The following is a 105,507-nucleotide window of genomic DNA, read 5'->3' on the forward strand; positions in this document are numbered from 1 at the left end:
CCCCGCCGGGGCTCCGCCCCGGACCCCGCTCCTCAGACGCCGGAGGGGCTGATATGTGGGGCTCGGCCCCTCGGACCCGCTTCTCACGCGCCGGAGGGGCTGAACATGGGGCTCGGCCCCTCGGACCTGCTCCTCAAACGCCGGAGGGGCTGAGTTGCGCAGGAAAGGGCTCTGTCGCTCGGACCCCGGCTCTTCAGGCGCCGGAGGGGCTGGAATGTGGGGGCGAGGGCCTGCGGATGCGGTGGGGGCGGGGGGCGTCGGGGTTACTGGTCGGAGGAGAAGCGGAGGGCGCCCGGGGGGATGTCGGCTCCGCACCATACTCGGACGCCGTCCCGTAGCTCGTTGTCCGGGCCAACCAGGGCGCCGTCGCCGACCACCGCGCCCTGGAGGACCGTACGGGCGCCGATTCGGGCGCCCGCGCCGACGAGGGAGTCGCGGACCTGGGCGCCCTCCTCCACGACCGCGCCCTCCAGCACCGTGCTGCCCTCGATGCGCGCGCCCGCGCCCACCCGGGCCTGGGGACCGATGACCGTGCCGCCGGTCAGTTTGGCGTCGACCGCGACCGAGGCGCTGTCCAGGACGAGGCGGTCGCCGCAGCGGCCCGGGACGGCCGGGGAGGGGGCACGGCCCAGCACCAGGTCCGCGGAGCCCCGGACGAACGCCTCGGGGGTGCCCAGGTCGAGCCAGTAGGTGGAGTCCACCATGCCCTGCAGATGCGCGCCCTCCGCGAGCAGACCGGGGAAGGTCTCGCGTTCCACGGAGACGGGGCGGTCGGCGGGGATGCTGTCGATGACCGAGCGGTTGAAGACGTACGCGCCCGCGTTGATCTGGTCGGTGACGATCTCCTCGGGGGTCTGCGGCTTCTCCAGGAAGGCGGTGACCCTGCCCCGTTCGTCCGTCGGCACCAGCCCGTACGCGCGCGGGTCGGGGACCCGGGTGAGGTGCAGGGAGACATCGGCGCCCGTCGTGCGGTGGTTGTCGACGAGGGCGCGGATATCGAGGCCGGTGAGGATGTCCCCGTTGAAGATGAGCACCGGGTCGTCGGGGCCCGAGCGCAGCCGGGAGGCGACGTTGCGGATGGCGCCGCCGGTGCCGAGGGGTTCCTCCTCCGTGACGTACTCCAGGTGCAGGCCGAGCGAGGAGCCGTCACCGAAGTACGGCTCGAAGACCTCCGCCAGATAGGACGTGGCGAGCACGATGTGCTCGACCCCGGCGGCGCGGGCGCGGGCGAGTTGGTGGGTAAGAAACGGAACACCGGCCGCCGGGACCATCGGCTTGGGGGTGTGCACCGTCATCGGGCGCAACCGGGTTCCCTTGCCGCCGACCAGGAGGATCGCCTCTGGCGATGGCGTTGCTGGCGCGTTGGTCACGTACGTCTCTGCTTCCTGCTGGGGCTCGCCGGTCGGCGGCCAGTGTATGCAGATCCGCGGACCGCGCCTGATCAGCGCCCCTGGAGGCGGGCGGCTGTCTTCCGTACCGAACCGAGCTTCCCGTAGAGGAGCTTGCCGGGGCACTCGGTGGCGAAGCCGTCGCTGTGACCCGCGATCACATGGAGCTTTACGCTGGCGCCCTTCTTGTACTTGTTGCCGCCACCCGACGCCAGCTGCGTCGTACCCCGCGGATTCCGCTTGAAGAGGCCCAGTTTCCACGCGGTGAGCTCGGCGATGGCCCTCACGGCCTTGGCCGGGGGCTTCTTGGAGGTGAAGGTGCCCAGGACGGCGATGCCCATGCTGTCAGCGTTGAAGCCCAGCGTGTGCGCCCCGCGTACGGCTTTGGTCACCCCGCCGGAGCGGCCTTCGTAGATTTTTCCGCACTTGTCGATGGTGAAGTTGTAGCCGTAGTCGCGCCATCCCAGGCTCTTCACGTGGTAGCGGTAGATACTGCGCAGAACGGAGGGCACCTGTGCGCAGCTGTAGTTGTTGCCCGTCACGGTGTGGTGGATGAAAGCGACCTTCACGGTCTTGCTGTAGGCGTGGCCCGTTTCACGGATCTTCTCGTCGGCGCCCCAGCCCGCGCGCGTGACGATGCTGGGCCGCGGCGCGCTATTGCGGGCGGCGGCGCCCACCTTGCCCGCGTCGGTGCCGGTGCCGGTGCCGGTATCGGTGCCGGGCGCGCTGGGTTGCGGGGTGGTGGTTACGGATACGGGGGGTCTGGGCGTCGACTTCGCGGGCTTTCCCGACTTCCCCGGCTTCCCCGGCTTCGCGGGCTTCCCCGGCGAACCCGCCCCCGTCGGCACCGGCTGCCCCGGAAGCGCGCGGAGCGCGGCCCGGTCCGGCCCCGGCGGCACCGGGGGCTCACCCGGCTCGATCAGCTCCAGCCGCAGCCCGGACGGCAGGGCCGCCGCATGCGCGCCCGCATCCCCCGCTCGCGCATCCCCCGTCCCCACACCCTCCGCCCCCGCTTCCGCGTCCGCCCCCGTACCCGCCCGCTCCGGCCGCGCCCGCGCCTGGACGGCGTCCGAGGCGCCGACCCACAGCGGTGCGGTCCCGCCGTGCGCCCGTGCGCCGCGGAGTTCGGGCGAATCCGGGTCGGGGGCCTCGTCCCCGTACGGCAGCAGCTCGCGCCACGGCGACCACGCGCCGCCGACCGCGCGGGTGCGCACCTGCACCCGGCCCCGGAGCTCCGCCGAGGGGCGGTCCCAGACGACGCCGACGAGCGAGAACGGCCGCACGCCCGACGCGGTGACGCCCCGCTCGAACGTGGCCTCCCCGCGCCCGGCGGCCACGCCCCGACCCAGTCCCCCGCCCACGGACGGGTGCGACGGGCGCAGCGGCAGCGACCGCGTGGAGCCGACGGCTACGGTCCGCTCGACCCGAGCGTGAGCCTGGCCCTGGACCTGGCCCTGGGCCTGGGCCTGGACCTGGGCCCCGCCCTGGGCCTGAGCGTGGCCCCAGGCGCGGGCATGGGCGGGGTCGGGGTACAGGGCGAGGGGAAGGGCGAGGGCGGCGGTGCACGCGACGCCGATCGAGGATGCCATGTATGCACGCATGATTGAAATCGTCTACATAAGGTGACAAACCTGTCCATTCGGAAGAGCGCACACGTCGCGGACGGTCCGGTGAGCCGGACCCCACCGACCCCATCCGCACCGCATTTTCGGCGCGTAGGCTTGCGCGGGTGAACGCCACCGACCGCACCCCCGCCGACCTGCTGGGATCCGCGCTCGACGCGGATCCCTCCCGCCCGCTCGTGACCTTCTACGACGACGCCACGGGCGAACGCGTCGAACTCTCCGTGGCCACCTTCGCCAATTGGGTGGCGAAGACCGCCAATCTCCTCCAGGACGATCTCGCCGCCGCGCCCGGCGACAGATGCGCACTGCTGCTCCCCGCCCACTGGCAGACCGCCGTATGGCTGGTGGCCTGCTCCTCGGTCGGGGTCCTCGTGGACATCGGGGGCGACCCGGCCTCCGCCGATCTCGTCGTCAGCGGCCCGGACAGCCTCAAGGAGGCGCGGGAGTGCTCCGGGGAGCGGGTGGCGCTGTCGCTCCAGCCGCTGGGCGGCCGCTTCCCCCAGCTGCCCGAGGGGTTCGCGGACTACGCCGTGGAGGTGCCCAGCCAGGGCGACCGCTTCGCCCCGTACGCCCCCGTCGACCCTGATACGCCCGCGCTGGCCGTCGGCGGTGTGGAGCTGACGAGCGCCGAGGTGGTGGAGCGGGCGGGCGCCGACGCCGCCGGGAGGGGCCTCGGGCCCGGTTCGCGGATCCTGTCGGGGCTGTCCTACGGCACCTGGGAAGGGCTGTCGTACGGGCTGTACGCGCCGCTGGTCAGTGGCGGTTCGGTGGTGCTCTGCCGCCATCTGGACCGGCTGGACGAGAAGGAACTGGCCGGGCGCAAGGAGAGCGAGCGCGTCACCGCCACCACCCCCTGAGGCCATCCCCACAGTCGCACCCACACCCTGAGGCCACCCCCACAGCCACACCCGCACCCCGGGCCCACAGCGAGCCCACCGGCCGCGCCGCCCACCCCGCGCGATGATCTACGGATACGTACAACCATGTGCGGGCTTCGCATGTCTGTTCCGTTAATCGGTATCCCGGCATGCGATGCCGCTCCGCCCCCGGGCGGAATACGGGTGGGAGGACGCGGACGTGACGACCGACAGCTCTGAGCCCGCGCCGAGACGCGGGCGCCGCTGGCCGCGCGTCCTCGCCCTGGCCATGGCCTCGCTGGTGCTGTCGGTCGCCGGTGCGGGGTGGTGGCTCTACGAACGTCTCGACGGCAACATCCACACCGATACCCGGACCGCGAACGAGCTGAGGAAGTACGAGGCCGAGCGGCCGGTGTCGGTGGTGCGGGACGCGCAGAACATCCTGCTGCTCGGCTCCGACGACCGGGGCGGCGAGGGCAACGGCAAATACGGCAGGGACAGCGGCACCCAGCGCTCGGACACCACGATCCTGCTGCATCTACAAGCGGGCGGGAAAGGCGCGACCGCCGTTTCCATCCCGCGCGATCTGATGGTGGACATCCCGGCCTGCGACGGGCCGGACGGAGAACGCGTCCAGGCCCGGTTCGCCCAGTTCAACTGGGCGTTCGAGGCCGGTGGCGCGGCCTGCTCGATCCGCACCGTCGAGAAGCTGACCGGGATCCGCGTCGACCACCACATGATCGTGGACTTCAGCGGTTTCAAGCGGCTGGTGAACGCGGTGGGCGGGGTGGAGATGTGCCTGAAGGAGCCCGTGGACGACGCCGACGCGCATCTGAAGCTGCCCGCGGGCCGCCAAGTCCTCCACGGCGAGCAGGCCCTGGGCTATGTGCGCGCCAGATACAGCATCGGCGACGGGAGCGACACGGAGCGTATCGGGAGGCAACAGGAGTTCATGGGCTCGCTTGTGAAGAAAGTGCAGAGCAATGGTGTGCTGCTGAATCCGGCGAAGCTGTATCCGGTACTCAGCGCCGCGACGTCCTCGCTGACCACCGATCCGGGTCTGGATTCGCTCAAGGATCTGTACGCGCTGGCGCGCGGAGTGCGGGACATCCCCCGGGACGAGATCCGCTTCCTGACGATTCCGCGGCAGCCCTACGCGTACGACAAGAACCGCGATGAGCTCGTCCAACCCGATGCCGACCGGCTGTTCCGGCGGTTGCGGCTGGATCGGCCGGTGCCGGTGTCCCATGCCGTCCCGGCTTCGGCGGGCGGCCGGCCGAAGGCCGCCGACCTCGGCGGGTTCCAGGGGACGACGGCGGCCCACGGCGTCTGCCAGTAACACGCGGCATCTGCGAGTAAAAGGACCATAAGGGCGGCCCACGATTCGTGAAGGATCAGATAAGGATTGGGCAGATTGCCCAGTTGTAGGGAAGTGGAATTTGTCACCAGCGTCGCTTGACGCTGATCTGTACGGATAGTGTGAGCGATCCGGTGCGCTCTACAAGGTGGCCGCGCACTGCGTAAAGATGGATGGAGCGCCTTGAGGGGGAGGCGCCGCGTGGCACCGACGGAGGACACAGGCGACCGTGGACGCGCAAGGCCCTGGCGGGGCGGGTGACTTGGACCCAGCCGATCAGTGGGTGTTCGACCCGAATACGGGCAACTATGAGCTGCGGCTGAATCCCGCCGAGACATCGGTGGACGACACCACGGAGCTGCGACGGGTCTCCAGATCAGCGGGGGATGACGGCGCCCCGGGCTCCGAGCCCGGGGGGCGCCGCCGTGCGGCCAAACGGGAGGCGGAGAAGGAGAAGGCGGATGGCCCGGTCAGCCGTCGCAAGCCGAAGCCGAAGAAGTCGAAGACGAAGAAGGCGCTCTACTGGGGCAGCGGCACCCTGGCCTTCCTGCTGGTGGGCGGTTCGGCCGCGGCGTACTTCGTCTATCAGCACCTGAACAACAACATCACCAAGTACGACGTCGGCGAGAACAACGACGCGGTCTCCGACGGCCCGATGAACCTCCTGCTGATCGGCACCGACCGCCGGGACGGCAAGGGGAACGAGGGCTATGGTGACGCGGGTAGCGTCGGCCACGCCGACACCACCCTGCTGTTCCACGTCTCCGCGGACCGGTCGAACGCCACGGTGCTGAGCTTCCCGCGGGACATGATCACCGACATCCCGGACTGCACCGTGAAGAAGGACGGCCAGCGGAAGAAGATCCCGGGCGAGAACGAGGTGCGGTTCAACACCAGCCTGGGGCAGGAGGGGCGCGACCCGGGCTGCACCTGGCAGACGGTGGAGAAGATCACCGGCCTGAACATCAACCACTTCATGATGGCCGACTTCAACGCGGTCAAGAGCATGTCCACGGCTGTCGGCGGGGTGGACATCTGCCTCGGCAAGGACATCAACGACCCCAAGTCGCACCTGAACCTGAAGAAGGGGCGGCACACGGTCGAGGGCGAGCAGGCCCTGGCGTTCGTCCGGACCCGTCATGCCGTCGGCTTCGGCGGGGACCTGGACCGGATCAAGCTCCAGCAGCAGTTCCTGAGCTCGCTGATGCGCAAGATGAAGGCCAGCGGGACGCTCTCCAGCCCGGGCAAGATGTGGGACCTGGCCCAGACCGCCACCAAGGCGCTCGCTGTGGACACCGGGATCGGCACCGTCTCCAAGCTGGCCGAGCTGGGGAAGAACCTGAGCAAGGTCGATCTCAAGAACGTCACCTTCGCGACCGTTCCGGTCGTCGACAACACCGACGGTGCGACCGTGCTGCTGAACAAGACCAGCGCCGAGCCGCTGTTCTCCATGGTCCGGCAGGACGTCTCGCTGACCGAGGTCAAGAAGAAGGAGAAGGCGGCCAAGGACAAGCAGGCGGCGCGGCTCAAGGGGCCGAAGGCCGATCCCGCCGATGTCCGGGTCAAGGTGCTCAACGGCAGCGGGCAGTTCGGCGCCGCCCAGGAGACCGTCGACTGGATGCAGAACACCGAGGGGATGTCCCGGACCAGCAACGGCGGAAACGCTCCGTCAGAGCTGAAGAAGACCACGCTGGAGTACGCTCCCAACCAGGCCGACCAGGCGCGTCGGCTGGCCGACAGCATGGGGTTGCCCGCCTCCGCCATGAAGGAAGGCACGAAGGACGCCGAGCCGATGGCGGAGATGACCCTGACGCTGGGCGCGGACTTCAAGGGCGCCGGAACGCCGATCTCCGCCCCCTCGAAGGCGCCGAAGGACATTCAGAGGGTCGAGGCCAACGACAAGGACGTCTGCGCCAAGTGACCGTCGCCGGCCAGCGGATCCACCCTCGTCCATCGGGCCGGACGACCGAGAGAACCGGGGGAGGGCCCGATGCGGCAGAGCAGTGTGCGGGGGGAGAGGGGGCGGCGGGCCACCGTTCCCGAACCACGTGAGCGCGGTGAGGACGACAGCCCGCCGAAACGGGAGGGCCCCGCGTCGCACGGCGCGGGGCGCCGATCCGGCCGTCAGGGGAAGCGGAAGCGGAGCCGCGGGGTGCGGATCCTGCGCTGGACCGCCCTGACACTGGCCGTGTTGGTGCTCGGCGCGGCCGGCGCCGGATACTTCTACTACCAACACCTGAACGGCAACCTGAAGAAGGAGGAACTGGACCTCGGCGACAGCAAGATCGGCAAGCCCGAGCCCAACGCCGACGGACAGACACCCCTCAACATCCTGCTCATCGGCTCCGACGGCCGTAACACCGCGGAGAACGTCAAGCTGGGCGGCGCCAAGCAGGACGCGGAGCGCAAGCCGCTGGGCGATGTGCAGATGCTGGTGCACGTCTCGGCCGACCGCAGCAACATGTCGGTCGTCAGCATCCCGCGCGACACCAGGGTGACCATCCCCCGGTGCACCGATCCGCACGACGGCACGGTGTACCCGAAGACCGAGGGGGCCATCAACCAGTCGCTCCAGCACGGCGGTCCGGGCTGTACGGTCGCCACCTGGAAGGAGCTCACCGGCGTCTACATCGATCACTTCATGATGATCGACTTCTCCGGGGTGGTCTCCATGGCGGACGCCATCGGCGGCGTCCCGGTGTGCGTGGACAACAACATCTACTCCCATGACAGCAGGGGCCATGGCTCCGGCCTGAAGCTCACCAAGGGAACCCACAACGTCAAGGGCGTCCAGGCCCTCCAGTGGCTGCGCACCCGCTACGGCTTCGAGGACAACACCGACATCGGCCGGGCCAAGGCCCAGCACATGTACATGACGTCGATGATCCGCCAGCTGAAGTCGGGCACCAAGCTCAGCGACCCGGGCAAGCTGATGGACCTCGCGGAGGCCGCCACCGACGCGCTGACCGTCGACCACGGCCTCGGCACCGTCAAGAAGCTGTACGACCTGGGCAATGACCTCAAGCGGGTGCCGACCAAGCGCACCACCATGATCACCATGCCCTGGGAGTACGGCGGCGGCGGGGGCTACGTACTGCCCAAGCCGGGCGAGGCCGAGCAGACCTTCTCGCTGCTGCGCAACGACATCAGCCTGGACGGCAAGGACAAGAAGAAGCCCGACGCCACCCCGGCGCCCACCGTGCCCAAGGAACAGCTCCCGGTGGTGGTGCAGAACGGCACCGCGAGCACCGTCCTGGGGCCGGTCTCCGGCCGGGCCGGGGTGATCACCTCCGAGCTGGCGCGCCTTGGCTACGCCAAGGCCACCGCGAACACGGCGCTGATCTCGCAGGCCGACACCACCGTCCTCTACCCGGACGAGCCCCGGCAGGGCGACGCCCTGGCCGTGGCCAAGGCGCTGAAGCTGCCGAAGTCCGCGGTGAAGTCGTCGACGTCGGTGCGGGAGATCACCCTGGTGGTCGGCAACGACTGGCGCGAGGGCACCGCCTATCCGAAGGCGGCGGCGGACGACGGCGGCAAGGCGCCCAAGAGCGCGGACGCGCTCAACGGCGAGGAGAAGGGCTGTATGAAGGTCAACCCGGGCTACACCTTCTGACGCCCGGTACGACATGCTGACGCCCGGCACGACATGCGAAGGGGCCGGACCCAATGCGGGTCCGGCCCCCTCGGCGTACGTGGCGCAGGCGCTCCTTCGGCGTACGCGGGTACGGGCGCGGCTACGGCGCCATGACCGCCGGGCGGCGGCTGGCGATGACCTTCTTGGCGAGCGCCCGCGGGCTGGTCAGAAAGCCCCAGCCCCACGACATGTGCATGGTCGCCAGCGCCACCGGGATCCGCAGCCGGGCCGCCACCGGAAGCCCCTTGCCCGCGGGGAGCGAGCCCGCGACGATCCCGGCCAGATAGCCGCCGGGGATCACGAACGCCCACGGGGTGACGGCCGCGCCCAGCACGATGCCCGCCGCGATGGCGACGACGGCGGTCGGCGGGGCGAGATAGCGCAGATTGATCGAGCCCTGGTGGAAGCGGGCCACGACATGGCGCCAGCGGCCGTAGTCCTTGTACTGCCTGGCCAGGGTCCGCACGCTCGGCCGCGGCCGGTAGGAGACCTTCAGCTCGGGCGAGAACCAGATCAGCCCGCCCGCCTCACGGATCCGGAAGTTCAGCTCCCAGTCCTGGGCGCGGATGAACTCCTCGTTGTACCCGCCCTGCTGCTCCAGCGCCTCGCGCCGGAAGACGCCCAGATAGACGGTCTCGGCGGGGGCCGCCTCACCACCGGTGTGGAAGGCCGCGTTGCCCACCCCGATCTTGGAGGTCATGGCGGCGGCGACGGCCCTCTCCCAGTCGTTCTCGCCCTCGGCGTGCATGAGCCCGCCCACGTTCTGCGCGCCGGTCTCCTCCAGGAGCCGTACGGCGGTCGCGATGTAGTCGGGCGAGAGCATGCCGTGGCCGTCGACCCGGACCACCACCGGATGGCGGGACGCCTTGATCGCCGCGTTCAGGGCGGCGGGGGTGCGGCCCGTGGGGTTGGGGACCGTATGCACCCGGGGGTCCTCCGCCACCAGTTCGGCGGCGATCTCGTCGGTGCGGTCGGTGGACGGGCCGAGCGCGATCACCACCTCCATCTCGCCGTCGTACTCCTGCTCCAGGATGTGCCGCACGGCATTGCGCAGATGGCGTTCCTCATTGAGCACCGGCATGATCACGGAGACGGCCGGGAGCTGATGCGGGGGCATGGCACCTCGGGGTTCGGGGGCCGGGCCCCAGAAGACTGCGGGCGGGGCCCCATAGGACTGCGGTTTACGGGCCACGTTACCGCGAATGGGGGACACCGGAACGCGCCGCCCGGGTGGCAGCCCCCCGTACGGGCGGCGTGGGGCCGTCAAAGCGATCGTCGTATGGGCCTACGGTGAGGCGGTTCCGCCCAGCCCGCCGAAGTTCACGGAGGTCCCCGGAGTGAATGCACCGGCCCGATCGCCGCGCCCGTCGCGCCCCCGCGCCCGCCGCCCCCGCTGGGGGCTCCGGCTGGCCACGGGCGGCGCCTGTCTGGTGCTGGCGGTCAGCGGCATCGGGCATCTGCTGGTCAGGGAGCTCGACTCCGGGATCCACCGGGTGGATGCCTTCTCCGGCCTGGACAACCGGCCGGAGAACACCGGCGGGGGCGTCAACTTCCTCGTGGTCGGCACGGACGGGCGGGAGAAGATCACGCCCCGGGAGAAGGCGCTGTACCGGCTGGGCGGAGCCCCCTGCCGCTGCACCGACACGATCATGCTGATGCATCTGTCGGCCGACCACCGCCGGGTCAGCGCGGTCAGCCTGCCCCGCGACTCGTACGCCAGGATCCCCGCGTACACCGACGCCACCGGCAAGCGCCATCCGAGCCATCCGCGGAAGCTCAACGCCGCGTACGCCGAGGGCGGGCCGAGCCTGACCGTGCGCACCGTGGAGCATCTGACCGGCGTCCACATCGACCACTACCTCGAGGTGGACTTCACCAGCTTCATGAAGACGGTCGACGTACTCGGCGGGGTGAAGATCTGCACCGCGCGGCCGCTCAAGGACGATCACACCGGTCTTGACCTGGCGGCCGGCACCCATGTCCTGAACGGCGGCCAGGCGCTGCAGTACGTACGCTCCCGGCATGTGGACGGCACCTCCGACCTGGGCCGGATCCAGCGGCAGCAGCGCTTCCTGGCCGCCGTGGTCCACCAGACCACGGCCGGGGGCATCCTGCTCAACCCGGTGCGGTTCAACCGAGTGGCCGGGGCCCTGCTGGGCTCGGTCCGCGCCGACCACGGCTTCCGCGCGGAGGACATGGTCGCCCTGGGGCGGGCGATGAGCGGGGTCACCCCGGGGTCCTCGGAGTTCGCCTCGGTGCCGGTGGTGCTGCCCGGTGTGCCGGTGAAGGGGGCCGGATCCACGCTGCGCTGGAACCAGGCCAAGGCCCAGCGGCTCTTCACCACCCTCCGCGAGGACCGGCCGCTCGTCGCCCACCACCCGAAGCGGGTCCGGGCCACCCCGGTGGACGTGGACCCGGCCCGGGTCCGGGTGCATGTGCTCAACGGCACCACGACGAGCGGGCTGGCCCGCCGCGCGGACCGCGCGCTGCACGCCACCGGCTTCGCCACCACCGGCTCCCCCGCCGACGCCGCGACGCCCGACGTCCCGCACACGGTGATCGCCTACGACCCCGTCTGGGACCGCTCGGTGCGCTCGCTGGCGGCCGCGCTGCCCGGGGCCCGGCTGAAGCCGGTGGTCGGGCAGGGGGCGGTGATGCAGGTCACGATCGGCGCGGACTACAAGGGCGTACGGCCGGTCCGGGCCGAGGCGCCGAAGACCGACACCACCGGGTTCGGGGCCGTCACCGGCGACGAGGTCGTCTGCCCGGACGGCGGGGCCACCGTTCCCGCTGCCCCGGAAACCAGCGCCGCCGCCCGCGCCCTCTGACACCGGGGGCAACGGCCGACGCCGGGAGTCACGCCCGGTCGGCGCCCTCGGTGGCATCGTCGGCGCGCCCGGCGGTGCGCTGGGCACGGAGCTCCTTGATCGCGCGGCGGCGGGCCAGCCGGTGGGTCCGGCGGATCTCGGCCTCCTGGTAGCGCCGCTTGTCCCGCTCGGTCTCCGGGATGACCGGGGGCACGGACCGGGGCTTGCCGTCGGCGTCGACGGCGGCGAAGACCAGATAGGCGCTGCCGACCTGGGTGGCGGGCGTGGACTCGTTCCACCGCTCGGCCAGCACCCGTACCCCGATCTCCATGGAGGACCGGCCGGTCCAGTTGACCTGGGCCTTCACATGGACGAGGTCGCCGACCCTGACCGGTTCGAGAAAGGCCATCTCGTCCATCGACGCGGTGACCGCGGGCCCCTCGGAGTGGCGTCCGGCGACCGCTCCGGCGGCGTCGTCCACCAGCTTCATGATCACGCCGCCGTGGACGGTGCCGAGGAGATTGGTGTCGCTGCCGGTCATGATGTGCGACAGCGTGGTGCGAGAGGCGGAGGTGGGCTTACCCGGAAGCTCCGGTTCCGCACCCTGGGCCGGTTTGGTCATGTCGCCCACCTTATGCGGACCGGATTCTTATCAGGTCTGCAACAGCCGTGCCGCGATCCAGCACCCGCCCTGTAAGGGGACCCACCCGACCAGGCACACTGCCTTGCATGAGCGAATGGCCCCAGGGATCGACCGGCGACGGCAGCGGCCGGTATGGACGTGGTAGCGGCAGCGCCGAACCGGAGGGGGCGCGTGCCATGCCACAGGTGAGGCGCACGGCGCCCGGTGGGGGCGGTCCGTACGGCGAGCCGCCGCTGCCGCCCGGCCTCTCGCCCCGTCGCGGCACCGTTCCGCCGCAGCAGGCGTCCCAGGGCTATGACGACTACGACGACGGTTACAACACCGGTCAGGTCTACGGCGACGGCGGACCGGGCAATGGCGGCCCGCACGGCCCGGGTGGCCCCGGCGGTCCCGGCCCGCGCCCGGTGAGGCCGAAGAACTGGAAGCGGCGGATAACCATCGGCCTGGTCACCCTGATCGTCCTGCTGCTCGCCGTCGGCATCGGCACCTACTTCTGGGCCGACTCCAAGCTCCGCCGCGAGGTCGACCTCAGCAAGGTCGAGGACCGGCCGGGCGGCGGCAAGGGCACCAACTACCTGATCGTCGGTTCCGACAGCCGCGAGGGCATGTCCGACGAGGACAAGAAGAAGCTGCACACCGGCTCGGCCGACGGCCGCCGCACCGACTCCATGATCCTTCTCCATGTCGGTGAGAACGGCAACACCATGGTCAGCCTCCCCCGTGACTCCTGGGTCACCATCCCGTCCTTCACCGGCTCGGAGACCGGCAACCGGATCCCGGCGGGCCAGAACAAGCTGAACGCGTCGTACTCCTCCGAGGGGCCCGGACTGCTCGTCCGCACGATCGAGTACAACACCGGCCTGAAGATCGACCACTACGCGGAGATCGGCTTCGACGGCTTCGCCAACCTCGTGGACGGCGTCGGCGGTGTCGAGATCGACATCCCGCAGGACATGAAGGACAAGAAGTCCGGCAATGACCTGAAGAAGGGCAAGCAGACGCTGAACGGCCAGCAGGCGCTCGCCTTCGTCCGGCAGCGCTACGGCCTCGCGGGCGGCGACCTGGACCGCACCAAGAACCAGCAGAAGTTCCTGTCCGCGCTGGCCAACAAGGCGGCCTCGGCGGGTACGGTCATGAACCCGTTCAAGCTCTACCCGACGATGGGCGCGGGCCTGGACAACCTGGTGGTCGACAAGGACATGAGCCTGTGGGACGTGAAGGACATGTTCTTCGCGATGAAGAGCGTCTCCGGCGGCGACGGCAAGCAGATGAACATGCCGATCTCCAACCCCGGCCTGGCCACCTCCAAGGGCAGCGCGGTGCAGTGGGACATGGCCAAGGTCAAGCAGCTGATGGGCGAGCTGAAGAACGACGACAAGGTCACCGTCTCCAGCAACTGAGCCGGACCTCATGAAAGAGCGGTGCCGGGCCCGATCGGGCCCGGCACCGCTCTTTCGCTCCGGGGTCTTACGGAAGGTTGCGCGCCATCACGATGCGCTGCACCTGGTTGGTGCCCTCGTAGATCTGCGTGATCTTGGCGTCCCGCATCATCCGCTCGAGTGGGTAGTCACGGGTGTAGCCGTAGCCGCCGAGCAGCTGGACGGCGTCCGTGGTGATCTCCATCGCGGCGTCGGAGGCGTAGCACTTGGCCGCGGCGCCGAAGAACGTCAGGTCCTCCTTGCCGCCCCCGAGGGACACCCGCTCGGACCGCGCCGCCGCCGCGTAGGTGAGCTGCCGGGCGGCCTCCAGCTTCATCGCCATGTCGGCGAGCATGAACTGGACGCCCTGGAAGTCGCCGATCGGCTTGCCGAACTGCTTGCGCTCCTGGACGTACCCCTTGGCGTAGTCGAGCGCGCCCTGGGCGATGCCGAGGGCCTGGGCGGCGATGGTGATCCGGGTGTGGTCGAGGGTCTTCATGGCGGTGGCGAAGCCGGTGCCCTCGGCGCCGATCATCCGGTCGGCGGGGACGCGGACGTTGTCGAGGTAGACCTCGCGGGTCGGCGAGCCCTTGATGCCGAGCTTCTTCTCCGGGGCGCCGAAGGAGACGCCCGGGTCGGACTTCTCGACGACGAAGGCGGAGATCCCCTTGGAGCGCTTCTCGGGGTCGGTGACGGCCATCACGGTGTAGTACTCGGAGACCCCGGCGTTGGTGATCCAGCGCTTGACGCCGTTGAGCACGTAGGAGTCGCCGTCGCGGACCGCCTTGGTCTTCATCCCGGCCGCGTCCGAGCCCGCGTCCGGCTCGGAGAGACAGTACGAGAACATCGCGTGGCCCTTGGCGAGCGGGGCCAGGTACCTCTTCTTCAGCTCCTCGGAGCCGGAGAGGATGACCGGCAGCGAGCCCAGTTTGTTGACCGCGGGGATCAGGGAGGAGGAGGCGCAGACCCGGGCGACCTCCTCGATGACGATCACGGTGGCCAGCGCGTCCGCGCCCGAGCCACCGTAGGCCTCGGGGATGTGCACCGCGTGGAGGTCGTTCGCGACCAGGGCGTCCAGCGCCTCCTGGGGGAAGCGGACCGCCTCGTCGACCTCGGCGGCGTAAGGGGCTATCTTCGCCTCGGCGAGAGAGCGGACGGCGTCCCTGAGCATGTCGTGCTCTTCGGACGGCCGGTACAGGTCGAAGTCATTCACCGAGGACGCCAAGCCTCTCACTCCCCATAGAGCGCTAACTACCGTTAAGTAACTGAATTCTAGGGGCGGGGCCCCGCTAGGTATACGTGAGCTACCTGACAGAGTCGGCTGAGCCCGTAGCGTGGTCCAGACTATGCTCAGGCACCGCATCTGCGATCGACCGTTCTGGAGCACTGCATGGCCCTCAAGATCACTGTGATCGGCACCGGCTACCTCGGCGCCACCCACGCAGCGGCCATGGCGGAGCTCGGCTTCGAGGTGCTGGGCCTCGATGTCGTGCCCGAGAAGATCGCGATGCTCACCGAGGGCCGGGTGCCGATGTACGAGCCCGGGCTGGAGGAGCTGCTGCGGCGCCACACCGCGGGGATCGAGGGGGCCAGCGGGCGGCTGCGCTTCACCACCTCCTACGAGGAGGCCGGGGAGTTCGGCGACATCCACTTCATCTGTGTGAACACCCCGCAGAAGCACGGCGAGTACGCCTGTGACATGAGCCATGTGAACTCCGCGGTGGAGTCGCTGGCCCCGCATCTGCGCCGCCCCGCGCTGGTCGTGGGCAAGTCCACGGTGCCGGTCGGCAGCGCCGATCTGCTCGCCGCCCGGCTGGCCGAGCTGGCGCCGGTGGGAGCGGACGCGGAGCTGGCCTGGAACCCGGAGTTCCTGCGCGAGGGGTTCGCCGTCCAGGACACCCTCCACCCGGACCGGATCGTGGTCGGCGTCGCGGGCGACCGGGCCGAGAAGCTGCTCCGCGAGGTCTACCAGACGCCGATCGGCGAGGGCTCGCCGTTCGTGGTGACCGACTTCCCGACCGCCGAGCTGGTCAAGGTCGCGGCCAACTCCTTCCTGGCCACCAAGATCTCCTTCATCAACGCGATGGCCGAGGTGTGCGAGGCCGCGGGCGGCGACGTGGTCAAGCTGGCCGAGGCCATCGGCTACGACGAACGCATCGGCAAGAAGTTCCTGCGGGCCGGGATCGGTTTCGGCGGCGGCTGTCTGCCGAAGGACATCCGGGCCTTCATGGCGCGCGCCGGTGAACTGGGCTCCGACCAGGCCCTGACCTTCCTCCGCGAGGTCGACTCGATCAACATGCGGCGCCGCGGCCATATGGTCGAACTGGCCCGCGAGGCGGTCGGCGGCGCCTTCCTGGGCAAGCGGGTCGCGGTGCTCGGCGCGACCTTCAAGCCGGACTCCGACGATGTGCGGGACTCCCCCGCGCTCAATGTGGCCGGTCAGATACAGCTCCAGGGCGCCCAGGTGACCGTCTTCGACCCCAAGGGCATGGAGAACGCCCGGGCCCTCTTCCCGACCCTCGCCTACGCCCCGAGCGCGGCCGCGGCGGCGGAGGGCGCCCATGCGGTGCTGCACCTCACCGAGTGGCGCGAGTTCCGCGAGCTGGACCCGGCGCTCCTCGGCACGGTCGTCGCCGAGCGCCGCATCCTCGACGGGCGCAACGCACTGGACCCCGACGTCTGGCGCGACGCCGGGTGGACCTACCGGGCGCTCGGGCGCCCCATGGCGTGAGACCGCCGTAGGGCCCCCTGTTCGACGGGTCCTGTGTGACGCTCCCTGTTTGACGGGCCCCGTTCGGTCAACCCGGGGCGGGGCCCGAGGAGGAGCCATGGCCACCGCCAAGCTGGAACTTGTCGCGATCGACTGCCCCGACCCCACCGCGCTCGCCCGCAGACCGCTTCGACTGTCTCGTCCGCAAGGCAACGGGGAAGAGGCGAATTACATGAACGATGCATCAAGGCATCGCAAAGGCACCCTGGGCCGCTAAAGGGGCTGTTGGGGCGTCAGATGGCGGCGGTGCCGTTCGGTTACCCGGCGGCGTCCAGTTGGTCGATCGTCGCGATGGACGGGCCGCGTGTGGCGCGTGCCGTACGGGCCGCGTCCTCTGCGCCGCGCAGCGTACGGACCGCGTTCTGCCAGGTGAGCTTGGCCAGGTCGGCCGGTGACCAGCGGCGGTCGAGGAGCTCGGCCACCAGGTTCGGATAGCCCGCGACATCGCCCAGGCCCTCGGGGGTGAAGGCGGTGCCGTCGAAGTCGCCGCCGATGCCGATGTGGTCGATGCCCGCCACCTCGCGCATGTGGTCGAGGTGGTCGGCGACGGTCGACACGGTGGCCGGGGGGCACGGGTTGGCCTCTGCGAAGGCGCGCTGCACCTTCATCGCGGCGGGCGTCGTCTCCAGCGGATGCAGCCCGTGGGCGCGCATGTTCTCGTCCGCCTCCCGGGTCCAGGCGGCCGCCTCGGGCAGCACGAACTTCGGCACGAAGGTGGCCATCGCCACGCCCCCGTTGGCGGACAGCGACTCCAGCACGTCGTCGGGGATGTTGCGCGGATGGTCACAGACGGCGCGCGCGGAGGAGTGCGAGAAGACCACGGGCGCCTCGGACACCCGGAGCGCGTCCCGCATGGTGTCGGCCGAGACATGGGAGAGGTCCACGAGCATGCCCAGGCGGTTCATCTCGCGCACCACCTCCTCGCCGAAGCGGGTGAGGCCGTGTGCCTTCGGCTCGTCGGTCGCCGAGTCGGCCCAGGGGACGTTGTCGTTGTGGGTGAGCGTCATATAGCGCACACCGAGGTCGTAGAGGGCACGCAGGGTGGCCAGGGAGCAGTTGATGCTGTGGCCGCCCTCGGCGCCCATGAGGGAGGCGATCCGGCCCTCGGCCCGGGCCGCCTCCATGTCGTCGGCGGTGAAGGCCGGGCGCAGGTCGGTCGCGTACCGGTCGGTGAACCGGCGGACGGCGTCGATCTGTTCGAGCGTGGCGCTGACCGCGGTGTCGCCCTGGAAGTCCGAGCGGACGAACACCGACCAGAACTGGGCGCCTACGCCGCCCGCTCGGAGGCGGGGGAGGTCGGTGTGGGTGTAGGCGGTGAGGTCGGCGGCCATGTCGCGCTGGTCGAGGTCGTAGCGGACCTGCTCGCGCAGGGCCCAGGGGAAGTCGTTGTGGCCGTCCACGATGGGGTGGGTGGCCAGCAGGTCGTGGGCTTGCGCGAGGTGTTCGGTCATCCTCGTAGTCTCGCTTGGGGTGCGGCCGAAGTCACGCGTGTGTTGTGGGCGGGTGTGGGGTGGGGGGGCGCCTGCGGCGGGCTATGCCCCACCCCGCCCCTTCCCGAAACTGGGGGCTCCGCCCCCAGACCCCCCGCTCCTCAAACGCCGGAGGGGCTGGAATGGTTCACCTTCGCGCGCAGCCGCTTGCCCTTCTCCGTGGCCTGGGCGTTGAGCTCGTTCTGGAACTCGCGCATCCGGGAGCGGAGTTCGGCGTCGTGGGCGGCCAGGATGCGGGCGGCGAGCAGGCCCGCGTTGCGGGCTCCGGCCACGGAGACGGTGGCCACCGGGACCCCCGCGGGCATCTGGACGATCGACAGCAGGGAGTCCATGCCGTCGAGGTACTTCAGCGGTACGGGCACCCCGATGACCGGCAGCGGGGTGACGGACGCGAGCATGCCCGGGAGGTGGGCGGCGCCGCCCGCGCCCGCGATGATCGCCTTGAGGCCGCGGTCCGCCGCGTTCTCGCCGTAGGCGACCATCTCGCGCGGCATGCGGTGGGCCGAGACGACATCCACCTCGTACGGCACCTCGAACTCGTCGAGGGCCTTCGCCGCTCCTTCCATGACGGGCCAGTCGGAGTCGGAGCCCATGACGATGCCGATCGCAGGAGCGCTCATTCGGTGATGGTCCCTCGGAGGTAGTCGGCGGCGTGGCGACCGCGCTCGCGGACGTCGGCCAGGTCGTCGCCGTAGGTGTTGACGTGGCCGACCTTGCGGCCGGGCTTCACGTCCTTGCCGTACATATGGATCTTGAGCCCCGGGTCGCGCGCCATGCAGTGCAGATACGCCCCGTACATGTCGGGGTAGTCACCGCCGAGCACATTGGTCATCACCGTCCACCGCGCGCGGGGGCGCGGGTCGCCCAGCGGGAGGTCGAGCACGGCGCGTACGTGGTTGGCGAACTGGGAGGTGACGGCGCCGTCCTGGGTCCAGTGGCCCGAGTTGTGGGGGCGCATCGCCAGCTCGTTGACCAGCAGCCGGCCGTCGCGGGTCTCGAAAAGCTCGACCGCGAGATGGCCGACCACCCCGAGCTCGGCGGCGATCTTCAGCGCCATCTCCTGCGCCCGGCCCGACAGCTCCTCCGAGAGGCCGGGGGCGGGGGCGATCACGGTGTCACAGACCCCGTTCACCTGGATCGACTCCACGACGGGGTAGGCGACGGCCTGGCCGTGCGGGGACCGTACGACATTGGCGGCGAGCTCGCGGGCGAAGTCGACCATCTCCTCGGCGAGGACGGGCACGCCCGCGCGGAACGGCTCGGCCGCCTCCGCCACGCCGCGGACGACCCAGACGCCCTTGCCGTCGTAGCCGCCGCGCACCGTCTTGAGGACGACCGGGAATCCATCGCCCTCCGCCGCGAAGCGCGCGACGTCCTCGGGGTCGGCCACGATGCGGTGGCGGGGGCACGGCACACCGGCCGCACGCAGCCGCTCGCGCATCACGCCCTTGTCCTGGGCGTGCAGCAGCGCCTCGACTCCGGGGCGGATGACCACGCCGTCCGCCTCCAGGGCGCGCAGATGCTCGGCCGGGACATGCTCGTGGTCGAAGGTGACCACGGCACAGCCCTGTGCGAAAGCACGAAGGGTGTCCAGGTCTCGGTAGTCGCCGATGACGACATCGCTGACCACCTGGGCCGCCGAGTCCTGGGGGGTGTCACTGAGCAGCTTGAACCTGATACCGAGGGGGATGCCCGCCTCATGGGTCATACGGGCGAGCTGGCCGCCGCCGACCATGCCGACTACCGGGAATGTCACCCTCCCAGAGTAACTTCCCCCCTTGACCCGCCCTGACCTGCGTTGGAGGAACCTCCAGACAATCCGCCCGGCCCAGCCTCGCGGCCTGTGGGGCGCGGGGCACCACCGCTGGTTAGCATGGGGGGATTGATGACGCCGACGACGGGGCTGAACGATCACCATGAGCGAACGGAGCACACTCGGTGGGCTGCGTGCCCGGATGGGGCAACTGACCCGCGAGATCGCGAAGTTCGGGGTGGTCGGCGGGGCCGGCGTCTTCGTCAATCTCGCGGTGTTCAACCTGGTGCGCGGGGTCACCGAACTGCCCGTGGTGCGGGCCAGCATCGTGGCCACCGTGGTCGCCACCGGCTTCAACTACCTGGGGTATCGGTACTTCACCTACCGGGACCGCGACAAGCAGGGCCGCACCAAGGAGCTCAGCCTCTTTCTGCTGTTCAGCGCCATCGGCCTGATCATCGAGAACGGTGTGCTCTACACCGCCACCTATGGCTTCGGGTGGGACAGCTCACTCCAGAGCAATATGTTCAAGTTCCTCGGCATCGGCCTGGGCACCCTCTTCCGCTTCTGGTCGTACCGGACCTGGGTGTTCCGGACGCTGCCCGCGCGGGAGGCCGTCGAGTGCGCGGAGGCCTTCCTGTCCGAGGCGCCACCCGCCCAGGCCACCCGGAAACAGACGGTCCGGAAGTAGCGGTGCTCTCCTCGCCCGGCCCGTTCAGGACGAGGCCGAGGATTCCTCGGCCTCCCGGCTGAGGAAGAGCGCGAACACCGGCGGATGCTGCTGGAGCAGCTCCAGCCGCCCGCCGTCCGCCTCCGCCAGGTCCCGCGCCACGGCGAGCCCGAGCCCCGTCGAGTTGCGTCCGCTCACCGTCCGCTCGAAGACCCGCGCCCCCAGGTCCGGCGACACCCCCGGCCCCTCGTCGGAGACCTCCACCACGGCCTGGTTGCCGGTGACGCGCGTACGCAGCGCGACCGTGCCGTCACCGTGCATCAGCGAGTTCTCGATCAGCGTGGCCAGCACCTGCGCGACCGCGCCCGGGGTGCCCACCGCGCGCAGCCCCTTCTTGCCCGAGCGCACGATGGCGCGGCCCTCGCTGCGCGAGGCCGGGCGCCACTCCTCGATCTGCTGCTTGACGACCTCGTCCAGGTCGAAGGCGACCGCGGAGCCGCTGCGCGGATCGCGCGAATTGGTCAGCAGTCGCTGGACGACATCGGTGAGCCGCTCCACCTGGCCCAGCGCGATCGTCGCCTCCTCCTTGACCGTCTCCGGGTCGTCGGTGAGCGTGATCTCCTCCAGCCGCATCGACAGCGCGGTCAGCGGCGTACGGAGCTGGTGGGAGGCGTCGGCGGCCAGCCGCCGCTCGGCGGTGAGCATCCGGGCGATGCGCTCGGCGCTCCCGTCCAGGACATCGGCCACCCGGTCCAGCTCCGGCACCCCGTAGCGCCGGTGGCGCGGCCGGGGATCCCCGGAGCCCAGCCGCTCGGCGGTCTCCGCGAGATCGGTGAGCGGGGCGGAGAGCCGGTGCGCCTGGCGTACCGCGAGGGCCACCGCGGCGAGCACGGCGAGCAGCGCCACCGCCAGGATGATCAGCATGGTGCGGCCGATCTCGCGGCTCACCGTGGAGCGGGACGCCTCGACCCGGACGACCTCGCCCTGCTCCCCCGCCTCCTCGGCGGAGATGACACTGCCCTTGGGCCGCTTGCCGATCTCCACCGTACGGTGGTCGGGCATCCTGATCACGGCGTAGCGGCCGGACTCGATCTGCTCGCGCAGCACCCTGGGGGTGACCCCCTCGCCGCCCAGCAGTCTGCTGTCGACGATGCTGACCAGGCGCACGGCGTCGGAGCTCACGCTCTCCTGGGCGCTGTTCTCGATGGTCCGCGTCTCGACGATGACCAGCGAAAGACCGAAGACCGCGATGACGACGAGCACCACGGCCAGGGTGGAGTTGATCAAGCGACGGCGCATTGCCCTACCGTGTCAGCTCTGGTCAGCTTTTCTCGAATCTGAAGCCGACGCCGCGGACGGTGGCGATATAGCGGGGATTTGCCGCATCGTCACCGAGCTTCTTGCGCAGCCAGGAGATGTGCATGTCGAGGGTCTTGGTGGAGGACCACCAGGTGGTGTCCCACACCTCGCGCATCAGCTGATCCCGGGTGACCACCCGCCCGGCGTCCCGTACCAGGACCCGCAGCAGATCGAACTCCTTGGCGGTCAGCTGCAGCTCCTCGTCGCCCATCCAGGCACGGTGTGACTCGACGTCGATCCGCACCCCATGGGTGGCCGGCTGCTGTTGCTGCGTCTCGACGGCACCGCGCCGCAGCAGCGCCCGGACCCGGGCGAGCAGCTCGGCCAGCCGGAACGGCTTGGTCACATAGTCATCGGCACCGGCGTCCAGGCCGACCACCGTGTCCACCTCGTCCGCGCGGGCCGTGAGCACCAGCACCGGAAAGCCATGGCCCTCCGTACGGAGCCGACGACAGACCTCGAGCCCGTCCATCCCGGGCAGGCCGAGGTCGAGGACGATCAGATCGACGCCTCCCTGCAGACCGGCGTCGAGCGCGGTGGGTCCGTCCTCACGCACCTCGACCTCGTACCCCTCGCGGCGCAGGGCGCGGGCGAGCGGCTCCGAGATGGATGCGTCATCCTCGGCGAGCAGTACTCGGGTCATGGGGGTGATGGTAGTCCGCTGAGGTCGGAGCACGGGGCGCGTACGGCGCGACGGACGGAGCACGGAACGTCGCACACCCCGCCCGTGAGGTATCTCTCACCGTCTCCAAGAGTGTCGAGGACGTGTCGTATGGTGAAACAACGTCTGCAGCACTCCTCCGGGACCTTTGGTGGCGACGAGCACCCAAAGGTCTCTGTCATGTCCGGAGCGGGACGAGGTTGGCACGACCGGCCCGGCCCATATCCGGCGCTCAGTCGCTCAGCCATCTCCCCACAGGGCGCTGGCCGCCCGGCAGCGCTCCCTGAGCCCACAAGGAAACAACCATGGCGTCCAGCCTGACGAAGGGCGCCACCGCGCAGGGGACCCCTGCCGGCGGCAAGACCTTCTTCGGCCACCCCCGCGGCCTGGCCACTCTCTTCATGATCGAGATGTGGGAGCGGTTCAGCTTCTACGGCATGCGGGCCCTGCTCGTGGTCTATCTGATCTCCGGTGGCCCCGACGCCAAGGACGGCGGACAGGGCGGCGGACTCGGGATGACCGAGGGCAACGCGGTGGCCATCTACTCGGTGTACCTGGCCCTGGTCTATCTGCTGGCGATGCCCGGCGGCTGGTTCGGCGACCGGGTCTGGGGCCCGCGCAAGACGGTGGTGATCGCGTCCGGCGTCGTCATGGCCGGCCATCTGGCGCTCTCCGTCCCCGGTCAGGCGACCTTCTTCGTCGGTCTCGGCCTGGTGGCGCTCGGCTCCGGCCTGATCAAGGCCAATATCTCGACGATGGTGGGCCAGCTCTACGACGGTCCGCAGGACCCGCGCCGGGACGGCGGCTTCACCATCTTCTACATCGGCATCAACCTCGGTGCCTTCGCCGCTCCGCTGGTGATCGGCACGGTCGGCCAGTCGTACAACTGGCACCTCGGCTTCGCGCTCGCCGCACTCGGCATGGCGCTGGGGCTGGTCCAGTTCCTGATCGGCACCCGCCACCTGAGCGCGGAGAGCAGTGTCATCCCCACCCCGCTGGCGGCCGAGGAGCGCCGCTCCTGGCTGCGCAAGGCGATGATCTGGCTGATCGTGGCCGCGGTCTTCTACACCGGCGTGGTGCTCAGCGACAGCTGGACCCTCAACTGGGTGCTGGTCCCGATCACCATCCTGGGCCTGATCATCCCGACCGGGGTACTGATCCGGATCAAGCGCGACCGGGAGCTCTCGGCGGTCGAGCAGACCAAGGTGAGCGGCTACATCTGGTTCTTCGTGGCCGCCGCCGTGTTCTGGATGATCTACGACCAGGGCGGTTCGACGATGTCGGCGTTCGCCGACTCCAAGACCGCGGACACGATCTTCGGGCTGCACTTCCCGTCCTCGTGGTTCCAGTCCGTCAACCCACTGCTGATCATGGCGCTGGCGCCGGTCTTCGCCTGGCTGTGGCTGTGGCTGGCGCGGCGTGACCGGGAGCCGAACACCACGCTGAAGTTCGCGATGGCCCTGGTCCTGGTCGGCGCCTCGTTCTTCGTCTTCGTCGTGCCGATGGGGATGGCCGAGGACGGGACCAAGGTCAGCCCGCTGTGGCTGGTGTCGATCTACATGGTCCAGACGATGGGTGAGCTGTGCCTGTCACCGGTCGGCCTGTCGGTGACCACCAAGATGGCACCGGCGAAGTACGCCAGCCAGATGATGGGCGTGTGGTTCCTGGCCGTGACCGCGGGCGACTGCGTCACGGGCCTGCTGTCCATCGCCGGGGTCGACCTGAGCGGGGTCGGGGTGATCGGGCTGGAGGCGACAATGGCGGCGCTCGCGGGTTTCGCGGTCTTCATGTACCGGAAGAAGGTCGTGGCGTTGATGGCCGACGTCCACTGACGTCCTTAAGGACGTCACTGACATCCTTAAGAGGGTCACGAGGGGCCCGGCGCGGAGGAGTTCCGCGCCGGGCCCCTCGCCGTTCCGTACGGGGCTCTTACGGGTTCAGCGGGTGGTGCCGCGCAGCTTGCGCCACGGGGTGAGGGTGAAGATCGCGCCGCCGAGCAGCACGGTGGTACCGGCGATCAGGGCGAGCGCCTTCAGCCCGCCGTGGTCACTGGCACCGGTGTCGGCGAGCCCGCCACTGGTGGCCGTACCGCCGCCGCTGTCCGAACCGCCGCCGGAGGTGGCGCCCGCGGAGCCGCTGCCGCCCGTCGCGTCGCCGCCGGTGGTGCCGCCGGGCTGGCCGGTGGTGTCCAGCTCCAGCGAGACACCGGGGTCCTTGGACGGGGTGCAGGTGGTGGTCGTACCGAGCGCCTTGACCGTCAGCACGCCGGGGGTGAGCGTCGACGTGCCGCTCGCGCCCGGCTTGTAGGTGCCGGTGAGGTCGGGGATCTCGATCGGATCGCCGGACTTGATGGGCTCCTTGTTGGTCGGCCCCGCCACGGCCACGGTGCCCTTGTCCGCGCCGCCGACCTTGACGGCCATCGACGGCTTGACCGAATCGGCGGGAATGTCGGCCGGGCTGTCCATCACGGACTTGCCGAACTTCACGGTCAGCTCGAAGTTCCCGCCGCTCTTGGTGGCGTTGACGCGCACCGGGGAGGTCGCGTTCTTGTCGCCGATGGGGGTCTTGCAGGCGTAGGCGACCTGGACCTCCTTACCGGTGTACGCATCGCCACCGCCGCCACCGCCACCGGTGGTGCCGCCGGTGGTCCCGCTCGTGGTGCCACTCGTCGTCCCGCTCGTGGTGCCGCCCGTACCGCCGTCGCCGTCCGTCACCTTGATGGTCGCGGCGGCCTTGACGTCCTCCTTGGCCGAGCACTTGGTGTCCGTGGGCAGCGGCTTGCTGACGTTGATGTTGTAGCCGCCGGGCGTCAGCGTCACCTCTCCCGCCTTGGTGAGCTTCAGCTTCCCCTTCATGTCGGAGAGCTTCATCTCACCGCCCTTGGGGATCGCCGGGTTCTCCCGCGGCCCCTCCACGGCCAGTTCGCCGGTCTGCGCGCCGCCCACCGTGACGGTGCCGGTCGGCAGCACGGTGTCGGCCTCCAGATCGAGGATGGGCGGGTTCTTGGAGGCGGCCTGGACCGTCTTCCACACCACCTCGACCTCGTCCCCGACCTTCGCCGTCTCCGGTGCCGTCACGGCCACGGTCGTGGTGCCCTCCACCGGGGGCAGACCGGAGATGGGGGGCGGTAAGCACTCGGTCTTGTACGAGACCTCGGCGCCCGCCGCGCTGCCCGCGCCGAGCAGCACGCCCGCACCGCCGAGCAGCAGCGCGACGGCCGCCGCACTCACTCTTGGTCGCATCTCACGTGGTTCCTTTCGGGGTCGGTCGGATCTCCTCGGTCGGTGCGGACATCTGGTGGTGCGGCCGGGTCCCCGGCGCGGTGTCCGGGGTGAACCAGGGCAACGCCGGGGGCCCGCCGTCCGCCGCGGCCGGTCCGGACGGCGGCGGCGAAAGCGGGGGCGCGGGCGGAGGCGGTAGTGGTACGGCCCGGGCCGTACGGGGCCGCACCTTGTCCACGACGGCCATGCCGATACGGAAGACCGTCGCCGAGACCACCACGCACAGCAGCACCCAGAAGAGGGTGACGCCCCAGGGCCGTCCCACCGCCCACGGCTGTTCGACGAGCAGCTTGTGGCCGTAGCGCAGTGCGACCCGATAGTCGCCATGGGCTCCGGCGGACAGTTCGACGTCCAGTTTGACCTGCGCCTTCTTTCCCGGCTGTATCGTCCCCCGCCAGCGCTGCTCCTCCCAGGAGGGGGCGAAGACGCCGTGCGAGGTGCCCACCTCGAAGACCGGGTCGCGGGCCGGGGTCGAGCCGAGATTGCCGACGGTGACCACGAGCTGTCGCCTGGGCGGAGCGCCGAACCAGGTCAGCAGCCCGCTGGAACCGTCGAGCCGGGCCGAGAGCACGCTCAGCCGCTCACCCCCGGTCCGCTCCTTCGGCAGCGGCGCGACCGGGTGTCCGGCGACTTTGAACGTCACGTCCGCGGCGGCGGCTTCGCCGGTGACGGTCGCTATATGGATGACACAGGGACAGGGTTTGGGCGGTTCGGCCACCGGCAGCTCCTTGGTGAAGGTGCCGTCCGCGCCGACGGTGACCGCCCTCCCGTCGCCGTTGGCGCAGGAGTTGGTGCCGCCGATCATGTTCTGTCCACAGATGAGCAGGGTGAGCAGGGCACGCGGCCGCCAGTGGGCGCCGGTCACGGTGACCGTGCCGCCCGTGCCCGCCTCGGCCTCGGAGACCTTCGCGGTCGGGCCCTCGGCCGCCGTGGCGCCGACCGTAAGGGGCGCGCCGAGGGTGAGGAGGACCAGGGCGAGCACGGTGAGCACGGCGGAGGGCCGGGCCGGGGTGGCTGGGTGTCGACGTGCGTTCACGTGGTCGCTCCTGCCCCTGTGCGCCGCGGCTGCGGCTGCGGCTCCTGCTGCGGCTGCGGTTCCTGCTGCGGCTGCGGCTCCTGCTGCGGCTGCGGCTCCTGCTGCGGCTGCGGTTCCTGCTGTTGCGGTTCCGGCTGGTGCTGTGGCTGCGGTCGCGGGGTGCGGCGTCGGGGGCGGCGTACGCGCAGGAGCCAGACGCCTCCCCCGGCGCCCACTGAGGCCGTCGCCACGGATGCGAGCAGCCACCAGGGGACGGCCGTGTAACCGGCGGTCGCCGTGGCGTGCGCTCCCCCGCCCGCGGTGACGGTGAGCGTGAGGTCCACCGAGTCGAGTACGGGCGGGTCCGGCCAGCTCTCGGTGAGCCGGACCCGCTCGCCGGGCGGCAGCTCGACCGGCAGGGTGCGGGGAGCCCGGCGCAGCACCTGGCCGAAGAGCCCGTCGGCGCGTACGGCCAGCCGTGGGGTGAGCACGGTGTTGCCGCGGTTGACGAGGGCGTAGTGGATGGCCGCCCCGCCGCCGTGGTCCCGGACCGTCACGTCCTCGACGGAGAGGGCGGACAGCGTCGCGCCGCTGATCCGCAGCCGCAGCCGGACCGCCACCTCCCGGACTCCGGAGGAGACCATGACCGCGCCGGGGTGCTCACCGGGCACCGCGTCCGAGGGGACGGTGACGGTGAAGGGGACGTCGGCGCGGGTGCGGGGCGGCACCGTCACCCGCCGCTCGGCCAGCGCGATCCGGGCGCCGCCGTCGCCACCGCGCAGCTTGACGGTTCGGGGGTGCTCGCTGCGGTTGGTGACCGAGAGCCTGTCCTCGAGGACGGCACCGGGTTCGCCTTCGAGGTAGACGTACGGCCGGTCGCCCGCACCCGGTGTGCCGCCGCCCCCGGCGGCGGGCGCCGCCGACCAGTCGGGCCCGTCGGCAGCGGCCGCGGAGCCCCACGGCATGGGGCCCACCAGGGACACGGCCAGCAGGGCCGAGACACAGGCACGAACGGCTACCCGGGCGGCCGGGCGCAGGGCTACCGGTACGGCCGGGTGGATCGCGGCATGGACCGCTGCACGGATACGCGACGGCATCGGCGGCTCCTCGGCTGCCGTGCGCGTCAGGGCGTGGGACGCTGACGGCGGGTCAGCCAGAGCGCTCCGGCCACTCCGGCGAGCAGCACCGTGCCGCCGAGGGTGCCGAGCGCGACGGCGGAGTCCGTCGGTCCGGTCTGCGGCAGCTGGTCGTTGCCTGAGCCGCCCTGCGCACCGCCGGAGCCGTCCGAGCCGCCCGTGCCCGCGCCGCCCGTACCACCCGTTCCGCCGGTGGAGCCGGAGTCTCCGCCGCCGCCCGCGGCCTTGACGTCCAGCGTCAGCGAGGGCTTGGGATCGTTGCCTGGCGTACAGGTCGTGGTCGTACCCAGTGCCTTGATGGTGAGGGTGGAGGCGGTGAAGGTGACCTTTCCGCTCTTCTTGGGGGTGTAGGTGCCCGACAGGTCACTGATCTTGATCGGGCTGTTGGCGGGGATGGCCTTGGCGTTGGCGGGGCCCGACACCGATACCGTGCCGCTCTCCGCTCCGCCCAGTTTGATGAGCGCGCTGGGGTGCATGGCGCCCTTGCCGAGCTCGACGGGGCTGGAGGAGACGCCCTTCTGGAAGGACATCGTGAGCTTGTAGGAGCCGCCGCTCGCGACGCTCTTGATGTCGATGGGCGATACGGCGCTCTTGTCGCCGATCGGCGTCTTGCACTGGTAGTCGACGTCCACGGTGTCGGCGTGCGCGGCCGGGGCGGTGAGGAGTACCACGGAGCCGGCCAGGGCCGCCGCGAGCGTGAGGGCGCCGCCACGGCCGGCCGGGCGGCGTTGGTTGTGGGACACCACGAGATCCCCTCTCGTCAAGCGCCGCAGCCGGATGTAACTGACGGCACATCAGATTGGGCGCTGACGGTACGCCGGGGACCTTGTCAAGGGAAGACAAAGAGCACGCCGGATCGGCGTGGGGACGGAGGGAGGCCGGGGAGCAGTCGGGGAAAGGGTGAGGGAAAGCGGGGGGAAGGGTGCGGGAAAGCGGAATCGTGGCGCCGGAGCCGTGCTCTTCAGCCCGGCGCGGCCAGCTCGGCCCAGACCGTCTTGCCGGTCCCCTCCACGTTCCGCACGACCCCCCAGTCCAGGCAGAGCCGCTGGACGATAAACATGCCGTGGCCGCCGGGGCGTCCGGCGCGGTGCGGGGTGCGGGGAGCGGGCGTACCGGTGCCGAGGTCCACGACCTCGAGACGGAGCACTTTGGCGGTGCAGCTGACGCGCAGCTCCTCGGGGCCGTCGGCGTGCAGACAGGCGTTGGTGACGAGTTCGGAGACGACGAGCAGCACATCCTCGGCGGCGGCGCGGCGGTCGGCGGTCGCCGCCGGAAGCCACCCCCAGTCGCGCAGCGCCTCGCGTGTGAAGTCGCGGGCGCGCGGCACCGCACCGCTGGCACCGATCAGATGGAGCCTGCGGATCTGACGGAGGGGGCCGGCCGTCGGGGGCGCCGGTGGGGAGGCCGAAGCCGCGGGGCCGTCCGGGTCCGGGCCGCGGTCGCCCGGCGGGTACGGCCGGGTGGTGCTCATCAGCGCTTCACCTCACCGATTCACCGATTCAGGGACAAGGGATACCTGATCTCTTCAACAGTTTCAGCCTGTCTCCTGCCCGGCCATAGCGTGAGAACACCCACTACTTCCGCCCCACCGATGTGACGCGCGCAACGCATCGATGACCCATCGATGACACGCCGGAAACAGGAGTGATCTACATCACTCGACAAGGGCGGCGTGAAGAGAGTCATGCACGGTGAAGACGGCGTCCGCACCCGTGATCTCGAACACCCGGGCAACGATCGGCAGCATTCCGGCCAGGTGGACGCCGCCGCCTTCGGCCTCGGCCTTGAGCCGCGCGCCGAGGAGGACATTGAGCCCGGTGGAGTCGCAGAACTCCAGCTTCGAGCAGTCCACCACCAGCCGGGCACGTCCCCCCTCCACGCATTTCTCCAGCGGCTCGCGCAGCACCTCGGCCGTGTGGTGATCCAGCTCACCCACCGGCGTGACGACCGCACTCGCCCCGTGGTGCCGAACCTCGACCTGAAGCCGGCCCTTGCTGGCGCTGCCGACCATCCCGCGGTCCATCTGCGCACCTCTTCTGGCGTCTCGTTGCTTTCGATTGCGCGCATCGAACCCTACGCCTTCTACCCGCTGCCCCGGTAGCCGAACATTTCGCATAGTTCGGCAAATATGGACAACGTGGACTTGCCACTTGGTGGCCGATGCAGGTAGGCCTAGAGGGTCACACCCGCTTACGGCCCGGCTTTGGAGGCGCCGCTCACCGGAGCAGCACGTTATGGCACCGGCAGCCATATGCCGAAGAACGATGGAGGAGACTATGTCACCCCGCCTCGACGACACGCGGACCGAACCCTCGGGGAGTACTCGGACCACCGTTTCGTCGGCCCCCCTGCCCGAGCAGTTCACGCCCGACGTTGACGCCCCGGCGGCCGTTGGCCTTCTCTTTGATGAATTGCCGGAATTGTCCGATCTGCCGGAAATCCCGCCGTATGACACGGTAGCACCGGTGGACGCGAGGGCTCTGTCGAAGACCCTCTTCGAACGTCTCGAGGTGCTGGAGGAAGGCACCCACGAGTACGCCTATGTGCGTAACACCCTGGTCGAGCTCAACTTGGCGCTGGTCAAGTTCGCCGCCTCTCGGTTCCGCTCCCGCAGCGAGCCGATGGAGGACATCGTCCAGGTCGGCACCATCGGCCTGATCAAGGCGATCGACCGCTTCGAGCCGGGCCGGGGCGTGGAGTTCCCGACCTTCGCGATGCCGACGATCGTCGGTGAGATCAAGCGCTTCTTCCGCGACACCAGTTGGTCGGTGCGCGTGCCGCGGCGCCTCCAGGAGCTCCGTCTCGACCTGGCCAAGGCCGGGGACGAACTGGCCCAGAGGCTCGACCGCGCCCCCACCGTCGGCGAGTTGGCCGAGCGGCTGGACATCAGCCCGGGCGAGGTCATCGAGGGCATGGCCGCGAGCAACGCGTACACCGCGAGCTCGCTGGACGCCCAGCCGGAGGAGGACGACTCCGAGGGCGCGCTGGCGGACCGGATCGGATACGAGGACCACGGGCTCGAAGGCATCGAGTACGTCGAGTCCTTGAAGCCGCTGATCGCCGATCTGCCCGCCCGCGACCGGAAGATCCTCTCCCTGCGCTTCGTGGCCAATATGACGCAGTCGGAGATCGGTGAGGAGCTGGGCATCTCCCAGATGCATGTCTCGCGGCTGCTGTCGCGCACCCTCCGTCGGCTCCGTAAGGGTCTGATGATCGAGGAGTGACGCCTCCGCAGACGAATAAGGGCCCGCCCCCGGATCACCCGGGACGGGCCCTTATCCGTGCTTCCCGCCGTGCCGTGGCGCGGCGTGCCGTGCCGTGCCGTGCCGTGCCGTGCCGTGCCGTCAGATCAGGGTGCCCTCGTGCCAGACCGCCGAGACCAGGGGCACGCCGGGGCGGTAGGCGAGGTGCACATGGGACGGGGCGTCCAGCAGCGCCAGATCGGCGCGGGCGCCCGGGTTCACCCGGCCCACATCGGTACGGCGCAGGGCCCGCGCCCCACCGGCCGTGGCGGCCCACACCGCCTCGTCCGGCGTCATCCCCATCTCCCGTACGGCCAGGGCGACGCAGAACGGCATGGAGCTGGTGAAGGACGAGCCCGGGTTGCAGTCCGGGGACAGGGCGACCGTGACGCCCGCGTCGAGCAGCCGGCGCGCGTCCGGATAGGTCGAGCGGGTGGAGAACTCCGCCCCGGGGAGCAGGGTGGCCACCGTCTCGCCCTGGGCCAGCGCGTCGACGTCCTCCTCGGTCAGATGGGTGCAGTGGTCGGCGGAGGCGGCGCCCAGCTCCACCGCCAGCCGCACCCCGGGGCCGTAGGAGAGTTGGTTGGCGTGAACCCGCGGGATCAGCCCGCGCTCCTTGCCCGCGGTCAGGACTGCGCGGGCCTGGTCGCCGTCGAAGGCGCCCCGCTCGCAGAAGACATCGATCCAGCGGGCGTGGGGGGCGCAGGCGTCCAGCATCGGGCCGGTGACCAGATCCACGTACCCGGCCGGGTCGTCGGCGAACTCGGGGGCGACGATATGCGCCCCGAGGAAGGTCACCTCGTCGGTGTGGGCCCCGGCGATGGTCAGGGCGCGGGCCTCGTCCTGCGAGGTCAGCCCGTAGCCGGACTTGATCTCGACGGTGGTGGTGCCCTGGCGGCGCGCCTCGGCCACATAGCGGCCGACGTTGGCGTGCAGCACGTTGTTCGAGGCGGCGCGGGTGGCGGCCACGGTGGTGCGGATCCCGCCGGCGCTGTAGGGGCGGCCGGACATACGGGCGTTGAACTCCTCGGTCCGGTCGCCCGCGAAGACCAGATGGGAGTGGGAGTCCACAAAGCCCGGAATGGCGGCCCGGCCACCGGCGTCGACCCGATTGTCAGTGGCGGGTGCTTTGCTGGACTCACCGACCCAGGCGATGCGGTCGCCGTCGATGACGACGGCCGCGTCCTGGATCAGACCGAGGGGGCCTTCACCGAGGGAGGGGTCATTGGTGACCAGAGTGGCGATGCCGGTGATGGCCGTCGTCGTGGGCGGCGCGGTGGTCGCGTTCGTCGCGGTCGTCATCGTGGGGGTGCTCTCCTTGGTCGGCCGTGCCGGTAGCGGCCGGGTCACGGTCCGTGCAGGGCTTCGATGGCCTCGGCCAGCGCTTGGGGCACGCGCGGCACGAGCTGATGGGCGCCGTCCCGTACGACATGGCGGCCGCCGACCACGGTGTGCCGGACATCCGCGCTGGTCGCCGCGAATACGGCGGTCTCCGCGCCCAGCCGGGGCGGCGGCCCCGCGGTGCGCACCGAGTCCAGCGCGATCGTGGTGAGGTCAGCGAGCGCCCCCACCTCGATCCGGCCCGCCTCCGCGCCCCAGCCGAGCGCCGCATGACCGTCCGCGGTGGCGGCCCGCAGCAGCTGGGTCGCGGTCCAGTGGCCGCGGGCGCGGGTGCGCAGCCGTTCGTCGAGCTCCATGGCGCGGGCCTCCTCCAGGATGTCGATCACGGCATGGCTGTCGCTGCCCAGCGAGAGCGGTGAGCCCGCGCTCTGCAGCTCGGCGGCCGGGCCGATCCCGTCGGCGAGGTCACGTTCGGTGGTCGGGCACATACAGACGCCGGTGGCGGCGTGGCCCAGCAGCCGGATGTCGCCCGGGGTGAGATGGGTGGCGTGCACGGCGGTGGTGCGCGGGCCCAGCACCCCGTGGTCGGCGAGCAGCCGGGTGGGGGTGAAGCCGTGTGCCTCCACGCAGGCGTCGTTCTCGGCCGTCTGCTCGGAGAGGTGGACGTGCAGGGGCGCCGTGTGCTCGCCGGCCCAGCCGGACACGGTCGCCAGCTGGTCGACGGGGACGGCCCGCACCGAGTGGATCGCCGCGCCGATGCGGGTGTTGGCGTCGGGCTTCAGCCCGGAGACCCGCTCGGCCCAGGCTTCGGCCGTGCCGTCGCAGAAGCGCAGCTGGTGCCCGTTGGGCTCGGCCCCGAAACCGGAGGAGAGATAGCAGGTGTCGAGCAGGGTGATCCGGATCCCGGCCTCGGCCGCGGCCGCGATCAGGGCCTCCCCCATCGCGTTGGGGTTGCCGTAGCGGGCGCCGCCGGGCGCGTGGTGGAGGTAGTGGAACTCCCCGACGCAGGTGATCCCCGCCATGGCCATCTCGGCGTAGACGGCACGGGCCAGCTCGAAGTAGCTGTCCGGGGTCAGCCGGTCGGCGACCCCGTACATCACCTCGCGCCAGGTCCAGAAGGAGTCCGGTGCGCCGCGCTTGCGCTGCGGGGCGGTCCGGGCGCCGTTCGCCTCGGCCTCCGCCTCTGCTCCCGGCCCGGCTCCTGTTTCGGCTCCCGGCTCCGCTCCCGGCTCGCCGTCCGGGGCGCCGTTCGCTCTGCCGTCCGCCTGGACGATTCCGCGCAGGGCCCGGTGGAAGGCGTGGCTGTGGGCGTTGGCCAGGCCGGGCAGCGTCAGCCCGCGGAGGGTGACGGACCCGGCGGGCGGGCGCGGGCTCTCGGGCACCACCGCCGTGATCCGCCCATTGGCCGCGGCCACGATCACCACGTCCGGCCGTACGCTTCCGTTCACCCAGGCGTGCTCCGCCCAGTACGTCTGCGCCGTCAGTGACACGCCAGACCCTCCAGTACCTCCGCGAGTGCGGCCACACCGGCGAGGCAGTCGTCCTCGCCCGCCGTCTCCGCGGGTGAATGCGAGACGCCGGTGGGGTTCCTTACAAACAGCATGGCCGTCGGAACGGACGCGGACAAAATACCGGCGTCGTGCCCGGCCCCGGTGGGGAGGACCGGGACCCCGCCGAGCAGGCCCGAGAGCCGGTCACGCAGGCCGTGGGCGAACTCGACGACCGGGGTGAAGGACTCCCGGGTGACCCGGACGTCCACCCCGTCCCGCTGGCCGCGCTCGACCGCGGCGCGCTCGATCTCGCCGACCACGGAGGCCAGCGTCTCCTCGTCGGCCGCGCGCGAGTCCAGCCAGCCGCGAACCAGGCTCGCGATCGCGTTGACCCCGTTGGGCTCGACGCTGACCTTGCCGAAGGTCGCCAGTGCCCCCGCGAGCTTCGCCTTCTTACGGGCGGCGAGGACGGTGTTGGCGTAGGTGAGCATCGGATCGCGGCGGTCCTCGATCCGGGTCGTCCCGGCGTGGTTGGCCTCGCCGTGGAAGTCGAACCGCCAGCGGCCGTGCGGCCAGATCGCGGAGGCGACGCCCACGGGGTCGTCGGTGTCCGCGAGGGCGCGCCCCTGCTCGATGTGCAGCTCGACGAACGCGCCGATGCGGGCCAGCCGCTCCGGGTCGGGGCCGAGGACGTCCGGGTCGTAACCGGCACGCTCCATCGCCCGGGGGAGGCTCACCCCGTCCGCGTCGCGCAGCTCATGCGCCTGCGCGACGCTGAGCTGCCCGCTCGTCAGCCGGGAGCCGACGCAGGCCAGGCCGAAGCGGGCGCCCTCCTCGTCGCCGAAGTTGACGATGGCGAGCGGTTTGGCGGGGTGGGCGCCCCGTGCCCGTAGCTCGTCGAGGGCGGCGAAGGAGGAGACGACGCCCAGCGGGCCGTCGAAGGCGCCGCCGTCGGGGACGGAGTCGAGGTGGGAGCCGGTGACGACGGCGTCTCCTGCGGTGGGGTCGCCCAGCCAGGCCCATTGGTTGCCGTTGCGGTCCACGTCGTAGGTGAGGCCGCGGGTTTCTGTCTGTGCCTTGAACCAGGCTCGGCAGTCCGTGTCGGCTTCCGTCCAGGCGTAGCGGCGGTAGCCGTTCGTCGTTGTGTTGCGGCCGATGGGGGCCAGGTCGCGCCACATGTCGTGGAACGACGGGGTTTCGTTGGCGAGTGCCGCCCGGTGGGTGGGTTGTGCCCACCCGTCCCTCCCCCAGCTACCGCTGGGAGGTGCCCCCTCCGCGGAGCGATTGCCCACGCCGGTCACCTATCCGTCTCCCTCATGGGGATCCGCACGCCTCGGTCCTGCGCCACCTCGTCCGCTCGGTCGTAGCCCGCGTCTACGTGGCGGATGACGCCCATGCCGGGGTCGTTCGTCAGGACGCGGCGGATCTTCTCGCCCGCCAGCGCCGTGCCGTCGGCGACCGTGACCTGGCCCGCGTGGATCGAGCGGCCCATGCCGACGCCGCCGCCGTGGTGGATGGAGACCCAGGAGGCGCCCGAGGCGACGTTCACCATGGCGTTCAGCAGCGGCCAGTCGGCGATCGCGTCCGACCCGTCCAGCATGGCCTCGGTCTCGCGGTACGGGGAGGCCACCGAGCCGCAGTCCAGGTGGTCGCGGCCGATCGCCAGCGGTGCGGCGAGCGTGCCGTCGGCGACCATCTCGTTGAAGCGCTCGCCCGCCTTGTCGCGCTCGCCGTAGCCGAGCCAGCAGATGCGGGCGGGCAGCCCCTGGAAGTGGACCCGCTCCTCCGCCATCTTGATCCAGCGGGCCAGCGACTCGTTCTCCGGGAAGAGCTCCAGGATCGCCTTGTCCGTGGCTGCGATGTCCTTCGGGTCGCCGGACAGGGCCGCCCAGCGGAAGGGGCCCTTGCCCTCGCAGAAGAGCGGCCGGATGTAGGCGGGGACGAAGCCGGGGAAGGCGAAGGCGCGCTCGAAGCCCGCCAGCTTGGCCTCGCCGCGGATGGAGTTGCCGTAGTCGAAGACCTCGGCACCCGCGTCCATGAAGCCGACCATGGCCTCGACGTGCCGGGCCATCGACTCGCGCGCCCGCTGGGTGAAGTCGGCGGGCTTCTCGGCGGCGTACGAGGCCATCTCGTCGAAGTCCACGCCGACCGGCAGGTACGACAGCGGGTCGTGGGCGCTGGTCTGGTCGGTGACGATGTCGATCGGGGCGTTCATCGCGAGGAGCTGCGGGACCAGCTCGGCCGCGTTCCCCAGCACACCGATCGACAGGGGGCGCCGGGCGTCCCGGGCCTCGGTCGCGAGCTGGAGCGCATGGTCCAGGCTGTCGGCGCGGACGTCCAGATAGCGGTGGTCGATCCGGCGCTCGATGGCGCGCGGATCGCAGTCGACGCAGATCGCGACGCCGTCGTTCATCGTGACCGCCAGCGGCTGGGCGCCGCCCATGCCGCCGAGGCCCGCGGTGAGGGTGATCGTCCCGGCCAGGGTGCCGCCGAACTTCTTCGCGGCGACCGCGGCGAAGGTCTCGTATGTGCCCTGGAGGATGCCCTGGGTGCCGATGTAGATCCAGGAGCCCGCGGTCATCTGGCCGTACATGGTCAGACCCAGTGCCTCGAGGCGGCGGAACTCCTCCCAGTTGGCCCAGTCGCCGACCAGGTTGGAGTTGGCGATCAGCACCCGGGGTGCCCATTCGTGGGTCTGCATGACGCCCACCGGGCGGCCCGACTGGACCAGCATCGTCTCGTCCTGCTTCAGCGTGCGCAGGGTGCGGACCATGGCGTCGAACGAGCGCCAGTCGCGGGCCGCCTTACCGGTGCCGCCGTAGACGACGAGCTTGTCGGGGTGCTCGGCGACCTCCGGATCGAGGTTGTTCTGCAGCATCCGCAGGGCGGCTTCCTGCTGCCACCCCCGGGCGCTGAGCTCCGCACCACGTGGCGCCCGTACGGGTCGCGGTCCTGTCATGGGCCAAGCCTCCCTGTGCCATCGACTGGATCGAGTTATTCACATCTTGATGCTGATGAATATGACTAGTCAATACCGCGGGCCTTCGTATACGCCCAGGTGGTTCAGCGCTGCGGGCCCACCGTGCTGGTCACGGCCAACCCGCCGCCAGGCCCCGGGGTAGCGTCACCAGGTCGTGTACCCACGCCCGCCGAGGAGCCCTTCGTGTCCCTCCCCGTCCCCGCCACCCACCGCGAGGTCCGTCTGGCGGCCCTGCCCGATGGGGAGCTCACCCCCGGTCACTTCGAGGTCGTCACCGCTCCCGTCCCCACCCCCGGCCCCGGTCAGGTGCTGGTGCGCAACCGGCTGATGAGCGTCGCCGCCGTGATGCGCCCGCTCACGCTCGCCGACCCGGACGCCCTCGGCCTCCCCCAGCTGCTGCACAAGGCCGGTGAGGTGATGCGGGGCGCGGCCCTCGGCGAGGTGGTCCGGGCGCCGGGCACGGAGCTCGCCCCCGGGACCCTCGTCCGCCACCGCGCGGGCTGGCGCGAGTACGCGGTCCTGGACGCCCCCGAGGTCTCGCCCGTCGAGCCCGATGTGCTGCCGGACCCCGCCGCCCATCTCTCGCAGGGGTTCACCGCCTGGCTGGGGGTGGTGCGCGGGGCCGGGGTGCGGCGCGGCGACACGGTGTTCGTCACCGGCGCGGCGGGCGGTGTGGGCTCCCTCGCCGGGCAGTTCGCCCGGCTGCACGGCGCCGAGCGGGTCATCGGCTCCACCGGCTCCCGGCACAAGGCCGACCTGCTGACCCGGGAGCTGGGCTATGACGCGGTCGTCCTGCGGAGTGCCGGATCGGTCGAGGAGCAGCTGCGTACGGCCGCTCCCGACGGCATCGACGTCCTCTTCGACACCGTCGGCGGCGAACAGCTGCGGGCCGCCCTGGCGGTGGCCCGCCGCAACGCCCGGTTCGCCCTGGTCGGTGCCCTGGCCGCACAGCTCTCCGACGACGCGCTGGCCCCGACCGGGATCAGCACCCTGACCCTGATCACCCGGAGCGTCACGCTGCGCGGCATCAGCGCGGTGGACCACCAGGACGCCATGCCCGCGTATCTGAGCGAGTTCGGCCGGGCGCTGCGCGAGGGCGCGCTCAGCTACCCGTACACCCGGCTGACGGGGCTCGATCAGGCGCCGGGCGCACTGTGCGAGCTGGTGGAGGGCCGTCACCTCGGGGCGGTGCTGGTGGAGCTGTAGGGACGCCCCGCGCTCCCGCGACTACCCGGGCCCGCCCCCTGCGGAGCTGGCCCACGGCCGTTACGGATGATTGGCTGAAAGCATGACTTCGAAAGCGTTTGCGATGGCCGCGACGGCTGCGATGGCCACCACTCGGCGCGAGCTGGCCGTACGGGCGGCCGTGGAACAGCGGCTGCTGGGCCCGGACCAGCCCGTCGTCGGACTGCTGGACGTGGCCGGGATCCGTTCCGCGGCCGCCGGGCTGCGCGCGGCCTTCGAGGAGGTCATCGCGCCCGGCACCCCCGTCCTGCATGCCTTCGCGGTCAAGGCCGCCGCGCTCGTCCCCGTCCTGCGGCTGCTGGCCGACGAGGGCCTGGGCTGCGAGGTGGCCAGCCCCGGCGAGCTGGCGCTGGCCCGCGCCGCGGGAGTGACGCCCGACCGGATCGTCCTGGACTCCCCCGCCAAGACCGTGGCGGAGCTGCGCGAGGCCCTTGACCTGGGCATCGCCGTCAACGCCGACAACCCCCAGGAACTGGAGCGGCTCGACGCGCTGGTGGGGCACCGCGCGGCCCCGCCCTCGCCCGTCGGCCTGCGGGTCAACCCCCAGGTGGGCGGCGGCAGGATCGACGCGATGAGCACGGCCACGGCGACCTCCAAGTTCGGCGTCGCCCTCCAGGACCCGGGGGCGCGCGCCTGGGTCGTGCGCGCCTTCGTCGAGCGCCCCTGGCTGACCCGGCTGCACGCACACGTCGGCTCCCAGGGCTGTCCGCTGGAGCTGATGGCGGCGGGCATACGGGCGGCCTACGAACTGGCCGAGGAGATCAACGAGGCGGTCGGCCGACAGCAGATCGACGCCCTCGACATCGGCGGCGGCCTCCCGGTGAACTTCACCTCCGACGAGGTCACCCCCGGCTACCGGGAGTACGCCCAGCTGCTGCGGGCCGCCGTGCCGGGGCTCTTCGACGGGCGGTACAAGCTGGTGACCGAGTTCGGGCGGTCCCTGCTCGCCAAGTCCGGCCTGGTGCTGGCGCGGGTCGAATACGCCAAGTCCGCGGGCGGCCGCCCCATCGCGGTCACCCACGCGGGCGCCCAGCTCGCCACCCGTACGGTCTTCGCCCCGGAGGCCTGGCCGCTGCGCGTCCTGGCCTACGACGCGGAGGGCCGCCCCAAGGCCGAGACCGGCGACGGTCCGGTCCCCCAGGACATCGCCGGTCCCTGCTGCTTCGCGGGCGACCTGATCGCCCGCGACCGGCCCCTGCCGGAGCTGGCGGCGGGCGACCTGGTCGCCCTGCTGGACACCGGCGCGTACTACTTCTCCAACCACTTCGCGTACAACAGCCTCCCTCGCCCCGGCATCTACGGCTTCGACGCGACGAGCGCCGACGGCGAGGTGCGCTTCGCGACGGTACGGGAGCCGCAGACGATGGCCGAGATCGTGGCCGAGAGCGGCGCGAGGCACGCACTGAGCCTGAGCCGCCTGCGGTAGCGCTTCGCGCCTGGGCGCACTGAGTTGCGGCGCGGTGCGCCGCGTATCGCGGGGTGCCCCCAGGCCAGATGGGCTCGAGGTCCATCGCGCGGCTACGGCTTCGTCCAGCTTGGCGTCGTTTGAGCATCGGGGCAGGTGGGGGCGGGCGCGGGCCGCGTCGCCAACGATCGGCCCGGTGGGAGCGAAGCCCGGTGGCGGAACCTGTGCCCTGGAGTTGAGGACCGCAGCCTAACTGCGGGCGCAGGTCGCCGCGAAGGACCTACGTACTCCGGACCGCCCGACGTGCCGCTCGCGTGCCCGGCACCCCCTCCCAAAAAACGCTTGATCTGAAGCAACTAATTCATCAAACGTTTTCAAGGGGGTACCCCAAGCCCCCCGCAGTCCGGATCGGCGCGAAGCCCGGGCCGGAGGGGCGCCGCGACCGGCCCGCCCCCCACCGGCCGGCCGTCGGCGACGAGCCCCGGCCAGGGCACTCCCAGCCCCATGCTCAATTGCGCCGAAGGCGCGAAACGGCGCCGCACCCACCCACACGGCGCAACTCCACCCGGGGCACCGGGGCACCGAGTCACCGGGCCACCGGGGCACCGGGGCACCGGGGCAACCCCGCCGTAGGTGCCGCGCACCCCCGCCGCGGTGAGGCCAAGGAACCGGGGGCACGGGGGCCACCTCAGTGCGCGGTGGCCGCGGCCGTGCGGGGGCGGCGGGCGCCGCCTGGGGTTGCGTCGCCGGCCACGATGCCCGTCGTCTGGTAGGCGTCGACCGTCTTGCCCGCGGGCCGTCCCCGGGGGACCCGGTCCGTGCGGACCCACAGCAGTGCGTCGTGCGCGCGCTCCCAGCGGCCGAGCCACAGCGCCTTGGCCCACAGCCCGGCGCCGAGGCCCGCCAGCAGGAGCCCGCCCGCCGCCGGAACGGCGAAGGACGAGGCCATCGCGGCGAGGAAGGCCAGCAGCAGCCACCACCGCAGGGCGCGGCGCCGGGTCCGTACGGTCACCGCGCGGTCCTGGAGGAAGACCGCCTTGCCCGCGCGCGAGGCGTCGCGCGCCAGCTCCAGATACCGCCTCCGGCGCACCACGAACACCACGGCCGCCGCGATCAGGAAGAGCGCCGCCCCGGCGAGCAGCCCGATCCGGCGTCCCGTCAGCCCCGGTACCAGCGCCCCGATCCCCGCGGCCAGCACACCGGGCCACCACAGCCACCCCGCGGGAGCCCTCACGATCACCGCCACCCGTGCCAGCGCATATGCCCCGCGCCCCACGACCGACCTCCTCACCTCAAGTGAATCCCAGAAGAAATCCCTGTCGAATCGAGGAATCTAGCCAGGATGCCTGAGAATTCGGTGAGAGGGGCGGGGGTTGACACGCGGAATTGGCCCGGAAGCCCGGCTCACGCCACGGAAGCCCGGCTCACTCCGTGGAAGCCCGGCTCACTCCACGAACAGGCCTCGCTCCGCCGCCTTCGCGTCGAACTCCTCCAGCCGCGCCTGCGCGTCCGGCAGCGCGTCGCACATCGCCTCCAGCAGCACCCGCCCCAGCAGCATCGGCGCACACGCGGTGTCGAAGGCCAGGCCGGTGCCGACCGCCGCGGGCAGCAGCAGATCGCTGTGGCGGGCGACCGGTGCGAAGGCGCTGTCGGCGACGGTGACCACGGTCAGGCCCGCCTCCCTGGCGTACTCCAGGCCCTCCACGACCTCGCGCGGATGCCGCGGCAGCGCGAAGCACAGCAGCGCCGTCGCGCCCGCCCGCTTCGCCGCGTCCACGCGGTCGTCGAGCATCGTGCCGCCCTCGTCGAGCAGCCGGACGTCCGGATGGACCTTGCGCGCGAAGTAGCCGAAGCCGCGGGCCTGCGCGGAGGCGGCGCGCAGCCCGAGGACCGGCAGCGGACGGGACTCGGCGAGCAGCCGCCCGGCGCGGACGACGGGGGCGGGGTCGGCCAGCAGCGCCGCGAGGTGGCGCAGATTGTCGATCTCGGACTGCACGGCCTGCTGGTACTCGTTGTACGACCCCTCGTCCGCCTCCGGCTCGGCGGGGGCGACATCGCGCAGATGCTTGCGCAGCGCCGGGTAGCCGTCGAAGCCGAGCGCCACCGCGAAGCGGGTCACGGACGGCTGGCTGACGCCCGCGAGCTCGGCCAGCTCGACGCTGGAGAGGAACGGCGCGTCCGCGGCCCGCCGCACCATGCAGTGGGCGATCCGCCGCTGGGTCGGGGTCAGCCGGTGCCCCTCGAAGAGCGCCTGCAGCCGGGCGGCGGTCGAGGCGCCGGAAGCGGTCGAAGCGTCGGAAGCGGCCGGGACGCCGGAGCCGCCCGCCACGCCCCCCGGCGCCACCGCGGCGTCCCCGCCCACCGGCGCCATCCGCCCACCACCGACCCCGTGGTCCGTACTCATCACGTCCTCCTGACCCTCGTACCCTCGTAGCCTCGTCCCTCAGGCCCCCGCCAGCCGGTCGAGCAGGCTCGCGGCCACCGCCACATCCTCTGTCAACGGCCGGTCCTCCATCCGCGGATCGAGCACTTCCGACGCCAGGGCGAAGGCCGCACCGGCCGGGAGCTCCGGGTCCGGCTCAAGACCGCGCTGACGCAACGCCCGTATGGCGGCGACCAGTTCACAGCCCAGCACCAGCCGGTAGTGGTCGGCCACCCGGAGCGTCTGGCGGGCGCCGAGCGAGGCGAAACTGGCTTGTTCCTCCACCCCGCGCGAGAGCACGGCGTGCCCCAGCGAGGCGGGGTGGGAGACCGCGCGCATCTCGCCGAGGGCCGCCCCCGCCGCGTACTCGAGGATCATCACGCCCGAGCTCGCGGGCGCGGCGTCGCCGAGGAAGGGGCGCAGCCGGGTGAAGTCGGGTTCGCTGAGCGCGGCGAGCCGGGCCGTGGAGAGCCGGGCGGTCTGGAGCGCGGCGAGCCGGAAGTGGTCCAGGGCGAGGGCGGTGTGCGCGGCGTAGAAGTTGCCGTGGTGGTAGGCGGCCTCGTCGGTGGAGCTGATCAGCGGGTTCTCGGCGGCGGCGTTGAACTCGACGGTCAGCACCCGCTCCAGCGCGTCCGCCGCGTCCAGCGCCGGGCCGTGGATCTGCGGCAGACAGCGGAAGCCGTACGGGTCCTGGATGCGCCCGAGCGGCGGGGTGGGCCGGGGCGGGGCGCCGAGCAGGGCGCGCATCCTGGCCGCGGCGGCGATGGAGCCGGGGTGCGGCCGGGACGCGTGGACGGGTTCTGCGTACGCCTCGTACGACCCGCCGACCGCGATCAGCGAGAGCGCGGCGACGGCGAGCGAGGCGGACAGCAGCCGCTGCAGCTCGGCCAGGGCGAGCGCGGACTGGCCGAGGGTGAGGGCGTTGCTGCTGATGAGCGCCAGGGCGTCGTTGCTGTCGAGCGTGATGGGGTCGGGGGCGCGACGGCCCGGAGCGGCCCCGGTGAGGTCCCAGGGGTGCTCACCGACGAGCGCGAGACCGGTCTGGGCGAGCGCCGCGAGGTCCCCGGTGCCGACCGCGCCGTATTCGTTGATCACCGGGTGGGCGCCGCTGTCCAGGCCCTCGACGAGCGCGGTGACGACGGCTGGGCGCAGCCCGGCGCCACCCGCCAGCAGCTGATTGGCGCGTACGGCCATCATGGCGCGCACCTCGCGGCCGGGCAGCGGTGCGCCGATCGCCCCGGCGTGGCTGCGCAGCAGCCGCAGCCCGTGGTCGGAGTCGGCCGGGCCGACGTCCTCGGTGCGGTTGGCGCCCACACCGGTGCTGCGCCCGTAGACGCGGCCGGTGGCCGCGAGCCGGTCCGCGGTCTCCCAGGCGCGCTCGGCCAGGGCGAGCGCGGTGGGATCGGGCGCGGCGGGCCGGGTCAGACGGTCGGCCAGACGCGCGACATCCACGACGCGTAGGCTCCGGCCGTCCAGCGTGATCCGCGGGCCAGCGCCATCGGTGCCGTCGGCCGCCGCATGATCGTCATCCAGCATGTGAGACAACATCCAGGGCAACCCCTCTCGAACACGCCCCTTCTGGGCCAACCGCCCAGCATTCCGTCCACATCGCGAGCAGAAGTAACCGGTGATTAACGCAGACCTCTTGACTTCTATTCACTCGACTATGACTGTGCATGACTATATGCAGACAGGGCAAGGGGAAGCGGATGATCAGCTTCAAGGACGTCAGTAAGCACTACCCGAACGGCACCACAGCGGTGGATCGCCTCAGTCTCGAGCTCCCGGAAGGGGGCATCACCGTTCTTGTCGGCACCTCGGGCTGCGGCAAGACCACCACCCTCCGCATGGTCAACCGCATGGTCGAGCCGAGCAGCGGCACGGTGAGCGTGGGCGGGCGCGATGTCCTGCGGGCGGACGCCGCCGAGCTCCGGCGCGGAATCGGCTATGTGATCCAGCAGGCCGGGCTCTTCCCGCACCGCACCATCCTCGACAACATCGCCACCGTCCCGCTGCTGCTGGGCTGGGGCCGCCGCAAGGCGCGGGCCCGCGCCGCCGAGCTGCTGGAGCTGGTCGGGCTGCCCGCCGACTCCGGCAAGCGCTACCCGCACCAGCTCTCGGGGGGTCAGCAGCAGCGCGTCGGGGTCGCCCGCGCGCTGGCCGCCGACCCGCCGGTGCTGCTGATGGACGAGCCGTTCGGGGCGGTCGACCCGGTCGTACGGAACCAGCTCCAGAACGAGCTGCTGCGGCTCCAGAGCGAGCTGCGCAAGACGGTCGTCTTCGTCACCCACGACATCGACGAGGCGGTACGGCTCGGCGACCGCATCGCGATCTTCCGCACCGGCGGCCAGCTCGTCCAGTGCGCACCCCCCGCCGAGCTGCTGGCGAGCCCCGCCGACGACTTCGTGGCGGGCTTCCTGGGCGCCGAGCGCGGACTGAAGCTGCTGTCGCTGTCCACCCTGGCCGAGGTGGAACGGGAGCCCATACCCGCCGACGGGCAGCGCTGGCGGCTGGTCACCTCCGAGCGCGGTGAGCCGCTGGGCTGGCGCGACACCGAGGGGCCGGAGGGCGACCGGGCCCCGCTGCTGCCGGTGCGCCCGCTGCGGGACGGCGACTCGCTGCTCACCGCCCTGGACGAGTCGCTGGCCTCCCCCGCCGGTCTGGTGGCCCGCGTGGACGCCGACGGGGTGCTCACCGGGGTCACCGGGCGCGAGGCGATCCATGCGTACGCGGGCCAGCGCCACGCGGAGGCGGGCCGCGCGGCCGCGCTCAAGAAGGCCGACGGGGATTCCGGGTCCAACGGGCGCCCCGAGGCGAACGAGGACCCCGAGGCCGACGGGGCCTCCGCATCCAACGAGGACCCGAAGAGCTCCGACCCGAGCGAGGACCCGAAGAGCTCCGACCCGAGCGAGGACCCGAAGAGCTCCGACCCGAGCGTGACCGCATGACCATCGACTGGGGCTGGTTCCCCGACCATCGGTCCGACCTGGTCACGCTCACCCTCGACCACCTCTCCACCGCCGTCCCCGCCGTCCTCTTCGGCCTGCTGATCGCGCTGCCGCTGGCCGTGATCGCCCACCGGGTGCGCCGACTGCGCGGACTCCTGCTCGGGATCTCGAACATCCTGTTCACCATCCCCTCCATCGCGATCTTCGTGCTGCTGCTGCCGGTCACCGGCCTCACCCGCACCACCGCCATCACAGGTCTGACCATCTACACCCTGGTCGTCCTGCTCCGGAACACCGTCGAAGGCCTCGACAGCGTCCCCACCAAGGTCCGCGAGGCGTCCACCGCGATGGGCGCCCGCCCACTGCGCACCCTGCTCACCGTCGAGCTGCCGCTCGCCTTCCCGGTGATCATGGCGGGCGTACGGGTGGCCACGGTGATGGCGATATCGCTGGTCAGCGTGGCCAGCTACATCGGGTACGGCGGCCTCGGCCAGCTGTTCACCGACGGCTTCCAGCGCAACTACCCCACCCCCGTCGTGGCCGGGGTCCTCCTGTCCCTGCTGCTCGCGCTGGCCGCGGACGCCGTGCTGGTCACCATCCAGTGGCTGTGCACCCCGTGGCTGAGGAGGCGTGCCTGACATGCTCGAACTGCTCCAGAACCTCCTCCGCTGGCTGACCAGCGGCTCCCAGTGGTCCGGGCCCGACGGCATCGCCACCCGGCTGCTGGAGCACCTCCAGTACTCGCTGCTGGCCACCCTGGTCGCCGCCGCCATCGCGCTGCCGGTCGGGCTGCTCATCGGGCACACCGGGCGCGGCGCGTTCCTCGCCATCAACCTCTCCGGCTTCGGGCGGGCGCTGCCGACCGTCGGCCTGGTCACGCTGGTCTTCCTGGCCAGCGGGCTGAGCATGTGGCCGGTGTACGTCTCGCTGGTCGCCCTCGCGGTCCCGGTGATCGTCACCAATACGTACGCGGGCATGGCCGCCGTGGACCCCGAGGTCAGGGACGCGGCACGGGGCCAGGGGATGCGCTGGTACCAGGTGCTGTTCCAGGTCGAGCTGCCGCTCGCGCTGCCGCTGATCATGACCGGGCTGCGGCTGGCCTGCGTCCAGGTCGTGGCCACCGCGACCATCGCCGCGTACGTCAGCTTCGGCGGGCTCGGCCGCTATGTGTTCGACGGGCTCGCCCAGCGCGATCTGGTGCAGGTGCTGGGCGGGGCGGTGCTGGTCGCGGTGCTGGCCATCGCCCTGGACCTGGCGCTGGCCGGGGTGCAGCGGCTGCTGTTCCGCAACCGCCCGCCGCGCGCCCACGCGCACTGAGCGCCGCCCCAAGGCTCCACTCAGCGCACCACCGCCCCAGCACCCCACCAGCCCCACCGATCCAGCGACTTCACTCCGCTCCGAACTCCGATCCGAACTCCGATCCGAACTCCGATCCGAGGAGACGACGACCCCATGAACCGCAGGAAACTGCTCGGCGGCCTGCTCGCCAGCGCCTCCGTGCCCACGCTCGCCGCCTGCGGCGGCGGTATCACCTCGCTCAAGGGCGACGGCGGCAGTGGCGGCTCGGGCGGCGGCAGCAGCCTGGGCGGCCTGGTCATCGGCACCGCCAACTTCACCGAGAACCAGCTGCTGGGCTATCTCTACGCCGAGGCGCTGAAGGGCGCGGGCATCAAGACCAGCGTGCGGCCCAACCTCGGCTCCCGCGAGATCGTCATACCCGCCCTCCAGCAGGGTGATATCGATCTGCTCCCCGAGTACCAGGGCAATCTGCTGCTCCACTTCGACGACAAGGCGCCCCAGACCGAGGCCGGTGACCTCCAGAACGCCCTCACCGTGGCCCTCCCCAGCGGCCTGGAGGCCCTGTCGTACGCGGCCGCCGAGGACAAGGACGTCTTCTGCGTCACCCGCGAGGCCGCCCGGAAGTACGGGCTGCGCAGCTTCGCCGACCTCGCCAAGCAGAACGGCGAGCTGGTCTTCGGCGGCCCGGCCGAGGACAAGAACCGCGTGGTCGGCCTGGTCGGCCTCAAGGACCGCTACGGCGTGACCTTCAAGGAGTTCAAGGCCCTCGACGCCTCCGGGCCCCTGGTCAAGGGCGCGCTGAAGAAGGGCGATGTGGACGTCGCCAACCTCTTCTCCACCGACCCCGACATCGAGGCCAACGACTGGGTGGTCCTCGCCGACCCCAAGGCCCTCATCCCCGCCCAGCACATCGTGCCGGTGGTCCGCGCGGCCAAGGCCGACGCCAAGGTCCGCAAGGCCCTGGCCCGGCTGGGCGGCGCCCTCACCACCCGGGAACTGGCCCGGCTCAACAAGCTGGTGAGCAACGACAAGAAGGACCCGGACCGGGTCGCCGCCGACTGGGCCAAGGACCACGGCCTCACCAAGAAGTAGCGCCAGGAGCACCGCATGCCCAACTCCCCAGACCCCGCGCGGCCCGTGTCCCCAGACCCCGCGCGGCCCGTGGACTCCCTGGTCGAGAAGCGCTCGATCGACGTCGTCCCGGACGCGGAGCGCCATGGCACCGCGTTCAGCCAGTTCACCCTGTGGCTCGGCGCCAACCTCCAGATCACCGCCGTCGTGACCGGCGCCCTGGCCGTGGTCTTCGGCGCCGCCGCCCTCTGGGCGATCGTCGCCCTGCTGATCGGCAACCTGCTCGGGGGAGCCGTCATGGCGCTCCACTCCGCCCAGGGGCCGCGGCTCGGCCTGCCCCAGATGATCTCCTCCCGGGCCCAGTTCGGGGTCCGGGGCGCGATCGTCCCGCTGCTGCTGGTCATCGTCATGTACGTGGGCTTCTTCGCCAGCGGCAGCGTGCTCGCGGGGCAGGCGGTCGGCGAGCTCACCCATCTCGGCGACACCACCGGGATCGTCCTCTTCGCCCTCGTCACCGCCGTGGCGGCGGCCGTGGGCTACCGCCTGATCCACACCCTGGGCCGGATCGCGGGCGTCGTCTGCGCCCTGGCCTTCGTCTATCTGGGCATCCGGCTGCTGGACCGCACCGACCTGGCCACCCTCCTCCACGACCGGACCTTCGACTTCCCGCTCCTCCTCCTCGCGGTGTCGCTGTCCGCCTCCTGGCAGCTCGCCTTCGGCCCGTACGTCGCCGACTACTCCCGCTATCTGCCGCGCGCCACCTCCGCGAAGGCCACCTTCTCCTGGACCCTCGCCGGTACCGTCCTCGGCTCCCAGTGGTCCATGACCTTCGGCGCCCTCGCGGCCGCCGCGGCCGGGCACGCGTTCGTCGGCCACGAGGTCTCGTACATCGTCGGCCTCGGCGGCGGCACGGCCCTGATCACCTCGCTGCTCTACTTCGTCATCGCCCTCGGCAAGCTGACGATCAACGTCCTCAACACCTACGGCGGCTTTATGTCGATGGTGACCAGCGTCAGCGGGTTCCGCGGCCGGGCCACCCTCGCCCCGCGCGGCCGGGCCGCCTACATCGCCGGGATCATGGTCGCGGGCACGGCGGTCGCGCTGCTCGGCAAGGACAGCTTCCTGTCCTCCTTCAAGGACTTCCTGCTGTTCCTGCTGACCTTCTTCACCCCGTGGAGCGCGATCAACCTCGTCGACTACTACGCCATCGCCAAGGAGCGCTACGACATCCCCGCCCTCAGCGACCCGAACGGCCGCTACGGCGCCTGGCGCTGGAAGGCGCTGTCCACCTACGCCCTCGGCGTCCTCGCCCAACTCCCCTTCCTGTCCACCGCCTTCTACACCGGCCCCTTCGTCGCCCCGCTGGGCGGCGCGGACATCTCCTGGCTCGTCGGCCTGGCCGTCCCCGCCGCCGTCTACTGGCTCCTGGCCCACCGCGACACCGCCCACGTCCCCGACCGCATGATCCTCACCCCGGACCCACCACCGGAGGACCGCCGCTACATCACCGAGCCCGGGTGACCGGGGCCCACAAAGGCGTTGTCACGTCCGGTCGTTCGCGTGCGGATGGCCCTATCGCGCGAGGGCGGTGGTGATGCGTTCGCGCAGTTCGACTGCCCGGGGGTCGTCGTACGAGGCGAGCGCGCGAAGGGCCTCCGCCCAGTGCCGCCGCGCCTCCTCGGCCCGGCCCGCCTCGTCGGCCTCGTCCGCCTCGCGCAGCGCACCGGCGAGGCCGTCGAGGGAGAGCGCCGTATGCCACAGGTCGTCCAACTCCCGGTGGGCCGCCGCGGCGCGACGGTGGAAATCGGCCGCCTCGCCGGGCCGCCCGAGCCGCCGGTACGTCTCCCCCGCGCCGTCCCACGCCCGGGCCTCCCGCACCCGGTCGCCCAGGCGTCGCTGGAGGGAGGCGGCCCGCTGGAACGAGACCAGGGCGGCCTCGAACGCCCCGTTGGCCTGCTGCGCCCGGCCCAGCTCCAGCAGCCAGTACCCCTCCCACATGTGGTTGCGGTGGGTGAGGGCGATGTCCAGCGCGCCCTGTGCGGACCGCAGCGCCTCCTCCGGTTGCCCGCGGTCCCGCTGAATGGCGCTCAGGATGCGCAGCGCGTTGCCCTCACCGCCCTGGCTGCCCAGCTCCCGGTGCATCTCCAGGGCCCGCAGCACCAAGCCGGACGCCTCCTCCGGCCGGGCCAGCTCGTACGTCACCTCGGCGAGATTCGCCAGCACGACGGCTTCCCAGTGGGCGGCGGCCAGTTCCCGGAAGAGCGCCACCGCCTGCTCGAACCGGCCCTTCGCCGACTCCAGCCCGTGTCCCCGCAAGTGGATCAGCCCGATGTCGTTCAGCGACAGCGCCTCACCGAGCCGGTCGCCGGTCTCCCGGCGTGCCGCGAGGGCGCCCTGGTGGTACTCGGCACCCTCGGCGAGGCGATGGGACTGCGTACAGGCCATTCCAAGGCTCTCCAGAAGCTCGGCCTCGGCGGTGCGGTTGCCCAGCCCACGTGCGGCGCGCAGTCCGACACGGCCCATGGCGAGCCATTCCTCGAACGGGTTGAGGAGCATGTGCACGCTCCGCAGCACCGCGGGAAGCTGCCAGGCGATCACATCGAGACCGGCCTCCTCGGCCGCGCGGGTCGCCGCCAGCAGATTGCCGCGCTCCGTCTCGTACCACCGCATGGCCTCGTCGTAGTCCGCGAAGGACGCGGGGACGAGGCCGTCGCCAGGCGGATCGAGCGGGATGTGGGCCTCCTGGGGGTTGATCCAGGTCTGGGCCGCGTCCGCGGAGTGCAGATACCAGACCAGCACCCGGCGCAGCGCCGCGTCGCGTTCCTCCGGGGACTCCTCCTGCCGCGCCTGGTCGGCCGCGTAGGCGCGCAGCAGGTCGTGGAACTCATAGCGGTCGGGCCCGGTCTGCTCCAGCAGATGGGCGCCGACCAGCACGTCCAGCAGATGCCGGATGCGGCCGGTGCCCGTGCCCCCGTCGAGTGCGGCGGCGGCCCCGGTGCCGAACTCGGCGCCCGGATGCAGCCCGAGCAGTCGGAAGAGACGCGCCGCCGCCGCGGGCAGCGCCCGATAGGACCAAGCGAACACGGTACGCACCGCCTCGGCCTCCTCGTCGTCTCCCACGCTCAGGGCGTCCCACAGGGCTGACTCGTCGCGAAGGTCTCTTATCAGGTCGTCCAGCCCCATCCGCGGACGGCTGGCGGCCCGCTCCGCGGCGATACGCAGGGCCAGCGGAAGGCGGGCGCACAGCCGCGCCAACTCGGTCAGCAGGCCCGGGTCGTCCTGAGGGCGGTAAGGGGTCGTGACGACGCTGAGCAGCGCGACGGCCTCCGCCTCGTCCAGCGTCCCGAGGGTCAGCGTGTGCGCCCCGTCGCGGACTGCCAGACCGGACAGCCGGCTCCGGCTGGTCACCATGACCAGACAGCCCGCGGTGCCCGGAAGCAGCGGCCTGACCTGGCCCGCGGTGGCCGCGTTGTCGAGGATGACCAGCACCCTGCGCCCGGCCAGCAGCGACCGGTAAAGCGCCGCGCCCGCCTCCAGGTCCGCCGGAATCGCAGCCGCCGGTACGCCCAGGGCCGAGAGGAACCGGTGCAGCGCCTCCTGCGGGGTGACCGGCGCGCCCGGGTCATAGCCGCGCAGGTTCACATACAGCTGACCATCCGGGAAACGGTCCGGTACGCGGTGCGCCCAGCGCAGCGCCAGGGAGGTCTTGCCGACGCCCGCGGTTCCGGCGAGAACGCAGACCGGGACGGAAACGGATTCACCACCGCCGTCGGTCAAGATGGCGTCGAGCTGCCCCAGCTCCTGGCCTCGATTGACGAATCCCCGGACGTCCCCGGGAAGTTGCCGGGGCTTGAGACCCCTGGAGCGCCCGTCGCTGTGGAAGTGGATGCCTCCGCTGACGTCCCGGGCCTGCACCACGTCGCCCGCGGACCCGGATAATTCGGAATGCGTCCCGTGGTCCTCGTTGATCTGCTACTCCGGTCGTGGTGGCGGTAATTGCGCTACTTCACGGGCGAAATACGACGCCAGATCCTCACCAGCGTCGTAGAGATCCCTGGTGAGCGCGCGGCAGCGAGTGGTGATCCCGGTATCCGTGAACCGCACCGCACCGTCGAGAATGCCCTGGTCCGTGTAGCGGATCCGGTAGGTCGTGGAGTCGCCCAGGGTCAGAAGCTCCGGCAACGGTTCGGATCTCTCAAGGTCGGCGAGGTGTTCCGGGCCGACCACCCGGATCCGCTCCCCGCATTCGGCACGCAGCCGCAGCAGATGCAGCTCCCATTGCAGATACGGGGCGATGGGCTCCTCGACCACCCGGACCCGGTAGAGGGTGATCCGGTGGTCTTCGACCTCCTGCGAGAATTCCCGCAGATAGTCGCGCTCCTCCTCGATGAGACGCAGGGATTCGCCCCAGTCGCCCCGGGCGAACGCCTCCCAGCTGGCGAATCCCGGCTCCCTGAAGTGCTGCCCGCGCTCCAGCTTCCAGGAGTCCTGGCCGTCGATCGTCCACTGACGCTCGCGGAAGTCGCGACGGTAGGCGTCGAGAGGGAGCGTTTCGCCCTGGCTGGCGTCGAGGCGGGGGCCGTCAAGTCCGAGCATCGGGGATGTCCGGTTTCGCGGCGCTCAGGGTAGAGCCCGGGATGATGACGAGGCGCTCATCAGGGGCGATGCTGGCGTCGTCGGGGAGCTTCGCGCGGTAGGTGTCGGTGAGGTCGCGGCCGATGACCGCGATGTCGCCGTTGTCGAGCTGCCAGATGTCGGGGCACCCGTCACGTCCCCCGGTGGTTCCCAGCTCGCGCGCCGACTTTCCTAATCGACGCGCGAACGACGCGGACGGGTCGGCTTCCCATGCACGGGCCATCGCTCTCTCCACTCATCCGTCGTGGTTACCGAGTGTAGGAATGGCCTTCACGGATGGCAACGGCCGCCAGGGGGCCGTGGAGTGGAGCAACCCGGGGTCGGGCCGGGGGTCAGGCCCGGGGTCAGGCCGGGGGGAGGAGCTTCTTCTGGGGCTTGCCCATGGCGTTGCGGGGCAGCGCCTCCAGGAAGCGCACCTTGCGGGGGCGCTTGTGGACGGAGAGCTGGGCGGCGACGAAGTCGATCAGGTCCCGCTCGCCGATGCCGTCGGCCACGACATACGCGACGATCTCCTGGCCCAGGTCCTCGTGGGGGGCGCCGACGACGGCGGCCTCGCGGACGGCCGGGTGGTCCAGCAGGGCGTTCTCGACCTCGCCCGCTCCGATGCGGTAGCCACCGGACTTGATCATGTCCGTGGAGGCGCGGCCCACGATGCGGTGGAAGCCGTCCGGGTCGATGGCGGCGATGTCGCCCGTGCGGAACCAGCCGTCCCCGGTGTACGAACCCGCCGTGGCCTCGGGCCGGTTGAGGTAGCCGTCGAAGAGGGTCGGCCCGGTCAGCTGGAGCTCACCGATCTCGGCGCCCTCCTCGGCGGCGATCCGGGTGCGGATGCCCGAGAGCGGGGAGCCGACGTAGCCGGGGCGGCGTTCGCCGTCGGCGCGGGTGCTGAGGGTGATGAGGCTCTCGGTCATGCCGTAGCGCTCGATCGGGCGCTGGCCGGTGAGCCGTTCCAGCTCGCGGAAGACGGGGGCGGGCAGCGGGGCGCTGCCGGAGACCAGCAGCCGGGCGGAGGCCAGGGCGCGGGCGGAGTCCGGGTCCTGGACGACGCGGTTCCAGACGGTGGGGACGCCGAAGTAGAGGCTGCCGCCCGCCGCCGCGTACGCCGCCGGGGTCGGCTTGCCGGTGTGGACGAGGCGGCTGCCCGTCCGCAGCGGGCCCAGCACGCCCAGCACCAGCCCGTGCACATGGAACAGCGGCAGCCCGTGCACCAGGGTGTCCTCCGCGGTCCACGCCCAGGCCGCGGCGAGCCCGTCCAGGTCAGCGGCGACGGCCCGCCGGGAGATCAGCGCGCCCTTGGGCGCCCCCGTGGTGCCCGAGGTGTAGAGGATGAACGCCGTGGACTCCGGGTCCGGCTCCGGCTTCGTCCACGCCGCGCGCTCGGTCAGGTCCACCGGGACGGTCTCGACCGGGGCGTCCACGGCCTCGCCGGTGAGCAGCAGGGTGGCGCCCGAGTCCCGCAGTATGTGGTCGCGTTCGGCCGGGCCGGAGTCCGGCGGTACGGGCACCACCGGCACCCCGGCCAGCAGCGCGCCGACCACCGCGACCACCGTCTCCGGGGTCGCGGTCGCCCGGACCGCGACGACCGGCGCACCGGCGATACGGGCCGCCACCGCGCCCGCGGCACCGAGCAGTTCCTCGCGCGCGAGCGCGCGGCCGCCGACGCTCAGCGCGTCGGGGCGGTCGTCGCCGGGCGCGGCGAGGGACGTGAGGAGAGGTGCGGTCACGGAACTGACTCCTTCCACAGCGGGCCGGGGCACCAGGGGTACCTCCTGACCCGCTCGTCTTCCGGGGGCTAGCCCTACCGACAAAGCGTCCCCGCGACCGTACCGTCCTTAAGCATGGACGCCCGTGACCCGGATCTGAAAAAGGAACTCGACGCGGCCCTGCAGACCCGTAAGGAGCTGGGTGCGGAGTACGAGTCGGAGCTGGTCGACTCCTTCATGGAGAAGGTCGAGCAGCGCTTCAACGATACGGCGGACCGCCAGGTCCGCCGCCAGCTCGCCGAACAGCAGATGGCGACGGCACGCGGCAGCCGCCCGTACGCCATCGGCACGCCCGCGGACCAGGCCCACGGCCTGGGCGTCGGCGAGCGCTTCGCCTTCGTCGGGGTCTCCCTGCTGCTGGCGATCCCCCTGTCGGCCATCGGTGCCGTGAACGAGGGCCTGCCGGGCCTGCTGATCACCTGGGCCGGAATCTTCGGCGTCAACGCCGTCCACGCCGCGGGGGCCTTCTCCTGGCTCCGCCGCGGCCGTGACCGGGAGGAGAACAGGGACTGAGAGAAGTCTGCGCGGGGACCGCCGCACCCCGGTGCTTTCGCACCGAGGGCGGGACGACGGCGGTCCCCGCGGGGACGCGAGCCGGGTCAGGGCCGGGATCCCGCGTCCAGGCGACCATGGAGGTCCGGGAGCCGCTCCGGAGGTCCTGTCGCCTCATCTCGGGTGTCGGTGTCGTCCTTTCCGACGCCCACCAATCTGCCGGAGCCGTGTTAACCCTGTGCTGCGGGCGCGTGACACGTTCGTACCACTTGCCCGAAGGGCAGTTGGGAACGGTTGGGGCCCTTACGGATCCTTACGGGCCCTCACTTCGGGCCGCTGGCCAGGTACGCCAGCAGGTCCTGCCGGCTCACCACGCCCTTGGGCTTGCCCTCCACCAGCACGATCGCCGCGTCCGCCGCGCCCAGCACCGCCATCAGGTCCTCGACCGGCTCACCGGAGCCGACATGCGGCAGCGGCGGGCTCATGTGCTTCTCCAGCGGGTCGGTCAGCTCCGCGCGCCGCGCGAACAGGGCGTCCAGCAGCTCGCGTTCCACCACCGAGCCGATGACCTCGGCGGCCATCACATCGGGGTGACCGGCGCCCGGCTTGACGATCGGCATCTGCGAGACGCCGTACTCCCGCAGCACGTCGATGGCCTCGCCCACCGTCTCGTCCGGGTGCATATGGACCAGCGAGGGGAGCCCGCCCTCCTTGCCCTGGAGCACATCGCCGACCCGCACCGAGGGGCCGTCCTCCTCCAGGAAGCCGTAGTCGGCCATCCACTCATCGTTGAAGATCTTGGAGAGATAGCCGCGGCCGCTGTCGGGCAGCAGGACGACCACCACATCGTCCGGGCCGAGCCGTTCGGCGACCTTCAGCGCGCCCACCACGGCCATTCCGCAGGAGCCGCCGACCAGCAGCCCCTCCTCCTTGGCCAGCCGCCGGGTCATCTGGAAGGCGTCCTTGTCGGAGACGGCGACGATCTCGTCCGCGACGGTCTGGTCGTACGCGGTCGGCCAGAAGTCCTCGCCGACGCCCTCGATCAGATACGGGCGGCCGGAGCCACCGGAGTAGACCGAGCCCTCGGGGTCGGCGCCGATCACCTGGACCCGGCCCCCGCTGGCCTCCTTCAGATAGCGGCCGGTGCCGGAGATCGTGCCGCCCGTGCCGACGCCCGCCACAAAGTGGGTGATCTTGCCTTCGGTCTGCTCCCACAGCTCGGGGCCGGTGGTCTCGTAGTGGGAGAGCGGGTTGTTCGGGTTGCTGTACTGGTCGGGCTTCCAGGCGCCCGGCGTCTCACGGACCAGCCGGTCGGAGACGTTGTAGTACGAGTCGGGGTGCTCGGGGTCCACCGCGGTGGGGCAGACCACCACCTCGGCGCCGTAGGCCCGCAGCACATTGATCTTGTCCGTGGACACCTTGTCCGGGCAGACGAAGACGCACTTGTAGCCCTTGCGCTGGGCGACCATGGCGAGGCCCACACCGGTGTTGCCGGAGGTCGGCTCCACGATGGTGCCGCCCGGCTTCAGCTCCCCGGAGCGCTCGGCGGCCTCGATCATCCGGACCGCGATCCGGTCCTTCACCGAACCGCCGGGGTTGAAGTATTCGACCTTGGCCAGGACGGTCGCCCGGATGCCTTCGGTCACGGTGTTGAGCTTCACCAGCGGGGTGTTGCCGACCAGCTCAATCATCGATTCGTAGTACTGCACACCTGCTCCTGGTCCGGTTCCGCGGGGTCTCCGCGTCGGGGGGCGACCGCCGTCGCGGGGCCGCGTTGTCAGCTTATTGCGCACTGCCGCCCTCCGGCCGGCGCGTTGGGACGAAGCCTGCACGGGGCAACAAGCTGTTAGCAAGGCGTACAAAGGAGAGGGAAGCGCGTGCGCGTGCGGACGGAGGTGGGCTGGACCCATGTCGATGTCGAGGGCGAGGGTGGCGCGGCGGATCGCCGCCGCGGCGGCGTACGGGGGCGGCGGGATCGGGCTGCTGGGCGGGGTGACCGCCGTGCTGCTGCTCACCGAGGTGTCCCACGCGAAGCGGGTCGTGGGCGGATCGGACGATCCGCCTCCGCGCGCGGACGGCCGATATGGCTTCGCCTTCGCCCGCAGAACCGGCCAGCCACCACTGCGGCTGGCCTTTCTCGGCGACTCCACGGCCGCCGGGCAGGGCGTCCACCGCCCTAGTCAGACACCGGGCGCGCTGCTCGCCTCGGGCCTTGCGGCGGTCGCGGAGCGCCCGGTGGACCTGCGGAACGTGGCACTGCCGGGGGCGCAGTCCAGCGATCTGGAGCGCCAGGTCACGCTGGTGCTGGAGGATCCGGACCTGCTCCCCGACGTCTGCGTGATCATGATCGGCGCCAATGACGTCACCCGGCGGATGCCGCCCGCCAAGTCGGTGCGGCTGCTGTCGGACGCGGTGCGCAGACTGCGCGACAGCGGCTGCGAGGTGGTCGTGGGCACCTGTCCCGACCTCGGCACGATCGAGCCCGTCTATCAGCCGCTGCGCTGGATCGCGCGGCGGCTGAGCCGACAGCTGGCCGCCGCGCAGACGATCGGGGTGGTGGAGCAGGGCGGGCGCACGGTCTCGCTGGGCGATCTGCTGGGCCCGGAGTTCGCGGCGAATCCGCGGGAGCTGTTCGGCCCGGACAACTACCACCCCTCGGCGGAGGGGTACGCCACGGCCGCGATGGCCGTTCTGCCGACCCTGTGTGACTCGCTGGGCCTGTGGCCCGAGGAGGCGCCGGAGATGCTCGACGAGGGCATCCTGCCGGTCGCCACGGCGGCGGCCGAGGCGGCCGCGGAGGGCGGCACCGAGGTCACCGCGGCCCGCGGCCCCTGGGCACGGCTGCTGCGCCGCCAGGGCCGCACCACGAAGGAGCCCGCGACCGTATCCGGCTCCCCCGACACCTCGTCCCCGACGCCGCCCTCTCCGGGCCCGTGACCCCGGCCCGGCCGGGGACTACGGGCCCCTGCCCGGACCGAGGGGCCACGGCGCGGCGCGGCCGTATCCAGCACCCCCCGACACCCCATCCCCGACGCCGCCCCCACCCCTCCGGGCTCCTGACCCGAGCCGGGGGCCGGGCCTGGGGGGCTACAGACCCCCGCCCGTACCGCGCCGGAGGCCGGGCCGAGGGGCCACGGCGCGGCGCGGCCATATCCAGCACCCCGACGCCCCGTCCCGACGCTGCCCCCTTCGGGCCGCTGACCTTACGCGGACCCGCGCCCCGGGGCGGGGCCGACCGCTCACGCGGGCCCGGCCCGGAACGGCGCGCCCCCAGGAGCGCGGGCTGATGCACTCGGCCAGGTGCGGCTTCGTCTCGGCGCCTTCGGCGCGATTGAGCATGGGTCGGGAGGTGCCGGGCCGGGCTCTCGTCGCAGGCCGCCGGGCCGGTGGGAGCGGAGGCCGGTGACGGATTCCCGGCTGGGGCTGGGGCCGAAACCGGACAGCGGGAGGGCGGGGGTGCTTCCAGAATTCGCTTGATGTATTAGTTGCGCCAGATCAAGCGATTTTTCAAGGGGGTGCCCGAACCCCCGGCGCCCGTGGCCCGGAGCGGACCCCGGCCCCCGAGCACGGAAGCCGCCACCGGCGACCACCTCCACCGGCCGGCGCCCGGCGACGCATCCCGCGCCCCGGCGCCCCTGCCCCATGCTCAATCGCCGAAGGCGCGAGACGGCGCCGCGCCCGGCGGCGGTGCGGACCCCGACGGGCGCCCGCACCGCCCGCAATGCGGCGCCCCCGGGGGCTGGTCCTGGACGCCGGTCCCGGGCGAACCCCGGTCCGCTGAGCGTACGCTTGGAAAAAAGAGTTCCGCGTCACAGCCCGCACCCCGTGACCCTGCCGATACGTACGGGTAACTTCCCTCGAAGTACCGCCCCATCTCGCCCACCTCGCCCACCTCACCCCTCGCCCCCATGGAGCCGTGATGCCCGAAGCAGTGATCGTCTCTGCCGCCCGTTCCCCCATCGGCCGCGCCTTCAAGGGTTCGCTCAAGGATCTGCGGCCCGACGACCTCACCGCCGAGATCATCCAGACCGCGCTCGCCAAGGTCCCCGAGCTCGACCCCCGCGAGATCGACGACCTGATGCTCGGCTGTGGGCTCCCGGGCGGCGAGCAGGGGCACAACCTGGGGCGGATCGTGGCCGTACAGCTGGGGATGGACCACCTCCCCGGCTGTACGATCACCCGCTACTGCTCCTCCTCACTCCAGACCTCGCGGATGGCACTGCACGCCATCAAGGCGGGCGAGGGCGACGTCTTCATCTCGGCGGGCGTCGAGATGGTCTCGCGGTCGAAGAAGGGCACCTCGGACGGGCTGCCGGACACCCACAACCCGGTGTTCGCGGAGGCCGAGGCCCGTACGGCCGCACGCGCCGAGCAGGGCGGATCCGACTGGCACGACCCGCGCGAGGACGATTCGCTGCCCGATCCGTACATCGCGATGGGCCAGACCGCCGAGAACCTGGCCCGGCTCAAGGGGATCACCCGCGAGGAGATGGACGAGTTCGGCGTGCGGTCCCAGAACCTCGCCGAGGAGGCCATCAAGAAGGGCTTCTGGGAGCGCGAGATCACCCCGGTGACCACCCCCGACGGCACGGTCGTCAGCCAGGACGACGGCCCTCGCGCGGGCACCACCCTGGAGGGGGTGCAGGGCCTGAAGCCGGTCTTCCGCCCCGACGGCCGGATCACCGCGGGCAACTGCTGCCCGCTCAACGACGGCGCCGCGGCGCTGGTGATCATGTCCGACACCAAGGCGCGGGAGCTGGGCGTGACCCCGCTGGCGCGGATCGTGTCCACCGGTGTCACCGGCCTCTCCCCCGAGATCATGGGCTACGGCCCGGTCGAGGCGTCCAAGCAGGCGCTGGCCCGCGCCGGGATGTCGATCGGCGACATCGACCTGGTGGAGATCAACGAGGCGTTCGCCGCGCAGGTCATCCCGTCCTACCGCGATCTGGGCATCGACCTGGACCGACTCAATGTCAACGGCGGCGCGATCGCCGTGGGCCACCCCTTCGGCATGACCGGCGCCCGGATCACCGGCACGCTGATCAATTCGCTGCAGTTCCACGACAAGCAGTTCGGCCTGGAGACCATGTGCGTCGGTGGCGGCCAGGGCATGGCGATGGTCATCGAGCGCCTGAGCTAGGCGACGCGCCTGAGCTAGGCGGCGCCCGGGGTCCCCGTCGCCGGGGGCTCCGCCCCCTGGGCCCAGGGGGCCGCGGGCCTGCCCCGACCCGTCTGCGACACTGGTTCGATCCGGGCCGTGACCGAATCTCCCCCAGGATGTGACAAAAGTCCTGGGAGAGCGCCGTCTCCGCAGCTCAGCACCGGTGACCATAGGCCCGCCCGGTTCCGAATTCTGCCCATTTGGTGATGGTATGCGCTGACGTCGAGAGGCGATAAGCCTCAAGCTGAGGTAGGAATTCGGGGGATCTACAGCCAACCGGGAGTACGTCAGTGAGCCCCACGAGTCTTGTCCTCCTCCTGGCCGCGGTGACCGCCACGGCCGTAGGGGCCGCCGCCTTGCACACCGCACGCGGGGTGCGCCGGCAGATCAGTGAGCTGCACGCCGAGCTCGCGGCCACCGCGACCACCGTGGCCGCCGGTGCCCGGACGGGCGGCGGCGGAAGCACGGGCGGCGGCGGAGGGGACGGTGGCGAGGAGGGCGGCGCGACGGTGCCCGCACCCCGCGCCACCCCGGCCGCCGAGATACGCGCGGCCGTCGCCGACGCGCTGGCCGAGGAGCGGGAGCGCGAACTGGCCGAGGCGCGGGCGTTCTGGGCCGCCCAGGAGGCCCGGGACTCCGCCGGATCGGCCGACGCCCACTCGCTGCTGAACGGGCCGGGCGGGTTCGGCGAGGACGCCCCCCAGGACGCGCAGCTCTTCGTGCCCCGCCAGGCCGACCTGGCCGGGCTCGAACCGCTGCTCGGGCTGGACGCGCTGGGCCCCGAGGCCATGGACTCCGCCGGGGACCAGGAGCCCGAGGTCGAGTCCGGGGTGGAGCTGGAGCTCGGCGCCGGGGCCGAGCCCGCGGCCGAGCCCCGGGAGTCGGCGGAGCTGGCGGCGGCCCGCCGCCGCCATCCGTCCCACCCCGACTTCACCCCGTCGTCACCCGTCGCCGACCACGACCGTACGGTCACCCGGCTCACCGAGCTGGCCGACGCCCGCACCCCGCTGTCCGACGTGCGGCCCGGTCCCCTCGGCACCCTCGATGTCTACGTCTTCGCCGACGGCACCACGATCTGCATGACCCCGGGCCACCGGGAGACGGCGGAGCGGCTGGCGGACGCGCTGCGCGAGGGCGCCGCCCCTGTGCTGCTGGGCGGCTCGGGCGTCTCCGGTGCGTACGCGCTCACGTTCGGTTGCGGCGAGGAGAACGTGTACGTCCTCGCCGACCGCGTCATCGCCTCCCTGTAAGGGCACATCGCGCTGTAAGGGCCACACCGCCCTGTGAGGACCACACCGCCCCGCAGCCAGGGGCGCTCGGACGACGCACACGGCATGCACTCAGACGGCACATGCGCAAGCGGGCCCCCAAGCCCACGCCGCATGCGAGCCCTCAGACGCCGCAGCGCCCGGTCGCCCCGGCCACCAGCGCCACCGCCTCGGCGGCCCCCCGCGCCGCATCCCCGCCCCCGGCGCCGCCCGGCGCACGCTCCAGCGCGTGCACCAAGTCGTGTCCGGCCACCGCCACCTGGTCGGCGACCACGAACAGCCCCGCGTCCGGCATGATCCGCGGCGGGGTTCCCGGCTCCTCGAGCCGCTGTGCGCGCACCGACAATTCCCTAGCCAGGGCCAGTCCTTCGGCCGCCGCGCCCGCGCGCAGCCGGGACTGCGGAAGGATGCGCAACCGGTCGGCCAGCCGGTCGACGGCGGTCAGGAGGGGGGTGACATCATCCACGCTCCGAGCGTATGCGCCACTGAGGGACTGTTGCCAACGGGCGAACAGTCAGGCACGGTGAGCTGAAGGAAACCCGGGCCATGGCCCCGGGTCCGGCATGGAAGCGTCCGGAGGCGCCGATGTCCCAAATCTTCTCCGACGAGACTCACCGGAACCTACTCTCCCGCATCCCCCAGTGCACGGGCCGTGAAGTCGCCGACTGGCTGCGCACGGTCGACGAGGGCCCCGCTTTCTTCCGATTCGAGGAGAAGGTCAGCTGGCTGCGCGGCGAGCACCAGCTCGCCTACGGCCATGCGAAGGCCATCATCCATGAACACGACTTGAGGCGTGCGGCACGCAAGCTGCTGTAGCCGCTGCCCGGAGGCAGAAGCGTGTATGACAGACCCACCGAACGGAGCGGCTTAAGCCGCACAGGAAGAAGGGCCCGCGGAGGTCTTCCCCTCCGCGGGCCCTTCTACGTGCTCCCTACGTGCTACGCGACACTCCGTGCGTGCTGCGCGACACTCCGGGCCAGAACCGCTAGTCCCTGAAGATCGAGATCAGCCGGAGCAGCTCCAGGTAGATCCACACCAGCGAGAGCGTCAGCCCGAAGGCGGCCAGCCAGGACTCCTCACGCGGAGCGCCGTACCGGACACCGTCCTCGACCTGCTTGAAGTCCATCGCCAGGAACGCCGCGCCGAGCACGACGCCGATCAGCCCGAAGACGATGCCGAGGCCACCGCTGCGGAAGCCGAGGCCGTCCCCGCCACCGATGGCGGCGAACAGCAGGTTGACCGCCATCAGCAGGATGAAGCCGATCGCGGCGGCGAGCACAAAGCGCTGGAATCGCGCGTTCACCCGGATGAGACGGGTCTTGTACGCGACGAGCACACCGACGAACACGGCCATCGTGCCGAGCACGGCCTGCATCGGGATGCCGGACCAGCGATCGTTGTACACCTGGCTGATGACGCCGAGGAAGAGACCCTCGAAGAGGGCGTAACCCATGATCAGCGCGGGCGAGGCCGTGCGCTTGAACGACTGGACGAGGCCGAGCACCATCGCCACGAGCGCGGCGCCGATGCCCACGCCCACCGGAAGCTGCGCGATCCACGCGACCGCGGCGGCGACGATGACGGTACCGAGGGTCATACCGGTGCGCATGACGACGTCGTCCATCGTCATGCGACCGGTCTGCAGCGTGCCCGCCGGCGGCGCGCCGTACATCTGCTGCAGCTGTTCGGGGGTCAGATTCTGCTGGTCGCCCGCCGCGTAGGGGTTCGTGGGCGCCTGTGTCTGCGCGTGCGGGTTACCGCCCGCGTACGGGTTGGCCTGACCGGCGGCGGGACTCCCGGCCTGCGGCGCCGCGCCGAAACCGGCGTAGCCGCCGCTGCGGCTGAACCCCCGTCGCGAGAAGACCGGGTTGCTGCTCCTCATCTCACTCCTCCGTGGCCGCCGGGCGCGACCTTGACTCAAGAGTAATGGGTAAGCAAAGAATGCACCCTAGTGCCCAAGGAGGATCTTTTCATGCAGGAAGAAGCCGCGCGAGGCCCCCTACGGACCCCGCGCACGCACTTGGGGCGACCAACCACACACGCTGAGTGCGCCCACCGGATCTGACGGTGCCCGGAACCGGACTTGAACCGGTACGCCCGCGAGGGGCAGCGAGGTTTAAGCTCGCCGTGTCTGCATTCCACCATCCGGGCGGCGGTTCCCTCTGGGCCGTACGGTGCGCATACGGCCCTCCCCTGGAAGAGAGCAGCACGAGCCTATCCGGGGACATGCCCCCGCACAGTGAATCCTCGGCCCGAGGTTGTCTTATTTTATTGGCAACTGAGGGTGCATCAGCAGCGGGGCGGGGTACCCGAAGATGCCGACGGCCATTGGACCTGCCGATATGCCCTGAACCCCCGTTAACTGGGGATTGACGCAATCTCGACGCCCCGGACGGGGCGTCCCCTCCTCCTCAAGGAGGACTCCGCCACCACCATCTACATCGCGAGACCCCCACAAGAACGGGAGCACGGGTTGATCCCGTCCCCCTTCACAACCGGAACCATGGAGTGACGTCCCGCCACTCCCGCAGAGCACGACAGGAGCCATCCACCGTGACCACCACCCCCTTCGGCGTCGAAACCGCCACCCGCGCCACCGCGGCGGCCGCCCGGGCCACGGACCTGAGCAAGGTCTACGGCGAGGGCGAGACCCAGGTAATCGCCCTGGATTCGGTCTCCGTCGAGTTCCACCAGGCGGAGTTCACCGCGATCATGGGCCCCTCCGGCTCCGGCAAGTCCACGCTGATGCACTGCATGGCGGGCCTCGACACCATCTCCAGCGGCTCGGCCAGGATCGGCGACGTCGAACTGACCACGCTCAAGGACAAGAAGCTCACCCAGCTGCGCCGCGACAAGATCGGCTTCATCTTCCAGGCGTTCAACCTGCTGCCGACGCTGAACGCGCTGGAGAACATCACCCTTCCGATGGACATCGCGGGCCGCAAGGCCGACCAGGCGTGGCTGGACCAGGTGGTGGCCACGGTCGGTCTGGCCGGGCGGCTCAAGCACCGCCCCAACCAGCTCTCGGGCGGTCAGCAGCAGCGCGTCGCCGTGGCCCGCGCCCTGGCCGGCCAGCCGGAGATCATCTTCGCCGATGAGCCGACCGGCAACCTGGACTCCCGCTCCGGCGCCGAGGTCCTGGGGTTCCTCCGCAACTCGGTGCGGGAGCTGGGCCAGACGGTCGTGATGGTGACCCATGACCCGGTCGCCGCGGCCTACTCCGATCGGGTGGTCTTCCTCGCCGACGGCCGGATCGTGGACGAGCTGCGCAACCCCACCGCCGACTCGGTCCTGGACCGCATGAAGCGCTTCGACGCCAAGGGCCGTACGAGCTGACTCGGGGCGCGCGCCCATACCCGCACGCCGCCCCGCACTCCCCCACCCCACCCCTTCAGGACTGACACCTCATGCTCCGTACCGCCCTGCGCAATGTGCTTGCGCACAAGGCCCGGTTGCTGATGACCGTGCTCGCCGTGATGCTCGGCGTGGCCTTCGTCGCCGGCACCCTGGTCTTCACCAACACCATCTCCGACGCGTACCAGAAGAGCTCCCAGAAGGGCTTCAAGGGCGTCGACGTCGCCATCACCCCCGACAAGAAGGACGACGACGCCGCCCACCCCGGTGAGGCGCCCCGGCTGAGCCAGCGGCTGCTGGACCAGGCGGCCAAGTCGCCCGGCGCCGCCTCCGCCTACGGTGTGGTGAAGGGCTCCTCCTCCCTCGCCGACAAGAAGGGCGACCTGATCGGCGGCGGCTTCTCCAACCTCGGCGGCAACTACTACCCGGGCGCCAACGGCAAGGACCCCCGGTACAACATGGCCGAGGGCCGCGCCCCCAAGTCCGCGGGGGAGATCGCGCTCGACTCCAGGACCGCCGAGCGCGGCCACTACAAGGCCGGGGACTCCATCCGGGTCTCCGTCGACGGCCCGGTGCGCACCGAGAAGGTCGTCGGCGTCTTCACCACCGACGACGGCAATGTCGCCGCGGGCGGCACCCTCGCGCTGTACGACACGGTCACCGCCCAGAAGCTGTTCGGCAAGCCCGGGCAGTTCGACGAGATCGATGTGAAGGCCGCCGCGGGCACCTCGCAGTCCACCCTGAAGTCGTCGATCGACAAGATCCTTCCCGAGCAGGCCAAGGCCAACACCGCCAAGAAGCTCGCCAAGGACCAGGCCAAGGCGATCGAAGAGGGCATGAGCAGCATGCAGACCGCGATGCTGGTGTTCGCCGGGATCGCGCTCTTCGTCGGCATCTTCATCATCGTCAACACCTTCTCCATGCTGGTCGCCCAGCGCACCAGGGAGCTCGCCCTGATGCGCGCGGTGGGTGCGACCCGCCGTCAGGTCACCCGCTCGGTGCTGATCGAGGCCACCGTCGTGGGCGCCGTCGCGGCCGTGGTGGGCCTCGCCGCCGGTGTCGGCATCGGCGCCGTGCTGCGCTCGGTGCTCAACTCCACCGGGGCCACGGTCCCGGACGGCCCGCTGGCCGTCGCGCCGACCACGGTGCTGACCTCGGTGGTCGTGGGCGTCGTGGTGACCGTGCTCTCCGCCTGGCTGCCCGGCCGCCGCGCCGCCAAGATCCCGCCGGTCGCCGCGATGAACAGCGTGCACGCCGCGCCCACCACCCGCGGCCTGGTGGTGCGCAACACCATCGGCACGATCCTCGCCGCGGCCGGTGCCGCGCTGGTGGTGACCGGTGCGCGCATGGGCAGCGACGGCAAGGGCCCGATGGCGTTCGGCGCCGCCGTCCTGGTGATCGGCGTCTTCGTGCTCACCCCGCTGCTGTCCCGGCCGCTGATCGCGGCCGCCGCCCCGGTGCTGCGGATCTTCGGGATGCCCGGCAAGCTGGCCCGGCAGAACGCGGTGCGCAACCCGCGCCGCACGGCCGCCACCGCCTCCGCCCTGATGGTGGGTCTCACCCTGATCACCGGTATGACGGTGATCGCCGGGTCCATGCAGAAGGGGATCGACAAGATGGCGGCCGACGGACTGAGGTCCGACTACGTCGTCAGCATGGGTACGCCCGGCGGGCGGCCGCTGTCGCCCGAGGTGTCCAAGTCCCTGGCGAAGCTGCCCGAGGTCACCTCGATCAGCCCGCTGCGCTCCTCCCCGGCCCGGGTCGCCGGTGACTCCGCGTCCCTGATGGGCGTCGACCCCAAGGCGATCAAGGACCAGGTGGGGATGGACTTCACCGAGGGCTCGTTCGGGGCGCTCGGAGGCACCAAGGCCCTCGTCGACGACAAGATCGCCGACAAGAACCACTGGAAGGTCGGCTCGGTCATCCCGGTGACCTACGAGGACGGCCGCGGCGGCAAGCTGACCGTGGGCGGCATCTACGAGGGCAACCAGATGATCAACGGCGTCATGGTCGACAGCGCCACGGTCACCCCGCACATGGCCACCGTCGCGGACTTCCAGGTGATGCTGAAGACCAAGGGCGGCGCCACGGAACACAACAAGGACCTGCTGAAGAAGACGCTCGGCCAGAACCCGGCGATCAAGATCCAGAACAAGCAGGACATCTCCGACGAGATCGCCAGCGCCTTCACCCTGATGCTGAACATGCTCTACGGGCTGCTCGCCATGGCCGTGATCGTCGCCGTGCTCGGTGTCATCAACACCCTGGCGATGTCGGTCTTCGAGCGGTCCAAGGAGATCGGCATGCTGCGGGCGATCGGCCTGGACCGGGGCGGCATCAAGCGGATGGTCCGGCTGGAGTCGCTGGTCATCTCGCTCTTCGGCGGGGTGCTCGGCCTCAGCCTCGGTGTCTTCTTCGGCTGGGCGGCCGGTGAGCTGATCGCCACCGAGCTGCCGAGCTACGAACTGGTGCTTCCGTGGCCCAGGATGGGCCTGTTCCTGCTGATGGCCGCCCTCGTGGGCGTCATCGCGGCGCTGTGGCCCGCCCGACGGGCCGCCAAGCTCAACATGCTGGCCGCCATCAAGGCCGAGTAGCCGCGTAGCGGAGCACAGCGCACACGGGACGTCCCCGTCCGCCCCTCCCCGGGGCGGACGGGGACGTTCGCGCGTGCGGCCGCCTTCAGCCGCGCCAGTCGCGGGCGCGCAGCGGCACCCCCGAGGCCCCGTCCTCCGGGGTGCGGACGGCGAGGACCTGGTTGACCCCGATCCGGTTGCGCTCGAAGGAGACGGCGGAGGCCGCCATGTAGAGCCGCCAGACCCGGGCCCGGCCCGGGGAGGTCAGCCGCACGGCCCGGGCCCAGGACCGCTCCAGGTTGGCGACCCAGCGGCGCAGCGTGAGCGCGTAGTGCTCGCGGATGGCCTCCACGTCGCGCACCTCGAAGCCCGCCTCCTCCAGCTGGGACACGGTCCGGCCGACCGGGGCGAGCTCGCCGTCGGGGAAGACGTAGCGGTCGATGAACTCGTCCACGTGGTACGCCTCTTCGTCCGGCTGGGGGCGCCGGGCGATCTGGTGGTTGAGCAGCCGCCCGCCGGGCCGCAGCAGCCGGTGCAGGATGGCGGCGTACTCGGCGTAGCGCACGGCGCCCACGTGCTCGGCCATGCCGATCGAGGAGATGGCGTCGTAGGGCCCGTCCGGGACCTCGCGGTAGTCCTGGACCCGGATCTCCACCTGGTCGGTGAGCCCTTCATCCGCGATCCGCTTACGGGCGTACGCCGCCTGCTCCTCGGAGAGCGTGACGCCGACCGCGCGCACCCCGTACTCGCGCGCCGCGTGCAGCACCATCGAGCCCCAGCCGCACCCCACGTCCAGCAGCCGCTGGCCGGGCTTAAGGGCCAGCTTGCGGCAGACCAGGTCCAGCTTGGCGCGCTGGGCCTCCTCCAGCGTGGAGTCCGCCCCGTCCCAGTAGGCGCAGGAGTAGACCATCGAGGGGCCGAGCACCAGCTCGTAGAAGTCGTTGCCGACGTCGTAGTGGTGGCTGATGGCCTTACGGTCGCGGCGCAGGGAGTGCAGCGGACCGAAGGTGGTCCGGGCCTCCTCGCGCGGCGGGGACGGCGGCAGCCCCGGCCCGGCGAGTGCGATCAACTCCCGGGCGGCGGCGCGCAGTGCGGGGTCGCGCAGCGCCTGGACGCCGGTGCGGAGCCGGGACCGCGGCGCGCTGGCGGGGCCGCGCTCCCACAGCAGCCCGGACAGGTGGTCCAGGGCTTCGTACAGATCGCCCTCGACATCGAGGTCCCCGGCGACCCAGGCGCGGGCCAGGCCCAGCTCGCCCGGCCGCCACAGGATCCTGCGCAGCGCCCGGCGGCGCCGGATGACCAGGGTGGGCGCGCCGGGCGGGCCGGTCTCACTGCGGTCCCAGGCGCGGACGCGGATCGGGAGGGGGGTTCCCAGCACCTCCTCGGCCAGGGTCGCGATCCGCCCAGCGGCGTCGGCCATTTCGCACCTCCGTGATGGCGACTCAGGAAGATTCACTCACCACGTAAACACCATGGAACCCGTTGTACAGTCCCGCCGACACGTCTGGAATCGGCAAAACAGCCTTAAAAGCGGGCCATCGGAGGGGCGGGGGCGTCCGGGGGCAGACGTAAGGGCGTCCGCACCACGGATGGCGGACGCCCTTGGCGTTCAGTTGTGCGGGCCGGGCCCGTACGGTCAGACCGGTCAGCCGCGTGGCCAGGCCGGTCGGGACCGTACGGTCAGGACGCCTTGGCCTTCTCGGCCGGGACCACGGCCTTGACCGCGGTCGCGGCGCTGACCGGCGCGGCGGCCTCGTAGAACTCCTCGCGGGGGTTCTCGATGGCGCCGAGCGAGACGACCTCGCGCTTGAGGAACATCCCCAGCGTCCAGTCGGCGAGCACCCGGATCTTGCGGTTGAAGGTCGGCATGGCCATGCCGTGGTAGCCACGGTGCATGTACCAGGCCAGGCGGCCCTTCAGCTTGATCTTCATCTTGCCGAAGACGATCATCGCGACGCCCTTGTGGAGGCCAAGCCCCGCGACGGCGCCCTTGTTGGCGTGCTTGTAGTCCTGCTGCGGGAAGCCCCGCATGCCGGAGATCACGTTGTCACCGAGGACCTTGGCCTGGCGCAGCGCGTGCTGGGCGTTCGGCGGGCACCAGGCGCCCTCGCCGGTGGCGAGGTCCGGGACCTGGGCGTTGTCACCGGCGGCCCAGATGTAGTCGCTGCCCTGGACCTGGAGGGTCGGGGCGGTGTCCACATGGCCGCGCGGGCCGAGCGGGAGGCCGAACCGGGCCAGCGCCGGGTTGGGCTTGACGCCCGCGGTCCACACGATGGTGTTGGAGTCGACCTCGAGGCCGTTCTTGAGGACGACATGGCCGTTGACGCAGGAGTTCATCGAGGTCTCGAGGTAGACCTCGATACCGCGCTTCTGGAGGTGCTCGAGACCCCACTTGCCCAGCTTCGGGCCGACCTCGGGGAGGATCTTGTCGGCGGCGTCGACGAGGACGAAGCGCATGTCCTCGCGCTTGACGCTGGGGTAGTACTTGGCCGCGTCGCGGGCCATGTCCTCGATCTCGCCGATGGTCTCCGCGCCGGCGAAGCCACCGCCGACGAAGACGAAGGTGAGCGCCTTGCGGCGGATCTCCCCGTCCGTGGTGGAGTCGGCCTTGTCGAGCTGTTCGAGGACGTGGTTGCGCAGGCCGATGGCCTCTTCGATGCCCTTCATACCGATGCCGTTCTCCGCGAGACCGGGGATCGGGAAGGTGCGGGAGACCGCGCCGAGGGCGACGACCAGGTAGTCGAAGGGCAGCTCGTACGTCTCGCCGACGAGCGGCTGGATGACGGCGACCTTGCGGTCCTGGTCGATGGTCGACACGCGGCCGGTGAGGACCTCCGCCTTGGGGAGCACGCGCCGCAGCGGAACCACGACGTGGCGCGGGGAGATGCTGCCGGCCGCAGCTTCGGGGAGGAAGGGCTGGTACGTCATGTACGAGCGAGGGTCGACGACCGTGACGGTCGCCTCGCCGTACCGCATCTTCTTCAGAATGCGGCGCGCCGCGTACAAACCAACGTACCCACCGCCTACAACGAGGATCCTGGGACGCTCCGTGGTGCTCATGATTCGAGTATCCAGCACCCCTTGGGGGGGACCTCGTGAGCCCCTTCACAAGCATGGTCTGAGTGTCTGCTACACTCCGCCGCCCCCGTGCTGGACGCCCTGTCCGCGGAGCGGAACCACTGACCGGATCGGCCCGTTCTCACCCCTCTGAACAGGGCTTGTGGTTGAACGCGGGAGTAGACCAGGCGGTCCGCGCGAGGCTACCTGACACCGCCCCCGCACCTCACCATCCGGTCAGTCGCGGGGCCCGGCCGCCGAAACCGCCCCCGAGCGCCGCATCGGGCGGCCACCAGGAGCCTATTTCATGTGAAGAGTTTCACGAACTTTCTCGGAGGCGGCTCGCGGAAGGCTCCCGAAGGGCGTTCCGCAGCCGCTCATACGTTATTCCACCCGCTCAGGCGATGCTCCAGGCGATCCCGTCGAGGATGTCATGCTCGCTCACCACGACCTCCTCGGCGCCGGTCCTTTCCATGATCGAAAGCAGGATGAGCGCCCCCGCGCCGATCACATCGACCCGCCCCGGGTGCATCACCGGGATCTCCGCCCGCTCCGCGTGGCTGGAGCCGAGCAGCCGGTCCGTGATCCCGCGGACCTGGCCGAGGGTGATCCGGGAGTGGTGGATCACGGAGGAGTCGTACTCCTCGAGGTCCAGCGCGATCCCGGCCACGGTGGTGACCGAACCGGCGAGACCGACCAGCGCGTGGCCGTCCGCGGGACGGCAGGCGCGGCTGAGCGGCACCGTGCGCTCGGCCAGGTCCAGCGCCCGCTCCACATCGGCCCTTATGGCGGCGATCTGATCCTCCGTCGGGGGATCGGTGATCCGCCCGTCCACCACCAGATGGCGCTCGGTCAGCCGTACGCAGCCGATGTCCACGCTGCGGGCCGCCCGCACCCCCGCGCCGCCCTCGACGAACTCCGTCGAACCGCCGCCGATGTCCACCACCAGATACGGCCCGGCGGCCTGGGGCCGGCCGGTGAGCTCCTTGGTGGCCCCGGTGAAGGAGAACTCCGCCTCCTGGTCCCCGGTGATCACCTCGGGCTCGACGCCCAGGATCTCCACGACCCCGCGCACGAACTCCGCGCGGTTCTCGGCGTCCCGGGAGGCGGAGGTGGCCACGAAGCGGACCCGCTCGGCGCCCAGCTCGCGGATGACCTCCGCGTACTCGCGGCAGGCGGCGAAGGTGCGCTCCAGCGCCTCGGGGGCCAGCCGGCCGGTGCGGTCCACGCCCTGGCCCAGCCGGACGATCTTCATCCGGCGGTCGAACTCGATCAGCTCCCCGGTGGCCGGATCGGCGTCCGCCACCAGGAGCCGGATCGAGTTGGTGCCGCAGTCCACGGCGGCGACGCGGGTCATGCGCTCTCCTCCCGGCTCGGGTCCTCGGTGCCGAGGGGGCTCACACACGGGCCCTTGCGCCACCACTCCGGCAGCATCGCGATCGCCTCGTCCCCCAGCGGATTGACCCCGGGGCCGGCCGCGAGGGAGTGGGCCACCAGGACGTGCAGGCACTTCACCCGGTCCGGCATCCCGCCCGCGCTGGGGAAGCCCCGGAGCACCTCGATGGCGTCGCGCCGCGCGATGTAGTCCTCGTGGGCGGCGCGGTAGGCGGCGGCCAGCTCGGGGTCGGTGCCCAGCCGGGCCGTCATCTCCTTCATCACGCCCCCGGCCTCCAGCGTGCCGATCGCGGACGCGGCACGCGGACAGGTCAGGTAGTAGAGGGTGGGGAAGGGCGTACCGTCCTCGAGCCGCGGCGCGGTCTCCACGACGTCCGGATTGCCGCAGGGGCAGCGGTGCGCGATCGCGCGCAGACCCCGGGGCACCCGGTTCAGCTGCTCCCGTACGGCGTGGATGTCCGCGTCGGTGGGCGCGGTGGGCTCCGTCTGGGGCGGGGGCGTATCCATGAGTGGGAAAGTTCTTCTTCTTCGTTTCGATTCGAACACCGGGTGCGGCCGGCGGCCGGGGCGCGGCGCCTCAGTGGCGCGCGCCGCCCGCCCCCGCCGCGTCCGCCGTGTCCACGGCGTCCCAGAGGTTGGTGTACCAGGGGCGGCCGGCCGCGCCCCGGTGGGAGGAGCGCTCGGTGGTGCCGCCGCCGTCCACCACGCTGTAGCCGGTCTCCCCCGGCATCAGGAAGTGCAGCCGCTCCCGGGCCTGCTGCTCGGTGTAGGCGGGGTCGCGCAGCCGGGCCTTCCGCTCCCGCAGCTCCTTCACGTCCTCGCGGGCGCGCTGGGCCTCGTGCCGCTGCTCGGCGATGTCGGAGCGCTGGGAGATGTACTGCCGCATCGGATACGCGAGCGCCACGACGAGGGAGCAGACGACCAGCGCGAGCAGGGCGGCCCGGCCGGTCAGCCGGCCGCGGCGGCGCTTGGTGCGCACGCGGTAGACCCGGGCGGCGGCGTGCTCGCCGAGCGCCTTGAGCCTGGTCGCGGTGGAGAACCGTTCCCGATCCGCCGGCACGTCGCCTCCCCGGTGATGGCTTCGCTTGGGTAACGCCGTCGAGCGGCGCCGTCCCCGGCCACGGTACGGGACCACGGCCGGGGACTAGCGTCAGACGTGTCCGCTCAGCCCTTGAAGCGCGGGAAGGCGGAACGGCCCGCGTACACGGCGGCGTCGTCGAGGATCTCCTCGATGCGCAGCAGCTGGTTGTACTTGGCCACCCGCTCGGAGCGGGCCGGGGCGCCGGTCTTGATCTGGCCGCAGTTGGTGGCGACGGCCAGGTCGGCGATGGTGACGTCCTCGGTCTCGCCGGAGCGGTGCGACATCACGCACTTGTAGCCGCTGCGCTGGGCCAGCTCGACCGCGTCGAGGGTCTCGGTCAGCGAGCCGATCTGGTTGACCTTGACCAACAGGGCATTGGCGGTGTCGCTGTCGATGCCGCGGGACAGCCGCTCGGGGTTGGTGACGAAGAGGTCGTCGCCGACCAGCTGGACCTTGTCACCGAGCTGCTCGGTGATGGTCTTCCAGCCCTCCCAGTCCTCCTCGTTCAGCGGGTCCTCGATGGAGACCAGCGGGTACGCGGCGACCAGCTCGGCGTAGTACGAGGACATCTCGGCGGCGGTGCGGGACTGGCCCTCGAACTGGTACGTGCCGTCCTTGTAGAACTCGGAGGCGGCGACGTCCAGCGCGAGCGCGATGTCCTGGCCCGGCTGGTAACCGGCCTTCTTGATCGCCTCGAGGATCAGGTCAAGCGCCTCGCGGTTGGAGCCGAGGTTGGGCGCGAAACCGCCCTCGTCGCCGAGGCCGGTGGACAGGCCGCGCTCCTTCAGCACGGACTTCAGCGTGTGGTAGACCTCGGCGCCCCAGCGCAGGGCCTCGGAGAAGGACTCCGCGCCCACGGGGGCGATCATGAATTCCTGGACGTCCACATTGGAGTCCGCGTGCGACCCGCCGTTGAGGATGTTCATCAGCGGTACCGGCAGCAGATGGGCGTTCGGGCCACCGAGGTAACGGAAGAGGGGGAGGTCGGACGCCTCGGAGGCGGCGTGCGCGACGGCGAGGGAGACGCCGAGGATCGCGTTGGCGCCGAGCGAGGACTTGTCCGGGGTGGCGTCCAGGTCGAACATCGCCTGGTCGATCAGCCGCTGCTCGGTGGCGTCATAGCCGACCAGCTCGGGGCCGATCTGCTCGATCACGGCGAGGACGGCCTTCTCCACGCCCTTGCCGTTGTAGCGGTTCTTGTCGCCGTCACGGAGCTCGAGGGCCTCGAAGGCGCCGGTGGAGGCGCCGGACGGGACGGCGGCACGGCCGGTGCTGCCGTCGTCGAGGCCAACCTCGACCTCGACCGTGGGGTTGCCTCGCGAGTCGAGGATCTCGCGAGCTACGACGACGTCGATGGACGGCACGAGGTTCTCCTTCGTATGGGTCTGCGGTAGCAGCACGAGCCTAACGGGCCGGGAGGGCTGCGCCCCGCGTTCGCCCGCCCCACGAGACGGGGGTGCGACGCAAAAAGCCAGATTCTGGATTAAAAATCCAGATTTCTTATGCATGGGGAGAGCCCCGGCGGGACGCGCCACAGGGGCGGCACGCCCCGGCCGGGGCTCGTTCTCGGGGACGCGGCCCCGGAAGAGGTCCCCGGGAAGGGTCCTCGGGCCGGGGCCGTGACCGTGGCTCAGCGGAGGTGCAGCCGCTGACCCGGGAAGATCAGATCGGCCTGCTTCACGATGTCCTTGTTCAGCTTGAAGAGCTTCTTCCAGCCGCCCTTGACGTCATGGTCCTTGGCGATCTTGCCGAGGGTGTCGCCGGACTTGACCTTGTACTCGCCGTCACCCTTCTTGATCGGGCCGCGGGTCTGGTGCCGCGCGGCGTGCTCGGGCGCGGTGTGCGGCTGCGCCTTCGGCTGGGCCTCCGGCTGAGCCGACTCGGTGGTCGCCGAGGACCGGTCCTGCGAACCGGAGGGCGCGGACGGGGCGGACGGGCTGCCGCCGGAGGTCAGACCCTTGCCGCAGACCGGCCAGGCGCCCTTGCCCTGGCTGCCCAGGACCTTCTCGGCGATCTGGATCTGCTGGGCCTTGCTGGCCTGGCTGGCGGTGGGGGCGTAGGCCGTGCCGCCGTAGGCGGCCCAGGTGGAGCTCGAGAACTGCAGACCGCCGTAGTAGCCGTTGCCGGTGTTGATCGACCAGTTGCCACCGGACTCGCACTGCGCGACCTGGTCCCACTGCGAGGTGGTGGCCGCGGAGGCGGAGGTCGCCCCGAGGAGCGGTGCCGCCACGGCGGCACCGGCGAGACCGGTGAGCGCGGCGATACGGGTGGCCTTGGAGGGGCGGCGGTGCTTCCCGTTGGACTTGAGCATTTTGGTTCGTTTCCTCACCGACGCCTACGAGGTGAGCTGTCGGGTTCGGACGTGAGTTGCCCGGCCGGTCGCGATGGTCGCTCCCGGCTTCACCCCTAGCCGACGAGCCCGTATCCACAGGCCACTCGGCACCTACCTTGGGTCCCCCGCTCCTGCCTTCGGCGCTGACGCGTCGGTTTCCCCCCGACCGCCGGCAGGATTGGGCGTGACGATCGAGGGTGCCCGCGGTAGCGAGCGAAAAGACGGTAAACACACCTCCCCAGAACGTTCAAACACCCCAAGCGAAGCGAATGGGTCTGTAATTGATCTCACCCGGTCTACATCGACGCAGGTGGGTCCGGGTGAGGAGGGATCGGACACGAGGTGCGCCCGGGAAGATGTGACGAGATGTATGTCTCACTGGGGCCAGACCGGGCAATTCTCCCCGAATCACTGCTCCCTGATGGTGAGGTCAAGTCGCTGACCAGGGATGATCAGATCCGGGTCGGCTCCGATGAGGTCCTCGTTGGTTTCGTAGAGCCCTTCCCAACCCCGGGCCACATTCTGGTGTTCGGCGATCCCTGACAGGTTGTCACCGGGGCGAACGGTGTAATCGTCGCCCGAGGAGCCGTCGTCGCGGTCCGAGGCGCCGCGCGAGGCATGGCGCCCGGAGGGCCGCCCGCCCCCCGCACCGCCGTCGTCGGCCCGCTCCCCGGCGTCCGGGGAGCCTCGGTGGCGGCCGGAGGACGACGGGTCGGCGGAGGGGTTCTTGGAGCCGTCCGACTCCGAGGGGTCATCCGGGTCCGAAGGGCCGTTCGAGGCCGGGTCGTCCGAGGCGGACCCGTCAAGACCGCCGGGGGACTCGGAGGTGTGGGGCGCCTGCGGCTCCTCGGCCGACCCGGACGCGTCCGGCGCGTCCTGCCCGTTCGGCCCATCCGACCCGTCCCGCCCGTCGGCGCCGCCGGACGCCCCCGAGCGGTCCGCGTCCGAGCCGCCCGAGTCCGAGCGGTCCGCGTCGGAGGAGGAGCCGTCCCGCCCCCGGTCGCCGGAGCCGTCCCCGCCGCGGCCCGTCCCCGGGTCCGGAGTGGCCGTGCCGCCGGGGTCCACATCGGGGGCGCCGCCGCCGTCGGTGAGCCCGGCGCCCAGCGCGCAGCTCGGCCAGGCGTCGGGGCCGCGGTCGTCCAGGATCGCCTCGGCGACGGATATCTGCTGGGAACGGCTGGCGAGGTCGGGGCGCGGGGCGTACGCCGTGCCGCCGTAGCTCTTCCACATGTCGAGGGTCAGCTGGAGCCCGCCGTAGAAGCCGTTGCCCTCGTTGGCGCTCCACATGCCGCCGCTCTCGCACTCGGCGACGTGATCCCATGTGGCGGTCTGGGCGGCCTGTGCGCCGGACGCCCCGAGGAGGGGCAGGGCGAGGCCCGCTCCCGTGACCCCCGCCGCGACGATGATGGCCGGGGCCTGACGGGGGCGACGGTGTCGACCATTACCGGAACGCATGCGATTGACCTCTCCTATGACGCTGTGCCGCCCTGGCGACAGGGTTCGCCGGTGAACATAGCGAGGGCGCTCGATCATCACAAGGCGATGTATCCCAGGTCACGCCAAGATCACGTGACTGATCGTTCGTCACCTATGTCCGGCCGTACGGGGCTTGGGGTGGCAGCCGCCCATTTCGCGGATTTCAGCCGTCCGCGGAATCCCAGGTCACCGGGAGCGTGCGCAGCCCGCGCATGATCAGCCCGCCGCGCCATCGCAGATCGTCCGGATCCAGCGCGAGCCGCAGCCCGGGCAGCCGCCGCAGCAGGGTGGCGATCGCGGTCTGGGCCTCCAGCCGGGCCAGCGGGGCGCCCAGACAGTAGTGGATGCCGTGGCCGTAGCCGAGGTGCTGGTTGTCCCGGCGGGCGAGATCGAGGACGTCGGGCTCCGCGAACCGCTCGGGGTCCCGGTCGGCCGCCGCGAGTACCACAAGCACCGGCTCCCCCTCGGCGATGTGCTGCCCGGCGAGGGTGAGCGGTTCGATGGCGAACCGCCAGGTGGCGATCTCCACGGGTCCGTCGTAGCGGAGCAGTTCCTCGACCCCGGCGGGGAGCAGCCGCTCGTCCCCCTCTTCCACGGCCCGCTGCATGAGGGCGCGCTGCTCCGGATGGCGCAGCAGCGCGTAGACGCCGTTACCGATGAGATTGACGGTCGTCTCAAAGCCGGCGAAGAGAAGGATGAAGGCCATGGCCGCGGCCTCGTTCTCGGTGAGGTGCTCACCGTGGTCGCTGGCCCGGATCAGCCCGGAGATCAGATCCTCCCCGTCCTCCTCCCCGCGCCCGGCGAGCTCCAGGCGCTTGCGGTGGATCAGCTCGCCCAGATACGCCCGGATCCTCTTCACGGCCCGGGCCACTCCGCCGCGCGGGCCCCCGCCGTGCCGGATCATCGCGCCCGCCCAGTCCCGGAAGTCGTCCTGGTCCTCGCGCGGCACCCCGAGCAGATCGCAGATGGCGTAGATGGGGAGGGGGAAGGCGAACTCATGGATGAGATCCGCCTCCCCCCGCTCCTCGAAGGCGTCGATGAGCTGATCGGTGAGGGTCCGCACCCGGGGGGCGAACGCGGCCACCCGGCGCGGGGTGAACGCCTTCGATACCAGCCGCCGCAGCCGGGTGTGGTCGGGAGGGTCGATATTGAGCAGATGTGTCATCAGCTCGGCGCGCCGCTCACCCGGGATGCCCACCTTCCCCTTGGCGTGGGCCGCCGCACTGTGCCGCTGGGGGTTCTTCGAGAGCCGGGGATCGGCCAGCGCCTTCCTGGCGTCGGCGTACCGGGTCACCAGCCAGGCGTCCACCCCGCTGGGCAGCGTGGTCCGGTGCACCGGGGCGTGTTCGCGTAGCCAGGCGTACGCGGGGTAGGGATCGCTGGCGAACTCCCAGGTGAAAAGGGTGGGAGCGGAGCTGTTGCGGGGCTGTTCCGACACCCCCCGACGATACCGGCGCGGGGCCGCCCTCCCCGGTCTGCCGTAAGTAACGGCAGACAAGAGGAATAAGGGAATAAGCAGTACAAAGAGAATAAGCGAGTCATGACCGGGATGAATGGCTAGCGGATTTCCCCATTCATCTCCACACACCCTTCACCACCTGTACACAGCCGGGGTTGAATGCCCGGATATCTGATGGCTGACACCGCCGTTCGGCCGATGTCCGCGCCGCCCCGTTACGAACCCCCGGGACACGCCCTGACGTCGGTCAACGCGGTTAACTTGCGGTGTGGCTGAAACAGCATCAGGTGCACGAATGGGACTGGGGCACATGCACGGGGCCCACGGATACCGGTGATACGATCACCGCGCTTGCCAGGCGAGCCAAGGGCGCGTAAGACACACGGCGATCCGGCGCATCACGCCGAGAGGATCCCCACTCTGAGGAGCATTATGCCGCCAGTCGGGCATACGGAGCCGTTCCGGCGCACCGACGCCTGTGCGCTGCCGTCGGCAAGACGAGTGCGATGTCCCCGGAACCCGCGGGCGCCGTACGGGCGCTGACTTACCGCCTGTCCGACCATTCCAGACGCATAACGCACCACACCTCCCTAAAGTCCCTGGCGGTCTAGTCGTTTTAAGAGAGTCTCAATGACGCAATATCTACAGGATCCAGCACTCTGGGCCCTGATCGCTGGTACGCCTCTCGCCGCAACCGCCATTATCCGCGGGCGAAGGGCGCGGGCGAATCTGCGCCAGGAGAAGGCGGATCTAGAGAAACGTGCGGCCGATCTCGAGAACAATTACGCCGAGGCGGTGCAGGACGCTCACAGCCGCGCCGAAGAGGCCACCAAGAGCGCACTGAAGTCCGCCATGAGAACCCTTCAGGGTCTCGCCAACGAGCAGCAGCTGGCCATTTCCAAGACGCAGGACAAGTACGGCGAGCACCAGCTTCTCCAGGACCTCCTGGAGATCGACCACATGAACTCGCAGTTCGGTCGGCGCGCCCAGTCCATCGCGGTGCTCTGTGACGGCTGGCTGGGCCGGCAGCGGGCCGTCGCCTCGGTGTACGACGTGGTGCGCAGCGCCAAGGGCCGCATCCGTCACTACACCCGGGTGGAAATCCGCTCGCAGAGCAATTTCGCCCTGGTCAGCCGGGCCGTGGAACCGGTCGCACTGGCGCTGGCCGAGCTGCTGGACAACGCGACCAGTTACTCCGCGCCCGACTCGCCCATCGACATCACCATCCGTACCGTCCCCAAGGGCGTCTGCGTCATCATCGACGACGCCGGTGTCGGTATGAACGAGGAGGAGAAGAACCGGGCGGACAAGCTGCTCGCGGCCACACACGCCACCGGTGTAACGGGACTGGGCAATCCGCCGCAGTTCGGTTTTGCGGTGATCGGTGTGCTCGCCGCGCGCTATGGCTTCACGGTGTCCGTCGATTCGGCCTCTCCGTACGGTGGTGTTCGCGCGGTCGTGCTTCTCCCCGAGGACCTTCTGACCAATATGCCCGAGCCGGAAGAGCAGCCGACGACCTACGACGCTCCCGAGGCGGCCGAGCAGCCGGAGCCGAGCGGTTCCACCTTGACCAGTTCCACCGTGGGCGGTTCCACCGCCGGGGGCCTGCCCAAGCGTCGCCGTAAGGGCGCGATCTCCATCGTCCCGCGAGCGGACGCCACCGCCGCGGCCCGGACGAGCGAGGAAAGCGCATCGATCATGGGCGCGTTCCAGCGCGGCACTCAGTCCGGCCGCTCAGCAGCAAACCCGAACAGGGAAGGGCATGATCCTCAGTGAACAACGACCTGTCATGGATGCTTGAGAGCGCCCTGGAAGTTCCAGGGGCTCGTCACGCGATCCTGGTTTCCGCCGACGGTCTGCTGATGGCCCGTTCTCAAGAGGTCAAAAAGGACGAGGCCGACACCGTCGCGGCGGCGATGAGCGGCATCCAGTCGCTGAGCCGCACCATGGCCGGCTTCTGCGGTGGCCCCCATATGACATGGCGCCAGACGCTGGTCGAGTTCGACGGTGGCTGGGTCTTCCTCATCTCCGCGGGTGAGGGCGCGTATCTGGCGGTCTCCTCCTCGCCGGATGTCGACATGGCCGACATCACCTTCCGGATGCAGCAGCTTGTCGGGCAGTTGGGCAAGGCGCTGACCACACCGCCTCGCGAAAACAGCGGAATTCAGGCATGAAGGCACCAGGCGAGCAGGAACCCGAATCCGCTCAATTAGTGCGACCGTACGTCATCACCAACGGTCGAGGGCTTCCGGAGAACGACCAGTTCAACCTGATCACGCTGGTCACCTCCGCCGAAGAGACACCCCCCAGCCATCTCGACCCGGAGAAGCGCGGGCTCTTGGAGCTGTGCGCGGGTGGTTATCTCTCGGTCGCGGAGATAGCCGGACACATGGGACTTCCGATCGGCATCGTGAAGGTCCTGCTGTCCGATCTCTCCACGGACGGATACCTCGTCACCCGTGCACCCGCGCCTCCCGCGCAGCTTGTCGATGTTTCGCTCCTTCAGGAGGTGCTGGATGGGCTCCAGGCCCGTTTCGGATGATGACGTCTATCTGAGCGAAGCGGTGCAGATCGCGGCCAAGATCTTGGTCGTGGGGCATTTCGCGGTCGGAAAGACGACGTTCATCGGCACCATGTCCGAGATTCCTCCGCTACGCACCGAGGAGCGGATGACTCAGGCCGGAGCCCATGTCGACGACCTCATGGGCACCCGGGGCAAGACCACGACCACCGTGGCCATGGACTTCGGCCGGCTCACGCTCAGCGACAGACTTGTCCTGTATCTCTTCGGCACACCCGGACAGGAGCGCTTCGTCCAGGTGTGGGAAGACATGAGCCGAGGCGCTCTCGGGGCGCTGATCCTGGTCGATCCCGAACGGCTCAAGGAGTCCTTCCCGGTAATCGATCTGGTGGAGCACTACGGACTGCCCTATGCGATTTCCGTCAACCACTTCGACGGCACGCCGGCACGCCCCGACAACGAATTGCGCGAGGCGCTCGACCTGCTGCCCGAGACCCCGATCGTCACCTGTGACGCACGTGACGAGAAGTCATCGGCCAACGCGCTGATAACGCTTGTCCGTTACCTACAGGAACGTACTCGCTAGGAGCACCTGATGAACATGCAATCGGATTTTTCGGCGGTGCCACCACCCGGCTGCCCCGCCCATGGCAGTGGCATGCGGGTGCCGCTGTACGGGACGGAGTTCGCCGCCGATCCGGGTGCCTACTACACCTATATGCGCTCGTACGGTCCGACCGCGCCGGTGGAGCTCTCCCCGGGTGTCGACGCCACGCTGGTCACGGACTACTCGGCGGCGCTCCAGCTGCTGCAGAACCCGGACACCTTCCGGAAGGACTCGCGCCGCTGGCGTGAATACAACGAGGGCAAGGTCACCCGGGACAATCCGGTCGTCCCCTTGCTGGAGTACCGGCCGAACTGCATGTTCACCGACGGAGCCGAGCATATGCGGCTGCGTCAGGCGGTGACCGACAGCCTGGCCCGGGTGGATGCGCATCGGCTGAGCCGCCATGTCGAGCGGGTCGCGGACTATCTGATGGACCAGTTCCTCGCCCGTGGCTCGGCCGATCTGCTCAACGATTACGCCAAGCTGCTGCCGTTGTTCGTTTTCAATGAGCTTTTCGGATGCCCGGCGGAAATCGGTGACCGCGTCATCTTCGGCATCTCCGGGATATTCGACGGAGTCAATGCGGAGAAGGCGAACGAGGTGCTCGGCCAGAGCGTGGCCGAACTCGTCGCATTGAAGCGCAAGCAGCCAGGAGATGATGTCACCTCCTGGCTTATGGAGCACCATGCCCAGTTGAACGACGGCGAAATGGTTCATCAGCTGGTGCTGCTCCTGGGCGCCGGTGCCGAGCCGCAGCGGAATCTCATCGCCAACGCACTGCTGCTGTTGCTCTCGGACGAGCGGTACACGGGGGCCGGGCTGCTGGTCGAGGACGCCCTCGACGATGTGCTGTGGAACAGCCCGCCCATGTCCAATTACGCTCCGCATTACCCGGTGACCGATGTGGACTTCGCCGGGACCCGGCTGCGGGCGGGCGACCTGGTGCTGGTCTCCATCGCGGCCGCGAATACCGACCCCGCGCTGTCCGCCTCCAGGCAGCAGCTCAGCAAGCGCGCTCACTTGGCATGGAGCGCCGGTCCGCACGCCTGCCCGGCCAAGGACACCGCTCAGCTCATCGGTGTGGTGGCCATCGAGAAACTGCTCAACAAGCTGCCGGACATTGAGCTCGCGGTGCCCGAGTCGAGCCTGACGTGGCGCCCCGGTCCGTTCAACCGCGGACTTACCGCACTGCCTGCCCGATTCACTCCGATACGTACGGACAAACAGCCCGTTGCGCAACAACAAATCCCCACGGGCGGCCATCGCACTCACGCCCAGAATAAGCAGGAGAAGGGCGGCTTGTGGAGTTCGTTCCTCTCGTGGTGGCGAACGTGATCTAGGTCACACCGGGGGCCCCATTTCATACCGCATGAATGTTCAACTGAACGGGTAGGCAGTGTTGCGCAATTTATGTTGGCCAAAATCTAAGAGGAGCTGTCGTGAGGTCTCCCGCCGACGACGACATAACTGTCGGTCGACGATCAGCGGTTTCACTCATACCTCGACCGCACCCCCACCCCTGCGGCCAATCGAACACCTACCCTAATTTCGCGGAAGCACACGCGATGGGACCCCAGATACCCGCCCCCCAGGGCGGGTATCTTCTCGTGGTCCCGGAACACCGGCCATCCCCCCCACCTAAACCAAAACAGCCGCACCTCTCGATTCGACGGGAGGCACGATGAGCGGTTTCAGTTCGGGTGAAGCACTGCTCGGCGACCTCACCACGGGCCAGCTGACCCGGCTGTGCCATGTGGCGGGGCTGAGTGAGGCCGACGCGGCCGCGTACACGGGAGTGCTGACGGAGAGTCTGGGAGCCACGGCCGGACGGCCGCTGGCGCTTCCGCCCCCGTCACACACCTTTCTCTCCGACGACCACAGCCCCGTGGAGTTCTCCCTGGCCTTCCTGCCGGGCCAGACCCCGGACCTGCGGGTGCTGGTGGAGCCGGGCTGCTCCAGCGGGGACGACCTGGCGGAGAACGGCCGGGCCGGTTTGCGGTCCATCCACGCCATGGCGGACCGCTGGGGGTTCTCGACCGATCAGCTCGACCGGCTCGAGGACCTGTTCTTCCCGCCGTCCCCCGAGGGCCCGCTGGCCCTGTGGTGCGCCCTGGAACTCCGCCCCGGCGGGGTCCCCGGGGTCAAGGTCTACCTCAATCCCTCGGCGAACGGCGCCGACCGGGCCGCCGAGACGGTCCGCGAGGCACTGGCGCGGCTGGGCCACCGACAGGCGTTCGACTCGCTGCCCCGGGCGGAGGGCTTCCCGTTCTTCGCCCTGGACCTCGGCGACTGGGACGCCCCGCGGGTGAAGGTCTACCTCAAGCACCCCGGGCTGTCCCCCGCCGAGGCGGGTTCGCTGTCCCGGATGACCCCCGCACCGGGCCGCGAGGGGCTGGAGGAGTTCTTCCGCACCGTCGGCGACCTCCCCGCCGGGGACTTCGCCGATGACGAGGGCGCCGACCGGCTCGCCGGGCGCCCCACCCTCACCTGCCACTCCTTCACGGAGACGGCGATCGGGCTGCCCAGCGGATACACCCTCCACGTACCCGTCCGCGACTACGTCCGGCACGACGGCGAGGCGCGGGAGCGGGCCGTGGCCGTGCTGCGCAGCAACGGCATGGACAGCGGGTCGCTCGACCGGGCGCTGGCCGCCGTGAGCCCCCGCCCCCTCGGCGACGGCGTGGGCCTGATCGCCTATCTGGCTCTGGTCCACCAGCGCGGCCGACCGCGGCGGGTGACCGTCTACGTTTCCTCCGAGGCGTACGAGACGCGGCCGCCCCGTGAGACGGTTCCCACCCGTGACCGGGTGCGGGTCCGGCTCTGAACCCCGCCAGGGTGCCGAACTCCGGGACATCGCACGCGAAGTACGCCGAGCACGCCGAAACACAGAACGACGAACAGACAGGAGCAGGGGCAGCGTGGAGCCGTACAGGATCAAGGTTGTCGAACCGATACCCGTCACCACACGGCAGCAGCGCGAAGCGGCGCTGCGGCGAGTCAACTACAACCTCTTCGACCTCCGTGCCGAAGAGGTGACCATCGATCTGCTCACCGACTCGGGCACCGGGGCGCTGTCCGCCGCCCAGCTCGCCGCGGGGATGGCGGGCGACGAGTCCTACTCGGGCTCCCGCTCGTTCTACCGCTTCCACGAGACGGTCACCGAGCTCACCGGCTACGGGCACATCCTCCCCGCCCACCAGGGGCGCGCCGCCGAGCGCGTGCTGTTCACCACCCTGCTGGAGCGCGGCGACCTCGTGCTGTCGAACACCCACTTCGACACCACCCGGGCCAATGTCGAGCTGAACGACGCCGAGGCGCGCGATCTGCCGTGCCCCGAGGCCAAGAACCTCGACAGCACCGACCCGTTCAAGGGCAACATCGACCTGGACGCGCTCGCCCGGACGCTGTCCGGGCCCGATGGCTCCCGGGTCGCCGTGGTCGTCATGACCATCACCAACAACGGCGGCGGCGGCCAGCCCGTCTCCATGGAGAACCTCAAGCGGACGGCCGCGCTGTGCCGTCAGCGCGGGGTGCCGCTCTTCCTGGACGCCGCCCGGTTCGCCGAGAACGCCTGGCTGGTCACCCGCCATGAGCACGGCTACCGCGACCGCACCCCCCGGCAGGTCGCGGAGGAGGCGTTCCGCCTGGCGGACGGCTGCATGATGAGCGCCAAGAAGGACGGCATCGTCCACATCGGCGGCTTCATCGGCACCAACGACCCGGAGCTCGCCCAGAAGTGCGAGCTGCTCCTCATCGCCACCGAGGGGTTCGCGACCTACGGCGGTCTGGCCGGGCGCGACCTCGACATGATGGCGCAGGGACTGACCGAGGTGACCGAGCCGAGCTACCTCGCCGAACGCGCCGAGATCGCCTCCCACCTCGCCCAGCGGGTCCGGGCCGCGGGCGTGGACATCGTCGAGCCGCCGGGCATGCACGCCCTCTACCTCAACGCCGGGCGACTGCTGCCGCACATCCCGCCGCACAACTACCCCGGCCACGCCCTGGCCTGCCAGCTCTACCTGGAGGGCGGCATCCGCTCGGCCGAGCTGGGGTCGCTCTACCTCGGTGAGGAGGACGAGCACGGCAACCCGGTCAAGAGCGCGCCGTACGAGCTGGTCAGGCTCGCCCTGCCGCGCCGGGTCTACACCCGCAGCCACTACGACCACGTGGGCGAGACGCTCGCGAGGATCGCCAAGAACGCGGACCAGGTGTACGGCTTCCGGATCACCGACCAGTCCCCGATCCTGCGCCACTTCCGCGCCACGCTGGAGCCGGTGCCCGTCGGGGGCTGACCAGCCGCACGCACGGCCGCGCGGGCCCGGCACCGGACATCACCGGTGCCGGGCCCGCGCCGTACGCAACCCTCACGGCTCCCGCCCCGTACGCCTCAGCCGTTGCCGAACGAGCCGCTGCCGCCCTCGCGCCACCTGGGCCGGTCCTCGGTGCCGCGCTTGCCGGTGTCCCGGGTCCCGGAGCCGCCCAGCTCGGACGGGGACCGGCGGCTGCGGTCCGGGCGCAGCTCATCGGGCTCGCGGTTCTGGGTCACATAGCCGACGCTGTCCCCGTCGTCCTGGTGTCCCGGGCCATGGCCCGCCGCCCGCGCCTCGTGGTCGGCCTCCTGGGCCTTCTGCCAGGAGCCGGCGCGGTGTTGCGGCCGCTGGGGCGGGACCGGCTCACGGGCCCGTAGCCGGATCCCCCACCACACGGCCCCGAAGCACAGGATCACGACCACCAGCCCGACGATGAACGGCCCCGTCCCGACCAGCAGGTCCCGGGTCACGGCGAGATCTTCGGCGTACGTATCCATGGCGGCCGGGTACCCGGACCCGCCCGGATATCACTCCGGCCGCCTCGGCGTCACACCCGGCGCCGCGTCACCGCGCCGGGGAGCCCTCCGCCGCCCGGATCGCGTCACGGTAGGCGCGGGCCGCCGCGCGCAGCGCCGCCTCCGGGTCCACGCCGTCCGCCTCGGCCCGCACCGCGAGCGCCAGCAGCTCATAGCCGATGCCCGCCCCCTCCGGCGGGGCCACGTCGAGCCCGGCCGTCCGGGCGCGGGAGGCCAGCTTGGCGGTCAGCGCGAGCGAGGGCTGACCGAGCGGCACCCCTTCGGTGACCGAATCGCGCCGCTTCTCGGCCGCCTTGGTCCGCAGCCAGTGGCGCCGGACGTCCTCCGGGGTCTCGGCGGCCTCATCGCCGAAGACATGGGGATGGCGGTGGATCAGCTTCTCCACGATGCCGCCCGCCACATCGTCGATCGAGAACGGGTGCTCGGGGTCGTCCTGGGCGATCCGGGCGTGGAAGACGACCTGGAGCAGCACATCGCCCAGCTCCTCGAGCAGCGCCTCGCGGTCGCCCTCCTCGATGGCCTCGACGAGTTCGTACGCCTCCTCGATGCCGTACTTCACCAGCTCCTCGTTGGTCCGGGTGCCGCTCCACGGGCATTCGGCGCGGATCCGGTCCATGACCTGCACCAGATCGAGCAGCCGCGCGCCCGGCAGATCGTAGGAACCGGGCAGCAGCTCCAGGTCCGGCACCGCCTCCCGGCCCGATCCGGCCAGCCGCGCCAGCCCGTCGGTCAGCTCGGACTCGCCCTCGGCCGAGGTGATCACGACGGCCGTACGGCCACCGTCCGCCACGCAGTAGTCGACCAGCTCGCGCGCGCCCGGAGCGCCCGGCTCCACCTCGACGCCCGCATCCCGCAGATATGGCAGCTGCGGATGGTCCGGGTCGCCCGAGAGCACCCGGTCGGCACCGTGCAGCGCCTGCCAGGCGGGCCAGGACAGCAGTCCGGGCGCCACCCGGTGGCTGGTGGTGAGGAGGACGATGCGCCCGGTGGGGGCGGCGACATCGGGTGAGTCAGGTGGGGTCACCCTTGCAACGTAACGTACGCCCGCCCGGGGCCCACGCCCGCTCTGGACTTACGCCCTGGGCCTATGCCCGCTCGGGGTCATCGCCGGAGGTGCGCAGCCATGCCTCCTTGGCCAGGACCGCGGTGCCCCGGGTGTTGTCCCACTTTCCGTAGCGGGGGTTCACCCGGATCTTGAGCGCCTTGGAGGTCTGGGCGAACACCTGATTGACCTCGGAGGTGCCGAGCTTGCGCAGCAGTGCGTTGCGCGTGAGGTCCATCCGGACCGCCTCGTCGATCCCGCCCGGCGCGATGCCCTGCTGGAGATACAGGGCGCGCAGGGCGGTGGCCCCGCCACTCTGCTTCTCGGCCGAGGTGCGGGCCCGCTGGACCTCACGGCGGGTGAGGTGCACCCCGTTGTCCTTACCGGCCCGCTCAATCACCCGGAACTGGATCATCCGGATCAGTGTGTCCTGGCTCAGCCGACCGCTGCCCGCGACCGTCTGGGCCGCCCTCGGGTCCTTGCCCTGGGCCTGGCGGACGGCCTTGACCTGCGCCTGGAGCTCGGACACGGTGATCCGGCCACCGTCCAGGACCGCCGCGGCACCGGGCCGCGGGGCATCGCCGCACGCGGTGATCAGCGGTGCGGAGAGCAGCAGCGCTGACGCGGCGGAGACGGTGAGCGCAGTACGGCGGCGGATCATTGAGCCTCCCGGCAGAGATCGTGCGGCGCGACAAACGATCTGGCGTTGATCGATGGTATGGAGTCGGCGCGGCCTAGGCCACTGCTTGGACAACGATTCACCACGGTCTTGGTCAGCCCCTTGGTCGCCACCGGCCGTGGCAGGCTAGCGCGCGGGCAGCCTCGTGCCGGGGCAGCCCCCCAACACCCGCCTCATCGCGCCCTTCTCGGCCCCGGTCACCCACAGTCCGTACGCCTTCTTCACCGCCACCTGGTGCGCCACGTAGTCACAGCGGTACGCCTTGTTGGGCGGCAGCCAGGTCGCCGCGTCGCCGTCGCCCTTGCGGCGGTTGGCGGAGGCGTCCACGGCGATCAGATTGAGCGGATCGTTGGCGAACTCCAGGCGCTTGTCCCGGTTCCACTTCTGGGCGCCCTTCTGCCAGGCGTCCGACAGCGCGACCACATGGTCGATGTCCACCTCGCTGTGGCCACGGACGAACCGGACATCGCGACCGGTGTACGGATCGTCGGTGAGCGTACCCGAGGCCACCAGACAGTGGCCGTCGCGGAACTCGACGTCCTTAAGGTCGCGCTTGAGGATGTCCTCGCGGGTCCCGCAGCCGTTGTCGTCGGTGTCCACCCACGCGCTGCCGAACTCGTCGCGTTCATAACCCGTCTTCGGCGCACGGCCCTTGACTGTGAGCGAGGACACAGCCGCCAGGGCCGAGCCGGACGCCGCGGGCCGACTCGGACCGCTCGCGCTGGCGCTCCCGCTCCCGCCCTCGTCAGCGCCCTTGCCGTCCTGGTCACCGACCTTGCAGCCGCCGACCGCCAGCAGCGCGGCCAGCACCGCCGCGGAGCTTCGCATCGGTATGCCAAACCGTCCCTGCAACCTTCCCACCCCCTTCGCGTATCTTTTCGCACAGACCGCCACACGATAAGGACCCTGGATGGACACGGCCGCAACCGCCCCGCCCGGCACCGGCGCCGAGGGGGCGACCGCCGTCGTCAGGGGGCGTACCCGGCTCCGCGTCAGGGCAGGCGTACTGCGGCGGCCGGGGGCCGATCCGTACTGGCTGGCCTTCGCGCTCTTCGCGGTCTTCACGGCGCTTTCGGTCTGCCGCTACCGCCGCATGGCCACCATGTCCTGGGACCTGGGCATCTTCGAGCAGGCGATACGGGCGTACGCGCACTTCCAGGCCCCCATAGCCGATCTCAAGGGCCCCGGCGCCAATATCCTCGGCGATCACTTCAGCCCCATAACGGCCCTGCTCGGCCCCGTCTACCGGCTCTTCCCCGGCCCGGTCACCCTGCTGGTCGCGCAGGCGGCGCTGTTCGCCCTCTCCGCCGTCCCCGTCACCCGCGTCGCCGCCCGGCTGCTGGGGCGCGGCCGGGGGCTCGCGATCGGCGTCGCCTACGGGGTGTCCTGGGGCCTCCAGCGCGCCGTGGACTTCGACTTCCACGAGATCTGCTTCGCCGTTCCGCTCATCGCCTTCTCCCTGGAGGCGGTGATCCGCCGGCGCTGGTACCCGGCGCTGCTGTGGGCCGTCCCGCTGGCCTTCGTCAAGGAGGACATGGGCGCCACGGTGGCCGCGATCGGCGCGGTCGTCTGGATCCGCGCCCGGCGCGACCCGGAGCGCGGCCCCCGCGCCGTCCCGCTCGCCGTCGCGCTGATGGGCTTCGGCATCGCGGTCTCGGCGCTCGCGCTCGGCGTGGTCATCCCCGGCCTCAACGGCGCCGGGTCGTACGACTATTGGGACAAGGTCGGCAGCGGCGGTGAGCAGACCGGCACGATCCCGTTCGGCACCGCGCTGCGCACCCTGCTGTGGATCCTGCTGCCGACCACCGGGCTGCTGGCGCTGCGCTCCCCGCTGCTGCTGGCCGCCGTGCCCACCCTGGGCTGGCGCTTCCTCTCCCACGACGACCACTACTGGGGCACGGACTGGCACTACAGCGCGGTGCTGATGCCGGTCGTCCTGCTGGCCCTGGTGGACGCCCTGGACCGGGTCCACGACACCCGCCGGCCCTGGCTCGCCTCGTACGCCCGTCAGCTGCCCGCCGCGGTGTGCGGCGGGGCGCTCGCGCTGTCGTCCTCCATGCCGCTGTACGGCCTCACCCAGGGCGCCACCTACGACAAGCCGCCACAGGCGCGGGCGGTGGAGCGGCTGCTGGACCGGATCCCGGACGGGGCGACGGTGGAGGCCAACGTCGGGCCGATAAGCAGGCTCACCAGCCGCTGCCGGGTGCTGTGGGTCGGCGCCACCCAGGACATACGGCCGGACTACATAGCGCTGCAGGAGCCGCCGGAGCGCACCGAGCGGCAGGTGATCGAGTACGCCGGGCAGCTCCACCCGGGCAGCTCGTACACGCCCCTGGGCTCCACCTCCGGCTACTTCGTCCTCAAGCGGGGCTAGACCCGGCCGTTCAGCCGCGGCTCAGCCCATGGGCTTCGGGGCGAGCAGGGCGAACGGCGCCCCCTGCGGGTCCTTCACCAGGGACATCCGGCCCGCGACCATGTCGTACGGCGGGCGCAGCACCGTCCCGCCCTCGGCGGACACCTTGGCCGAGAGGCGGTCGGTGTCCTCGACCGCGAAGTAGACCAGCCAGTGCGGGGGCACCTCCAGCGGTAGCCCCTCCCGCAGCGGCTGGAGCCCGCCGACCGTACGGCCGTCGACGGAGAGCGCGAAGTAACCCTCGGCGCCCTCGCCCTCCATGGGGATCGACTCCACGCCAAGCGCCTCCGCGTAGAAGGCCGAAGCCGCCTCCCGGTCGGTGGTGTTGAGCTCGTTCCAGATCAGCGTCCCCGGCTCGTTGACCAGGCCCGCGCCGGTGAAGCCGAGCGGCTGCCAGACGCCGAAGACGGTCCCCAGCGGGTCGGCCGCCACCAGCATCCGCCCGAGGTCCATCACGTCCATGACCGGCATCAGCACGGTGCCTCCGGCCCGGCTGACGGACTCCGAGGTGGCCTGGGCGTCGGCGGAGCAGAAGTAGGTGGTCCAGACGGTCGGCGGCGGGGTCTCCTCGCCCACCGACCGCGCGGACATCACCCCCGCGACGGGCTTGCCCCTCAGGGTCCAGGTCGCATAGCCGCCGGTCTCCGGAGGGCCGACCTCTCCCTCCCAGCCGAACAGCCCGGAGTAGAAGTCCAGGGCGGCCTGTTGGTCGGGGACCATCAGATCGATCCAGCAGGGTGTTCCGGGCTGGTAGGACGTGACTTCGGGCATGGGGGCCGCCTCCGTATCGCCATTTCCGGCCGTGCGCGGCCGGTGCGGGATGCCCCCATGGCCCATTCTCCTCCGGCCCGGGCGGCACGCCACTCGGCGCCGACCGCCACCGTGCGCACCGGTTCGCCGACGGTACGTGAACACGGCTTCCCCGCCGTGCACACGACCCGGCCGACGCACAGAGGCGGGCGGCGGCCGGCCAGAGGGCCGACCGCCGCCCGGCGGTGGTGAGCAGAGGGTGGGTCAGGCGCCGCCGACGGCGCTTCCGGCCACCCACTGGTTCCAGTCCATGTTCCATCCGTTGAGGCCGTTGTCCGGCTGGACGGTCTTGTCCTTGGAGTTCTTCACGATGACGACGTCACCGACCTGGGAGTTGTCGTAGAACCAGGCGCCGTCCGTCTTGGAGTCGCCCGCGCCCTTGGTGTCCGACAGACCGACACAGCCGTGGCTGGTGTTGACGCTGCCGAAGATGGACTTGGCGCCCCAGTAGTTGCCGTGGATGAAGGTGCCCGAGGTGGACAGCCGCATCGCGTGGGGCACGTCCTTGATGTCGTACTCGCCCTTGCCGTCGTCGTCCGTGAAGCCGACCGTCGCACCGTTCATCCGGGTCTCCTTGAACTTCTCGGAGATCACCATCTGACCGTTGTAGGTCGTGTTCTCGGGGCTACCGGCCGAGATCTTGATGGTCTTGAGCAGCTTGCCGTCGCGGACGACCTTCATCTCCTTGGACTCGGCGTCCACCGTGGAGACCTGGGAGCGGCCGATCGTGAAGTTGACCGTCTTCTCCTGGACGCCCTTGACACCGGGCGCCGCCTCGACGCCGTCCAGGTCCAGCTTCAGGGAGACGGTCGAGCCCGCCTTCCAGTAGTCCTTGGGGCGCAGATCGAGGCGGTCGCCGCCGAACCAGTGGCCGACCACCTGCTGGCCGCTGCTGGAGGTGACCTTGATGTGGGACTCGACGTCCTTCTTGTTGGTCACCGCCTTGTCGAACCGGATGGACACCGGCATGCCCACGCCGACCGTGGAGCCGTCCTCCGGCGTGAAGTTGCCGATGAAGCTGTTGGAGGGCGAGACGGTGGTGAAGGCCGAGTTCTCGGTCGCCTTACGGCCCTTGGAGTCCTCGGCGGACGCCCTGATCTTGTACTGGGTGGCCCGCTCCAGCTGCCCGCTCGGCTTCCAGGACGTCTTGTCCGGCGATATGGTCCCGGCCACGGTGCTGCCGGTCGCGACGGACGTCATCGTGACGGAGGTGAGCTTGCCCTCGCTCACCGTGACCTTGGTGTCACTGTTGATGCCCGCATTCGTCGCACCGGCCTTCGGCGTGATCTTGATGTGGGCGTCCGACGCGTCCTTGGCCGCCGCCTCGTCGACCTGCGACTGCGACCCGTGCCCATCGTTCTTGGCGTCGTCGTCGCCGCCGTCCCCACCGCACGCGCCGAGAGTGAGTACGCCGCCGAGCACGGCGGCCACGGCCACCAGCCCCTTACGGCGCTTGCCGTCCGTCATCACACGCTTCTCCATTTGACCTGGATCTTGCTCTGGATCCCAGAAACCCCGGACCTGGCCGGACCTGCCCGATAAGAACGCCTGTACCTTTTGGCCGGTTCCACGCACGGCGAAACTGTGCGCAAGACCACTTAGCAAAGACGCCAGTCAAGCGTAAGACCCGCCGACACCCGGACCGGCACGGCTCCGCCGTCTTCGTCGTCCGCTTCGCCGCCTTCGTCGCCCGGAATGCCGCTCTCCGGGCCCATATGCGGCTCTCCGGACTCAATCGTCCTCGTCCAAGTCGGCGAAGTCGCCGGACCACTCGACGGCGCGGGGATCGTAGTCGACGTGCTCGCTGCTCCAGGACGCCTGGGCCAGCTCGACCCCCGGCACCTCCTCCACCAGCTCGAACGGCTCGATCAGATAGGCCAGCGCCTCGGCCTCGTCCGACTCCACCATGCGGTGCGCGTGACCCCGCTCCTCCGCGGCCATGGACTCATCGCCGTCGATCCGCTCGTACGCCGCGCGCCGCAGCCGGTCGGCATCGGTGATCTCGACCACGAGCTCCACGCGAAGCCGGACAAACCGTGATGTCTCGCTACTCGTCATGCGACGGAGGTTAGGGTGCCGCCCCGTCTCGCTTCCGCACGACCCGCAGTTGTCACTACGATCGGCGCACGGGGCCAATTTGCCGCAGCCTCAAGGAGGATGCCGTTGTCCGCACGCCGACCGCTGCTGACCGCCGCCGCTGCCGGTTCACTGCTGTGCGCCCTGTGGTTCGTCCCGTCCGCCAACGCCACCGTGGAGGACCCGGGAGCGTCCTCGGCGTCCTCACGGACCTCCGAGACCCCGCCCGGGTCCGGCCCCAGGACCCAGACCGTGCCCGACGGGGACCTGGCCGACACCGGCAGCGTGGACGTCACCCCGTACCTCTTCGGCGGCACGGCCTTCCTGGGGCTGGGTGTGGCGATGGTGACCGCGTCCGTGCGGCGCACGCGTCCTCAGGCGTACTAGCGCCTTCGCTCGCCGCCTTCGCCGCTCGGGGGCGAATGGGGGGGCGCACCGCCTCCTTCGCCCGGCGGCGGACTGGGGGCGCACCCGCCCCGGGCCCCGGCCCGGTTCAGTCCAGGGGGCCCGTCACCGACTCCACGGCCTCGATCAGCTCTCCGGATCGTACGAACGCGTCCGCCGCCGCCAAGTCGGGCGCCAGATAGCGGTCTTCGCCCGGCCCCTCGACTCCCGCCCGGCGCACCGCCGCCAGCACCGCCCGGCTCGCGGGCGCGGGCCGCAGCCCCTGGCGCAGCTCGATGCCCCGGGTGGCGGCGACCAGCTCGACGGCCAGGACGCGGGCCAGACCGTCCACCGCCGTACGCAGCTTGCGCGCCGCCGACCAACCCATCGAGACATGGTCCTCCTGCATCGCGGAGGACGGGATGGAGTCGACGGAGGCGGGCACCGCGAGCCGCTTCATCTCGCTCACCAGCGCCGCCTGGGTGTACTGAGCGATCATCAGCCCCGAGTCCACGCCCGGGTCACCGGCCAGGAAGGGCGGCAGGCCGTGGGAGCGGTTCTTGTCCAGCAGCCGGTCGGTGCGGCGCTCGGCGATCGAGGCCAGGTCGGCGGCGGCGACGGCCAGGAAGTCCAGGACGTACGCGACGGGCGCGCCGTGGAAGTTGCCGTTGGACTCCACCCGCCCGTCGGGCAGCACCACGGGGTTGTCCACGGCGGAGGCCAGCTCGCGCTCGGCGACCAGCCGGGCGTGCCCGAGGGTGTCCCGGCCCGCGCCCGCGACCTGCGGGGCGCAGCGGATCGAGTACGCGTCCTGGACGCGCGGCGCGTCGTCCTGGTGGTGCCCGGTGAGCCCCGAACCGGCCAGCACCCGCAGCATGTTGGCGGCGCTGGCGGCCTGCCCCGGGTGGGGGCGGATGGCGTGCAGCTCGGGCGCGAGGACGCGGTCCGTGCCGAGCAGCGCCTCCAGCGAGAGGGCGGCGGTCACATCGGCGACGGTGAAGAGCCGGGCGAGGTCGGCACAGGCCATGATCAGCATGCCGAGCATGCCGTCCGTGCCGTTGAGCAGTGCGAGCCCCTCCTTCTCGCGGAGCTCGACCGGCCCGATGCCGTGCTCGGCCAGCAGCTCGGCGGCGGGCCGCACGGTCCCGTCGGGCCCCTCGGCCTCGCCCTCGCCCATGAGCGCCAGCGCGCAGTGGGAGAGCGGCGCCAGGTCGCCGGAGCAGCCCAGCGAGCCGTATTCGTGCACGACGGGGGTGATCCCGGCGTTCAGGAGCGCGGTCATCGTCTCGACCACGACGGGGCGGACGCCGGTGCGGCCGGACGCGAGCGTCTTGAGCCGCAGGAACATCAGCGCCCGCACCACCTCGCGCTCGACCCGCGGGCCCATGCCCGCGGCGTGCGAGCGCACGATGTTGCGCTGGAGCTGGGCGCGCAGCCCGGGGCTGATGTGGCGTACGGCGAGCGCGCCGAAGCCGGTGGAGACGCCGTAGACGGGCTCGGGCTTGGCCGCGAGGTCGTCGATCACCCGCCGCGCGGCGGAGACGGCGTCGAGGGCCGCCTTGGAGATCTCGATGCGCGCGGTGCCGCGGGACACGGCGATGACATCGTCGGCGGTCGTTCCGGACGTCCCCACCACCACAGTGTGCATATCCATATTCAGGCACCCTAGAGAGTGAATCCCCACCTGTCACCCCGTCGCCCGTGGTCTCCACCCCACCCCACCCCGCCCCTTCCCGAACCGGGGGCGGCCCCCGGCCCCCCTCGGGGCTCCGCCCCGAACCCCGCTCCTCAATCGCCGGAGGGGCTGAAACGGACTCCCACCCCCGGCGCCGCGCGGAGGCCAGCAATGGCCCGGGCCACAACCGCGACAGGACCTGGGGCGGAGGCCCGGGGCGAAGGCCCGTCCACGCCCGAAGCGCAATCCCATCCAGGCCCGAGGCGAAGGCCCGTCCACGCCCGAGGCGCAGGCCCGTCCACGCCCGAGGCAAAGCCCCATCCACGCCCGAGGCGCAACCCCATCCACGCCCAAGGCGAAGGCCCGTCCACGCCCAAGGCGCAACCCCGCCCAGGCCCGAGGCGAAGGCCCTGCAGGACGCGGGGCAGAGCCCCACACTCAAGCCCCTCCGGCGATTGAGGAGCGGGGCCGGGGCGGAGCCCCGGTGGGGGTTAGCGGCGGCCCCGGAAGCGGCGTCGTTCCGGCGGGTGGGCCGAAGACGTGTCGGCGAGGCGGATCACCGCATCCTCCGCGCCCCCGTCCCGCCCCGCCACCACCGGCTTCAGCGACCGCGCCGCCTTCGCCCGGTACTGCGCCGCGTCCGCCAAGCGGAAGAGACGCCGGGCCGACGGCACCGGCCCGATCGGATCGCCCGTGGAGGCGATCCCGCAGGCCACCCCCTCGCCCAGCTCCAGCTCCGCCGCCCGGCGGCACAGCTCATCGGCCACCCGGACCACCTCGTCCGCCGGGGGCCCGACCCCCACCAGGCAGAACTCATCACCGCCCAGCCGCGCCACCAGCGCCCCGGGCAGCATCGCACCGCATATGGACAGCAACGAGCCGAACCGTTCCAGCAAGCGGTCGCCGACCGCATGGCCGAGCGTGTCGTTCACCCGCTTGAGGCCGTTGAGGTCGCAGACCACCAGGCTCACCACCGTGCCGTCCGCGTGATACGCCTCCAGCGCCTCGTCCAGCCGTATGTCCACCGCCCGCCGGTTGCCGAGGCCCGTCAGCGGATCGGTGAAGGCGAGGCGGCGGGCCTCCTCCAGGCGCTCGGTCTGGGCCAGCCCGGCGGCGGTCACCGAGGCCAGCACGGTCGCGAAGTCGGCGTCTTCCCGGTCGAACACGGGCCGCCCGGCCGCCCGGGCCACATACAGCTCGCCCCACGCCCGCCCATGCAGCACGATCGGGGCCACCACACAGCTGCCACGGCCGCGCCGCCGCAGCGCGGCCACCCTCCCCCAGCTGCCGCTGGGCGCCACCGAGCCGACGCCGACGCCGGTGCCCAGCCCCTCGGCCGTCTCGACCCAGGCGTGCGGCTCCCCGCCCGCCGCCCAGTGCTCGTGCACGAATTCGGCGATCTCCGGGAAGTCGTGCACCGGATACGACTCGTCCTCCGGCAGCCGCTCCTCGCCCGCCATCAGCTCGCCCACGTTCACCAGGACCCGCAGCAGCCCCCGCTCGCGCTCCCACATCGAGATCGCCGCGAAGCTGCCGTCGAGGGCGCGGCGGGCCGCCTCCGCCGCCGCGCCCATCGACTCCTGCGGGGTGTGCGCCGCCGCCATCTCCTGGGCGAGCCGCACAACGGCCCGCAATCGCCCGTCGACCCCGCCGGGCCGCCCGCCGATCTCCCCGTTGTCCGTCACGACGGCCTCGCATTCCTCACGGCCATGCATCGTTCGCTCCGCTCTCCAGCGTAAGAACGTCGAGAACAATCCGCTGCGGGCCGTTCACCCCGGGTATCCGAGCGAACGGTCACCCCCGGTGGCCGCTTCGCTCCCCCCGGGCCGGGGCCGCTCCCCGGACCGGGTCAACTTCCCCGGTACGGGGCCGTCACTCCCCCGGCCAGTTCGCCGGACGCTTTTCGTTGAACGCGGCCACACCCTCCGCGCGGTCCCCCGAGAAGGCCACCGTCCGCCAGGCCGCGTCCTCGACCTCAAGACCGGCCCGCAGGTCCAGCCCCTGCCCCAGCCGCAGCGCCTTCTTGGCGGCCCGCACGCCGACCGGGGAGTTGGCGGCGATGCCCCGGGCCAGCTCCAGCGCCCCGGCCCGGTCCTCGCCCTCCGCCGTCAGCCGGTCCACCAGGCCCAGCGCATGGGCCTCCGCGGCGGCCACCCGGCGGGCGGAGAAGATCAGCTCGGCGGCGCGCGCGGCGCCCACCCGGCGCGGCAGCAGCTGGGTGCCGCCGCCGCCCGGGATCACCCCGACCGACACCTCGGGCAGCCCCACCACGGCGGTGGGGTCGGCCACGATCACATCGCACGACAGGGCCAGCTCGAAGCCGCCGCCCAGCGCATAGCCGTGCACCGCCGCGATGGCGGGCATCGGCAGCTCCAGCACCCCGGAGTAGGCGGCGCGGGAGACCGGCCGGTGCCGCAGCATCTCGGCGTCGGTGAGCGAGTTACGCTCCTTGAGGTCCGCGCCCACGCAGAAGGCCCGCTCATGGGTCGAGGTCAGCACCACGGCCCGGACGTCACGGTCCTCGGACAGCGCCGCGCAGGCCGCCGCGATGGAGCGCGCCATCTCCGACGAGACGGCGTTCATGGCCTTGGGCCGGTCCAGCACCAGCTCGGCCACGAAGCCGTCCCTGCGGACCGCGACCCACTCCCCGTACCGCTGCTCACTCATCACGCACCCTCCCGGTTAACGACCGTGAACCACTGCCCGCGATCATTCCAGCTCCCCGGGGCGTGCGGAACCTATGGCGCCCGGAGAGGCCCCACGGGGCCCAGGGTCCGTCGGTCCGGGCCATGCGCCGGCGCCGGGTGCTTCCCCTCTCCGCCCCTTCCCGGTTCCAGGGGCTCCGCCCCTGGAACCCCGGGAGCCCCGCGGGCCGGAGCAGAGCCCCATCGCGGCGGGGCACCACGCGGCAGGGCCCTAACCCTCGGCGTAACTCCACCGCGGGCGGGGCCCCTCCCCGCGGCGGGGGCGCATGAGGCCGCAGGGCGGGGGCGGTGGGCCGGTGTCGGGGGCGTGGTCTGTGGAGCGGCCCTAGCGGGCCTTCCGCCACCGGTTCAGGAAGCCCTGGAGGATCGACTGTTGCTTCTGTCCGTCGTCCGACTCCGGATAGTCCGGCTCCGGCCCCGACCCCATCAGCGGCTCAGCCGCGGACGCCGCGTCAGTGGCGAACGGCAGCGAGATCGGCGGGATGGGCGGCGGCGGAGGCGTCCCCGGCGGCATCTGCTGCTCAGAGCCCGCGCCCGGGCCCTGAGGACCCGACGGCCCCTGCTCCCCCGGGCGCGCGGCGGGTGCCGCGCCGCGCCGGCCCCCCAGCCCGGGAACGGGCGCGAACCGCACCGGCAGCGTGATCACCCCCCGTACGAAGATCCCGGACAGCCACTTCAGCTCGTCGATCTCCCCGGCGAGCGCCAGATCCGGGATCCGGTCCAGCAGCTTCTCCAGCGCGACGGAAGCGATCAGCCGGGCCGAGGACCGGCCCGGGCACGCGTGGGCGCCCGCGCCGAACGCCAGATGGGCCCGGTTGCCCTGCTTGTGCGAGGACCTCGTCAGGGCGTCCCGGTTGGTCGCCGCGAAACTGATCATCACGGCGTCGCCCGCCCGCAGCCGCTTCCCGGCGAGGTTGGTGTCGTGCACCGGGAAGTAGAGCCCCATATTGGCCAGCGGCGGGTCCGTCCACAGGACCTCGTCGAGCGCGTCCTCGACGAGCATGCTGCCGCCCATCAGCTCGCCCGAGAACCGCTCGTCGGTGAGCAGCACCCGCAGCGCGTTGCCGATCAGACCGGGCACCACCCCGGTCACCATCCCGATCAGCAGCAGTAGCTGCTCGGCCAGCTCCTCATCGCTCAGCCGCGCCGGATGGGCGATCAGCCAGGAGGTGATGTCGGCGCCCGGCTCGCGCCGCTTGAGGTCGATCAGCTCGCGCAGCGCCGCGCCCGCGGTCCGGTCTCCGCCCGCGGGGTCCGAGCCGTCGATGAACGTCGCCACACCCCGCAGCAGCGGGTCCATGACCCCCTGCGGGCAGCCGAAGAGCTGGCTGGTCACCATGATCGGGACCAGTGCGCAGTACGTGCCGATCAGCTCGGCCTCGCCCGCGTCGCAGAACTGGTCGATCAGCGAGTCGGCGATGCGCTCGACATAGTTCCGCAGCGCGCTGGAGTCGATCCGGCCGGTGGCGTCCTCGATGGCACCGCGCAGCCGCCGGTGCTCCTCGCCGTCCACGAAGTCGACCCGCGGCCGGGGCCCGATGATCCGCGGGGCGTAGCTGGACTCCGGCAGCAGGCCCTCGTTCCTGTCCCGCCAGTGGCGGGGGTCCTTGGAGAAGGTCTCGGGGCGCCGCATGATCTCCAGCGCCGTGTCGTACCCCAGGCACAACATGGCCGGTACGCCTCTGTCCAGCTCCACCGGCGCGAGCGGGCCGTGGGCCTCCCGCAGCCGCCGGTAGACCCCGAAGGGGTCCGCGCCGAACGCGGGCGCGTGGAGAGGTTCGGCACCGGTCTCCCCGTGGGCGGGACAGCCCGGCGGAGGTAAGGCGCCCGGACGCTGAGCACTCGAATCGTAAAGCTGGGTCACACGTGCTCCTGGACACCGCCGGGCCCACCCCGCGGGCGGACGCGGACGGTGTTACTTCGACGACAGGACCTGGTATCCACCGAGTGGATCTTGCGAACGTAGGCTAGCCCAACAGGCCCGGCGGCGCGCCCAGTTCGGGGAACCGGACGGAGCCATCGGAACGATCCGGACGCGGTCGCGGGAACGATCCGGACGGAGCCACCGGAATGATCCGGACGCGACCACTGGAACGATCCGGACGCGGCCACCGAAACCGTCCGGGTGCGGCGTCACCGAGACGATCCGGAAGCACCCGCGACCCACAACCCCCGACCCACGACCTCACGCGCGACGGCTCAGCAGCCACGGCTCCACGACCCCGAGACCACGCACCGGTCGCTGCCACATCGGCTGCAGCCCGAAGCGGTACGCGGGCGGTTCCTCGCCCTTCTTCTCCGCCGCGGCGGCGGCCTCCGCGGCCTCCGCCTCCGACACCGGGGCCTCCCCGGTGCGGCTCAGCTCCTCGGCGAACGCGCCGTCCACCAGGACCGCGTTCTTGGGGGCTATGGACGTCAGCCTGCTGGCCAGGTTCACCGTCGAGCCGAAGACATCGCCCATCCGCGTCGTGACCGTGCCGAACGCGATCCCGACCCGCAGCTCGGGCATCGTCTCGTCATGCGTCAGCGTCTCGATCAGGCGCAGCGCGATCTCGGCGGCGATGCCCGCGTCGTCGGCCGCGTAGAGCACCTCGTCGCCGAGGGTCTTGATCAGCCGTCCGCCGTGCGCCGCCACCAGGTCGGCCGCCGTGGTCTCGAACGCCTCGACCAGCTCGCCGAGCTCCTCCTCCTCAAGACGCCGGGTCAGCCGGGTGAAGCTCACCAGGTCCGCGAAGCCGACCGCCAGCCGCCGGTCCACCATCTCGACGTCGTCGGCCGCCTGCACCACCCGGCCGGTCGCGGCCGCGAGCTGGCGCCGGTAGACATAGACCAGGAACTCCTCCAGCTCCGGTAGCAACAGCTCGACCAGCGGATACGCGATCTCGGTCCGGGTCATCCCGGTCTCCTGGGGGTCGGTTAGCCCCTCCAGGAAGGAGTCGATCTGCCAGTCGGCCAGCCGGGCGGTGGTCTGGCCGGTGGACCGCGCCACCTGGATGGCCATCGGCTCGCTCAGCAGCCCGGCCTCCACCAGACCGGACAGCCGCCGCAGCGCCAGCACGTCGGCCTCGGTCAGCGCCTTGGCCTGGCCGATGTCGGCGAAGCCCATGGCCCGCCAGAAGCGGGTGGCCAGCTCGACCGAGACGCCAGCGCTGCGGGCGGCCTGGAAGGGGGTGTAGCGCCGCTCGGCGCCGAGGATCAGCTGCTCCAGCCGGAGCGCGATGGGGTCCGGCTGGTCCTCGTCGTCGGGGGTCTCCGCGGCGGCGCTCTCCCGCGCCCCGGTGTCCCGTACGGCCCCGTCGGGCGCGGCGGCGTCCAGCACCTCGCGCTCCTCGGCCGTGCCGGAACCCGCGTCGTCGGCGGTCACCGCCCGCCCCCTGTCCGATCCCTGCGCACTGCCCTTCCGTTCCCTCTTCCCGGCCTGGTCCCAAGCTCGCCCACAGCCGCCCCGAGCTGGAGCGACCGCGACCACGATACGTCAGGTGTGCCGTAGCTCACTCTGGTGCGGGAGGGTCATTCCTCCCTCGGTACGGAGCGTAGATGCACGATGTCCCCGGCGGAGACCGGCTCCTGGACCCCGCCTTCCGTGGCCAGAACCAGCCGCCCGTCGCCATCGATCGCGACCGCCTCGCCGATGCGCTCCCGGCCGCCCGGGAGCTCGGCCCGCACCTGGCGCCCGAGGGTCGCACAGCCCGCCGCGTACGCCTCCTGGAGGCCGCTGGCCCCGGGGTCGCCCGCGAAGCGGCGCCACTCCCCGTACCACTCCGCGATCGACCGCAGCACGGCCCGCAGCAGCGGATCGCGGTCGGAGGAGACGGCGTTCGCCAGGGCCAGCGACCCGGCGGTGGGAACGGGAAGTTCACCGGCGCGCAACGAGACGTTGAGACCCATGCCGATCACCACCGCGTCCCCGGCCCGCTCGGCGAGGATCCCGCCGAACTTCCGCTCCTCGTCCCCGACCGTCACCAGCAGGTCGTTCGGCCACTTCAGCGCGGTGTCCACGCCCGCCGTACGGCTGAGCGCCCCGGCCGCCGCGACCCCGGCAAGCAGCGGCAGCCAGCCCCAGCGCCCGGTGGGCACACCGGCCCCGCCGGGCCGTAGCAGGATGGAGAAGAAGAGCCCGGACCTGGCCGGGGCCGTCCAGGCGCGGTCGAGCCGGCCGCGCCCCGCGGTCTGCTCCTCGGCGATGAGCACCGCGCCCTCGGGGGCCCCGGCCCGCGCCCGGGTGACCAGATCCGTATTGGTCGAGCCGGTCGCCCGCACCACCTCGAGCTCGGTCCACAGCCCGCCGGGCCGCACCAGCCCCCGGCGCAGCGCGGCGGCGTTCAGTGGTGGCCGCTCCAGGTCGGACCAGCGTCCGCGCGCGTCACCTGGGCTCCCTGAGGTGTCAGAAGGCGTCATGGGGGCCAGCCTAGGGTCAGGAGGTGTGGCCAACGACGCAGTGCCACCGGACGGAGCCGCCGATACGCTACGTGCCGGTAGCCCAGCCAGCGCAAAGCCACCGAACGATCCAGATACCCCCGAAACCCGACAGGCCCCGAAGACCCCGCCGTATCCACCCCCAGGACGAGCAGGAGCCGCATCCCGATGTCCACCGAGCCGGAGACCGCCCCCGAGATTCCAGACCGCCACACCACCGCGGGGAAGCTCGCGGACCTGCAGCGCCGCATCGAAGAAGCGACCCACGCGGGGTCCGCGCGCGCGGTGGAGAAGCAGCACGCCAAGGGCAAGCTGACCGCGCGCGAACGCATCGACCTCCTCCTGGACGAGGGGTCCTTCACCGAGCTCGACGAGTTCGCCCGGCACCGCTCGACCAACTTCGGCATCGACCAGAACCGGCCCTACGGGGACGGGGTCGTGACCGGTTACGGCACGGTCGACGGCCGCCCGGTGGCCGTGTTCTCCCAGGACTTCACGGTCTTCGGCGGGGCGCTCGGGGAGGTGTTCGGCGAGAAGATCGTCAAGGTCATGGACTTCGCGCTGAAGACCGGCTGCCCGGTCGTCGGCATCAACGACTCCGGTGGCGCCCGGATCCAGGAGGGCGTGGTCTCCCTCGGCATGTACGGCGAGATCTTCCGCCGCAACACCCACGCCTCCGGGGTGATCCCGCAGATCAGCCTGGTCGTGGGCCCGTGCGCGGGCGGGGCCGTCTACTCCCCGGCGATCACCGACTTCACGGTGATGGTCGACCAGACCTCACACATGTTCATCACCGGGCCGGACGTGATCAAGACGGTCACCGGCGAGGACGTCGGCTTCGAGGCGCTGGGCGGCGCCCGGACCCACAACACCACCTCCGGTGTCGCGCACTACATGGCCGGGGACGAGAAGGACGGCATCGAGTACGTCAAGGGCCTGCTGTCCTACCTCCCCTCCAACAACCTCTCCGAGCCCCCGGCCTTCCCCGACGAGGCCGACCTGGAGGTCTCGGACGAGGACCGGGAGATGGACACCCTCATCCCGGACTCGGCGAACCAGCCGTACGACGTGCACAAGGCCATCGAGCACGTGCTGGACGACAACGAGTTCCTGGAGACCCAGGCGCTCTTCGCGCCCAACATCATCACCGGCTTCGGCCGGGTCGAGGGCCACCCGGTGGGCATCGTGGCCAACCAGCCGATGCAGCTCGCCGGCTGTCTGGACATCGACGCCTCCGAGAAGGCCGCACGCTTCGTGCGCACCTGCGACGCGTTCAACGTGCCCGTCCTGACCTTCGTGGACGTGCCCGGCTTCCTGCCCGGCACCGACCAGGAGTACGACGGCATCATCCGGCGCGGCGCCAAGCTGATCTTCGCCTACGCGGAGGCCACCGTCCCGCTGATCACGGTCATCACCCGCAAGGCGTTCGGCGGCGCGTACGACGTGATGGGCTCCAAGCACCTGGGCGCGGACCTCAACCTGGCCTGGCCGACGGCGCAGATCGCGGTCATGGGCGCCCAGGGCGCGGTCAACATCCTCCACCGGCGCACCATCGCCTCCTCCGACGATCCGGAGGCCGCCCGCACCGAGCTGATCGCGGACTACGAGGACACCCTGCTGAATCCGTATATCGCGGCCGAGCGGGGGTATGTGGATGCTGTGATCATGCCCTCCGAGACGCGTCGCCACATCGTCCGCGGTCTGCGGACGCTGCGGAACAAGCGCGAAGCGCTGCCCCCGAAGAAGCACGGCAACATCCCCCTGTAGCTCCTGGCCCCCTAGCCCCCTAGCGAAGGGCTGTTCCCATGATCCGCATTGTCCGGGGCAACCCGACCCCCGAGGAGTTGGCCGCCACCCTGGCGGTGGTGCAAGCACGCGCGGCGGCCGTCACGGCCGCCGCGCGGACCGAGGACGATCCGGAGGAGTGGTCCGACCCGGCCCGCACCATCCCCAGCCACCGGGTGCCGCACCCCGGCCCCACGGCGTGGCGCACCACCTACTGGCCCGCCTGAGCCGCCGCGGCGGGCCCGCATGACGGCTTCGCGCCGGGGCGCCTGAGTACGCGTACTCAGGCGCCCCGGCGCCCGTGGCCCCAGGATCGGATTCATGCTGTGGTCCGAGCCGCCCGATGAGCCGCCCGAGGAACTGCGGCGGGCCGAGGCCATGCTCCGCCGCGCCCGCACCGTCCTGACCGTCTCCGTGCTGCTGGCGATGTGCCTCCTCGGCATGTGGCCCTAGGGGAGGTCCGGTGGAAGCCCCGGGCCGGGCCGTCCCGGGGGCCGCTTACCCTGGTGCGCATGACTGCGCAGCGCACTCTCGTCCTCGCGTCCGCCTCGCCCGCCCGGCTCGGGCTGCTGCGACAGGCCGGATTGGCGCCGAAGGTGATCGTCAGTGGGGTGGACGAGGACGCGCTCGACGCCGAGACCCCCGCCGAGCTGGCCCGGGTGCTGGCCGAGGCCAAGGCCACCGCCGTGGCCGGGCTCACCGAGACGGCCGGGTCCCTCGTCGTCGGCTGCGACTCGGTACTGGAGCTGGACGGTCAGGCGCTCGGCAAGCCCGCCGACGCCGAAGAGGCCACCGCCCGCTGGAAGTCGATGCGCGGCCGGGCCGGGGTGCTGCGCACCGGGCACTGCGTGATCGACACGGCCAGCGGCCGCCGCACCTCCGCCACCGCGTCCACCACCGTCCGCTTCGGCGAGCCGACGGACGAGGAGATCGCGGCCTACGTCGCCAGCGGCGAACCGCTACACGTGGCGGGCGCGTTCACGCTCGACGGCCGTTCGGCGCCGTTCATCGACGGCATCGAGGGCGACTCCGGAAACGTGATCGGGCTGTCCCTGCCGCTGCTCCGCCGGCTGCTCGCCGAACTGGACGTGCGGATCACGGACCTCTGGAACGACTGACGGCCAACGGCCAGACCAGCGGCCGACGACTAGGGAATTCCGGCTAGGCGTTTCCCCGGACTTCCCTTAGGTCTTTCCCTGGAACCTGCCCGGCTCCGGCCGGGTCTCTCCCCGGCTCAGGCCGGGCTCGGGGCGTCCTGGCCGCCCGGGGCCTCGGCGGCGGGCTCCGAGGACGGCTCCGCCTCGTACCCCAGCAGGCTCAGCACGATCAGCCCCAGCACCACCATCATGAACGCGAACGCCGCCCAGCCCACCAGGCCGACCGAGAACGCGCCCAACAGCCCGTGCACCACCGCACAGGTGATGAGCAGGATGCGGGCCAGGCGCCCGGGGGCGCGGTCACGCACGGCGGCGCGCAGCAGCACCACCCCGCACACCAGCAGATAGAGGCCGAAGAGGCCGCCCGCGACCCAGGTCCCGATCGACATCGCGTCGGTGTCCATGCCGCCGAGAGACATCTGCTGACGGTCCACGACCAGGCCGAGAATCCAGTTCAGCAGCGCTATGCCGACCGCCTCGACCATCAGCGTCACTGCCGCCACCGCGGCCACAGGTCTGCGCGCCACCGCGATCCCCTCCCACTCTGTCAGTGCCGAAGCACGCTACTAACGGGTATGCGCCGCCACAAGAGGCGTGCACGAGCTGAACCCCATGGCAAAGTTTCCGCCCGGCATTCGTAGGGTCTCCACAAAGAAACGGGAAGCGCCGCAGCACGGCGCGCCAGAGACCTTGCCCACATCGCGGACCGCAAGCCAGCCCCGAAAACCGGGCGTACCGTGGAGCGACGGGGGATTGGGACGTTCGTCCAGCACGAGGTTCACGCTCCGTGTGGTCAAGCTCACGCCCGGGGTCTTCTCGGCGCGAGGTGTTGCCTGTACCTAAACTCGGCTTGTTTCAAGGAGGGAGCCATCGTGCGCAAGGTGCTCATCGCCAATCGTGGCGAGATCGCTGTCCGTGTTGCCCGTGCCTGTCGGGATGCCGGGATCGCGAGCGTAGCCGTCTACGCCGATCCGGACCGGGACGCATGTCATGTGCGCGCGGCAGATGAAGCCTATGCGCTGGGTGGTGACACCCCGG

General features: G+C 71.2%; 92 protein-coding genes, 1 tRNA gene and 1 riboswitch. Of the genes, 39 read left to right on the forward strand and 54 right to left on the reverse strand.

The window, feature by feature from the left end; all coding sequences use genetic code 11:
* Nucleotides 1-263: 263 nt before the first annotated feature.
* Both manB and VT50_RS21655 read right to left on the reverse strand, forming a co-directional pair.
* Complete coding sequence (gene manB, locus VT50_RS21650; protein ID WP_075200297.1) at nt 264-1,370, reverse strand: mannose-1-phosphate guanylyltransferase; 1,107 nt, start codon at nt 1,368-1,370, stop codon at nt 264-266.
* 71 nt (nt 1,371-1,441) lie between these two features.
* Complete coding sequence (locus tag VT50_RS21655; protein ID WP_046085193.1) at nt 1,442-2,989, reverse strand: peptidoglycan recognition protein family protein; 1,548 nt, start codon at nt 2,987-2,989, stop codon at nt 1,442-1,444.
* A 128-nt stretch (nt 2,990-3,117) separates the two neighbouring features.
* Here VT50_RS21655 and VT50_RS21660 point away from each other — a divergent pair, with 128 nt between their 5' ends.
* The 4 genes from VT50_RS21660 (at nt 3,118) to VT50_RS21675 (ending at nt 8,840) form a co-directional block, all read left to right on the forward strand.
* Nucleotides 3,118-3,870: a TIGR03089 family protein gene (locus VT50_RS21660; protein WP_046085192.1), complete on the forward strand. Its 753-nt coding sequence runs from the start codon at nt 3,118-3,120 to the stop codon at nt 3,868-3,870.
* Between the two features lie 220 nt (nt 3,871-4,090).
* A complete protein-coding gene (locus tag VT50_RS21665; protein WP_053048473.1) occupies nt 4,091-5,209 on the forward strand; it encodes an LCP family protein in 1,119 nt (372 codons plus the stop codon).
* Nucleotides 5,210-5,456: 247 nt separating this feature from the next.
* Complete coding sequence (locus tag VT50_RS21670; RefSeq protein WP_046085190.1) at nt 5,457-7,148, forward strand: LCP family protein; 1,692 nt, start codon at nt 5,457-5,459, stop codon at nt 7,146-7,148.
* A 231-nt stretch (nt 7,149-7,379) separates the two neighbouring features.
* The gene (locus VT50_RS21675; protein WP_420822210.1) at nt 7,380-8,840 is read left to right on the forward strand and encodes an LCP family protein; all 1,461 of its coding nucleotides are present in this window, start codon (nt 7,380-7,382) and stop codon (nt 8,838-8,840) included.
* Between the two features lie 121 nt (nt 8,841-8,961).
* Here VT50_RS21675 and VT50_RS21680 read toward each other — a convergent pair whose 3' ends face one another.
* Nucleotides 8,962-9,978: a glycosyltransferase family 2 protein gene (locus VT50_RS21680; protein ID WP_046085188.1), complete on the reverse strand. Its 1,017-nt coding sequence runs from the start codon at nt 9,976-9,978 to the stop codon at nt 8,962-8,964.
* Nucleotides 9,979-10,198: 220 nt separating this feature from the next.
* On the opposite strand from VT50_RS21680, the gene VT50_RS21685 reads away from it, so the two are divergent.
* On the forward strand, nt 10,199-11,689 hold the full coding sequence (locus VT50_RS21685; protein ID WP_046085187.1) for an LCP family protein: 1,491 nt from the start codon (nt 10,199-10,201) through the stop codon (nt 11,687-11,689).
* Between the two features lie 28 nt (nt 11,690-11,717).
* Here the strand turns inward: VT50_RS21685 and VT50_RS21690 are convergent, their stop codons facing one another.
* Nucleotides 11,718-12,290 carry an acyl-CoA thioesterase gene (locus VT50_RS21690; protein WP_107424856.1) on the reverse strand — a complete coding sequence of 191 codons (573 nt, stop codon included), beginning with the start codon at nt 12,288-12,290 and terminating at the stop codon, nt 11,718-11,720.
* Between the two features lie 107 nt (nt 12,291-12,397).
* Here VT50_RS21690 and VT50_RS21695 point away from each other — a divergent pair, with 107 nt between their 5' ends.
* Nucleotides 12,398-13,711 (forward strand): LCP family protein, encoded by a 1,314-nt coding sequence (locus VT50_RS21695; RefSeq protein ID WP_075200296.1) that lies wholly within the window; start codon nt 12,398-12,400, stop codon nt 13,709-13,711.
* Between the two features lie 67 nt (nt 13,712-13,778).
* On the opposite strand, the gene VT50_RS21700 is transcribed toward VT50_RS21695, so the two are convergent.
* A complete protein-coding gene (locus VT50_RS21700) occupies nt 13,779-14,954 on the reverse strand; it encodes an acyl-CoA dehydrogenase family protein (RefSeq protein WP_046085184.1) in 1,176 nt (391 codons plus the stop codon).
* A 165-nt stretch (nt 14,955-15,119) separates the two neighbouring features.
* Here VT50_RS21700 and VT50_RS21705 point away from each other — a divergent pair, with 165 nt between their 5' ends.
* A complete protein-coding gene (locus VT50_RS21705) occupies nt 15,120-16,460 on the forward strand; it encodes a UDP-glucose dehydrogenase family protein (protein WP_046085183.1) in 1,341 nt (446 codons plus the stop codon).
* 97 nt (nt 16,461-16,557) lie between these two features.
* The gene (locus tag VT50_RS39345) at nt 16,558-16,716 is read left to right on the forward strand and encodes a hypothetical protein (protein ID WP_158083221.1); all 159 of its coding nucleotides are present in this window, start codon (nt 16,558-16,560) and stop codon (nt 16,714-16,716) included.
* Between the two features lie 40 nt (nt 16,717-16,756).
* Here VT50_RS39345 and VT50_RS21710 read toward each other — a convergent pair whose 3' ends face one another.
* The 3 genes from VT50_RS21710 to VT50_RS21720 form a co-directional block, all read right to left on the reverse strand.
* Entirely contained in the window at nt 16,757-17,950 is a 1,194-nt protein-coding gene (locus tag VT50_RS21710) for a dipeptidase (RefSeq protein WP_046085182.1), read from the reverse strand.
* A gap of 140 nt (nt 17,951-18,090) precedes the next feature.
* Entirely contained in the window at nt 18,091-18,609 is a 519-nt protein-coding gene (purE, locus tag VT50_RS21715; RefSeq protein WP_046085181.1) for a 5-(carboxyamino)imidazole ribonucleotide mutase, read from the reverse strand.
* The gene (locus VT50_RS21720; protein ID WP_075200295.1) at nt 18,606-19,745 is read right to left on the reverse strand and encodes a 5-(carboxyamino)imidazole ribonucleotide synthase; all 1,140 of its coding nucleotides are present in this window, start codon (nt 19,743-19,745) and stop codon (nt 18,606-18,608) included. The genes purE and VT50_RS21720 overlap by 4 nt, the downstream gene beginning before the upstream one ends.
* A 160-nt stretch (nt 19,746-19,905) precedes the next feature.
* On the opposite strand from VT50_RS21720, the gene VT50_RS21725 reads away from it, so the two are divergent.
* Nucleotides 19,906-20,433 carry a GtrA family protein gene (locus VT50_RS21725; protein ID WP_046085179.1) on the forward strand — a complete coding sequence of 176 codons (528 nt, stop codon included), beginning with the start codon at nt 19,906-19,908 and terminating at the stop codon, nt 20,431-20,433.
* Between the two features lie 24 nt (nt 20,434-20,457).
* Here the strand turns inward: VT50_RS21725 and VT50_RS21730 are convergent, their stop codons facing one another.
* Nucleotides 20,458-21,711 (reverse strand): ATP-binding protein, encoded by a 1,254-nt coding sequence (locus tag VT50_RS21730; RefSeq protein WP_046085178.1) that lies wholly within the window; start codon nt 21,709-21,711, stop codon nt 20,458-20,460.
* A gap of 22 nt (nt 21,712-21,733) precedes the next feature.
* A complete protein-coding gene (locus VT50_RS21735; protein WP_020870789.1) occupies nt 21,734-22,414 on the reverse strand; it encodes a response regulator transcription factor in 681 nt (226 codons plus the stop codon).
* Nucleotides 22,415-22,737: 323 nt separating this feature from the next.
* On the opposite strand from VT50_RS21735, the gene VT50_RS21740 reads away from it, so the two are divergent.
* Nucleotides 22,738-24,264 (forward strand): peptide MFS transporter, encoded by a 1,527-nt coding sequence (locus tag VT50_RS21740; protein ID WP_046085177.1) that lies wholly within the window; start codon nt 22,738-22,740, stop codon nt 24,262-24,264.
* Between the two features lie 105 nt (nt 24,265-24,369).
* Here VT50_RS21740 and VT50_RS21745 read toward each other — a convergent pair whose 3' ends face one another.
* The 6 genes from VT50_RS21745 to VT50_RS21770 form a co-directional block, all read right to left on the reverse strand.
* Complete coding sequence (locus tag VT50_RS21745; RefSeq protein WP_046085176.1) at nt 24,370-25,674, reverse strand: hypothetical protein; 1,305 nt, start codon at nt 25,672-25,674, stop codon at nt 24,370-24,372.
* A 1-nt stretch (nt 25,675) separates the two neighbouring features.
* Nucleotides 25,676-26,749, reverse strand: a complete 1,074-nt coding sequence (locus VT50_RS21750) for a hypothetical protein (RefSeq protein WP_046085175.1) — start codon at nt 26,747-26,749, stop codon at nt 25,676-25,678.
* Nucleotides 26,746-27,825 (reverse strand): COG1470 family protein, encoded by a 1,080-nt coding sequence (locus tag VT50_RS21755; RefSeq protein WP_240529249.1) that lies wholly within the window; start codon nt 27,823-27,825, stop codon nt 26,746-26,748. The genes VT50_RS21750 and VT50_RS21755 overlap by 4 nt, the downstream gene beginning before the upstream one ends.
* Before the next feature lie 26 nt (nt 27,826-27,851).
* On the reverse strand, nt 27,852-28,610 hold the full coding sequence (locus tag VT50_RS21760) for an LPXTG cell wall anchor domain-containing protein (RefSeq protein ID WP_078840611.1): 759 nt from the start codon (nt 28,608-28,610) through the stop codon (nt 27,852-27,854).
* A 215-nt stretch (nt 28,611-28,825) separates the two neighbouring features.
* The gene (locus tag VT50_RS21765) at nt 28,826-29,335 is read right to left on the reverse strand and encodes an ATP-binding protein (protein WP_046085174.1); all 510 of its coding nucleotides are present in this window, start codon (nt 29,333-29,335) and stop codon (nt 28,826-28,828) included.
* A gap of 183 nt (nt 29,336-29,518) precedes the next feature.
* Entirely contained in the window at nt 29,519-29,887 is a 369-nt protein-coding gene (locus tag VT50_RS21770; protein WP_046085173.1) for an STAS domain-containing protein, read from the reverse strand.
* Nucleotides 29,888-30,128: 241 nt separating this feature from the next.
* On the opposite strand from VT50_RS21770, the gene VT50_RS21775 reads away from it, so the two are divergent.
* Nucleotides 30,129-31,088, forward strand: coding sequence for an RNA polymerase sigma factor SigF (locus VT50_RS21775; protein ID WP_075200294.1), 960 nt, complete (start codon nt 30,129-30,131; stop codon nt 31,086-31,088).
* 120 nt (nt 31,089-31,208) lie between these two features.
* Here VT50_RS21775 and hutI read toward each other — a convergent pair whose 3' ends face one another.
* The 4 genes from hutI to hutU all read right to left on the reverse strand — a co-directional run bounded on the left by hutI (nt 31,209) and on the right by hutU (nt 36,896).
* Nucleotides 31,209-32,408 carry an imidazolonepropionase gene (hutI, locus tag VT50_RS21780; protein WP_046085171.1) on the reverse strand — a complete coding sequence of 400 codons (1,200 nt, stop codon included), beginning with the start codon at nt 32,406-32,408 and terminating at the stop codon, nt 31,209-31,211.
* A 44-nt stretch (nt 32,409-32,452) separates the two neighbouring features.
* Nucleotides 32,453-33,937 carry a formimidoylglutamate deiminase gene (locus VT50_RS21785; protein WP_240529250.1) on the reverse strand — a complete coding sequence of 495 codons (1,485 nt, stop codon included), beginning with the start codon at nt 33,935-33,937 and terminating at the stop codon, nt 32,453-32,455.
* Nucleotides 33,928-35,115 carry an allantoate amidohydrolase gene (locus VT50_RS21790; protein ID WP_046085170.1) on the reverse strand — a complete coding sequence of 396 codons (1,188 nt, stop codon included), beginning with the start codon at nt 35,113-35,115 and terminating at the stop codon, nt 33,928-33,930. The genes VT50_RS21785 and VT50_RS21790 overlap by 10 nt, the downstream gene beginning before the upstream one ends.
* A gap of 119 nt (nt 35,116-35,234) precedes the next feature.
* Nucleotides 35,235-36,896, reverse strand: coding sequence for a urocanate hydratase (gene hutU / locus VT50_RS21795; RefSeq protein WP_046085169.1), 1,662 nt, complete (start codon nt 36,894-36,896; stop codon nt 35,235-35,237).
* 204 nt (nt 36,897-37,100) lie between these two features.
* On the opposite strand from hutU, the gene VT50_RS21800 reads away from it, so the two are divergent.
* A complete protein-coding gene (locus VT50_RS21800; protein ID WP_046085168.1) occupies nt 37,101-38,123 on the forward strand; it encodes an MDR family NADP-dependent oxidoreductase in 1,023 nt (340 codons plus the stop codon).
* 82 nt (nt 38,124-38,205) lie between these two features.
* Complete coding sequence (locus VT50_RS21805; protein ID WP_420822211.1) at nt 38,206-39,588, forward strand: type III PLP-dependent enzyme domain-containing protein; 1,383 nt, start codon at nt 38,206-38,208, stop codon at nt 39,586-39,588.
* Between the two features lie 667 nt (nt 39,589-40,255).
* Here the strand turns inward: VT50_RS21805 and VT50_RS21810 are convergent.
* The 3 genes from VT50_RS21810 to VT50_RS21820 form a co-directional block, all read right to left on the reverse strand.
* Complete coding sequence (locus tag VT50_RS21810; RefSeq protein ID WP_046085166.1) at nt 40,256-40,843, reverse strand: hypothetical protein; 588 nt, start codon at nt 40,841-40,843, stop codon at nt 40,256-40,258.
* Between the two features lie 168 nt (nt 40,844-41,011).
* On the reverse strand, nt 41,012-41,971 hold the full coding sequence (locus tag VT50_RS21815) for a MurR/RpiR family transcriptional regulator (RefSeq protein ID WP_240529251.1): 960 nt from the start codon (nt 41,969-41,971) through the stop codon (nt 41,012-41,014).
* 39 nt (nt 41,972-42,010) lie between these two features.
* Nucleotides 42,011-43,537, reverse strand: coding sequence for an aromatic amino acid ammonia-lyase (locus VT50_RS21820; protein WP_046085165.1), 1,527 nt, complete (start codon nt 43,535-43,537; stop codon nt 42,011-42,013).
* Between the two features lie 161 nt (nt 43,538-43,698).
* Here VT50_RS21820 and VT50_RS21825 point away from each other — a divergent pair, with 161 nt between their 5' ends.
* From VT50_RS21825 to VT50_RS21845, 5 genes are all read left to right on the forward strand, one after another.
* Nucleotides 43,699-44,937 (forward strand): ABC transporter ATP-binding protein, encoded by a 1,239-nt coding sequence (locus VT50_RS21825; protein WP_046085164.1) that lies wholly within the window; start codon nt 43,699-43,701, stop codon nt 44,935-44,937.
* Entirely contained in the window at nt 44,934-45,575 is a 642-nt protein-coding gene (locus VT50_RS21830) for an ABC transporter permease (protein WP_046085163.1), read from the forward strand. Before VT50_RS21825 ends, VT50_RS21830 begins: the two co-directional genes overlap by 4 nt.
* A gap of 1 nt (nt 45,576) precedes the next feature.
* Nucleotides 45,577-46,254, forward strand: coding sequence for an ABC transporter permease (locus tag VT50_RS21835; protein ID WP_020870769.1), 678 nt, complete (start codon nt 45,577-45,579; stop codon nt 46,252-46,254).
* 135 nt (nt 46,255-46,389) lie between these two features.
* Nucleotides 46,390-47,328, forward strand: coding sequence for an ABC transporter substrate-binding protein (locus tag VT50_RS21840; RefSeq protein WP_046085162.1), 939 nt, complete (start codon nt 46,390-46,392; stop codon nt 47,326-47,328).
* Between the two features lie 15 nt (nt 47,329-47,343).
* A complete protein-coding gene (locus VT50_RS21845) occupies nt 47,344-48,828 on the forward strand; it encodes a purine-cytosine permease family protein (protein ID WP_078840610.1) in 1,485 nt (494 codons plus the stop codon).
* A gap of 51 nt (nt 48,829-48,879) precedes the next feature.
* Here the strand turns inward: VT50_RS21845 and VT50_RS21850 are convergent, their stop codons facing one another.
* The 4 genes from VT50_RS21850 to VT50_RS21865 all read right to left on the reverse strand — a co-directional run bounded on the left by VT50_RS21850 (nt 48,880) and on the right by VT50_RS21865 (nt 53,666).
* A complete protein-coding gene (locus VT50_RS21850) occupies nt 48,880-51,225 on the reverse strand; it encodes an ATP-binding protein (RefSeq protein ID WP_206269454.1) in 2,346 nt (781 codons plus the stop codon).
* Between the two features lie 54 nt (nt 51,226-51,279).
* Nucleotides 51,280-51,903, reverse strand: coding sequence for a DUF6879 family protein (locus VT50_RS21855; protein WP_046085160.1), 624 nt, complete (start codon nt 51,901-51,903; stop codon nt 51,280-51,282).
* Nucleotides 51,890-52,165: a hypothetical protein gene (locus VT50_RS21860; RefSeq protein ID WP_046085159.1), complete on the reverse strand. Its 276-nt coding sequence runs from the start codon at nt 52,163-52,165 to the stop codon at nt 51,890-51,892. Before VT50_RS21860 ends, VT50_RS21855 begins: the two co-directional genes overlap by 14 nt.
* A gap of 121 nt (nt 52,166-52,286) precedes the next feature.
* On the reverse strand, nt 52,287-53,666 hold the full coding sequence (locus VT50_RS21865; RefSeq protein WP_046085158.1) for an acyl-CoA synthetase: 1,380 nt from the start codon (nt 53,664-53,666) through the stop codon (nt 52,287-52,289).
* Between the two features lie 114 nt (nt 53,667-53,780).
* Here VT50_RS21865 and VT50_RS21870 point away from each other — a divergent pair, with 114 nt between their 5' ends.
* A complete protein-coding gene (locus VT50_RS21870; RefSeq protein WP_046085157.1) occupies nt 53,781-54,218 on the forward strand; it encodes a hypothetical protein in 438 nt (145 codons plus the stop codon).
* Between the two features lie 302 nt (nt 54,219-54,520).
* Here the strand turns inward: VT50_RS21870 and VT50_RS21875 are convergent, their stop codons facing one another.
* Nucleotides 54,521-55,906, reverse strand: a complete 1,386-nt coding sequence (locus VT50_RS21875; protein ID WP_046085156.1) for a cystathionine beta-synthase — start codon at nt 55,904-55,906, stop codon at nt 54,521-54,523.
* A 199-nt stretch (nt 55,907-56,105) separates the two neighbouring features.
* Here VT50_RS21875 and VT50_RS21880 point away from each other — a divergent pair, with 199 nt between their 5' ends.
* From VT50_RS21880 to VT50_RS21890, 3 genes are all read left to right on the forward strand, one after another.
* The gene (locus tag VT50_RS21880) at nt 56,106-57,134 is read left to right on the forward strand and encodes an SGNH/GDSL hydrolase family protein (RefSeq protein WP_046085155.1); all 1,029 of its coding nucleotides are present in this window, start codon (nt 56,106-56,108) and stop codon (nt 57,132-57,134) included.
* 982 nt (nt 57,135-58,116) lie between these two features.
* Complete coding sequence (locus VT50_RS21885) at nt 58,117-59,337, forward strand: acetyl-CoA C-acetyltransferase (RefSeq protein ID WP_046085154.1); 1,221 nt, start codon at nt 58,117-58,119, stop codon at nt 59,335-59,337.
* Between the two features lie 311 nt (nt 59,338-59,648).
* Complete coding sequence (locus tag VT50_RS21890; protein ID WP_046085153.1) at nt 59,649-60,608, forward strand: hypothetical protein; 960 nt, start codon at nt 59,649-59,651, stop codon at nt 60,606-60,608.
* Between the two features lie 142 nt (nt 60,609-60,750).
* Here the strand turns inward: VT50_RS21890 and VT50_RS21895 are convergent, their stop codons facing one another.
* Nucleotides 60,751-61,092, reverse strand: a complete 342-nt coding sequence (locus VT50_RS21895; RefSeq protein WP_046085152.1) for a hypothetical protein — start codon at nt 61,090-61,092, stop codon at nt 60,751-60,753.
* Between the two features lie 119 nt (nt 61,093-61,211).
* On the opposite strand from VT50_RS21895, the gene VT50_RS21900 reads away from it, so the two are divergent.
* Nucleotides 61,212-61,442 (forward strand): DUF4287 domain-containing protein, encoded by a 231-nt coding sequence (locus tag VT50_RS21900; RefSeq protein WP_037954490.1) that lies wholly within the window; start codon nt 61,212-61,214, stop codon nt 61,440-61,442.
* Nucleotides 61,443-61,611: 169 nt separating this feature from the next.
* Here VT50_RS21900 and VT50_RS21905 read toward each other — a convergent pair whose 3' ends face one another.
* Together VT50_RS21905 and VT50_RS21910 are read right to left on the reverse strand one after the other, a co-directional pair.
* Nucleotides 61,612-62,508, reverse strand: a complete 897-nt coding sequence (locus VT50_RS21905) for a Bax inhibitor-1/YccA family protein (protein ID WP_046085151.1) — start codon at nt 62,506-62,508, stop codon at nt 61,612-61,614.
* 186 nt (nt 62,509-62,694) lie between these two features.
* Nucleotides 62,695-62,777, reverse strand: a tRNA-Leu gene (locus tag VT50_RS21910).
* A 402-nt stretch (nt 62,778-63,179) separates the two neighbouring features.
* On the opposite strand from VT50_RS21910, the gene VT50_RS21915 reads away from it, so the two are divergent.
* A complete protein-coding gene (locus VT50_RS21915; RefSeq protein WP_046085150.1) occupies nt 63,180-63,962 on the forward strand; it encodes an ABC transporter ATP-binding protein in 783 nt (260 codons plus the stop codon).
* A gap of 71 nt (nt 63,963-64,033) precedes the next feature.
* On the forward strand, nt 64,034-66,574 hold the full coding sequence (locus VT50_RS21920) for an ABC transporter permease (protein ID WP_046085149.1): 2,541 nt from the start codon (nt 64,034-64,036) through the stop codon (nt 66,572-66,574).
* 85 nt (nt 66,575-66,659) lie between these two features.
* Here VT50_RS21920 and VT50_RS21925 read toward each other — a convergent pair whose 3' ends face one another.
* From VT50_RS21925 to VT50_RS21965, 9 genes are all read right to left on the reverse strand, one after another.
* The gene (locus tag VT50_RS21925) at nt 66,660-67,973 is read right to left on the reverse strand and encodes an SAM-dependent methyltransferase (protein WP_046085148.1); all 1,314 of its coding nucleotides are present in this window, start codon (nt 67,971-67,973) and stop codon (nt 66,660-66,662) included.
* A gap of 260 nt (nt 67,974-68,233) precedes the next feature.
* A complete protein-coding gene (locus tag VT50_RS21930) occupies nt 68,234-69,613 on the reverse strand; it encodes an NAD(P)/FAD-dependent oxidoreductase (protein ID WP_075200293.1) in 1,380 nt (459 codons plus the stop codon).
* 394 nt (nt 69,614-70,007) lie between these two features.
* Nucleotides 70,008-70,967, reverse strand: coding sequence for a Ppx/GppA phosphatase family protein (locus VT50_RS21935; RefSeq protein ID WP_046085146.1), 960 nt, complete (start codon nt 70,965-70,967; stop codon nt 70,008-70,010).
* The gene (locus VT50_RS21940) at nt 70,964-71,512 is read right to left on the reverse strand and encodes a DUF501 domain-containing protein (protein ID WP_046085145.1); all 549 of its coding nucleotides are present in this window, start codon (nt 71,510-71,512) and stop codon (nt 70,964-70,966) included. Before VT50_RS21940 ends, VT50_RS21935 begins: the two co-directional genes overlap by 4 nt.
* A gap of 70 nt (nt 71,513-71,582) precedes the next feature.
* Nucleotides 71,583-72,065 carry an FtsB family cell division protein gene (locus tag VT50_RS21945; protein WP_046085144.1) on the reverse strand — a complete coding sequence of 161 codons (483 nt, stop codon included), beginning with the start codon at nt 72,063-72,065 and terminating at the stop codon, nt 71,583-71,585.
* 104 nt (nt 72,066-72,169) lie between these two features.
* Nucleotides 72,170-73,450 (reverse strand): phosphopyruvate hydratase, encoded by a 1,281-nt coding sequence (gene eno / locus VT50_RS21950; protein WP_046085143.1) that lies wholly within the window; start codon nt 73,448-73,450, stop codon nt 72,170-72,172.
* A 266-nt stretch (nt 73,451-73,716) separates the two neighbouring features.
* Nucleotides 73,717-74,397 (reverse strand): transglycosylase family protein, encoded by a 681-nt coding sequence (locus VT50_RS21955; RefSeq protein ID WP_046085142.1) that lies wholly within the window; start codon nt 74,395-74,397, stop codon nt 73,717-73,719.
* Between the two features lie 6 nt (nt 74,398-74,403).
* Nucleotides 74,404-74,571: riboswitch (cyclic di-AMP (ydaO/yuaA leader) on the reverse strand.
* A 255-nt stretch (nt 74,572-74,826) separates the two neighbouring features.
* On the reverse strand, nt 74,827-75,873 hold the full coding sequence (locus VT50_RS21960) for a LysM peptidoglycan-binding domain-containing protein (protein ID WP_046085141.1): 1,047 nt from the start codon (nt 75,871-75,873) through the stop codon (nt 74,827-74,829).
* A 184-nt stretch (nt 75,874-76,057) separates the two neighbouring features.
* On the reverse strand, nt 76,058-77,332 hold the full coding sequence (locus tag VT50_RS21965) for a cytochrome P450 family protein (RefSeq protein WP_046085140.1): 1,275 nt from the start codon (nt 77,330-77,332) through the stop codon (nt 76,058-76,060).
* Nucleotides 77,333-77,983: 651 nt separating this feature from the next.
* Between VT50_RS21965 and VT50_RS21970 the strand changes: the two genes are divergently transcribed.
* From VT50_RS21970 to VT50_RS22000, 7 genes are all read left to right on the forward strand, one after another.
* Nucleotides 77,984-79,129, forward strand: coding sequence for a sensor histidine kinase (locus VT50_RS21970; RefSeq protein ID WP_046085139.1), 1,146 nt, complete (start codon nt 77,984-77,986; stop codon nt 79,127-79,129).
* Nucleotides 79,126-79,527 (forward strand): roadblock/LC7 domain-containing protein, encoded by a 402-nt coding sequence (locus tag VT50_RS21975; protein ID WP_046085138.1) that lies wholly within the window; start codon nt 79,126-79,128, stop codon nt 79,525-79,527. The genes VT50_RS21970 and VT50_RS21975 overlap by 4 nt, the downstream gene beginning before the upstream one ends.
* Nucleotides 79,524-79,895 carry a DUF742 domain-containing protein gene (locus VT50_RS21980; protein ID WP_046085137.1) on the forward strand — a complete coding sequence of 124 codons (372 nt, stop codon included), beginning with the start codon at nt 79,524-79,526 and terminating at the stop codon, nt 79,893-79,895. Before VT50_RS21975 ends, VT50_RS21980 begins: the two co-directional genes overlap by 4 nt.
* Nucleotides 79,870-80,460, forward strand: a complete 591-nt coding sequence (locus VT50_RS21985) for a GTP-binding protein (protein ID WP_046085136.1) — start codon at nt 79,870-79,872, stop codon at nt 80,458-80,460. Before VT50_RS21980 ends, VT50_RS21985 begins: the two co-directional genes overlap by 26 nt.
* A 9-nt stretch (nt 80,461-80,469) precedes the next feature.
* The gene (locus tag VT50_RS21990; RefSeq protein ID WP_046085135.1) at nt 80,470-81,816 is read left to right on the forward strand and encodes a cytochrome P450; all 1,347 of its coding nucleotides are present in this window, start codon (nt 80,470-80,472) and stop codon (nt 81,814-81,816) included.
* Nucleotides 81,817-82,162: 346 nt separating this feature from the next.
* Nucleotides 82,163-83,305, forward strand: a complete 1,143-nt coding sequence (locus tag VT50_RS21995) for a tryptophan dimethylallyltransferase family protein (RefSeq protein ID WP_046085134.1) — start codon at nt 82,163-82,165, stop codon at nt 83,303-83,305.
* Between the two features lie 94 nt (nt 83,306-83,399).
* Nucleotides 83,400-84,773, forward strand: coding sequence for a tryptophanase (locus VT50_RS22000; protein WP_046085133.1), 1,374 nt, complete (start codon nt 83,400-83,402; stop codon nt 84,771-84,773).
* 95 nt (nt 84,774-84,868) lie between these two features.
* Here the strand turns inward: VT50_RS22000 and VT50_RS22005 are convergent, their stop codons facing one another.
* The 4 genes from VT50_RS22005 to VT50_RS22020 form a co-directional block, all read right to left on the reverse strand.
* Nucleotides 84,869-85,288 carry a DUF6479 family protein gene (locus VT50_RS22005; protein ID WP_046085132.1) on the reverse strand — a complete coding sequence of 140 codons (420 nt, stop codon included), beginning with the start codon at nt 85,286-85,288 and terminating at the stop codon, nt 84,869-84,871.
* A gap of 67 nt (nt 85,289-85,355) precedes the next feature.
* A complete protein-coding gene (locus VT50_RS22010; RefSeq protein WP_046085131.1) occupies nt 85,356-86,351 on the reverse strand; it encodes a nucleoside triphosphate pyrophosphohydrolase in 996 nt (331 codons plus the stop codon).
* A 61-nt stretch (nt 86,352-86,412) separates the two neighbouring features.
* Nucleotides 86,413-87,030: a SurA N-terminal domain-containing protein gene (locus VT50_RS22015; RefSeq protein WP_046085130.1), complete on the reverse strand. Its 618-nt coding sequence runs from the start codon at nt 87,028-87,030 to the stop codon at nt 86,413-86,415.
* Nucleotides 87,031-87,174: 144 nt separating this feature from the next.
* Nucleotides 87,175-87,876: an HNH endonuclease family protein gene (locus VT50_RS22020; protein ID WP_046085129.1), complete on the reverse strand. Its 702-nt coding sequence runs from the start codon at nt 87,874-87,876 to the stop codon at nt 87,175-87,177.
* A gap of 82 nt (nt 87,877-87,958) precedes the next feature.
* Here VT50_RS22020 and VT50_RS22025 point away from each other — a divergent pair, with 82 nt between their 5' ends.
* Nucleotides 87,959-89,422 carry a DUF2079 domain-containing protein gene (locus VT50_RS22025; protein WP_046085128.1) on the forward strand — a complete coding sequence of 488 codons (1,464 nt, stop codon included), beginning with the start codon at nt 87,959-87,961 and terminating at the stop codon, nt 89,420-89,422.
* A 21-nt stretch (nt 89,423-89,443) separates the two neighbouring features.
* Here the strand turns inward: VT50_RS22025 and VT50_RS22030 are convergent, their stop codons facing one another.
* The 3 genes from VT50_RS22030 to VT50_RS22040 form a co-directional block, all read right to left on the reverse strand.
* Nucleotides 89,444-90,232: a VOC family protein gene (locus tag VT50_RS22030; RefSeq protein WP_046085127.1), complete on the reverse strand. Its 789-nt coding sequence runs from the start codon at nt 90,230-90,232 to the stop codon at nt 89,444-89,446.
* Between the two features lie 243 nt (nt 90,233-90,475).
* Complete coding sequence (locus tag VT50_RS22035; RefSeq protein ID WP_046085126.1) at nt 90,476-91,753, reverse strand: L,D-transpeptidase; 1,278 nt, start codon at nt 91,751-91,753, stop codon at nt 90,476-90,478.
* Between the two features lie 249 nt (nt 91,754-92,002).
* The gene (locus VT50_RS22040) at nt 92,003-92,329 is read right to left on the reverse strand and encodes a hypothetical protein (protein ID WP_046085125.1); all 327 of its coding nucleotides are present in this window, start codon (nt 92,327-92,329) and stop codon (nt 92,003-92,005) included.
* Nucleotides 92,330-92,428: 99 nt separating this feature from the next.
* Between VT50_RS22040 and VT50_RS22045 the strand changes: the two genes are divergently transcribed.
* On the forward strand, nt 92,429-92,734 hold the full coding sequence (locus tag VT50_RS22045; protein WP_046085124.1) for a hypothetical protein: 306 nt from the start codon (nt 92,429-92,431) through the stop codon (nt 92,732-92,734).
* A gap of 106 nt (nt 92,735-92,840) precedes the next feature.
* On the opposite strand, the gene hutH is transcribed toward VT50_RS22045, so the two are convergent.
* The 6 genes from hutH to VT50_RS22075 form a co-directional block, all read right to left on the reverse strand.
* Nucleotides 92,841-94,385, reverse strand: coding sequence for a histidine ammonia-lyase (gene hutH, locus VT50_RS22050; protein WP_079343870.1), 1,545 nt, complete (start codon nt 94,383-94,385; stop codon nt 92,841-92,843).
* 512 nt (nt 94,386-94,897) lie between these two features.
* Nucleotides 94,898-96,010: a sensor domain-containing diguanylate cyclase gene (locus VT50_RS22055; RefSeq protein WP_046090628.1), complete on the reverse strand. Its 1,113-nt coding sequence runs from the start codon at nt 96,008-96,010 to the stop codon at nt 94,898-94,900.
* A gap of 268 nt (nt 96,011-96,278) precedes the next feature.
* Nucleotides 96,279-97,073 (reverse strand): enoyl-CoA hydratase/isomerase family protein, encoded by a 795-nt coding sequence (locus VT50_RS22060; protein ID WP_046090625.1) that lies wholly within the window; start codon nt 97,071-97,073, stop codon nt 96,279-96,281.
* Nucleotides 97,074-97,436: 363 nt separating this feature from the next.
* Nucleotides 97,437-98,807, reverse strand: a complete 1,371-nt coding sequence (locus VT50_RS22065; RefSeq protein ID WP_240529252.1) for a cytochrome P450 — start codon at nt 98,805-98,807, stop codon at nt 97,437-97,439.
* Nucleotides 98,808-99,296: 489 nt separating this feature from the next.
* Nucleotides 99,297-100,475 (reverse strand): adenylate/guanylate cyclase domain-containing protein, encoded by a 1,179-nt coding sequence (locus VT50_RS22070; protein ID WP_046090624.1) that lies wholly within the window; start codon nt 100,473-100,475, stop codon nt 99,297-99,299.
* A gap of 146 nt (nt 100,476-100,621) precedes the next feature.
* Entirely contained in the window at nt 100,622-101,509 is an 888-nt protein-coding gene (locus VT50_RS22075; protein ID WP_046090623.1) for a biotin--[acetyl-CoA-carboxylase] ligase, read from the reverse strand.
* Between the two features lie 186 nt (nt 101,510-101,695).
* Between VT50_RS22075 and VT50_RS22080 the strand changes: the two genes are divergently transcribed.
* From VT50_RS22080 to VT50_RS22090, 4 genes are all read left to right on the forward strand, one after another.
* The gene (locus tag VT50_RS22080) at nt 101,696-103,294 is read left to right on the forward strand and encodes an acyl-CoA carboxylase subunit beta (RefSeq protein ID WP_046090622.1); all 1,599 of its coding nucleotides are present in this window, start codon (nt 101,696-101,698) and stop codon (nt 103,292-103,294) included.
* A gap of 38 nt (nt 103,295-103,332) precedes the next feature.
* Nucleotides 103,333-103,539, forward strand: coding sequence for an acyl-CoA carboxylase subunit epsilon (locus VT50_RS22085; RefSeq protein ID WP_046090621.1), 207 nt, complete (start codon nt 103,333-103,335; stop codon nt 103,537-103,539).
* 94 nt (nt 103,540-103,633) lie between these two features.
* Nucleotides 103,634-103,765: a morphogenic membrane protein MmpB gene (gene mmpB, locus VT50_RS41015; protein ID WP_256114580.1), complete on the forward strand. Its 132-nt coding sequence runs from the start codon at nt 103,634-103,636 to the stop codon at nt 103,763-103,765.
* 59 nt (nt 103,766-103,824) lie between these two features.
* On the forward strand, nt 103,825-104,430 hold the full coding sequence (locus VT50_RS22090; protein ID WP_046090620.1) for a Maf family protein: 606 nt from the start codon (nt 103,825-103,827) through the stop codon (nt 104,428-104,430).
* Nucleotides 104,431-104,546: 116 nt separating this feature from the next.
* Here the strand turns inward: VT50_RS22090 and VT50_RS22095 are convergent, their stop codons facing one another.
* Nucleotides 104,547-104,996 (reverse strand): hypothetical protein, encoded by a 450-nt coding sequence (locus VT50_RS22095; protein WP_107424858.1) that lies wholly within the window; start codon nt 104,994-104,996, stop codon nt 104,547-104,549.
* 345 nt (nt 104,997-105,341) lie between these two features.
* Here VT50_RS22095 and VT50_RS22100 point away from each other — a divergent pair.
* The coding region (locus VT50_RS22100; RefSeq protein ID WP_143645248.1) for a biotin carboxylase N-terminal domain-containing protein at nt 105,342-105,507 on the forward strand (166 nt) is incomplete at its 3' end.

It is taken from the genome of Streptomyces antioxidans (genome assembly GCF_000968685.2).
Taxonomy (GTDB): domain Bacteria; phylum Actinomycetota; class Actinomycetes; order Streptomycetales; family Streptomycetaceae; genus Streptomyces; species Streptomyces antioxidans.

Excerpts from the sequence above, each read along its gene's own strand:
- VT50_RS21955 (WP_046085142.1), bottom strand. The coding sequence starts at position 74,397 with ATGCTCAAGTCCAACGGGAAGCACCGCCGCCCCTCCAAGGCCACCCGT.
- purE (WP_046085181.1), bottom strand. The coding sequence starts at position 18,609 with ATGAGCGCTCCTGCGATCGGCATCGTCATGGGCTCCGACTCCGACTGG.
- VT50_RS22055 (WP_046090628.1), bottom strand. The coding sequence starts at position 96,010 with ATGGCGGCGGCGCACACCCCGCAGGAGTCGATGGGCGCGGCGGCGGAG.
- VT50_RS21855 (WP_046085160.1), bottom strand. The coding sequence starts at position 51,903 with ATGCTCGGACTTGACGGCCCCCGCCTCGACGCCAGCCAGGGCGAAACG.
- VT50_RS22090 (WP_046090620.1), top strand. The coding sequence starts at position 103,825 with ATGACTGCGCAGCGCACTCTCGTCCTCGCGTCCGCCTCGCCCGCCCGG.
- VT50_RS21995 (WP_046085134.1), top strand. The coding sequence starts at position 82,163 with ATGAGCGGTTTCAGTTCGGGTGAAGCACTGCTCGGCGACCTCACCACG.
- VT50_RS21880 (WP_046085155.1), top strand. The coding sequence starts at position 56,106 with ATGTCGATGTCGAGGGCGAGGGTGGCGCGGCGGATCGCCGCCGCGGCG.
- VT50_RS22080 (WP_046090622.1), top strand. The coding sequence starts at position 101,696 with ATGTCCACCGAGCCGGAGACCGCCCCCGAGATTCCAGACCGCCACACC.
- VT50_RS21770 (WP_046085173.1), bottom strand. The coding sequence starts at position 29,887 with ATGGACCGCGGGATGGTCGGCAGCGCCAGCAAGGGCCGGCTTCAGGTC.
- VT50_RS21990 (WP_046085135.1), top strand. The coding sequence starts at position 80,470 with ATGAACATGCAATCGGATTTTTCGGCGGTGCCACCACCCGGCTGCCCC.
- VT50_RS21870 (WP_046085157.1), top strand. The coding sequence starts at position 53,781 with ATGGACGCCCGTGACCCGGATCTGAAAAAGGAACTCGACGCGGCCCTG.
- VT50_RS21930 (WP_075200293.1), bottom strand. The coding sequence starts at position 69,613 with ATGAGCACCACGGAGCGTCCCAGGATCCTCGTTGTAGGCGGTGGGTAC.
- VT50_RS21710 (WP_046085182.1), bottom strand. The coding sequence starts at position 17,950 with ATGACCGAACACCTCGCGCAAGCCCACGACCTGCTGGCCACCCACCCC.
- VT50_RS21790 (WP_046085170.1), bottom strand. The coding sequence starts at position 35,115 with ATGTGGCGCGACCTGGCCCCCATCGGCCGCAACACAACGACGAACGGC.
- VT50_RS21885 (WP_046085154.1), top strand. The coding sequence starts at position 58,117 with ATGCCCGAAGCAGTGATCGTCTCTGCCGCCCGTTCCCCCATCGGCCGC.
- hutI (WP_046085171.1), bottom strand. The coding sequence starts at position 32,408 with ATGACGACCGCGACGAACGCGACCACCGCGCCGCCCACGACGACGGCC.
- VT50_RS21805 (WP_420822211.1), top strand. The coding sequence starts at position 38,206 with ATGACTTCGAAAGCGTTTGCGATGGCCGCGACGGCTGCGATGGCCACC.
- VT50_RS21980 (WP_046085137.1), top strand. The coding sequence starts at position 79,524 with ATGAAGGCACCAGGCGAGCAGGAACCCGAATCCGCTCAATTAGTGCGA.
- VT50_RS22035 (WP_046085126.1), bottom strand. The coding sequence starts at position 91,753 with ATGGAGAAGCGTGTGATGACGGACGGCAAGCGCCGTAAGGGGCTGGTG.
- VT50_RS22025 (WP_046085128.1), top strand. The coding sequence starts at position 87,959 with ATGGACACGGCCGCAACCGCCCCGCCCGGCACCGGCGCCGAGGGGGCG.
- hutH (WP_079343870.1), bottom strand. The coding sequence starts at position 94,385 with ATGGATATGCACACTGTGGTGGTGGGGACGTCCGGAACGACCGCCGAC.
- VT50_RS21775 (WP_075200294.1), top strand. The coding sequence starts at position 30,129 with ATGGAGGAGACTATGTCACCCCGCCTCGACGACACGCGGACCGAACCC.
- VT50_RS21765 (WP_046085174.1), bottom strand. The coding sequence starts at position 29,335 with ATGAGCACCACCCGGCCGTACCCGCCGGGCGACCGCGGCCCGGACCCG.
- VT50_RS21755 (WP_240529249.1), bottom strand. The coding sequence starts at position 27,825 with ATGCCGTCGCGTATCCGTGCAGCGGTCCATGCCGCGATCCACCCGGCC.
- VT50_RS21985 (WP_046085136.1), top strand. The coding sequence starts at position 79,870 with ATGGGCTCCAGGCCCGTTTCGGATGATGACGTCTATCTGAGCGAAGCG.
- VT50_RS21705 (WP_046085183.1), top strand. The coding sequence starts at position 15,120 with ATGGCCCTCAAGATCACTGTGATCGGCACCGGCTACCTCGGCGCCACC.
- mmpB (WP_256114580.1), top strand. The coding sequence starts at position 103,634 with ATGCTGTGGTCCGAGCCGCCCGATGAGCCGCCCGAGGAACTGCGGCGG.
- VT50_RS22020 (WP_046085129.1), bottom strand. The coding sequence starts at position 87,876 with ATGCGAAGCTCCGCGGCGGTGCTGGCCGCGCTGCTGGCGGTCGGCGGC.
- VT50_RS21920 (WP_046085149.1), top strand. The coding sequence starts at position 64,034 with ATGCTCCGTACCGCCCTGCGCAATGTGCTTGCGCACAAGGCCCGGTTG.
- VT50_RS21970 (WP_046085139.1), top strand. The coding sequence starts at position 77,984 with ATGACGCAATATCTACAGGATCCAGCACTCTGGGCCCTGATCGCTGGT.
- VT50_RS21860 (WP_046085159.1), bottom strand. The coding sequence starts at position 52,165 with ATGGCCCGTGCATGGGAAGCCGACCCGTCCGCGTCGTTCGCGCGTCGA.
- VT50_RS21695 (WP_075200296.1), top strand. The coding sequence starts at position 12,398 with ATGAGCGAATGGCCCCAGGGATCGACCGGCGACGGCAGCGGCCGGTAT.
- VT50_RS22030 (WP_046085127.1), bottom strand. The coding sequence starts at position 90,232 with ATGCCCGAAGTCACGTCCTACCAGCCCGGAACACCCTGCTGGATCGAT.
- VT50_RS21900 (WP_037954490.1), top strand. The coding sequence starts at position 61,212 with ATGTCCCAAATCTTCTCCGACGAGACTCACCGGAACCTACTCTCCCGC.
- VT50_RS21820 (WP_046085165.1), bottom strand. The coding sequence starts at position 43,537 with ATGTTGTCTCACATGCTGGATGACGATCATGCGGCGGCCGACGGCACC.
- VT50_RS22060 (WP_046090625.1), bottom strand. The coding sequence starts at position 97,073 with ATGAGTGAGCAGCGGTACGGGGAGTGGGTCGCGGTCCGCAGGGACGGC.
- hutU (WP_046085169.1), bottom strand. The coding sequence starts at position 36,896 with ATGACAGGACCGCGACCCGTACGGGCGCCACGTGGTGCGGAGCTCAGC.
- VT50_RS21905 (WP_046085151.1), bottom strand. The coding sequence starts at position 62,508 with ATGAGGAGCAGCAACCCGGTCTTCTCGCGACGGGGGTTCAGCCGCAGC.
- VT50_RS21830 (WP_046085163.1), top strand. The coding sequence starts at position 44,934 with ATGACCATCGACTGGGGCTGGTTCCCCGACCATCGGTCCGACCTGGTC.
- VT50_RS21725 (WP_046085179.1), top strand. The coding sequence starts at position 19,906 with ATGAGCGAACGGAGCACACTCGGTGGGCTGCGTGCCCGGATGGGGCAA.
- VT50_RS21730 (WP_046085178.1), bottom strand. The coding sequence starts at position 21,711 with ATGCGCCGTCGCTTGATCAACTCCACCCTGGCCGTGGTGCTCGTCGTC.
- VT50_RS21745 (WP_046085176.1), bottom strand. The coding sequence starts at position 25,674 with ATGCGACCAAGAGTGAGTGCGGCGGCCGTCGCGCTGCTGCTCGGCGGT.
- VT50_RS21845 (WP_078840610.1), top strand. The coding sequence starts at position 47,344 with ATGCCCAACTCCCCAGACCCCGCGCGGCCCGTGTCCCCAGACCCCGCG.
- VT50_RS21935 (WP_046085146.1), bottom strand. The coding sequence starts at position 70,967 with ATGACCCGCGTCGCCGCCGTGGACTGCGGCACCAACTCGATCCGGCTC.
- VT50_RS22075 (WP_046090623.1), bottom strand. The coding sequence starts at position 101,509 with ATGACGCCTTCTGACACCTCAGGGAGCCCAGGTGACGCGCGCGGACGC.
- VT50_RS21960 (WP_046085141.1), bottom strand. The coding sequence starts at position 75,873 with ATGCGTTCCGGTAATGGTCGACACCGTCGCCCCCGTCAGGCCCCGGCC.
- VT50_RS21815 (WP_240529251.1), bottom strand. The coding sequence starts at position 41,971 with ATGAGTACGGACCACGGGGTCGGTGGTGGGCGGATGGCGCCGGTGGGC.
- VT50_RS21825 (WP_046085164.1), top strand. The coding sequence starts at position 43,699 with ATGATCAGCTTCAAGGACGTCAGTAAGCACTACCCGAACGGCACCACA.
- VT50_RS21840 (WP_046085162.1), top strand. The coding sequence starts at position 46,390 with ATGAACCGCAGGAAACTGCTCGGCGGCCTGCTCGCCAGCGCCTCCGTG.
- VT50_RS21940 (WP_046085145.1), bottom strand. The coding sequence starts at position 71,512 with ATGGATACGCCCCCGCCCCAGACGGAGCCCACCGCGCCCACCGACGCG.
- VT50_RS21680 (WP_046085188.1), bottom strand. The coding sequence starts at position 9,978 with ATGCCCCCGCATCAGCTCCCGGCCGTCTCCGTGATCATGCCGGTGCTC.
- VT50_RS22040 (WP_046085125.1), bottom strand. The coding sequence starts at position 92,329 with ATGACGAGTAGCGAGACATCACGGTTTGTCCGGCTTCGCGTGGAGCTC.
- VT50_RS21735 (WP_020870789.1), bottom strand. The coding sequence starts at position 22,414 with ATGACCCGAGTACTGCTCGCCGAGGATGACGCATCCATCTCGGAGCCG.
- VT50_RS21835 (WP_020870769.1), top strand. The coding sequence starts at position 45,577 with ATGCTCGAACTGCTCCAGAACCTCCTCCGCTGGCTGACCAGCGGCTCC.
- VT50_RS22005 (WP_046085132.1), bottom strand. The coding sequence starts at position 85,288 with ATGGATACGTACGCCGAAGATCTCGCCGTGACCCGGGACCTGCTGGTC.
- VT50_RS39345 (WP_158083221.1), top strand. The coding sequence starts at position 16,558 with ATGGCCACCGCCAAGCTGGAACTTGTCGCGATCGACTGCCCCGACCCC.
- VT50_RS22085 (WP_046090621.1), top strand. The coding sequence starts at position 103,333 with ATGATCCGCATTGTCCGGGGCAACCCGACCCCCGAGGAGTTGGCCGCC.
- VT50_RS22015 (WP_046085130.1), bottom strand. The coding sequence starts at position 87,030 with ATGATCCGCCGCCGTACTGCGCTCACCGTCTCCGCCGCGTCAGCGCTG.
- VT50_RS21690 (WP_107424856.1), bottom strand. The coding sequence starts at position 12,290 with ATGACCAAACCGGCCCAGGGTGCGGAACCGGAGCTTCCGGGTAAGCCC.
- VT50_RS21655 (WP_046085193.1), bottom strand. The coding sequence starts at position 2,989 with ATGCGTGCATACATGGCATCCTCGATCGGCGTCGCGTGCACCGCCGCC.
- VT50_RS22045 (WP_046085124.1), top strand. The coding sequence starts at position 92,429 with ATGCCGTTGTCCGCACGCCGACCGCTGCTGACCGCCGCCGCTGCCGGT.
- VT50_RS21740 (WP_046085177.1), top strand. The coding sequence starts at position 22,738 with ATGGCGTCCAGCCTGACGAAGGGCGCCACCGCGCAGGGGACCCCTGCC.
- VT50_RS21925 (WP_046085148.1), bottom strand. The coding sequence starts at position 67,973 with ATGGCCGACGCCGCTGGGCGGATCGCGACCCTGGCCGAGGAGGTGCTG.